Genomic DNA, 113,820 nt, shown 5'->3' on the forward strand with positions numbered 1-113,820 from the left:
TCGGTGTCCATTTCGAGGTCTTCTGGCGGTTCGCGGGAGGATGCTACGTTCATCGGGTCCCCCGACGGCGGCCCACCGGCCCGAGGGGATGGTCGAATCACCCCCTCCACACCGATAGGAACTCATGATCATGGACTTCAAGCTCCGTCCGGCCCGCCTGACCGCCCTGACCGGCGGTGCCTTCGCCATGGCCTTCGCATTGGCCGCGTGCGGCGGCGGGGCCGGCTCCCCCGAGGACGCGGTCGAGGACTTCCTCGGGGGCGGCATCGAGGACTACGCCAACTCCTTCGCGGAGGGCGACTTCGACGCGGTCCTCGAGGCGGCCGAGGAGCACCTGTGCGCCGAGGATGTCGAGGGCCTGGAGGAGATGGCCGCCCAGTACGAGGAGCTCAGCCCCGAGGAGCAGGAGGCGCAGGCCGCCCAGATGGCGGAGGCCGCGGTCCCCGACGACTACTCCTACGAGATCGGCGAGGTCACCGAAGACGGCGACACCGCGACCGTCAACGTCGAACTCACCGCCGAGGGCGAGACCGTCACCGAGGGCGTCGACGTGGTCAAGGAAGACGACGAATGGAAGGTCTGCGGCTTCGGCGTCTGACCCCGAGGCCACACCTCTCCAGCAAATCGAATGCGGGGGCCGGGCGCCGAAAGCGCCCGGCCCCCGGTGCCGCTCGGGAGTCGTTTCGACGCCCTCCGGTGGTTGCGCGCTGATGCTAGGTTCCTCAGATCCCCCGATGGCGACGCACCAACCTGAGGGAATGCTCGAACCCCCGCACAGATAGGAACTCATTCGTGGACATCAAGCTCCGTCCGGCCCGCCTGACCGCCCTGGCCAGCGGCGCCTGCGCTATCGCGCTGGCACTGGCCGCCTGCAGTGACGCGAGCGATTCTCCTGAGGGAGTGGTCGAGGCATTCATCGACGACGGCATGGCCGAATACAGGAGCCACCTCATCGAGGGCGACGCCGAGGCGGCCGTCGAGGCCGCCGCCGACTACCAGTGCGCCGAGCACGTCGAGGAGCGCCGGGAGTCGGCCGAGGAGTTCGTAGCCCTCACCGGCGAGGAGCGAGAGCAGGCGGTCGAACGGCTCGAGGAGTACTCGGTCCCCGACGACTACTCCTACGAGATCGGCGAGGTCACCGAGGACGGCGACACCGCGACCGTCGAGATCGAGATCACCGCCGACGGCGAGACCAGGAACCAGACCATCGACGTGGTCAAGGAAGACGACGAATGGAAGGTCTGCGGCTTCGGTCTCTAAAAACTGGCGCGACCGGACTGGTCGCAGCCGGCCTGATAGCAACCGCATCCCCAGCCAGCGCATCAACTTCGGACTGCACCGGCTACCTAAGCGACCTCGGCTATAGTGTCGGTTCGGGTGTAACCGGTGCCTGCGAGCAGGGCGCTTCTGGGAATACCTACGCTTATGTTACCTGCTACGTCAGCCTCCTTGACCTAGGCGTCACCCCTAGCCACTCCGACACGGCTTGCTATCTAGCTGATCGGTAACGAGTTTCACCTATCTAGCAACTGAAGGCCGGGCGCCTCTGGCGCCCGGCTTTGTTCGGCTCGCTCCAGTGTTCTCGGCCGTCAGCCAGCAAGCAATGGAACCAGTCGTCTGCCGATCTCATCGACCGAGGTCAATTGACCGGAAGCCACCTCGATGATGAGCTGGTAGGCATCACCTTCGACCTCGTCCGGATCTCTTAGCTCGATGCCGTTGATGGACAAGAATGTCGCGGCCGCAACAAAGCCGAGGCGTTTGTTGCCATCGACAAGCGGATGATTGGACACAACTGAGTGCAGTAGAGCGGCGGCCTTCTCTACGAGAGTCTCGTACGCGTCTTCGCCGAACAATCTTGTCTGCGGGCGCGCGGCGGCCGACTCCAGCAAACCGACGTCCCGGATCTTTGCCTCCGGGCCGACAGCAACCTTGACAAGATCAATCAGCGATTCGGTTGAAAGATACCGGGTCACTATTCCGCAAGCCTCGCGAGAAGTCGAGCGTGCCGTTCGGCGATGCCCTCGGCGACCTCACGCACTCGCTCGCGTTGGCGGTGGTTGATCCAATCCAGGATCGCCTCCTCGGCAGCACTGTTCATCGATACTCCCGCCTCAGCCGATTCCTCACGAAACGTATCCTCGATCTCGCTTGACAGTCGCAATGTCATGGCCATCCAAACCACCTCCGTACTGGTTGCATCAATGATACCACCCATGCCACCACAGGATTCGCTTCGAAGCGGACAAGCCCGTCATCCTCAGAAACAGGTCGCCTCTGCCAGAACCCGATCCCGAATGCGTGCCTGAATTCCCTCGACTGTTGAGACCTCTGTGAAGACGCCCAGCAGCTCCTCAACTTCGAGCGCGAATCCAGCCAGATCGAAGTAGCCGCGACCCGGACCTACGTCGACCAGCAAATCCAGATCGCTTTCAGAGTCCGCCTCGCCGCGTGCAACTGAACCGAACACACGGATGTGGCCGATCCCGTACTTGGCACCGATACGGCTGATCTCAACACGATGCGACCGGAGTTCCGCGACGGTCACCCGCCTTCGCGGCGCTGGCCGATCGATCGGCATTGAAGCCCTCTTGCTCCCCTTCTCCACGATTCTACGGCCCCGCTCAGGCTGGCACGAGTGGGAAACGCAGTGGGTCCGGGCGCCTTCGGCGCCCGGACCCACTGCGACCGTTCAGCTCTAGAGTTTGCGGACGGCGGCCTTGACTGTCTGGCCTTCTCCTGCTTCACCGCCGGTGGCTTCGTCGTCCAAGGTTCCGAAGGCCAATTCCCTGGCCAGGGTCTCGCCTTCGACGAAGGCGCGGTGGGTCTCCACGGCCGCGCGCACCTCCTTGTCGGCGTCGACGGTGACAGCCACCCGGTCGGACACGTCCAGGTCGGCGTCCTTGCGGGCCTGCTGGATCACGCGGACCACGTCGCGGGCCAGGCCCTCGGCGGCCAGTTCCGGGGTCACCTCGGTGTCCAGGACCAGCACGCCCGCCTGGTCCGGCAGGGCCTCGGTGTGCTCGGCGTCGACGGCGACCATGGTCAGCTCGTACTCGCCGTCCTCGAGTTCGACCCCTCCGGCGGTCACCCGGCCGTCCTCGGCGGTCCAGTCGCCGGACTTGACGGCCTTGATGACCCGCTGCACGTCCTTTCCGAGCCTCGGGCCGAGCACGCGCGGGACCAGCTTCAGGTCGGCCCGGCTGTAGCCGGCGACGTCCGAGTCGAACTCGACGGCCTTGACGTTCAGCTCGTCGCGCAGCAGGTCGGCGAACGGCTCGAGCCGCTCGGCGTGGCCGGTGGCGACGGTCAGCTTCGCCAGCGGCAGCCGCACCCGCAGCTTCCTGGCCTTGCGCATGGACAGGCCGACCGAGGCGACCTCGCGGACCGCGTCCATGGCCTCGACCAGCGCCGGGTCGCTCGGCAGGTCCTCGGGCGAGGGCCAGTCGATCAGGTGCACCGAGCGGCCGCCGGTCAGGCCCCGCCAGATGTCCTCGGTGATCATCGGCAGCAGCGGCGCGGCCACCTCGCAGGCGGTCTTCAGCGCCGTCGCCAGCGTCGCGAATCCGGCCTCGTCGCCCTCCCAGAACCGGTCGCGCGAGCGGCGCACGTACCAGTTGGTCAGCGACTCCAGGTAGGAGCGGAACGCGGCGGTGGCCCCGGCCAGGTCGTAGCCGTCCATCGCCTCGGTGGTCGTCTCGACCAGCTCCCGGGTCTTGGCCAGCAGGTACCGGTCGAGCCGGTGCCCACTGGCGAGCGCGGCGGTGCGCGCCTCCTCGGGGGTCGACTCGTACCCGGCGGCCCCGGCGTAGAGCGTGTAGAAGTACCACACGTTCCACAGCGGCAGGACCACCTGGCGGACCGCGTCCCGGAAGCCGTTCTCGGTCACCGGCATGTCGCCGCCGCGCAGGACCGGCGAGGCGACCAGGAACCAGCGCATCGCGTCCGAGCCGTACTCCTCGAACGAGTCGCGCACGTCCGGGTAGTTCCGCAGCGACTTCGACATCTTGGCGCCGTCGGCGCCCAGCAGCGTCCCGTGCACCAGGGCGGTGCGGAACGCCGGCCGGTCGAACAGGGCCGTCGCCAGGACGTGCAGCGTGTAGAACCAGCCGCGGGTCTGCGCGGTGTACTCGACGATGAAGTCGCCCGGGTAGTGGTGCTCGAACCACTCGGTGTTCTCGAACGGGTAGTGCACCTGGGCGAACGGCATCGAGCCCGACTCGAACCAGCAGTCCAGGACCTCCGGGACCCGGCGCATGACCGACTCGCCGGTCGGGTCGTCCGGGTTGGGACGGGTCAGCTCGTCGATGACCGGCCGGTGCAGGTCGGTGACCTCCACGCCGAAGTCGCGCTTCAGCTCGGCGAGCGAGCCGTAGACGTCCACGCGCGGGTGGGCGGGGTCGTCGGAGACCCACACCGGGATCGGCGCGCCCCAGAAGCGGTTGCGGCTGATGTTCCAGTCGCGGGCGCCCTCGAGCCACTTGCCGAACTGGCCGTCCCTGACATGGGCCGGGGTCCAGTCGATCTGCCGGTTGAGCTCGACCATGCGGTCGCGGAACTTGGTGACCGCGACGAACCAGGCCGACAGGGCGCGCTGTATCAGCGGCGAGCCGCAGCGCCAGCAGTGCGGGTAGTTGTGGTTGTAGGTGTCGTGGCGCAGCAGGCTCTCGGCGGCTTTGAGGTCCTTGATGATCTGCTTGTTCGCGTCGAAGACGTGCATGCCGGCGTAGGGCGGGACCTCGTCGGTGAACAGCCCGGACTCGTCGACCGGCACGACCGGTTCGATCCCGGCCGCGTCGGTGACGAGCTTGTCCTCCTCGCCGAAGGCCGGGGCGATGTGGACCAGGCCGGTGCCGTCGTCGGTGGTCACGTACGGGGCGGCCAGGACCTGGTGGGCGTTGGTGCGGCCGGCGAAGAAGTCGAACGGCGGGTTGTAGCGCAGCCCCACCAGCTCCGAGCCTTTGTAGCGGCCGACGACGGCCGGGGCCTCGCCGAGTTCGCGCGCGTAGGCGGCCAGGCGGGCCTCGGCCAGCACGAAGCGCGAGCCCTCGGACTCGGCGACCACGTAGTCGACCTCGGGGTGGACGGCGGCGGCCAGGTTCGACGGCAGCGTCCAGGGCGTGGTCGTCCACACCAGCAGCTTGGCGCCCTCCAGCGGGCCGGGCGAGGTCACGTCGAGGCCGACGGTCACGGCCGGGTCCTGCCGGTCCCGGTAGGTGTCGTCCATCTTGGTCTCGGTGGCCGCCAGGGGCGTCTCGCAGCGCCAGCAGTACCACAGCACCCGGTAGCCCTCGTAGACCAGGCCCTTGTCGTAGAGGGTCTTGAAGGCCCACATGACGCTCTCCATGTAGTCCAGGTCGAGCGTCTTGTAGTCGTTGTGGAAGTCGACCCAGCGGGCCTGACGGGTGACGTACTCCTCCCACTCGCCGGTGAACTGGAGGACCGAGGCCTTGGCGGCGGCGTTGAACCGGTCGACGCCGTACTCCTCGATGTCGGCCTTGGACTTCAGGCCCAGCTCCTGCTCGGTGGTGACCTCGGCGGGCATGCCGTGGGTGTCCCAGCCGAAGCGGCGCTCGACGCGGCGGCCGCGCATGGTCTGGTAGCGCGGGACGATGTCCTTGACGTAACCGGTCAGGAGGTGCCCGTAGTGCGGCAGGCCGTTGGCGAACGGAGGGCCGTCGTAGAAGACGAACTCGTTCGAGCCGTTCTCGCCCGCCTCGCGATCCCCGATCGAGGTCTGGAAGGTGTCGTCCTTCGCCCAGAAGTCGAGCACGCGCCGCTCGACCTCGGGAAGGTTCGGGCTCGCCGGTACGCCCCGTCCGGGGTCGTCGAGTGGATAGGCCATGGGCTCGGTGTCTCCGTCTCCTCGTCACACCTGGTTGACTTCCGGTGCGCGAGGACGAGCCGGGGGCCCGCGGTACCACCTCGCTTGGCGCGCCGGAGCGCGCCCGCTCGATTCGGCGGCGATGACGGGCCGCTGCCGTCCGGTTCTACTGAGGCTCGTGCCGTTTCTTCCGGAAGCTCGCCGGTGATGGCCGGGTCGTAGCTGCTGCACGCAAGTCTAGCGCTGCCTTCGGCGGCGCTTCTACCGGATTTCGCTCGCGGCCCCGGCCGTGTAGGATCGGCCCCGTGAGACATATCGCACGCAACTGGTGGTGGCGTCGCTGAGGCGGCGCTGTTGCTCCTGCGTGCAAGAAGCAAGCGACCGCCCCGCAAGGCGGTCGCTTCGTCGTATCCGGGGGCGGCCTCCGCTCGGGGCCCGAACGAGAACGAGGCCGAATGACCACGTATGAGACGCCCTGCGGGGTGGCGATCCGCCGCGCCGTCGAAGAACTGCCGGACTGGGACCTGACCGAGGTCGTGCAGCGGGTCGAGACCCGCCGCGGCGGGGTCCTGTCTTCGGGCATGGAGTACCCGGGCCGGTATTCCCGCTTCCACCTGGCCTACGCCGACCCGCCGGTCGAGGTCGTGGCGAGGGGCCGGACGGTCGACGTCCGCAGCCTCAACGAGCGCGGCTCGCTGATCGTGGACGCGCTCGCCGACGCGCTGCGGCGCGCCGACATCGGGACCGTCTCCCGGCACGACGACGGGGTCCGCGCGGTGGTCCCCGAGCCGGCCGACCGGGTGCCCGAGGAGGAGCGGTCGAAGCAGCCGACGGCGTTCACCGCGCTGCGGGCGCTGCTGGAGGCGCTGGCCTGCGACGACCCGTACCTGGGGTTCTGGGGCGCGTTCGGCTACGACCTCGCCTACCAGTTCGAGCCGATCCCCTTCGCCAAGGACCGCCCCGGCGACGCCCGCGACCTGGTGCTGCACCTGGCCGACGAGGTGTACGTGGTCGACCGCAAGCGCGAGACGGCCCTGGTGTACCGCTACGAGTTCGGTTACGGGGACCGCCGGACCGACGGCCTGGGCCGCGAGACCGAGAAGCGCGCCTACGTGGCCGCCGACGAGGTGCCGGCGGGCCCGGTCCCGGGCGTCTATGCCGACACGGTGCGGCGCGCCAAGGAGGAGTTCAAGGCCGGGAACCTGTTCGAGGTCGTGCCCGGGCACGAGATGTACGCCGCCTGCGACTCGCCTTCGGCGTTCTACGAGCGGCTGCGCCGGGCCAATCCGGCCCCGTACGAGTTCCTGTTCAACCTCGGCGACGGCGAGTACCTGGTCGGGGCCAGCCCGGAGATGTTCGTCCGGGTGCAGGGCGAGCGCGTGGAGACCTGCCCGATCTCGGGGACGATCGCGCGCGGGGACGACCCGCTGCACGACGCCTCGCAGATCGCCGAGCTGATCGGCTCCCCCAAGGAGGAGTCGGAGCTGACCATGTGCACCGACGTCGACCGCAACGACAAGGCCCGCGTGTGCGTGCCCGGGTCGGTCAAGGTCCTCGGGCGCCGGCAGATCGAGATGTACTCCAGGCTCATCCACACCGTCGACCACGTCGAGGGGCGGCTGCGCGAGGGCATGGACGCCCTGGACGCGTTCCTGACGCACATGTGGTCGGTGACGGTGACCGGCGCGCCCAAGACGTGGGCGATGCGCTTCATCGAGGAGCACGAGACCACGCCCAGGCGCTGGTACGGCGGCGCGGTCGGCTTCGTGGGCCTGGACGGGTCGATGAACACCGGGCTGACGCTCCGGACCGCGCAGATCCGCGACGGCGTCGCGTGCGTGCGCGCCGGGGCGACGCTGCTGTACGACTCCGAGCCCGACGCCGAGGAGGCCGAGACGCATCTGAAGGCCCGCGCGCTGCTGGAGACGGCCGCCGGCGGCATCGGGGCCGCGGCGCCGACCCCGACTCCGATCGAGGTCGCGGGCGGTCCGGCGGGCGTCGGCCGCAGGGTGCTCCTGGTCGACCACGAGGACTCCTTCGTCAACACGCTCGGCGACTACTTCCGGCAGCACGGCTGCGAGGTGACCACGCTGCGGTTCGGCTTCGACGCCGCCGAGACCCTCGACGAGATCGACCCGGACCTGGTGGTCCTCTCCCCCGGCCCGGGGCGGCCCGACGACTTCGGGACCGCCGCGCTCCTCGACGAGCTCGCCCGGCGCGGACTGCCGGTGTTCGGGGTGTGCCTGGGGCTCCAGGCCATGGTCGAGCACGCCGGCGGGGAGCTGTCGCTGCTGGACCAGCCGAGCCACGGCAAGCCCGGGAACATCAAGGTCATGGGCGGGGGCCTGTTCGACGGGCTGCCCGACGAGGTGACGGCCGCCCGCTACCACTCGATCTACGCCACGCCCGACCAGGTCAGGGGCGGTTTCGCGCCGACCGCGGCCATCGACGACGTGGTGATGGCGATCGAAGCCCCGTCCAAGCGCTGGTTCGCCGTCCAGTTCCACCCCGAATCGATCCTGACCGCCGCCGGGGCCCACGGCCACCGGATCATCGGCAACCTGCTCCGCCTCACCGCCTGACCTGCGGCCGGGCGGCTTTCCGCCCGGCCTGTCACAGGACCGTGGTTGAGTGGGCGGATGGCGAAAACCATCTACAACACCGCGACGAGCATCGACGGGTTCATCGCCGATGCCGACAACTCACTGAAATGGCTCTTCGGCGTCGGAGGCGGACACCCTGAGCAGGAGGAGGCCGAGGAGGGGCCGCTCGGCGAGTTCGACGAGTTCATGAAGGGCGTGGGCGCGATCTGCATGGGGTCGACGACCTACGAGTGGATCCTCGACTACGAGCAGCTCCTCGAGAAACCGGAGAAGTGGCCATATGAGCAGCCGGCCTGGGTGTTCACCCACCGCGACCTCCCATCCGTGCCGGGAGCCGACATCCGCTTCGCCTCCGGACCGGTCGAGGCGGTCCACGAGGCCATGGCCGCGGCCGCCGGGGAGAAGAACCGGTGGATCGTCGGCGGCGGGGACCTGGTCGGCCAGTTCTTCGACGCAGGGCTGCTCGACGAGGTCGTCGTCTCCGCGGCGCCGGTGTTCCTCGGCGGCGGCGCCCCGCTCCTGCCACGACAAGTCCTGTCCGACCGGCTCGAACTGCTCGAGGCCCGCTCCGCGGGGCAGTTCGCGGTGCTCAAGTACCGGGTGAAGCCGCCCGGCCGGTCCGAGGGGTGACGAGGCCGCTCCGCGACCGGAGGGGAGCTCGTGTCTGCGGCGGGCGGTCCTTACGATCAGCGAATGAAGATCTGGATAGCGCATGCAGAGGGCCGGGACCTCCTCGGCCCGATCCCCGAAGGCGTCGAGGTCGAGGTGTTCGAGGGCGACGAGTACCCCTCGGACCCGGCGAAGGTCGAGTTCCTGGTGCCGCCGTTCTTCGCGGACGATCCCGCCCCGGTGCTGACGGCCATGCCGAACCTGAAGGTGGTGCAGCTGCTCAGCGCCGGGGCCGAGACCTGGGTCCCGATCGTCCCCGAAGGTGTGGCCCTGTGCAACAACCGCGGTCCCCACACCGAGTCCACCGCCGAATGGGCGCTCGCGGCGACGCTGGCCTCGCTGCGCGACCTCGACCGCTACGCGCGCCGGCAGACCGAACGGAACTGGGCGCCGCACCGTTCCCCGGGCCTGGCCGGGAAGTCGACGCTCATCGTCGGCGCCGGAGCGATCGGCGAGGCCATCGCCCGGCGGTTCGAGGCATCGGCCGCGAAGGTAACCAAGGTCGCCCGGACCGCCCGGCCCGGCGTCCACGGCATCGACGACCTCCCCCGGCTGCTGCCCGAGGCCGACGTGGTGGTCGTGATCGTGCCGCTGACCGCCGAGACCGAGAACCTGGCCGACGCCGTTTTCCTGGCGCGGATGAAGGACGGGGCGCTGCTTGTCAACGCCGCCCGCGGCCGGGTCGTCGACACTGCCGCCCTGACCGCCGAGGTCGCCTCCGGGCGCCTGCGCTGCGCCCTCGACGTCACCGAGCCCGAGCCGCTCCCGGCCGACCACGAGCTGTGGGGCCTGGAAGGGGCGCTCATCACCCCGCACGTGGGCGGCGCGGTGGAGAACTTCGCCGAACGCTGCTATCCGCCCGTAGGCGACCAGATCCGGCGTTTCGCCTCCGGCGAGCCGCTGGTCAACGTGGTCGAGAACGGCTACTAGACACCGGAGCGCACTGGCCGGCCGCGGATACCATCGGGGCATGGAATCGCCCCCGAACCCCGCGCCCGGCACCAGGGGACGAGGCGGACTGATCATCGGCGCCGTCGTGCTCGTGCTCGCCCTGGCCGTCACCGGTGCCGTCGCGCTGCTCGGCGGCGACGGCGGCGACACTCCGATCGGCGGTGACGAGCCGGTCGAAGGCGGCGTCGAGACCTCCCTGGTTCCGCAGGAACTGGAGATCCCCGACGGCTACCTGGGTGTGCGCTCGCTCGGCGCGCTCACGCCGATCCCGCAGGACGGCTGGCACGCCTATGCCGGACCCGGCAGCGACGAGCTGCTGGCCGAGGACGCCCACGCGATGAGCGTCTCGCACGGCAACAACTGGATCTCCTATTTCATGGTCGGCAGGCTCGGCGAGTTCGCCCTCAACGCCGACCCCGAGGACCTGCGCTCGACGGCCACCGAGATCGTCGACACCTGGGTGTTCGACTACCCCTACTCCGGGACGACCGGGCTGACCAGGTCGGAGCCGGAGCTGACCGACCTCGTGGTCGACACCCACCCGGCGGTGCTGCTGGAGACCCGCGTCTCCTGGGACAGCCTGGACTCCTCGCCGGACGAGTACGAGGACTTGGCGCTGCTCCTGGTCAACCCCGGAGACGACGGGATCTTCCTGGGGGTCGCGGCCGTGCCGGAGTCGGGGACACAGCGCTTCGAACCGGCGGTCGAGGCGCTGCTGGACACCACGTTCCAGCACAACACGTACAAGCCTTAGGAGATCCGGGTGCCCAGCGGGACCTCGGCCTCCGGCTCCAGGAGCACGACCTCGTCGGTGCCCTCCACGGGCACGCCCAGTACCAGCACCTCGGACTTGAAGCCGGCGATGCGGCGCGGCGGGAAGTTGGTCACGGCCACGACGGTGCGGCCGACCAGCTCCTCGGCGGTGTAGCGGGCGGTGATCTGCGCGCTGGACTGCTTCCGGCCCAGCTCGCCGAAGTCGATCCAGAGCTTGTAGGCGGGCTTGCGGGCCTTCTCGTTGACCTCGGCCCGCTCGATGCGGCCGGTCCGGATGTCGGTGCGGAAGAAGTCCTCGGCAGTGGTCTGCTCGATGGCCGCTGATTCGGTGGTCGATTCCATCGGGACAATGTACGGCCGCTCGTTTGTAAACCGCCGGTCAAGCTCGGCGGAGTCCGGACCCTAGGCGTCGAACCAGAGGTCGATCTCCCGCTTGGCGGACTCCTCGGAGTCCGAGGCGTGGATCAGGTTGCGCTGGTTGGACAGCGAGAGGTCCCCTCGGATGGTGCCGGGCTCGGCCTTGCGGCCGTCGGTGGTCCCGGCCAGGGCCCGCACCACCGGGATGGCCTCATCGCCGGAGGCGATGAGCGCCACCAGCGGCGCGGAGGTCATGAACTCCTTCAGCCCGGGGTAGAACGGCTTGTCGACGTGCTCGGCGTAGTGCCGGTCGGCCAGTTCGGAGCTCATGGTGCGCAGCTCCATCCGCTCGACGCGCAGGCCCTTGCGTTCGAGGCGGCCCAGTACCTCGCCGATGAGTCCTCGCTCGACGGCGTCGGGTTTGATCAACACGAGCGTGCGCTGCACGGTGGCTCCTTGCGATAGCTGTCGGATTCCGGTCGCCATCCTAAGCGATGTTGTGCCGGTGGTCCCCGGCACGTAGCATGCTCGTAGAACCCGGTGAACCAGGTGTGGATGAGGTGTCCCAGATGCCCCCGAGACAACCACCGCGGCCGGCCCCCAGGCCCGCGAAGGCTCCCAAAGGCGGTGGCTCCAAAGGCGGCTCGCGCGGCGGAGCCAAGGGCGGCTCTAAAGGCGGTGCCCGCGGCGGGGCGAAGGGCGGCGCCCGCGGCAAGGCCGCACCCAAACAGCCGATGACGAAGGGCGCCAAGGCCGCCCAGAACGCCGAGCAGCAGCGCCAGCACCGGGCGATGCTCGACCAGCAGCGCCGCATGCGCGAGACCCGCTGGTGGGCCGCCAACCAGGTCGCGATGCACCGCCTCCACGCCACCCAGCACCACGCCGCGGGCGGCGAGGCGATCGGCACGGTCCTCAACGGCGACAGGCGGTTGCGCTGGCGCACCTCCCGGGCGATCGGCGCGATCACTTTACTGATCTTCTGCGCCTTCTTCGCCGCGATGGCACTCGGCGCCGGGAGCGTCGGGATCGCGTTGCTGTCGTTCCTGTGCCTGGCCGGGTTCATCGCGATCATGACCATCGAGTATTCGGCCCGCCGGTTCCCACAGCCGGTCCCGCAGCCGCCGCTGATCGGCGAGCACCGGCTCGAAGACCTCATCGTCGAGGACGAGCCGCCGCGCACGCGAGCCCGTGAGACGGCCGCGCCGGCCTCTCTGGACGCGCTCGAAGAGATGTTCGACGGCACGAACGGCGCCGGTCAGGGCTCCGCGCCCGCCGAGTCCCGGCCGGAGCCCGAACCCGAGCCGGTCTCGCCGTCCCCCAGCGCCGGACCGGTGGTCGAGCCGGCCACGTCCCGGCGGCCCGAGGCCGCCCCCGACCCGGTCGACGTCCAGGTCATCGAGGTCGCGCCTCCTGAGGCCGAGGACCGGCCCGAACCCGACCTCGAGCCCGAGCCGCCGCGGCCCGAACCCGAAACGGCATCGGACCACCGCCGGATCGCCGAGCCCGCCGCGGCCCCCGCGAACCGGATCGACGTCCCCATCCCGACCCCGCCCCGCCCCCGATCCTCCCCGGAGAAGGCCGCCGACATCCCCGACGACCTGGCCGAACTCCTGTTGTCCGAGCAGGCCCTGAACGGCGCCGACGTCACCGACGTGGCCGCCACCCTGATCGTCGCCGATCTCCGGCGGTCGATCGAGTTCTACTCCGACGCCCTCGGCCTGAGCATCACCGACCGCACCGACGAGGCCGCCGTCCTCGACGCCGGGTTCGGCAAGATCCTGCTCTGGGAGCGCCCCGACGCCCCGCCCGGGGAGACCGGCGTGATGCACCTGACCTTCGAGGTCGGCGACATCGACGCGGCCTTCACGAAGATGAACGACGCCGGCGTCGAGTTCATGCACCTGCCCCGCACCGCCCTGCTCGGCCAGAATTACGAGATGCGGGCCGCGGCCTTCCGCGACCCGGACGGCCACGGCCTGGCCATAACCGAGCACCGCGAGCGGGAGAGCTGATGCTGGTCATAGGAGAGATTCATACGGGACTGCTGCCGCATTCGGGGCCGCTCACGCCCGAGCAGGCGCGGGGGGCGATGTCGCTGGCGGTCGGCGAGGGCGTGAGCCAGTGGGCGCGGCCGGTCGCGCACACCTCGTCGGCGCCGATACTGCACGGCGTGGACTGCCGGCTCCCGCTGGGGCCCAAGCCGGGCAAGCGCTACGCCGACGCCGATGGCGACAACGGGTCGGTCCGGGTGGTAGGCACCGTCTCCTCGCGAGCGGTCCTGACCGGCGGCCACCTGCTCCAGGGTTCGGCGTGGACCGCGATCGAGCCGCAGGACCGGCCCCGGCGCATGCCCTGGTCGTACTACCTGGCCCGCCCCGGCAGGATCTACCCGATCGGGAAGCTCCAGCAGCAGCGGCTCCTCGACGGCTTCCTGCGCGCCGACGTCCGGCGGGACCGAAGCGAGTTCCTCGACACCGGGGCGATCGCCCGGCACCCGTTCTTGGAGGTGCAGACCCGGCAGATCCTCGACCGCCACCCGCCGTTCCGGACCGCCTCGACCCGGCTGCGGTGGGCCGCGGTCGTCGAACCGAACGCCGAGCCGAAGGTGCGGCTCCGGCTGGTCGACGCCGAGCGCCGCAGCCTGGAGCTGAACTGCGGGCTGATCGAGCCGGAGGCCGTGGCCGCGGCCGCCGAGGACCTGGCGGTCCACGAGTGGCTGCTGACGGCCGTGGACTCGCGGATCTCGCTGGCCAGGGTCGGCCAGGACGCCAAGTACACCTTCCGCACGCTCCGCCCGCTGGTCGACCACCTGCTGCACCTGTGGGCGCCGGGGGCCCGCACCGCCGAGGACCTCCAGTTCGCGTGGGACGCCCTGGAACGCCAACCGGGGCTGACGCACCAGTGGAACACGATGGTCGAGCGGGTGCGCGGACAGGTCGACTACGGCGCCGCGGACCTGGCCGACCGCCTCCTGTCGATCATGGAGCAGCACCCGCAGCTGGTCCAGCGCGAGGTCGAGCCCGATTAGAGCCTGTCCTGTGGATCCGAACGGGCCGGGTAACGCCCGTTCGGATCCACAGGACAGGCCCTAAAACGGGGTCTGGAAGATGTAGTTGAGGCGGTCCACCAACTCGGTCGGCAGGTGGATGCGCTCGCGCTCGGCGGCCAGGCTGATGACCTCGTTCGCTCCCGGGTCGGGCGGCACGCACGAGCAGATCACGCGCACCGCGTGCTCGACCTCGATGAAGTCGCCCGCCACGACCGTCAGCGTCCGGTAGGCCGGGAACGGGAACGCCTCGGGGTTGAGCTGGATGATCGGCGGCATGTCCCGCCACAGCTCGGGGTAGGGCGAGGACGGCACCGGTCCGGGCTCGTGGCTGCGCTCGGTCGGCACGACCTTCTCGATCGGCACGGGGATGCCCACGCGCTTGCCCTGGTCGCGCAGGACGCCCAGGCGCAGCAGCTGCCATACGGCCGCCAGCATCGGGCAGGACCAGAGCCGGCCTTCCGAGGTCTCGCTCCACAGCTCGACGTCGAGGAAGACCGAATGCTCGCGGGCCGAGTTCTGGGTCGGCGGCTTCCACTGGTCGGGCTCGCTCATGGCCACCCGCCGCGGCGGCGGGCTGGGGATGCCGTTGCACAGCCAGCCGGACTTGGACACCGGCGGGCGGGCGCCGGTGGTGCCCGGCGCCGGCTCGAAGACGATGCGGTCGGCCACCAGCGAAGCCAGTTCGAGGTCGCCCATGGTCGCGCAGGCGGACTCGCGAGCCAGGTAGTCGATGCGCAGGCCCGCGTCGGCGGCGGCCTCGCCGATGGTCGCGATGAGCTTCTCGGGCGAGGGCATGTCCCGGTGGAAGTAGTCGTCGACCAGGTAGCAGGTGCTCACACGGGGGGTGCGGCCGCCGAGGCGGCGCCGGAGGTTCTCGGTGACGCCGTGGACCCACGAGGCCGCCGAGGCCATCTCCTCGCGCAGGGCGTCGGGCCGGGCCGCCAGGTCGTCGGCGTACAGGTGCCCGACCTCGATCGACAGGTGCGACATGCCGAACCGCTCGGTCCGCTGCTTGGCGCTGGTCTCCTCGTAGATCACCGCTGCCCCCTCACGCGCCGACGTCGAATCGGGGGGTGAACGCCTCTTCGCTGGCGCCCTTGGCCAGCTCGTTGAACGCGTTCACCGTCCGCTGGTTGGCGATGTCGAGGGTGGCGGTGTCGGCGTCGGTGATGATCTGCTCCCGCCACTGCAGGACCGGGTCGAGCGGGACCGAGCCGAGCAGGTTCATCCGGCCCACCCCCTGCCCGGCCGCCATCTGGTGCAGGTCGGCGTTGATGCGGCGCAGCCACCGCACCTGCGTGGACTTGAGTCCGGCCAGCTCCGGGCCGTCGGGGTTGACCACCGCGGTGCGCACGAACCTGATCGAGTTCCGCAGGCGGGTCTCGTTGTGCCGCCAGGCCAGGCCGGTGTCGATCAGACCGCGCTCGCCGTAGACGAGGCTGTGGGCGGCCAGGACGTGCTGCTTGGTCCAGCGGTGGAAGACGATCCAGCGCCACGGGACGGCCTCCAGCTCGGGCCGGGAGGTCGCGGCCATGACGATCTCGGTGGCATGGGACCGGCCCGCGCTCAGGTCCACGATGATCAGGTCGAACTCGGCCTCGAGCCGCAGGAACAGGTCCACGCAGCGGCGCACGGTGGACTCGTCGCCGGGGAACTCGCCGCCGTCGGCGTCCCCGGGCAGCAGCACGAGCTCGCCGGCGCCGTCGGGCCGCACCCGCAGCTCCTCGCGGTCGGACTCGGCCCACACCAGGTGGCGCTCGGGTTCTGAGGCCAGGCCCTGGAGGTAGTCGTGGACGCCCTTGCCAAAGGTGCCGTGGACCATCTCGTCGAGGCTGAAGATGGCCCCGGCCGTCGGCGAACCGAAGTCGAAGTCCACATAGCACACGTTGCCGCCCTGGACGGCCCTGCGGTAGGCCAAGTTGCAGGACGTGACCGACCTTCCGGTTCCTCCCTTGTCGGAGGTGGCGAAGATCAGCATCGGTCAGACTCCCGTCGCGGCGTCGCGCCCGGCCGAGATCAGCCGGTCGAGTTCGAGCAGAGCGCGCACGCCGAGGGCGTAGGCCGTTCCCGGGCGCTCGTCCACGATGTCCTTGGCGTGGCGGATCGTGGTGCCGACCGCCTGGATCTCCTGGGCCAGCGACGGTCCGGCCGCGCCGGACCCGCGGAACAGCTCCTGGTCGTAGACGTGCTCGGCCTCGACCAGCAGCTCCTTGGCCAGGTGCTCCAGGTCGCGGGAGCGGGCCGGTTCGGAGGCCGCGAACTGGGCGGCGAGGATCATCGACTCGACCACGCGGATGGTGAAGTGCCAGGAGGGGTTCTCGAACTCGACTTCGAGCTGATCGAACACCTGCGCCGGCTGGTCCCACAGCTTCGCGGCCTCGCCCTTGCGCATGCGCCTGCGCGCCAGGTGCTCCCACACCTCGTCGGCGACGCCGAGCAGCTCGGCGCGGGCCTCGATGGTGGTGAGCAGGCTCGCGGCGTGGTAGAGGCGCTTGAGCAGCAGGGGCGCGTAGTCGACCATGTTCCAGCGCATCGGCGGGCCGTCGAGCTTCTCGATCCCGGTCAGCTCGGACCGCACGCCCGGGAAGTGCATCTCGATGGCCCGGTCCGCGGCGAGAGGGCGGCGGGTGATGCGCCCGCGGTTGGCCAGCTCGACCAGGACGTCGCCGAGCCGGATCAGGTCGTCGTCGCCGCCCCGCCTGCTGCCGAAGGCGTTGGTGGCGACCGCGCACACCAGGAGGCTGTAGTAGTCGTACTCCAGGCCGTCGGTGGTGCGCCACGGGACGTCCTCGAGCGGCCACTTCGAGCCGCCGCCGAAGGAGGCGACCATCGACCAGTAGCGGCGGGTGACGTCCAGGCGCAGTTGGAGGGCCTGTACCAGCTGCTGCTCCTCGTCGTTGAGGAAGTTGCGGCGGACCACGCGCGCGGAGAACAGGGTCGCGATCGCCTCGATCGCGACCACGGTGAAGTACAGGTATGGGGCGTCCAGGGCGCGGCCGGGACGCTGCCCGGTGCGGTCGGCGACGATCTCGACCTCGGGGGCCTTCTCCACGACCGACCAGGACCAGCCGACCTCGAACAGCTTTGTGGACGCCTCGACGGCGGCGGTGCCGCCCGAGCCGATGGTGATGTCCCGCAGGGAGCCGATGATCTCCTGCGCCTTCTCGCGGAAGCGGCGGATGATCTTGCGCGAGGCCAGGCCGTCGACGTTGATCAACTCGATCAGGCGCCGGCCCTCTTCGTCGCTCTCGTCGTAGGTCGCCACCGAGAACGAGCGCAGGAGACCTACCAGCGCCCCGCGCAGCCGCCGGTGGACCAGGTCCTCGGCCTCCTGCCGCTCCTCGATCAGCCCGGGGCGGCCGAGCCGGTCGGCGGTCGGGCCGAAGTCGGTCAGGAAGACGAGCGCGGCGATGCACAGCGGGATGGCCAGCGCGAAGCCCTCGGTGATGTCGACCTTCCGCTGATCCGGATTGGCCTCGCGGGAGCGGTCGATGCGGTGCATGTTGGACCCGCCGCTGTAGATCGGCACCCCGTCCTCGTCGGTGTGCCAGACCATGTAGTCCTTGATCAGCTTCATGACGAAGATCGGGATCTCGACCGGGTCGCCCAGGCCCTTCAGCGCGTCGAGGACGGGTTCGCTGGTGGCGTCCGGATTCGAGTAGGCCAGCTCGGGAAGCTCCTGCGCGGGCAGGAGCATGCACAGCAGCTGCTGGGCGTCGCCGACCGCGTCGGAGTCGTTGCGCCCGCCCCAGTACCACTGCCTGCCGTTCAGCTCCTCGGCCCCCTTCGGCAGGCGCATGCTGTAGGCCACCTGGGCCTTCCAGATATCGAGCAGTTGCTGCCGAGGCTGCATCTTCACAGGGGACCACCGCCAGAGGAATTCAGGCTCTACGGACCAGTTCACTATGGCATGACGCCGCCAAGATCACAAGCCACGCAACAACAGACACAGAACGAACATTGTCGGCTACACGACAGCGACGTACCCACGCGTTGGCATCCCGGCGCTAGGCTCGACGTACGACGCCCCGGCCCGGGGGCCTCCGGCTTCCGGGCGTGTCCCTCGGACCCGAAGGAGCACTGTGGACATGGCATTGCCCATACTCCTGATCATCGCCATCTTCGCCGTGGTCGCTCTCGCGCTCGCCGTTCCCAAGAGGAACCGCGGATCCGTCCACGGCGGCGGCTACACGGCCGGACAGACCAATTCGGTCTACGGCGCCGGCGCCCCCGGCTCCGATTCCGGCTGCGGCGACAGCGGCAGCAGCAGTGGCGGCGGCTTCGACGGTGGCGGAGGCGGCGGGGACGGCGGCAGCTGCTGACCGTCAGCGGCGGATCTCCCAGACCTCGCAGGGGACCCCGTGGCCGGGAACGACCGTGGTCCTCTCGAGTGCCATGCCGAGCTTCTCGGCCACACGACGGGAGGCGGCGTTCTCGCTGTGGATGCACGAGACCAGCCGGTCCATTCCGGCCTCGCCGAGAGCGAAGCCGATGGCGGCGCGGGCCGCCTCGGGCGCGTAGCCGCGGCCCCACCGGCCGCGTTCGATGCGCCAGCCGACCTCGACCGCCGGGAGGATCTCGGGCAGGAAGTCCGGGACGGCCAGGACCGCGAGACCGATCACCTCGCCGGTCTCGGCGATCTCGACCGCGAAGCCGCCCCAGCCGTGCTCGTCCCAGTGCCGCATCGACTTCTCGACGCCTTCGCGGGTCTTCTCGGGGTTGCGGGGTCGGCCGTCGCCGATGTAGCGCATGACTTCGGGATCGGCGTTGATCTGGGCGATAGGCTCGACGTCGGCCTCGGTGCACGGGCGCAGCACCAGCCGCTCGGTCTCGAGGCGGACGCTCATCGCCTCGGGGGCCTCTCCAGTCCGGCCTTGACATTCCAGCAGTAGGCCCACACGGCCCCGAACACCAGCCCGGCCGCGCCCAGCGACCAGTTCCACTGCTCCGGTCGAGCGAAGCTCAACGCCCCCAGCGCGATCAACGCGAGCTGCACGAGGGCTCCGGCCGACCACACCCACCTGCGGCGGGACATCCCGGCCAGGACGACGCAGGCCGCCACGAGCGCGACCACGGCCCAGGTGGCCGGGACCGGGTCGTCGAGCAGCATCCGCATCGGCACGATCGCCATCAGCAGGGCGAACGCCTCGAAGCCGAGGGCGACCGCGGCCAGCGAGCGGGCGGCGCGGATCGGGTCCCGCAGGCCCGAGGCGGTCCGGTCCGGTTCAGCCACGGCGGCGCACCAGCAGCTTCCGCGCGTCGGCGACGGTGAACACCGAGCCGGTGACGAGCACGCCGCCGCCGGACTCGTAGACGTCGTCGGCCTCTTCGGCCAGCTCGATCCCGCGGGCGATCGCGTCGGACAGGTGCGGCAGGACCGTCACCCGCTCGGGCCCGAAGATCTCGGCGGCCGCCTTGCCGAGGGTCGCGGCCGGCATCGCCCGGTCCGAGGTGGACCTGGTGACCACGATTTCGTCGACGACCGGGTCGAGCAGTTCGAGCATGTGGTCGACCTCCTTGTCGGCGAGCATCCCGACCACCGCCACCAGCTTGCGGAAGTTGAACTCCTCCTCGACGGCCCTGGTCATCGCCTCCATGCCGGCCGGGTTGTGGGCGGCGTCGAGGATGACCGTCGGCGCGGTCCGCACCACCTCCAGGCGGCCCGGCGAGGTGAAGTCGGCGAACGCCTCGCCGACCACCTGCGCGTCGAGCGCCTTGGGCTCCCCGGCGCCCAGCAGCACCTCGGTCGCCGCCAGCGCCAGGGCCGCGTTGTGGGCCTGGTATTCGCCGTGGATCGGCAGGAACAGGTCCTCGTAGCGGGCCGCGCGGGTCTCCACGGTGAGCTGCTGGCCGCCGACGGCGACCTCGCGGGCGGTGACGGCGAAGCCGCGGCCCTCGGCCACCAGCTTCGCCCCGACGGTCTTGGCGCGCCGCAGCAGCGGACCCATGGCCTCGCGCTCCTGCTCCGCGGTCACCAGCGTCGATCCGGAGTGGACGATGCCGGCCTTCATGGTGGCGATCTCCTCGAGGGAGTTCCCGAGCCACTTGGTGTGGTCGATCCCGATCGGGGTGACGACGGCGACCTCGGCGTTCAGGACGTTCGTCGAGTCGGTCTCGCCGCCGAGCCCGACCTCGATCACGCCCACGTCGATCGGCGTGTCGGCGAACGCGGCCATGGCCAGCGCGACGGTCATCTCGAAGTAGGTGAGCGTCGCCGGCGAGCCGGAGTCGACCAGGTCGGCCAGCGGCTCGATCTCCCGGTAGACCTCGGAGAGCCGCTCGGGCGCGATCGGCTCGCCGTCGATGACGATCCGCTCGGTCAGGTCCTCCAGGTGCGGGGAGGTGAACATGCCGGTGCGCAGCCCGTGGCCGCGCACCAGCCGCTCGATCATCCGCGTGGTCGAGGTCTTGCCGTTGGTTCCGGTCAGGTGCACCGCCCGGAAGGACCGCTGCGGGTCGCCCAGCAGCTGCAGCAGTTCCTTGATGCGGTCGAGCGTGAAGTCCCAGCGGGAGAAGCCGCGCGCCTCCAGGGCGGCCTCGACATGCGCGAGTTCGCGGTCCAAGGTCAGCCGTCCAGCCGCTGGAGTTGCGCGGTCGCGCGGGCGATGTCGGCCTCGGCGGTGGCCTTGCGGGTCCGGATCTTCTCGACCACGGCCTCGGGGGCCTTGGACAGGAACGCCTCGTTGCCGAGCTTCTTGGTCGTCCCGTCGAGCTCCTTCTGAGCGGCCTTCAGCGCCTTCTCGAGGCGGGCGCGCTCGGCGGCGACGTCGATGGTCCCCGAGGTGTCGAGCGCGACCGAGACCTGGTCGGACACGGCCAGTTCGGCGGTGGGCGCGAAGCCCTCACCGGGCTCGTCGAGGCGCACCAGGGTGCGGATGAGGCGCTCCTGGCCGTCCAGGCCCGCGTCGGACAGACCCGTAAGGGCCGCGGCCACGCTCTGGCTGGGCTTGACGCCCTGCCCGTCGCGGAATCGCCGCACCTCGACCACCAGGTGCTGGAGGGCCTCGACGAGCCGCTCGGACTCGGCGTCGGCCTCGCCGGCGGCCGGCCAGGCGGCCACGGTGAGCGATTCGCCGCGCTCTTCGCCGCCGGTCAGGGACAGCCACAGCTCCTCGGTGACGAACGGGATCACCGGGTGCAGCAGGCGCAGCAGCTGGTCGAAGACGTGGCCGATGACGCGGCGGGTGTCGTCGGCGGGCCGCCCGCCCTCGGCCAGGACCGGCTTGGTCAGCTCCAGGTACCAGTCGAACACGTCGTCCCACGCGAAGTGGTAGAGCGCGTCCATGGCCTTGGCGAACTCGTACTGGTCCAGCAGGGCGTCGACGGCGGTGACCGTCCGCGACAGCCTCGAGAGGATCCACCGGTCGATCAGGGACGGCGACTCGGGCAGGTCCCCTTCGACGGTGGCGCCGCTCATGAGCGCGAACCGGGTGCCGTTCCACAGCTTGTTGCAGAAGTTGCGGGCGATCTCGGCCAGTTCGATCGAGGCGGTGTTGTCGCTGCCGGGCTGGGCGTCGCGGGCGAGCATGTAGCGCAGCGCGTCGGCCCCGTAGGTGTCGACCACTTCGAGCGGGTCGATGCCGTTGCCCGAGGACTTCGACATCTTCTTGCCCTCTTTGTCGCGGATGAGGCCGTGGAGGTAGACCTCCTTGAACGGCACCTCGCCCATGGCGTAGGTCCCGAACATCATCATCCGCACCACCCAGAAGAAGATGATGTCCTGGCCGGTGATGAGCGACGCGGTCGGATAGAACTTCTTCAGCGCGGCCGTCTCGGCGGGCCAGCCGAGGGTCGAGAAGGGCCACAGCGCCGAGGAGAACCAGGTGTCGAGCACGTCCGGGTCCTGGGTGTAGCCCTCGGGGGCCTCCTCGCCCGGGCCCACGCAGACCTGTTCGCCGTCCGGGCCGTACCAGATCGGGATGCGGTGGCCCCACCACAGCTGGCGGGAGATGCACCAGTCGAGGAGGTTGTCCACCCACTGGAAGTAGCGCTTCTCCATCTCCGGCGGGTAGATCTTGGTGTCGCCGTTTCGGACGGCGTCCCCGGCGAGCTTGGCGAGGCGCTCGATCTTCACGAACCACTGCTTCGACAGGCGCGGCTCGACCGTGGTGTCGCAGCGGTCGCAGTGGCCGACGGCGTGGATGTACGGGCGCTTCTCGGCCACGATGCGGCCGTCGGCCCGCAGCGCGGAGGCGATCGCCGAGCGGGCCTCGAACCTGTCCAGGCCCTGGAAGGGGCCGTGGGCGGTGATGACGCCGCGCTCGTCCATGATGAGGATCGACTCCAGGCCGTGCCGCTCGCCGATGGCGAAGTCGTTCGGGTCGTGCGCGGGGGTCACCTTGACCGCGCCGCTGCCGAACTCGGGGTCGACGTGCTCGTCGGCGACGACGGGGATGTGCCGCCCGGTGAAGGGCAGCTCCACGGTCCTGCCGACCAGGTGGGCGTAGCGCTCGTCGTCGGGGTGGACGGCCACGGCGGTGTCGCCGAGCATCGTCTCCAGCCGGGTCGTGGCGACCACGATGGAGTTCTCGCCCTCGCCGTAGCGCATCGACACGAGCTCGCCCGCGTCGTCGGAGTGCTCGACCTCGGCGTCCGACAGCGCGGTCATGCAGCGCGGGCACCAGTTGATGATGCGCTCGGCGCGGTAGATCATCCCGTCGTCGTGGAGGCGCTTGAAGATCGTCTGCACCGCGTGGGACAGGCCCTCGTCGAGGGTGAACCGCTCGCGGTCCCAGTCGACGCCGTCGCCGATCTTCTTCATCTGGGAGGTGATGCGGTCGTGGTAGGTGGCCTTCCACTCCCACACCCGCTCCACGAACGCCTCGCGGCCCAGGTCGTGGCGGGAGATGCCCTCCTTGTCGGCGAGCTGGCGCTCCACCACGTTCTGGGTGGAGATCCCGGCGTGGTCGGTGCCGGGGAGGAACAGCGCCTCCTTGCCCCTCATGCGCTCGCGGCGCACCATCGCGTCGATGAGCGTGTGGTTGAGCGCGTGTCCGAGGTGGAGCTGTCCGGTCACGTTGGGCGGCGGGATCACGATGCAGTACGGGTCGCGATCGGAGTCGTCGGCAGCTTTGAAGCGACCGTCGGCTACCCACTTCTCGTAGCGCCGAGCCTCAACGCTTACCGGCTCGTACGACTTCGACAGGTGGGTTTCGCGGGTCGTCGTCTTCTTCGCTGCATCTGTCACATCGACCAGTGTAAGGAGGCCGCCGGGGCAGCGTCGAAGCGGTTTAGGCGGTGTCGCCCAGCACTCGGCGGGCGGCCTCGGCCACGTCGAGGTCTCCGGCGGCGACCTCGGCGGCGAGGGCCTCGGTGACCTTGTAGCGGCCGCGCAGTTCGTCGTCGACCACGGCGCGGATCTCGGCGGCGGCCCGGCGGCGGCGGCGTTGCGCCAGCAGGTCGGTCCCGGCCAGCCAGTCGCGGTGCTTGCCGATCGCGGCCACGAGGTCGTCCAGGCCCTCTCCGGTGTGGGCGACGGTCTTGCAGATCGGCTGCCGCCACTCGCCCGGCTCGCGTTTGACCAGCGACATCATGGCCTTCATGTCGCGGACGGCGGCGTCGGCGCCGGGCCGGTCCGCCTTGTTGACCACGTAGACGTCGGCGATCTCGACCACGCCCGCCTTGACCGCCTGGATCGCGTCGCCCATGCCGGGCGCCAGCAGCAGGAGCGTGGTGTCGGCCAGGGCCGCGATCTCGACCTCGGCCTGGCCGACGCCGACGGTCTCGACGATGACCGAGTCGAAGCCGAGCCCTTCGAGCAGGCGCACGGCCGCACCGGTGGAGGCGGCCAGGCCGCCCAGGTGCCCGCGGGTGGCGACCGAGCGGATGTAGACGCTCCGGTCGAGCGCGTGGTCGGCCATGCGGACCCGGTCGCCGAGGATGGCGCCGCCCGAGAAGGGGCTGGAGGGGTCGACCGCGAGCACGGCGACCCGCAGCCCGGACTCGCGCCAGGAGCCGATGAGCCCGGAGACGAGCGTGGACTTGCCGACCCCGGGCGAGCCGGTGACGCCGACGACGGTGGCGTCGCCGCCCTTGGTGGCCCGGGCGATCCGGGCGGCCTCGGGCGCGCCGTTCTCGACGGCGGACAGGAGCCTGGCCACGGCCCGGCGGTCCCCCGCCCGGGCCGCGGCCACGGTCTCGTCGACCCGCATCAGGCTCCCTTGAGGAGGATCGCGTCTCCCTGGCCGCCGCCGCCGCACAGGCCGGCGGCGCCGAGCTGGCCGGGCCGCAGCTGGCGGGACAGGGTCTGGACCAGGCGGGCGCCGGAGGCCCCGATCGGGTGTCCGAGGGCGATCGCGCCGCCGTCGGGGTTGACCCGTTCGAGGTCGAGGCCGAGCGTGGCGGCCGAGGAGATGACGACGGCGGCGAACGCCTCGTTGATCTCGGCGACCTCGAGGTCGGCGACGGCGGCCCCGGCCTTGTCCAGGACCTGGGCGATGGCCCCGGCCGGCTGGTCGAGCAGGGAGTTGTCGGGTCCGGCGACGGTCCCGTAGGAGAGGATCTCGGCCTCCCAGGACCAGCCGTTGGCCTCGGCGACGGACCTGCGGGTCAGCACCAGCGCCGAGGCGCCGTCGGAGATCTGGGAGGCGCTGGCGGCGGTGATGGTGCCGTTCTCGGTGAACGAGGGCCGCAGCCGGGCGAGGGCCTCGGGGGTCGACTCGGGGCGGACGCCCTCGTCGGCGTCGACCAGTCCCTTGCGGGTCTCGACCGGCGTGATCTCCTCGGCGAGCCGCTCGGCGGCCTTGGCGGCCCGCTGGTGGCTGGCGGCGGAGAACTCGTCCTGGTCCTGACGGGTGATGTTCTTGGACGTCAGGTGGCGCTCGGTGGACTCTCCCATGGAGATGCCGTCGTAGGCGTCGGTGAGGCCGTCGTGGGCCAGGTGGTCGAGCAGGACGGCCTCGCCGTACTTGAAGCCGCGGCGCGAGCCGGGCAGCAGGTGCGGAGCGCGGCTCATCGACTCCATGCCCCCGGCGACGATCACGTCGGCCGCGCCGCCGCGCAGGAGCTGGTCGGACAGGCCGATCGCGCTCATCCCGGAAAGGCAGACCTTGTTGACCGACAACGAGGGCACGCGCATCGGCACCCCGGCGGCCACGGCCGCTTGGCGGGCGGGGTTCTGCCCGCACCCGGCGGGCAGGACTTGGCCGAGGATCACCTGGTCGACTCGTTCGGGGTCGACTCCGGCGCGTTCGAGCGCGGCCCTGATCGCGGTCCCGGCCAGGTCGGTGGCGGGGATGTCGGCCAGGGCGCCGTTGAACCGCCCGACGGGTGTGCGGGCGGCGGCGAGGATGACGGTGCTGTCGTTCATGCGGACCTCCATTGGTCGGTGCCCCTCGATCGTATGACGTCGGCGGGCTGAACCGGCCTGCGGCGCATCCGCGGTGTGGGGGCGGCCGGGCGGTCGGCGGCCCGGCCCGAGGGCGGGTTGCCGACCGAATGGGGCGAGCGACCCCAGCGCAAGGCGTATGTCGGGTTTCCGACCGCCGCCCGGCCGCCGCGCGGTTGTTACGCGAGCGCAATCGGTTACCGTTTCAGGGGTTTTGCGGCTTTTGCCCCTGGCGCGGCGGGGATTCGGGCTCCCCAAAACCCCCACCTTGGTGTCGACACGCCGGGTCGCATCTGCAACTATTAGGCCATGTCGCAGCAGCCCTCCAACAGTACCTTTTTCGACAACGACCAATCGGTGCCGGAATTCCCCGTGCAGTTGCGGGGTTATGACCGACACCAGGTGGATGAGTTCATCCAGAAGAACATGGCGCGGCTGACCCAGGTCGAGCAGCAGCGCACCGAGGCCGAGCAGCGGATGACCGACTCCCAGCGGCGGCTCCGCCAGGCCGAGCAGCGGGTTCAGGGACTCGAGCAGCGACTCTCCGAGCAGACCAAGCAGCTCGAGGAGAACTCCCGTCCCACCCTGTCCGGCCTCGGCACCCGGGTCGAGCAGATCCTGCGCCTGGCCGAGGAGCAGGCCAACGAGCACCGCGCCGAGGCCAAGCGCGAGACCGAGGGCATCCTGTCCGCGGCCCGCCTCGAGGCCCGCGAGATCACCGACAGCGCCCGCAACGAGGCCGGCGGACTCAAGCAGACCGCCGAGCGCGAGGCGACCACACTGCGCACGCAGGTCGAGCGCGAGGTCGCCGAGATGCGCACCAACGCCCGCCGCGAGTGCGAGACCCTCCGGTCCGACGCCGAGCGCGAGACCAAGCAGCTGCGCACCGCCACCGGCCACGAGGTCGCCGAGCTGAAGGCCTCGGTCGAGCGCGAGGTCGCCACGATGCGCGCCACCGCCGACCGCGAGATCACGCAGCTGCGCGCCAAGGCCGCCCGCGAGGCCGAGGAGAAGCGCGCCGAGGCCGCGAAGCTGTTCGCCGAGGCCAAGGAGAAGCGCGACAAGGACCTCCAGGCCCTCGATCTGGAGCTGGCCGAGCGCAAAGAGAAGGCCGAGCGCGAGGAGTCCGAGCGCCACACGCGCGCGGTCGCCGAGACGCAGAAGCTGGTCTCCGACGCCGAGAACCGCGCCAGGGACGCCGAGGAGCGGGCCAAGTCCGCCGAGACCCGCGCCGAGGAGAAGCGCTCCGAGGCCGACAAGTACGCCGAGGAGACCACCTCGAAGGCCAAGAACGACGCGCAGAAGCAGGTCTCGGACGCCAAGTCCGAGGCCGAGCGGCTGCTGTCGGACGCCAAGTCGGACGCCGAGCGCATCACCAAGGAGGCCGAGGACAAGGTCGCCGAGCTCACCTCGAAGCGCGACGAGGTGCAGGCCACGCTCCGCAACATGACCCAGACCCTGTCGGGCATGATGGGTGGCGCAATGGGAGAGGCCTTCGGAGAAACATCGGACGAGAAGTAATCCTGGCGAATCCGCGTTACCGTCGTACCCATCGCTGCGTAGATTGGTCATCAGGCGTTGGACGGCGGTGGGGGGAGCCACGGCTCTACCGCGTCCCGTCGCCCCGGTCGGTGATCGAGGCGGCGGGACGCGGCTTATGTGAGGATGAGGGTGTATGGCGCGTGACAAAAGACTTGGCGACGACAGCGACCTGCTGAGCGGCTTCACCGATGTCCAGCCACTTGAGGACGAGTTCGACACGGCGCTGCGCGGCTACGACAAGAAGCAGGTCAAGGCCGCGATCGAACGGTTGGAGCTGGAGCGCGACACGTACGCGGCCGAGAAGACCGAGGTGCAGGCCCAGGTCGACCGGCTGGTGGTGCAGGTGCAGCAGTTGCAGGCCCAGATCCAGGACCTGCGGCGCCGTTCGGCCGCCGGCGACAAGGCCTCCTACCGGCATCTGGGCGTCAAGATCGAGCACATGCTGACCCTGGCCGAGGAGCAGGCCGCCGAGATCAAGCAGGGCGCCCGCGCCGAGACCGCGGAGCTGCACCGCCACGCCGAGGGCAGGCTGCGACAGGCCGAGGCCCAGATCGAAGAGGCGCGCAAGGACTTCGAGACCACGCTCAAGGCCCGGCGGGCCGCGGCCGAGAAGGCCGAGGCCGACCGGCGGGCGATCATCGACGCCGAGATGAACAAGCGGGCCCGCGAGGCCCAGGCGCTGGTGGACCAGGCCAAGGAGCGGGCCGCGGCGCTGGTGTCCGAAGCCGAGCAGGACGCCGAGAACAAGCGGGCCGCCGCCGACGAGCAGGCCCGGCAGCTGGTCGCTCACGTCGAGCGGCTCCGCGGCGAGGCCCAGCAGCTCAAGGACGAGGCCGCCGCCGAGGCCGAGCGGACCGTCGCCGAGGCGCACGAGAAGGCCGGCCGGATCGTGGGCGAGGCCGAGGCTGAGGCCGAGCGCAAGCGCGCCGAGCTGGAGGTCGAGCTGCAGGAGATGCGCGCCGAGACCGTCGAGAACCTGGAACGGTTCAAGCAGGAGACCGAGACGTTCGCCCAGACCGTCCGCACCGAGGCCGAGAACGAGGCCACGCGGGTGCGCGCGGAGGCGGCCGACCAGGCGACGCTGACGCGCACCGAGGCCGCCGACGAGGCCAAGCGGGTCCGTCAGGAGGCGCAGCGGCGCACCGAGGAGGCCGCGGCCGAGGCCGAGCAGCTGGAGGCCGAGGCGCGCGAGAAGGCCGAGAAGCTGACCGCCGAGGCCGACGAGCGGGCCCGGAAGGTCACCGAGGAGGCCGAGGCCGAGGGCGAGCGTCTGCGGGCCGAGGCCGCCGCAGCTGCCGAGCAGACGACGGTGGGCGCCGCCGAGAAGGCCGAGAAGCTGGCCGCCGACGCCACCGCTCAAGCGGAGAAGCTCCGCACCGACGCTGCCGCCCAGGCCAAGACGATGCGAAAGGAAGCCTCGACCGAGGCGGAGAAGCTCCGTTCGGACGCCGCCTCCGAGGCCGAGAAGCTGCGCTCCGAGGCCGAGGCCGACCGAAAGCAGGCCGAGGAAGAGGCCCGGAAGGCGCGCGCCGAGCTCGAGCAGATCGAGTCCGAGCGCGAGCGGCTGCTGGACGAGGCCCGCGCCGAGGCCCAGAAGGTCCTCGACGAGGCGAACCTGGAGGCCGAGCAGGTCAAGGCCGAGAAGGAGAAGTCCGTCGCCGAGGCCGAGAAGCGGGTCGAGACGGCCAAGCAGCGGGCCAAGGAGCTGTCGAAGTCGGCCAAGGAGAAGGCCAGGCGCGACGCCGAGGGCATCCTGTCGACCGCCCGCAAGCAGGCCGAGAAGCTGCGCTCCGAGGCCCGCGGCCCTTCAGGCGACGAAGGCGGGAACGAGGAGAAGCAGGACGATGCGGCCGAGGCCGACAAGGTCTCGTCCTCTTCATCGTCAAAGAGCTCCTGACGCACCTGACGTACAGAAAGTGGGCCCGTGCCTGGCGGCACGGGCCCGCTGGCCGTTCACGGACCCTACCGGGCACAGGCCGGTCCGGGTTCCCGGTCCTCCGGCACTGGGATAAGGGATCGGCACCGGGTCTCCGGGGAGGGAAGCAAAAAGCGCTCCCCTGGGGAAGAGGAGCGCGCCCGAAACTGCGGGCAGGTTAGTCGATCTCGCCGGACTTGACGGCGGCGATCAGCGCGCTGAAGTCGGCGGTGCTCACGACGATGTGAGCATAGGTGTCGGCGACCGGAGTCTTGGTATCCCCCAAAGCGACCTCATCACCCTGGGCGGCGACCGCGACGCACTGTCCGCTCCCACCTCCATTGCTGCGGGTGCTCTTGCGGAAGAGGTCACGAGGCCAACGACTCGCGCCTGCACCATGACTCATTGTTCCACTTCCCTCAATACTGCCGCTAGATGATCCAATGTCTGTTTTTCACGCAGAGCGTCGTCCCAAAGCTGGTCGTAGACGCCTACCACCGAGTCTATGTCAGGCGCTTCGGCGACCACTCCGCCAGCAAGAGTCTCGACATGGAGCAGGGTCGGCCAAGTCTCGTGCATCTCAAGGATCGTAAATCCACCGTTGACGTCGAGGATCGTCGGAGCGGGCGAAGCCAAGGGCAGCAGTCTCAACTCCACACTCGGTTGCTCGGACACCTTCAGAAGGTGCTCGAGCTGCGCCGAATGGACCTTCCTCTCGACACCGCGGAGGCGATGGTAGAGAACCGCTTCATGGAGCACGAACCGAGCGGTCGGGCCGTTTGCCTTGCGCAGCAGTTCGCTTCGAAGGAGGCGGGCTTCGACCAGTTTGGAGACCTCGGCATCGGATGCCGTCGGCAAACCGGCCCGGATCAGGGCCTCTGCGTACATCGGGTGCTGCAACAGCCCCGGGTAGAACGAGATCTGGTAGTCATGGATCGCTCTCGCATTGTCCTCAGCCCAGAGGAAATCCGCGAAGTCCTGGTCCGACACCAGGCTGTCCCACCATCCACGCTGGGCGACATTCTCTGCGATATAGATGAGCTGCGCCCGCTCCGGCCGGGTGGCAACACCGTAGAGATTCATGAGATCGACCAGGATGTCACTCTTCACTGGGAACGTGCCAATCTCAAATCGGTTGACCGTAGTCGTTCCGCACTCTAGGTAGTCGGCAACATCCCTGATGCTGAGTTCCTTGGCCTTTCTCAGGTCACGAAGCTTCTGCCCCAGCCACTTTGCTCTCCAAGTGGGGTTCTTCGGTTCGACCATCACGCCATCCTCTCACTGCCTCGATGAGCGAATCCGCTGGCGCGCCGCCCTGACGATAGGGCGAGACTAGCACTCAAGCTTCACAAACACACCAACGATGGTCTTGACACTTTTGATGGTATCTACCATTATACTGGTAGTGATTCCATCGAGATGCTTCTCACGGAGTCATGCACGGTCCGGTATGTGCTGAGCGTTGGCCCTGGGATGGGGCCGGGGTCTCGCGACCGGACCGCCCGCATCGCTTGCCTCGGCCTTCAGGGGATCGACCGAGGGGCGGGCATCAACAACTGAACAGTCAGTACGCAGAGCTGCGGCCCGTCCGAGACGGATTCATTGGCGTGAGATGCCTCGGACGGGCCGCTTGAAACAGCGCGAAAGGACGAATCCTCCGTGCCTCAGATCATCGTACTTCCCGACGCCGCCGCACCGGCCGCCTCGCGGCCTGGTCATCGTTCCGCGCTCCGGAGTCCGCGTCCGGACGCCGCCATCTCACCGGAGGCGCGCGCATGAGCGGCCAGGTCTTCTGCTCGATCGACATGACCGGCGTCCCCGGCAGCGGAGTCACCCACGTCATCGTCAAGCGTTCCGGCCGGCACCTGTTCTGGTGCGCGGGTTTCACCAGGGCGAACACCACCGCCGACCTCGGCGTGGTGGTGCTCGGGTTCGACGGGCGCCTCACCGCAAGACTCGGCGACGACGGACTCCGCCTACTGCAAGGCGGCAGCCTCCCAGCAATGCTCGACGCTCTCAACGTGTTCCTCCGGCCGAAGGGGGCGCAGCGATGATCGCCCCGACCCGTGAAGCCTGCCCGGTCATGTCGCTCACCGTCGACGAAGGCGCCGAGCGCGGACTGCGCCTGCTGTTCACCGCGTACCTCGGCCGAGGCTCGGTCGGTATCGAGACCACTGGCCCGCGCCTCGGCATCGTCGGTGTGGTCACCGGCATCGGCGAGGCGACCCGCCACGTTCTCCAGCTCGAATTCGAGGAGGCGTACGCCGACCGGCTCGGCTACACCACCCGGCCGCTCCGGGACGCCGCCGAGCACTTCTACCTCAGCACCGCCGCCGATCTCGCGTCGCTGCGCATGATCGGCGAGTTCAACCTCGCCGACGGCCGCTGCTACCGGCTCTACGCCGGACCGGGAGCCCATGCGGCCAGCATCCGCCGGATCGCACCGGGAACCGAGTCCCGCAAGCGCGTGGCGGCCACCGGGCTCAACACCAAGCTGCCGCACTTCACGTTCCCACCGAACTGGTCGGCGTCCGATCGTCGGATCGCCAGGGCCGCGATCAGGCGATCATGGCTCCGAACCCAGCACCGGCCGCCGGGAGACCAGGAGTGAGCGACGACGGCTTCGTGGACGACTTCCACCTCGAAGAAGTCGTGTTCAGCGTCCACATTCTCACCGGCGAACCGGGCTGGTTCCGCATCTCCGCCTACGACGGGAAACGGCACCACCCCCAGGTGTGCGCCTTCGGCCCGACCGGCACCGAACCGGTCTGGTCCGAAGGCGTGGACCGCCGCTGGAGAAGGGACCGCATCCTCGAACTGGCCCGCGAGGTAGTCCGGGAACAACCGCCGTGGTTCCGGCCGGGACACGACTCGTGAATAACCGGCTTCGGCCCTGTCATCCACCGGCCCTGACGGAGATCCGAGGCAGATACCAGACTCCGGCTGCGGCCACCGCGAGTGCGAACACCGCCAAGAGCGGCAAGGGATACCCCAGTGACATGCCGAGCGGCAGCTCGGCGTCGACACCCGCCCCGCTCGCCGCCGCGGCGGCCTCGGACGGGTCGATCGCGAACCTGTGGAGCGTGACCTGCCCACTCGGATCGTCGCCGACGGGATACTTCACCGACTGCCAGACCAAATCCTGAGCTCCGGCCAACCACACCAGGACGACCGAGAGAACCCCGGCCGGCCAGAATCCGCTCAGGACCACGAGCCGGGCCCTTCTCCGGTCGACACCGGCCGCAACAGTCATCCGCCGCCGGTCCTCCAAGCCCCAGAACAGGGCGGTGAACACGAACAGAGCAGGGATGCTGATCCAGGCCCGCGACAGCAGCGCGGCCCAACCGTCAAGCTGCCAGGTCTCGTGGAACCACGTCATGACGAGCGGCCCGGTGCCGACGAACAGCCATGGCGCGAAAGGCAGCAGGAGCCAACGGCTGTGGCGCCCCAGCGGCCGCAGCACACCGATGGCGAACCCACCGACGGCGGCCACTGCCACGGAGCAGACTGCGAGGAGCAGCGGCGGAAGCCACGTGTGGGCGACGACGGTCGCACGATCCGGGTAGTCGCCGTCGAGCGGGCCGGTCAGGTTCGTGACCCAGGGCCACAGGCTCCACAGCACCGCGCCCAAGAGCAGCGTGGACACGACTCCGCTGATCGCGCCCCAGGGCACCCTCATCCGTTCCGCCACGCGCTCCGACCGAGCCCGGTACTCGAACCGCACCCGGCCGAGCACGAACAGCAGAGCGGCGCCGATCCCCAGCATCGCCAGCACCATGAACAGCACCGAAGACGCCGCGAGGCCGAAGCCGGGCGCCGATGACGAGTACAGGCCCTGAATCAGGGCGTAGGAGACAGGACTCAGCGCTGCGGCCTCCGGATCGAACGAGGGCAGCGCTACTACCTGCAATCCAACAGCTATCAGCGCCAGGACCGATATCCCGCCGCCCACGAGCGCCGAGATCACCCGCGTGGCCCCACGGAACACCGACATCCACGCCAGCACGCCCACACTGAGAATCACTCCCGAGCACCCGATCGCCCAAGGGAGCGATCCTGAACCGAAATCGTCCCCACGCACGGCCAGCCAGGCCGCAGCGACCCCGGTAGGCGCGAACACGACCGCCGGGACGCCCCAGACACCGCCGAAGACAACAACCGCCGCGCCGCCGGCACGGTGCACGCAATAGGCCAGTACCGGCGCCATTACTCCACCGACGAGCACCGCTCCACCCGCCACCGGCAATACGTTCGACCACGACGACCCGAACGCCGGGTCATCGAACATCAACCGGTACCAGGCGAGTCCGACGAACTTGGGATCCGAACCGAACATGGTCCAGTCCTGCAGGCTCCGCGATACGGTCGCATAGGACGGGATCACATATGCGAGAACCGCGACGGCCCCCGCAACGGCGACACCAACCCACCCGATCAACCTACGGCGCAATCCGCCGCCCACATCGACTGCCGTGTCGCGAACCTCTGACTCATCGACGGCGAGACTCATTCAGAAGTTCCGTTCCCCGTCCTGGCCTGGACCTCCCGAAGCCGCTCGGCGAACGGGTCGTTCCCCAAGGTGGAATCCACATAGGTACACCAATCTCGCACCGAGTGACCGGTCAGCAACCACAACATGATGACACCGAACAAGAAGTTCCGGAAATCCGACCCGGAAACGTTCCCATTGAGGCCAAAGCAATCTATAACATCTCCACGAAGGTGGCGTTTGCGACCAATTTTGGACCTTCATATACATCCATTCTTGCACCCTTCTCAAGATAAGGATCAACAAGTTCCCTTGCTAGAAAGTCTACGCTATAAATTCGCTTCAGATTTTGCAATATCCTGACTTCTTCTAGCATAACACTGACAATGTTTGTGCTACCTGTCGGACGAAAATTCAGATCGACAAATACGGCAGTAGCCGCATAAACAACCCTAGAAGGTGGCCCACTGATCCGGCTCCCTCCTCGCGCGACTTCCAGCAAACAATGACTCGCCCTACCGGATTCTCGCTATTTTCTATCATCACGCAACTCAATGGCTACCAGGAATCAAATATGCTCGCATCCCTCGGTCCAGCCGTTCGAATCTGGCACCACCAAATCCGCCTACGACACACTGCGAAACCCAGACAGCACTACTCGGCGACGCACGAGGCGAAGACCGACATGGAGACATGGCGCGTGAGAGGCTTCTACCGCGACGGAACCCTTCAGTTGATAGGTGCTTCAACACCCCTGCCAACGAAGTTCCCGTTGCTTCATTTACACCCTCACTAGGCACGACACCACACTCCAATGCACTTTGGAGAAGCCCTACTCGCGACCCCTTGCGCCCCAGCCAGATCCCTCACCCGAACGCCATTGACAGCACTATTCAGGTTGTCTGGATCACCTTGACCACCAAAAATATCTGACAGCCCCTGCCTGGGGGTCACCCGACGATCTCTACTCGGCAATTTATCCGCGGCTACTTCCACGCCCACTACAGGCAATCCACCCTGGATACCGTTTAGCGACAGAATCAATATCAAACATGGTCATTACCATGATGTTTTGACTTCCAGCGAGCTGGGATATACATCACTATCACTCCGGCAACAATTCCCCCGAATTCTATAGTCAGCCCCATTGCGATTTCCCCATTCGCAACTGCAATAAATGCAGCGGCCATCAAAATCGCAGATGCCATAGAAGCGATTACACTCAGAATATACTCAAATCCCTGAGCATTGAGAAATGTATAAGACTCTGACAGCTTCCTTGTTACAAAGGACTTGTATTTGGCCTCATTAGCAGTTAGTGGGGTGAGGAACTGCAATCTGGAGGAAAGCTTGGCATAAATCGCCCCGCCAGAAACTACAGCTACCGTGGCACACGCAACGAAGATCAATCCCTGATAAAGGAATTCAAGATTGCCTGAAAGTTGCCGAATAATTGCAAAAATTGAAATCGTGATAGAAAATGCAATACCATTATAGATCCAGCAAGACAACATTCTATACATTAGATCCTCCTCAGTGATATCGAGCTATGATCATTGAATCGGGCTCTCAATCTATCGCAATCCGAGACAATCGATAATACTTCAGAGGCATGGAGTTCAAGCCAAGGATCTATGAGAGATCCCAACTTTCCAGTCTCGACATCGCTTTCGATTCAAAGCCCAGGTTAGCCTGCTGCTTCAATTGCTCCATCAATGCAATATCCACCATAGAACCCCAGCATTCCACCTCCCGCTATGCCGACAAAGGCCCCGGGGACACCACCAAGTGATCCGATAGACCCATAAATGGCCGCAGCTCCAATCGTAATCAGATTTCGCGCATGACCATTTATATGACCATACTCTTCTAGGGCCACAGCGTTCTGAATACATCCAATGGTGATACGTTCACCGTCTTCCCAAGCATTTTCCCAAACACCACCGTATGTGAGATCTTCGCAGATCGAGTCAGGCCCGCCCATCAATCTGCATTGTTCCTGGGTGAGCTCGTCGAATCCATCTACGATGCCATCCCAGCCGAAGTCCCACATATCCCCAGCGTCATCCTCTCCGGCCTGACCATCGAGGGCGGGTGGTGGTGTCGGTTTCTCTGTCGGGTAGTTGATGCCACCGCAGCTGCCGCAGCCGGTGCCGTTGTGAGCATCGAATGCGTCGCAGCCGTAGTAGTACGAGCAGCCGTTCGCCGGATCGAGGACATCGTGGTTCGACGGCGCCCAGGAGTCTTCACCGTAGTACTTGCCTCCGCAGCTCCCGCAGCCGGTGCCATTGTGTGCATCAGCGGACTCGCAGCCGTAGTAATACGAGCAGCCGTTCGCCGGATCGAGCACGTCGCTGTTGTTGCCCCCACTTCCGGATCCGCCGCCCCCGTATCCATCGATCTTGGCAGGAATTAGCCCCGTTGGATCGGTGAAGGTGACTGGCGAGTTCAGAGAATAGGCGTAGCCGTTGAGTTGCTGGGCGTTGGTGTAAACGGCGATAGGGTCGACGGAACTGAATCGACCGGTGGTCGGGTCGTATTCTCGGGCACCGAGTGTGGTCAGGCCGCTGGTTTCGTTTTCGATGCCGCCGACGAAGCCGCGTTGGTCGGGCCATTCGCCTTTGGTGAGGCCGCGTTGGTTGCCGAAGGGGTCGAAGCGGCGGACGGTCGCGGTGAGATTACCGCCGTTGACGACCCATTGATCGGTGCCGTGGTGGTCGCCGCTGAGCCACTGGATGTGGCCTCTGCCGATGCGCAGTCCGATCGTTTCGTTGCCGTGCCGGTAGTAGCGGCGGACTTCGATGGTGTTCTGGTTGGCGTCGTAGGTCAGCTCGTATCCTGCGGCCCAGGCGGTGATATCGCCGTTCGGGTCAATGCGGGCGAGGCGGTCCCCGTCGGCGTCGTCGAAGAAGCTGGTGGTCTCCTCGCCGTTGGCGACGGTCTCGAGGCGCCCAGTAGGGGCCCAGTCGAGGATGGACAGGTCGCCGGCGCGGTCGATCGAGGTGGTGAATCCGGCCTCGTTGTAGGTGTAGACGTCTCTTTCGCCGCCGTTCTCTTCGGTGGCGACTTCGGTCAGCGCGTGGCCGGTGGACTCGTAGGTGTAGGTGTCGGTCATCCGCCCGCCGGTGGTCCAGCGGGTTTCGGAGGTGCGGTTGCCGGTCAGGTCGTACTCATAGGACGACCAGTACGCCCCTGGTCCGCCGATCACCGATTCACTCGGCGCCTCGGCGCATTCACCGGCCCCGGCCTGGGCCCATGCCTCGGTCAGCCGGTTGCGGTGATCGTACTCGAAGCACTGCGTCTCTGGTTGGAGCGCATCAGCGGAATGGACCGGTTCGTCAGTGATCGAGAGGATGTTCCCGGCCTGGTCATATTCGTAGGCGAGGGCGGCGATGCCGTAGTTGGTGCCGTCGAACTCCCCTGGCTTGAGCTTGTCGAAGTAGAACTCGGCGAGCCTGCCGGTGCCTTCTTCGTAGATCCAGGTCTGCCATACTTGTCCGGAGCCTCCGCTGTTGTCGTTTGGGTCGCCGAGGCGCCGCTGGAGCAGTTGGCCGTATGGTGAGTACACGGCCTTGTCAACATAGACTGTGCTGAAGAAGTCGCGGCTCTGGCTGGCGACGCGGCTCGGTTGCCCCATCTCGTTGTAGCCGTAGAGCATCACCTCGGAGTGCAGGTCGCCGGCTCCGACGGTGCCGTAGTATCGCAGGCTCCCGTCGGGGTGGTAGGTGTACTCCTCCCAGTATTCGCCTGCCAGGGGCCCGGCCGCCTCGGGCAGGAAGGTGGAGGTCTCCTTGGGTCGCCCGGCCTCGTCGTACTCGTTGATCGCCTTTGTCCATGCCTGGCCGTCGATCCAGTTGGTGGAGGTGTGCGGCAGGCCGATCCCGTTTTCAGCGCCGTCGTATGTCCACTCGGACAGCAGGGTCCCGTTGTCGATGCCGCCTTCCCATCGGGCGGTCTTGCGGCCAAGCGGGTCGTACTCGTAGGACAAGGTGGTCCCGATCGCGTCGGTGGTCGAGGTCACCTGGTCGGCGGCGTTGTATTCGGTGGTCGAGTGTCCGGTGTCGGGGTCGTCGGCCGCGATTTGTCGGCCTCGCAGGTCGTAGCCGAAGGTCCATTGGTTCTCTGCCGGGTCGGTGACTGTCGCCAGTTGTCCGCGATTGGTGTAGTCGTAGCTGGTGGCGTCGAAGTCTCCGGTTGGTTCGTTGCCATGGAATTGGCGGAGTTCGACGGTGCGGCCACGGGCGTCCTCGAGCGTTGCGGTGGCCGAGGCGCCTTGCGGCGGCGTGACCGTGGTCTGCCAGAAGTCGTCGTGGCCGCCATAGCTAGTGGTGGTGCGCCAGCGTTCGTCGTCCTTGACCACGAAGATCTCGTCGGTCACGCGCCCGGCGCCGTCGTAGATGTATTCGGTGCGGGACACGTCGTTGGTGCGGCTGATGCGCACCAGGTCGCTGGTAGGGCCGGAGTCGTTGTTGAAGTTCGCTCCTGAGATGTAGTCGACTTGTCCCCTCGAGTTGTAGACGGTCTGGGTGATCAGGCGTCCGTCGTAGGTGTCGGCTTGGGTCTGGCGGGGACGGAGCAGGCCGTCGTAGAGTGCGATCTTGGTCAGATACGACTCGTTCCAGATCATCGTCTCGGTGGTCACCGCGCTGGGTTCGGTGTCGGAGACGGCGTAGGAGAACTTGAGGTTGGGGACATCGTCCGCGCCGCGGTCCTGCCCGGGCAGCCAGACCGCGGTCCGGCGGCCGAGCGAGTCGTACTCGACCGCCGTGACCTGGCCGCCTGCGCTGGTAGCGGTCAGCATGGCGCCCCAGGTCGGCGCATAGGTCGCCTCCTGCACGTGGCCGAGCGGGTTGGTGGTGGTCACCGCAGTCACCGGGCCACTGGCATCAGCCGGAGTGTAGGCGGTTGTCGTCTCTTCACCGAGGGCGTCGATGGCGCTGGTTTCGCGGCCAAGCGAATCGAAAGTCGACTCGGCAAGCGTGACGTAGATGGGGCCTGCGTCCCATTCGTCGAGGATCTCGGACCGGGTCATCAAGCCTCGCGTCGGTGCGGCACCGAAGTCGTGGCCATCATAGTAGGCGCGCACGTCGCTGACCACATCGTCCGGGCGACTGGGATCGGCATCGCAGGGGACGGCGACCGTCTCGACACGCGCGGGTGCGTCCAGGATCCAGGCGGCGGTGTTGTCGGCGTACTCGGTCCGTATGCACTGTTCGTCGTCGTCGGCGGTCGTGTCGCCGTGGTGGCTGACTTCGATCCCGCGGCCGTAGTCGTCGTAGGTGGTCGTGGTCCGGGTCGTGCGCCAGGCGGTGTCGGAGAGTCTGGTGCGGGCGTCGACCCGGCTCGGTCCGGTCATCCACGCGTCCAGTTCGCCGCCGTCGTGGTCGCGGGTGGCGGTCTTCCGGGACCAGTAGCGGGTCGTGGTCGAGCCGATGACCGTTGTGTCGTCGTAGGAGATCTGCTCCCAGACCTGCCCGGCCAGGGCCTCGTGGTCGGTGACGGTATTCCCATGTGTGTCGGTCAGCTCGACGCTGCGCTCGCCGCCGTCGGGCAGGGGTTGGCCGTCCATGCCGCGGAAGTAGCGGGTGGCCGACCGCAGCTGCGGACCGGGGTCTTGCGGGTCGCCGACGCGGGTGGTCACCTGCGCATAGCCGCGCCACTGGTTGTAGGTGCGCTTGTCGTCCTCGGTGAACTCCGAGTCATCCCAGGCCCACAGGACAGCCGTGCCGCCCCCGGCGGTCGAGTAGTCATAGAAAGTGCGAACATCGTCGCCCCCGCCGGTGGAGTCGGACTCGATCACCTCGGCCACGACGTACTTGTGGAAGTATGCCTCGACCGGCTCGTCGACACCCTCGGGCGTGTACCGGGCCGGATAGCAGCGCCGGGTGTTGTCCTCGGGGTCGGCCGGGAGGCTGCCGGCCGAGCAGTCCGGTGGGGAGTAGGTGATCGAGACCGTCCCGCCGGTCTCGTTCTTGACCGAGGTCAGCCGCGGCCGCCAGACCCCCGGATTGGCCGAGCCGTCGTCGACCCGGTTGGGCAGGAACGTAGCGCCGAACTCGACCGGCGGCATCGTCTCGCTGCCGCCGCCCAGACCGGTGTGCTGCACACTCGACAGCCACAGGACCACCTGGGAGGAGTCCCCGTAGTCCTTGAACTCATGGCTCAGACTCCAGGAGTCGACGTCGTCGAACGCGCCCGCACCGGCGTTCCAAACGTAGGTGGTGATCTCTGTCAGGCGTTTGGTGGAGAAGAACACCGGCGAGTACTGCTCGCAACCGGTACCGGACTCGCAGTCCAGATCCCAAGGCACGTCCGGCCAGTTCGACGACTTCGGGTCGCCGGTGCTGTTGTAGCAGTCCTCCAGGCAGCGATCGGAGACGTTGAACCGGACCTCTCCGGTCGGTTCGACCGAGTTGTCTGAGCGTAGGCCGTACTCGATCCGCTTAAGCCAGCCCGAGCGGGTGTAAGAAACCGCACTGGATTCGCTGTCGACCGCCGGTGCGTAGTAGCCGGTCTCGGTGGCGTAGTAGTAGCGGGAGGCGTTGCCGTGGACGTCGACGACCTCATCGAGCATCCACCGGTATGCCTGCTTGCAGTGGGAGCCTTCGAAGTCGCCGGAGGAGTGGCACGGTTCGCCGGAGTGGTTGCCGAACACCGGCACCGTCCACCGCGAACGCGACTCGCTCGGCTCGGAGGCGAAGAAGTACTGGGTGCCATCGGTGGTCGTCACCTTCCACCGCTCACTGGTGGAGGCCGACGGCGAGGCCGCCGAGCCGAGCAGTTCGATCCGCCAATTGGCGTCGGAAGCCGCCCGCCACTCCCCCGAGTCGTCATCGAGGACCAAGGCCGTGTTAGTGCCGTTCAACGACATCGTGATCGATGGTGACTCGTCGTCCCAGCACAGGTCACCGGTGGGATCCTCGCCGTTGTTGCCGTCCTGCTCGCTCTCGGCGCCGCAGGAGGTGTAGGACCGCTCGATGAACCCGGGCGAGTAGTTCCAGCCGTCGCCGACCCAGGAGGCCTGATTGTTCGTCCCCGAGGTCAGCCCGTCATGGCTGGCCGAGGAGTACGACAGCGCCACATCCGGACTCGGACCGGTCGCCGGCGGCACCCGCATGCCGTAGGTGTAGGAGTAGGCTCCTGAAGAGCCGCCCTGCGTCCACGACCCCGCCGAAGACAGATCGGTGGCCGTCCAATCCCCCGAACCGGCGGCAGTGTCACTCGTCCCGTCCCAGCTCCGGGCATTGTCCTCGAACGCCGACTCAGCAGCCCCGACCGACGAGACCGACGTCGAGCCGAATTGCTGCGGATCGCGCTGGAAGTCTTGAGCCCAGGCCGGGCCCGTGGTCAGCAACGTCATCGACACGACTGCAGCAAGCGAGACCGCGGCGGACTTACGGGCTGTGGAACCTATCCGGGATGGACTCATTGGGGCGCTCCGGTACTCGGGTCGTGAGTTCGAGGTCTGCTGGGGCATCATCACGGCACCACCAAATCTGGGTCATATCTCGATGCAATGACCGTCTCCGGCAGCGCGCCCTTCCAGACGATGACGTCGTCCACCGCACCGTTCAGCGGGTTCAAGAGGGTGGTGTCATCTCCTGGAAGGGCAGCACCGATCGCCATGGGCCCGAACGAGTCGAACCCGACTGCCCCGGTCGCGGTCGCTTCGAGCTCCCCGTTGACGTAGAGGCGCACTTCTCCCTTAGCCAGGTCGTAGACGCCTACGAGGAGGAACCACTCGCCTGGGGTCGAGGAAGTCTGCGAGCTGGCAGTGGCTGGACTGCTGTCGGCGGTGTCACTGGGAACCGTCATGGCCCAGGTACCATCCGACCGGTGTTCAAGGGAGAACGCCGCGCTCTGGGCATCGTTCTGGGCGATGACGACCTGGTCGGTACTGGTGTCGTTCAGCCTCACCCAAGCAGCGACGGTGTACGACTCATCGGTGTTCAGTACCGGTCCGTCGGTGTGGGCGTAGCCGCCACCGCCGAGCTCGAGCGCGAGGGCTCCGTCATTTTTGCCCCACCAGCCTTCGGTCCATTCGTAGTCATCGACCAGGGTGAGATCAGATCCTTTGTCGGACCAGTCCTCGCCGCCGCCGTCGAGGTCGAGTCCCCACCAGGCGGCGAGTTCGGCGGGCGGGTCGCCCATCATGCCGGAGATCTGGTCGGCATCGACCGGGCCGCGCCACAGGCGGACGTCATGGAGGGAGCCGGTCAGGTGGCTCCATCTGTTCGTCGCTCCATTGGCGCTGCACCCGACCACGGTCGCACCGAAAGCCGCCCACGGCGAGTCAGGGCCCGTGCGTGTGCCTTGCAGTGCTCCGTCGACGAACAGGCGCATCTCGTTCACGGCTGCGTCGTAGACCACTGAAAGGTGGTACCAGCGGTCGGCCTCGACGGCGGCATCCGACAGGACGGTCAACCACGACGATTCACTCGGAGGAGCATCGACCCCGTGCATCGCGAACTGCCACTTACCAACCGAAGCCGCATAGCGAAGCCGAAAGCCCGGCCGGTGGTCCCCCGCGATCGAGACCACGGTGGCGTTGTCCGACAGCGAATCCAGCTTCACCCAGCCCGCAGCGGTGAAGGACCGATCGGTCGCCACCGCCGGCTCCGGGAATTCCAAGCAGGTCGAACCGTCCAGCTCAACGGCACCCGAGGGGCGCTGGTAGGCGTCCTCGCCAATGGTCACACCAGAGGGGATATCCAGATCGCGACCATGGACGGAGGCGTCGGTGCCGCCATCGCGGAACTCCCAGTGCGCCTGTTCCGACGCGGTCGGCAGATCAACCATCGCCCCCTGGATTTGGTCGTCGGTCAGCAGCCCCTGCCAGATCCCGACCTGATCGATCGCACCGTCCACGAAGTGACTCGTGCTTCCCGAAGCGCTCACCAGGCATCCGAGGCCGAAATCGGACTCGGCCCGCCAGGGGGTGAAGTCGATCTCGCGCTCTGCGGCCAGCTCCCCGCCCAGGTAAAGGCGAGTTATTCCCGCGTCAGGGTCATAGGTTGCCGCGATGTGCTCCCATTGGCCGAAGTCGACCGTGCCGGCCGCCGAAACGCTGTTCCACTCATAGTCGGCTGACAACACCGAGAAGCGCCACCTACCGTCATCGGCCGCGTATTGGATCTGGAAGGCCGAGTGGTCTTCACCTACCTGCATCAATGCCTTCTCATAGCCGTCGGCCGAGTCAAGTCGGATCCAAGCCGATAGCGAATAGGCCCGGTCGGTCTCGATCACCGGTTCACCGGAGGCCAGACACGTGTTGCCGTCAAGGACGAGCGCCGAGTCGGGTCGACCATCACGGTCGGGCTCGAATGTGACATCGCCGGAGATCGGGCTCAGGTCGTTGCCGTGCCCGGAGTCATCAAGGGTGTCGCCCTCGAATCGCCAGGTCGCCATCGGCGTCGCCGGGACGTCGTTGCCGACGAAGAAGGTGAACGTCCTTGAGTCCGACTCGTTCCCCGCCTTGTCGACCGACCGCACGTACAGCACATGCCGCCCGGCCGACAAGTCACTACCAGTGACGGTCGCCGTCCCGTCCGAGCCCACCTCTTGGTCGTAGGTGTTGGTCTGCCACGAATACTCGAACCGGTCGACCCCCGAGCTGACACCATTCACCTCGGGGTCGGAAGAGGACAAGGCGATCTCGACGGTGTCACCGGCACTGAACGGCCCGGTCGAGTCCGGTGCGATTTCGGGCCTGGTCGGCTTGGTGTGGTCGACCTTGAACCGGCATGGCGGTGTCCACGGTGTGGCGATCGAGGAGTCGGTCGCACTGATCGCGCGCGCCACCCAATGGTAGTAGCCGTCAGGCAACGCCGCCGACGACGGCAGCGACTTCGTCCGGCGATGCCCCTTCGACAACACCCCTGACGTCCAGTCGTAGACCTTGGTCGCCCCCGCGCCCGAAGTCCACACCCGCGCCTGCCACCGGACCTGGCTGGACTTGGACGAGATGTAGGCGCTCAGGCCGGGCCGACCAGTGTTGATCCACGGCGACGCACCGAAATCATCGGTGCACGACATGCCGTTGATCTCAGTCCGCTTGGGCTGGTACGGCAGGACGTCGTAGAGGATCTCCACATGCGCGTAGGAAGCATCGAAGCGATTCCAGTACCGCAGGTCCGGAGAAGGGAACTCGGTCGGGGGCCGCAGCGCCACATACAGATGCTTGCCCTCGGCCGCGTCCACGGTATCGATGTACGACCCGATCCCGAAGTCGACGTAGGCCGACCCGCCGCAGCCACCGCGCCCGTTGTCGGCCTCCCCGGTCGTCCGCCGCGTCGAGGCGTAAGCGGTCGGCTGGTCGTTCCAGGTGTCCCCGGAGGCCGAATGGAATGGCTCGGCCCGGTACAGGTGCATATTGCCGTTGTCACACAGCGCCGAGTGCCGCTGCAGAAAGGAGACCGTGGCGCTCGAGGGGATCCGGTAGTCGCTCCGGGTGACTCTGGAGACGTCGAACCGGAAGTAGGAGCGCATCCGGAACGGTGTCGAAAGGCAATCGGCGCTGCTGTTCCACGAATCACACGCCTGCCCGACCCCGGCATCCCCGTAATAGTCCTTCTCGGTCAGATGCGAGGTCTTCCAATAGCTGGTGTTCTCGTACCGGCTGGAGACGGTGATCCACCCGTTCGTATTCGGCGCCCACACCGGATCGATCGTCACCGGGTACACCGTGTCCGGCCCCTCCAGCAGGTCGCGGTCGGGGAACAGCCGCAGGTCCGACCCGTCCAGTTCCACACCCACCACAGCGGGCTCGTCGTCGCTGGCCGCCGCGAACGTCGATGCCTGCTCGCTCACGTCTGGTTCGGACGAGTCCCACATCTGCGGCGGCGCCGCCCCCGCGAACAGCTCTCCCGAGTCAGCAGTGGTCAGCTCGATCCCGCCGGCCTCGTTGAGCGCGGCTTCCAGACCGGAGGTCTCGAAGCCGAACTCGATCGCCTCCAGCGCCGGGTCAGCCGCGGCCTCGGCGGAATTCACGACCAAGTCGTGGGCGAAACCTTCGGCCGAAACGGTCACCACCAAATCGACGCCGTCCATGACCTCGGGATAGGTCGCGGTGGGTCCGTCGAGTCCGGGCTCGGGCAGGTCCTGGGGCCAGGCGAGCGCGAACGACCGCTCCCCGTCGGACAGTGACGCCAGCGTACTGGCTCCTCCGCCGGAGAATGCCATGTCCGATACCGCGTTGGCCGGCCTGACCATGCCGTCGGCATCGAGCTGCAGGGTGGTGTCGACCGGTGCCCACTGCCCCGAATCATCCATTGCCCGGAACGGCTCCAGAGCCGCCGAGAGTTTGACCGTCCCGTCCGGCTGCGCGACCGAGGTGCCCCACGGGGTCTGCTCGTCGAGGATCTCCACCTCCGAGTCGCACAGCTCGGCTAGCGTTACCGCCTCGAACTCGGTCTGCGCCTCGGTCGGCACCGGATCCGGACACGCGGCATCGTCCGGTTCCTCGGCTGAAGTCGGCGTTGCGGCCAACGGCACCAGGACGGCGACCGACAGGACTGTCACGAGACCGCGGCGGAGCAGGGGAGAGTGGTTGTGGGGCATGGGGTATCACATTCAGTTGGACTACCGGGGGGCGTCCACGATCCCATGAGGACCATGACTGTGAGTGAAGTTATCTTCCTCAATGAGGACTGTCAATCACGGCATGAAACCAAGACAGTATCCTCAGGGCAAATCCGACATGTACACAACGTTAAGAACCCAGCGCAAAGAGCAGACGGACACGAGCCCGATGAGCAGACTATGTGATCTATATCACTGAACCTAGCTTCGGATACATGGACCAACCTGAGACACGCCAGTGGGCCCGTGCCTGGCGGCACGGGCCCGCTTCGCGTTCGCGGCGCCTACTCGGCGCCGACCGGTTCGGGTTCTCGGTCCTTGGGTTTGTCACCGCTGGGCCCGGAGTCGTCCGGTCCCTTCCCGCGGCGCTTGGCCTCGCCGGAGCCGCCGGGGGTGGTGCCCACGATCGGCCCGGAGGAGCGCTTCTTGTTCCACACGTCGAAGAACACCGCGGCCAGCACGACCAGGCCCAGGATGACGCTCTGGAGGTCCTGGCCGACCGACAGGATCGACATGCCCTGGTTCATGATGCCCATGACCAGGCCGCCGACGACCGCGCCGATGATGGTGCCGACGCCGCCGGACATCGACGCGCCGCCGATGAACGAGGAGGCGATGGCGTGCAGCTCGAACATGTTGCCGGCGTCGGGAGTGGCCGACTGGAGCCGGGCGGTGAAGACGACGCCGGCCAGTCCGGCCAGGGCGCCCATGTTCACGAAGACCCAGAAGCTGGTCTGCTTGGTCTTGACGCCCGAGAGCGCGGCGGCCTTCTCGTTGCCGCCGCCGGCGTAGACGTGGCGGCCGAACACGGTGCGGTTGGCGACGAAGCTGTAGACGGCCACCAGCACCACCAGGATGATCCCGATGACCGGCAGGCCCCGGTAGCCGGCGAACAGGAAGGTCGCGACCAGGGCGGCGCCGACCAGCAGCGCGGTCTTGATGAAGAAGGCGATCGGCGAGCCGGTGTCGATGCGGTTCTTGGCCGCGACGTTGCGCGCCGAGATCTGCGTCCACAGGATGAACACCACCGCGACCAGGCCGATGATCAGCGTGGGCAGGTGGTAGCCGCCGACGACGCTGTCCTGCGCCCAGTAACCGGAGCCGAGCATCCGGAACTCCTCGGAGCGGATGGAGATCGTCTGCGCCTCCAGCACCCACAGCGTCAGGCCGCGGAACAGGAGCATGCCGGCCAGGGTGACGATGAACGCCGGTATTCGCACGTAGGCGACCCAGAAGCCCTGCCACACGCCGATGAGGGCGCCGGTGCCGACGGCGGCCAGGACGGCCATCCACCAGGGCAGGCCCCAGTCGGACAGGGCGATGGCCGAGATCGCGCCGGTGAAGGCCAGGACCGAGCCGACCGACAGGTCGATATGGCCGTTGACGATGACCAGCATCATCCCGATCGCGAGGATGAGGATGAACGAGTTCTGGACGACGGTGTTGGTGATGTTGCGTGGGGTCAGGAAGTTCTGGTCGAGCTTCATCACCTCGAGCACCTGGAAGAGCAGCATGATGAACACCAGGGCGATGATCATGCCGTATTGGCGCAGGTTGACCCCGCGCAGCGCGCTGAGCAGGCTCACAGTTCCACTCCCCCCCTGGCGGTCTCGAGTGTCATCAAGCGCATCAGTTCCTCCTGGGTGGCGTTCTCGCGGTCGACCTGGCCGGTGATGTGTCCGGCGCTCATGGCGTAGATGCGGTCGCACATGCCGAGCAGTTCGGGCAGCTCGGATGAGATCATCAGGACACCCTTGCCCTGGTCGACCAGTTCGTGGATCAGCTCATAGATCTCGTACTTGGCGCCGACGTCGATGCCTCGGGTCGGCTCGTCGAGGATGAGCAGTTCGGGCTCGGTGAAGACCCACTTGCCGAGCACGACCTTCTGCTGGTTGCCTCCGGAGAGGTTGCCGGCCAGCTGCTGGACGGACGGGGTCTTGACCCCGAATTCGCCGCGCAGGCGCTCGGAGACGGCGGTGATCTTGTTCAGGTCGACCACGCCGCCCTTGGAGACCTTGGCGAGCCCGGCGAGCGTGAAGTTCTGCTGCAGGTCGTAGTCGAGGTGCAGGCCGAACTGCTTGCGGTCCTCGGTGGCGTAGGCCAGGCCCGCCTCGATCGCGTCCGCGACGCTGCGCAGGCGCAGCTCGCGGCCGTCGAGCCGGGCGCTCCCGGAGATGGACGCCCCCCACGAGCGGCCGAAGAGGCTCATCGCGAACTCGGTGCGGCCGGCACCCATGAGCCCGGCCAGGCCGACGACCTCACCGCGGGCGACGGTGAGTCCGGCTCCGTGGACGACGACCCGCTCCCGGTGCTCGGGGTGGTGCACGGTCCAGTCCTCGACCTCGAAGAAGGTCTCGCCGATGTCGGGCGTGTGCGGCGGGTAGAGGTGCTCCAGGTCGCGGCCGACCATGGACTTGATCAGGCGGTCCTCGTCCACGGCCTCGTCGGCGGTGTCGAGCGTCTCGATGGTCTTGCCGTCGCGCAGGATGGTGATCTCGTCGGAGACCGAGAGCACCTCGCCGAGCTTGTGGGAGATCAGAATGCAGGTGACGCCCTCTTCCCTGAGCGTCTTGAGCAGCTCGAGGAGGTTCTCGGAGTCGGAGTCGTTGAGGGCGGCGGTGGGCTCGTCGAGGATGAGCAGTTTGACCTCTTTGGAGAGGGCCTTGGCGATCTCGACCAGCTGCTGCTTGCCGACGCCGATCTGCTCGACGAGGGTGCGCGGGCTGTCCCGGAGGCCGACCTTCTCCATCAGGTCGGCGGCCTCGGAGTTGGTGTGATTCCAGGAGATGACGCCGTTCTTGGCCTGCTCGTTGCCGAGGAAGATGTTCTCGGCGATCGACAGCTCGGGCACGAGCGCGAGCTCCTGGTGGATGATGACGACCCCGGCGTGCTCGGAGTCGCGAATGCCCCGGAAGCGGGCGGGCGCGCCGTCGAGCTCGATCTCGCCCTCGAACTCGCCGTGCGGGTAGACCCCGGAGAGGATCTTCATGAGAGTCGACTTGCCGGCCCCGTTCTCGCCCACGAGGGCGTGGATGGTGGCCCGCTTGACCCGCATGTCGACCCCGTCGAGCGCGAGCACGCCCGGGAATCGCTTGGTGATCCCCCTCATGCGGAGGATGTCTTCAGACATGACTTGGTCCTATACGGATGACTTACGGCTCTGGAGAGAGGTATCGGGGCGCTCCGAGTGGGCGGAGCGCCCCGGCGAGGGGCTCGCGGTTTCCGCGAACGGGGACTTACTCCAGCTCGGCGGCGTCGAGGTAGCCGGTGTCGACCAGCATCTCCTCGTAGTTGTCGACCGTGACGATGTACGGCGTGAGCAGCATCGACGGGACGACCTTGACGCCGTTGTCGTAGGACTCGGTGTCGTTGACCTCGGGCTCCTCGCCGTTGGCCAGGGTGGCGACCATGTCCACGGTGACGCTGGCGAGGTTGCGGGTGTCCTTGAAGATCGTGGCCGTCTGGCGGCCTTCGATGATCATCTGGACCGAGGCGACCTCGGCGTCCTGGCCGGACACGACCGGCAGGTTGTCGTCGGCGACGTAGCCGTTGGCCTCCAGCGAGGCGATGACGCCGCGGCTGATGCCGTCGTAGGGCGACAGGACCGCGTGGACGTCCTCGTTCGAGTAGTGGGTGCTCAGCAGGTTGTCCATGCGGCTCTGGGCGACCTCGCCGTCCCAGCGCTCGGTGGCGATGGTGTTGATGTCGGTCTCACCCGAGACGACCTCGAGCGCGCCCTCGTCGATGTACGGCTGGAGGGTGTCCATCGCGCCGTCGTAGAAGAAGAAGGCGTTGTTGTCGTCGATCGAACCGGCGAACAGCTCGATGTTGCAGGTGCCCTCCTGCTCCTCGATGTTGAGGCCGTCGAGGATCGACTGGGCCTGGAGCACGCCGACCTGGTAGTTGTCGAAGGTCGCGTAGTAGTCGACGTCCTCGGTCTCACGGATCAGGCGGTCGTAGGCGATGACCGTGATGTCCTCGGCCTTGGCCTGCTCCAGCACGCCGCCCAGGGACTGGTTGTCGATCGCCGCGATCACCAGGACGTCGGCGCCCTGGGTGATCATGTTCTCGATCTGGTCGACCTGCGTGCCGACATCGTCCCCGGCGAACTGCAGATCGGTCTCGAATCCGGAGGACTCGAACTCCTCGACCAGGTTGTCGCCGTCGTCGATCCAGCGCTCAGAGGTCTGGGTCGGCATCGCGATGCCGACGCGACCGGGGTCGTCGACCTCTGGGCGCTCGCCCTCGCCTTCCGAGCCGAATCCCTCCGGGACCGTCGCGGCCACCGGGTCGATGTTCACATCGCACTCGCCGCCGTCGCCGCCGCTGTCGTCGTCTCCCGACGCGCAGGCGGTCATGGACATGGACAGTGCGGCGACGCCGAGCAGACCGGCGAAAGCGCGTCGTCGAATGACGTTCATCAAGTAGTACTCCTTCGTACCAGGCGCTGCCGCTCTATAGCGGCAACGGCTCTGGGGGTCAAGACGTCCTCGATGCTTCAACTTTTTTCCACAAGCGTCAACAGCACGGAAGTCCTGTGTCCGAATCGTTGCAAATAGCTTGAGGCATGGAAACGACATGGGGTCGACTTCCGGCACATCGGACGCACCGTCCCGGCAGTCACAGCCCGCGCGGTCGAATCCCCCACCCGTTCGTGCCACATGCCTCCAGCCGACTACCACTCCGCCGATCGGATGGGATAGCCTCACATTTGGTGGCAAATCACGCCCCCCGAAGAGCGGACACCCCGAAGGGAGGTGAGCATGTCGGGCACCACGACAGTCGGCGCCGCCACCGTCGACCGTTTACTGCACCGCGACCCGGTATGCAGCGTCTTCAGCGGCATCGTCGCCTCCGACCCGACCAGTCTCCTGTGCGTCACCGTCGCACATGAGCGGGTCGACGGCTCCCGCCGCGAAGTCTTCCTCGAATGGGCCTCCAAGCTCACCGGACTCGCCGCCCACCCCCACCTGTCCAGGTGCGCGGCGGCGGGACTTACCGAGAACGGGCGGCCCTACCTGGCCGTCGGCGCCACCCGCCGGACCCTGGCCGACCTGCTGACCGAGCAGGGGCCCATGCCCGCCGGGCAGGTCCGCGCGCTCGGCGTGGCCCTGACCGACGCCCTGGCCGTCTACCACCGTGCCGGGCTCATCCACGGCACGATCCAGCCCGGGCACATCCTGGTCGGCCCCAACCGGCTGCTCCAGCTCACCGCCTACGACGTCACCGCCCCGGTCCTGGCCGCCTCCCAGCCGCCGGGCCCCTACACCGCGCCCGAGCACCTCGACGCCGCGATCGCCGGGGAGGTCGCCGCCAGCCCCGCCGGGGACGTCTACGCCCTGGCCACCGTCCTCTACGCCGCGCTCGGCGGGCGGCTGCCGTGGATCAGGTCCGGCCGCGAGGACGCGGCCGACCCGCTGCTGCGCGCCGCGCCGGTGCCGCACATCCCCGGCGTCGACACCGAGCTGACCGACTTCATCGGCGCCGCCCTCGACCCCGACCCGCGGCGCCGACCCACCTCGTTCGAGCTGCGCGACCAGCTGACCGGCATCGACCTGGCCGGTATGCGCGCGCCCGGGACCAAGCCCGCCGAGGTCGCCTCGGCGCTGCTGCCGCGGCGCGGCCTCCGCCCGGTCACCGTCGCCGCCTCGACCGAGCTGACCCCCTACCGGCCCCAGCCGGTCGGAGAGGGGCTGCGGCCCCGGCTGCGCAAGATCGCCACCGCCACCGCCGGGGTCGCCCTGACCGCAGCGCTGGTCGGCGGCGCCGCGCTGGCGACGTACGCCGCCACCAACCCGGAGGCGGGCTCGATGTGCGCGAGCTCCGACAAGCTGGCCGGGCGCGTCAACGCCGAGATCGGCGACGCCACGGTCGTCGACACCTGGTGCTCCGGGGACGACTTCGTCGCCGCCACCGTGGACCGTCCGGGCGGATCCGGCGGGGACGGCGAGGCCACCGAGCGCCTGGTCTGGCGCATCGAGGGCGAGCAGCTGATCCCGGTCACCGACTGCGCCGAGACGACGCTGCCCGAGAGCATCGCCGAGTTCCTCGAATGCGGGCCTTAGTCCCGCTCGGGCTTGGGCAGGAACCCTCCGAAGGCGGCGACGGTCTTGTCCGCGTAGGCGGAGGTGTCGCCGCGCTCCATCGGCCCGTCCCACTCGCGCGGCAGCGGCCCGGACCCCGGCAGGACGCGGGCGACGATCCGGTCGAGCGCCTCCTCGGCCTTGCCGACCCACAGGTGCCCGCCGCCGGAGATCTCGACGACCTCGGCCTGCGGGACCGCCGCGAAGCGCTCGCGGGCCTCGGGGTACTGGAGGTAGTCGTCGTTCTCGGGGATGAGCGCCAGCAGCGGGCGGCCGTCGGCGGCCCAGCGCGCCAGGTCCTCCTCGGTCGAATAGCGCAGCGGCGGCGACATCAGGACCGCGCCCGCCACGCCCGGCTCCAGGCCGTACTTGAGGGTCAGGTCGGTGCCGAAGGACCAGCCGACCAGCCACGGGTTCGGCAGCTCGGCGAACTCGGCGTACTCCACGGCGGCGGCCACGTCGAACCGCTCGCCCACGCCGCCGTCGAACTCGCCTTCGCTGCGGCCCTGCTGCGACTCGGTCCCGCGGGTGTTGAACCGCAGCACCGCCGTATCGGCCAGGGCCGGCAGGCGCCAGGCGGCCTTGCGGAAGACGTGGGAGTCCATCATGCCGCCGTGGGTGGGCAGCGGATGGACGCAGATGAGGGTCGCCTTCGGCGCGGCGCTCTCGGGGAGCGCCAGCTCGGCGACGAGTTTCAGTCCGTCGGCGGTCTCGAGGGTGATCGGGTTCCGACGCGCGGGGAGCATGCTCGCTGATCTGATAACGGCCACGGTGGGAATTATGTCTCGCCGACGCCTTCTCATCTACCGATAGTGTCCGGGTCTACGCCGGTCGCGGGCGTTCCAGCAGCCGGTGTGCCAGTGGCGTCGGTCGGCGCCGCCGCCGCCGTCGGACCAGGCGACCGTGTGCGGGGTCCCCGGCCGGATCTCGAGATCGCAGCCGGGGCAGCGGTAGGTCTTCTCGGCGGCGGAGCCGGTGATGCGGCGGACCTGGAAGCGGCCGCCGGGGCCGTCGACGATGGTGGAGTCCATAGCGGTGGAGCGCCGCGGCTCGGGTTCGGAGCGGCGCCGGTTCTTGCGGGGCATCGGCGCCTCTAGGAGCGGTCGGCCTCGGCCGGGCTCTCGTTCGGCCCCTCCGCGGCCCGCATCGCCGCCTCCTCGCGGTCGACGCGCTCGCCCAGGCGCCGCACGTGCTTGTTCATCCCGCGGATGAGCAGGACGACCACCACCACCAGGAAGACGGTGACGAACAGCCCGAGCGGCCCGGCCATCGCCTGGTCGCGCTCCGGCCCGAATTCTTGTGCCAGGATCTCCACGACTACCACGGTAGCGCCGCTCCTCAGGCCCCCTCCATCGCCGGGAGCCGCCAGTCGACCGGCTCACCGCCCTGCTGGGCGAGCAGTTCGTTGGCGCGGCTGAACGGCTTCGACCCGAAGAAGCCGCGATTCGCGCTCATCGGCGAGGGGTGGGGCGACTCGATCGAGGGGATCGAGCCCAGCAGCGGCTTGAGCTCGCGGGCATTGGCGCCCCACAGGATCGCCGCGCACGGCCCGCCGCGCTCGGCCAGGGCCCTGACCGCCTGCTCGGTGACGGACTCCCAACCCTTGCCGCGGTGCGAGGCGGGCTTGCCCGGGCGGACGCTCAGCGAGCGGTTGAGCAGCAGTACTCCCTGCTCGGCCCACGGGGTGAGGTCGCCGTTGGCCGGCAGCGGGTGGCCCAGGTCGTCGCGGTACTCGTTGAAGATGTTGACCAGGCTCTTGGGGATGGGGCGCACGTCGGGGGCGACGGCGAAGGACAGGCCGATGGCGTGCCCGGGGGTCGGGTAGGGGTCCTGGCCGACGATGAGGACCTTCACGTCATCGAACGGCTGCTGGAAGGCGCGCAGGATGTGTTCGGCCGCGGGCAGGTAGCGGCGGCCCTCGGCCACCTCCTGCCGCAGGAACTCCCCCATCCTGGCGACGTCGTCGGCGACGGGGGCGAGGGCCTTGGCCCAGCCCGGTTCCACGAGATCTTCGAGATTCTTCTCCATGGGCTTAGATGCTAGAACCCGACACCGTCAAAAAGTACTGCGCGTCCCGCAGGGCCGCAACGATTTCGGCCGCGTGTTCGGAGCCGCGGGTCTCGATCGAGAGGTCGACCGAGACCTCGCCGACGCTCAGCCGCGGGTCGGACCGCTGGTGGTAGACGTCGACGATGTTGCCGCCGCGGGAGCCGACCAGCTCCAGGACCGAGGCCAGGGCGCCGGGCCGGTCGGGGCAGCGCAGGTTGCAGCGCAGGTAGCGCCCGGAGGCGGCCAGACCGTGCTCGATCAGGCGCATCAGCAGCAGCGGGTCGATGTTGCCCCCCGAGACGACCGCCACGGTGTGCCGCTCGGGGGCGATCGAGCCCGCCAGGAGCGCGGCGTAGGCGACCGCCCCTGCTGGCTCGACCACCAGCTTGTTGCGCTCCAGCAGGGACAGCAGCGCACGGCCGATGTCCTCTTCGGTCACGGTCACGACCTCGTCGACCAGGTCCTTGACATGCGCGAACGGCACGTCCCCCGGGCGTCCCACGGCCACGCCATCGGCGATGGTCTGCATCTTGTCCAGCCGCACCGGCCGTCCCGCCGCCAGCGAGTCCGGGTAGGCGGCCGCGCCCTCTGCCTGGACGCCGACGATCCGGATGTCGGGGCGGAGCTGCTTCGCGGCGGCCGCGATCCCGGCGACCAGGCCGCCGCCGCCGACCGAGGCGACGATCGTGGCCGTCTCGGGGAGCTGGTCGAGGATTTCCAGGGCGATGGTGCCCTGGCCGGCGACGATGTCGCGGTGGTCGAAGGGGTGGATGAGGGTCGCGCCGGTCCGCTCGGCGAAGCGGCGGGCCTCCACCAGCGCCTCGTCGACGCTTCCGCCGCCGAGGACGACCTCGGCGCCGTAGCCCTTGGTGGCCGCGACCTTGGGCAGCGGGGCGGCCTCGGGCATGAAGACGGTGGCGTGGGCGCCGAGGGTGGCGGCGGCCAGGGCCACGCCCTGGGCGTGGTTCCCGGCGCTGGCCGCGACGACGCCGCGCCGCTTCTCTTCGGGAGTGAGCCGGGAGACGCGCATGTAGGCGCCGCGGATCTTGAACGAGCCGGCCCGCTGGAGGTTCTCGCATTTGAGGTGGACGCCGCTCAGGACCGGGTCGCGGGCCGGTTCGAGGGGCGTGCGTCGCACGACCCCCCGCAGTGCCGCGGCGGCTTCGCGGACTTCTTCAAGCGATACGAGCTCGATCACGCCCCGAGCGTAGTACCGGCGGCGATTTTCTCCCCCACGGAGTCTTGAAACCGGTTACAATACGCAGATTCCGGCCCGCTCACCCGCGACGGGATGCCCGGACCGTCCGCATCGCACGGAGGGCGACACCTTCCGTAACCTCTTGTTCACTTGGAGCGATGAGGGTGGCCCCCGACACTCAAACCGAGCCCCAAGGCTTAAGCTACGCCTAGTCAACCACGTCGATGAATCCGCTTCACTGGCAGATCCTCGAGAATAAAAGATCCCCTTTCGAACCCCCTGGAGTACCGGTGACTGCTGTCACGCTGAAGAACGTCTCGAAGGTGTTCCCCGGCGATACCCTGGCCGTGGACTCTTTGAACATGGAAGTGAACCACGGGGAGTTCCTGGTCCTGCTCGGCCCCTCCGGCTGCGGCAAGTCGACCGTGCTGCGAATGGTAGCCGGGCTCGAATCGCCCTCGGACGGGGAGATCCTCCTCGACGGCCAATTCGCCAATGACCTGCCTCCGCGCGAGCGGAATGCCGCGATGATCTTCCAGACTTTCGCGCTATATCCGCATATGTCGGTTGGTGACAATATCGGATTCCCCCTCAAACTCGGCAAGAAGAACGGGGCGCAGAGCGTCACTCAGGCCGTCGGCGACATGGCAGGCGCATTGGGCATCAGTGACCTCGTCGACCGCAAGCCGGGACAGCTCTCGGGCGGCCAGCAGCAGCGCGTCGCAATGGGCCGCGCGCTGGTGCGCAGCCCCAAGTTGTTCCTTATGGACGAGCCGCTATCGAACCTCGATATTGGACTCAGGGCCGAGTTGCGCACCGAGATCTCCTCCCTGGTGCGGCGCCACGACGCCACCACGCTCTACGTCACGCACGACCAGACCGAGGCGCTGACCATGGCCGACCGGGTCGCGGTGCTGCGCAAGGGCGTCCTCCAGGACGTGGGAACCCCCGACGAGATATACGAGCGGCCCGCCACCATGTACGTCGCCGCCTTCCTGGGCACCCCGCGCATGAACCTCATCGAGGCCCGCGTCAACGTCTACCTGGACCGCTACGTCGCCCTCGACTTCGGCGACCAGGAGCTGCGCCTGCCCTGGCACGACCTGAGGGGCCGGGCCGTGGCCCGCTACCACGGCGAGACGATCGTCGTCGGCGCCCGAGCCGAGGCCCTCGCCCCGGTCGCCGAGGGCCAGCCGGGCCAGGCCCTCCAGGGCCGGGTCCGCTTCTACGAGCACCACGGCCACGAGACCCTGGTCTTCCTCGACGTCGGCGCCACCGCGATCGTGCCCGACGGGATCGGCGACAAGCCCGACCTGGCAAAGAACGGCTCCAAGCCGCGCCGCCGTCTGACCGGCCTGTTCTCCGGGTTCGGCGCCTCGTCGCCCGAGCCGGCCCGCGAGGAGGACACCGGTCCGATCCGCAAACCGGCCGACCTGGTCTTCCGGCTGCCCCCGCACATCCCCGTCGCGGCCGGCCAGCCGATCACCGTGGCCGTGCACATGGACGCGCTGCACTACTTCGACAAGTACGGCAAGCGCATCGACGTCGGCTGGACCTCCCGGGCCTAGAAGCAGAACGGCGGCCGAGCGGCTCGCGCCGCTCGGCCGCCGCGGGCGGTGTCCGTTCGGGACCGGGTCCTAGCCCTTGAACTGCTCGATCCCGACGACCTTGACCGACAGCTCCATGCCGTTGGGGGTCCGGTAGGAGACCGTGTCGCCCTCCTTGTGCCCCAGGATCGCCGCGCCGAGCGCCGAGTCGGCACTGTAGACCGTCAAGTCGGTGGTCGCGCCGATCTCGCGGGAGCCCAGCAGGAACTTCTCGGTGTCGTCGGGGTCGCCGTCGAAGGCGACGGTCACCACGGTGCCGATCTGTATCTCGTCGCTGTTCCCGGCCTCGCCCACCTTCGCGTGGCGCAGCAGGTCCTCGAGCTGGCGGATCCGGCCCTCCTGCTTGCCCTGCTCCTCCTTGGCCGCGTGGTAGCCACCGTTCTCGCGCAGGTCGCCCTCCTCTCGGCGGGCGTTGATCTCGGCGGCCATCACCGGCCGGTTGGCGACCAGCTCGTCCAGCTCCGCCTTGAGGCGGTCGTAGGCCTCCTGGGTCAGCCAAGTGCCCTGGTTGCTGTCGGTAGTCATTGGTTCAGCTTCCTCCGAATATTGCGATCCGTGCGCTGCGGCGCGAGCCGCGCGGTTTCCTCCGAGTAGCGAAAAACCCGCCGACCGTGATTTCCGGTGCGGCGGGTTGAAGTCGATAAAGTCAATCCGCCGCCCAGCACCGCTGGACTTCGCCGCTATTGGGCTCCCCCGTCACGGCCAGCGGGTAACTGGTCACGACGCGGGTGGCCTCGCCCGGGGCGATCACCACCTCGGCGGCCCCGACCTCGGCGCCGGCCAGGTCTCGCGACCTCACTCGGCACACGGCCCCTTCTCCGGCCGGCTTGTACACCTCGAAGGTGATCTCGACATGCCCTTGAACCGAGTCGTCGTAGGCGAGCAGGTTCGTCGAGTAGTCGCCCTGGCCGTAGTTGTCCTGGAGCATCACCGCGGCCCCGATCCCGCCGACGACCACCAGGGCGGTCAGGCCCGCGGCCAGGGCCGGCCGGCGTCGCCGCCGCTCGCGGCGGCGGCCGTAGCGACCCTCCGGGAAGGAGACGTCGGCCCCTGCGGGCGCGCGCCCTCCCGTGGTCAAGGTCTCACTCATCTGGCCGGCTCTCTAGCGTGAATTTCGGTCGGTCGGGGAAGAATCGATTATCGAGTATCGTTGCACAGAATGCCAGAGCCGACAACTTGCGTCCGGCGCGCGTCGGCTCCCGAACCACCGCAGCCCTTATCGTGGCACCGAACCTGTGAGGTCCAACGCAGTGTCGAACTCGTCCAGCAGTCTGCGCCTGATGTGCGTCCACGCGCACCCAGACGACGAATCGAGCAAGGGTGCCGCCACCATGGCACGGTACGTCCGCGAGGGGATCGAGGTCCTCGTGGTCACCTGTACCGGCGGCGAGCGCGGCGACGTCCTGAACCCGAAGATGGACCGCCCCGAAGTCCAGCAGAACCTCCCGCGCATCCGCAACGAGGAGATGGCCCGGGCCCGCGAGATCCTCGGCGTCGACCAGCACTGGCTCGGATTCACCGACTCCGGCCTCCCCGAGGGCTGGCTCCCCGACTCCGGCATCCCCCTGCCCGACGACGCCTTCTATCTGGTGCCGACCGAGAAGGCCGCCGCGCCGCTGGTCGAGATCATGCGCTCGTTCCGCCCGCACGTGGTCACCACCTACGACGAGGAGGGCGGCTACCCGCACCCCGACCACGTCAAGACCCACGAGGTCTCGGTCGCGGCCTTCCGCGCCGCCGGCGACCCCCAGGCCCACCCCGACCGCGGCGAGCCCTGGCAGCCGCTCAAGCTCTACTACAGCCACTCCTTCGGCAAGGCCCGCATCGAGTCCCTGCACCACGCGATGCTCGACGCCGGCCTCGAGTCCCCCTACGCGGACTGGCTCAGCGGCGACCGCGACTGGGCCCGCGACAAGAGCGAGCGGGTCACCACCCGGGTGGAGTGCGCCGACTGCTTCGATCTCCGCGACGAGGCCCTCAAGGCCCACGCCACCCAGGTCGACCCGGACGGGTTCTGGTTCGCGATCCCGCGCGAGATCCAGCAGGCGGCCTGGCCCACCGAGGACTTCGAGCTGGTCGAGTCGCACCTGCCCACACGCCTGCCGGAGGACGACCTTTTCGCCGGGCTCCGCTGACCCCGCGTTTCACCCGCAAGTACGCTCTGTCAGGGTGAAACTGTCGGGCTCCCGACACCACACTGTATTTCCGCAGAAAGTGCGGGAACGTTGTTGCAAGCACGCTGCCGCGAGATACCGTGCCAATTGTCAGGCGTGCGGGTCTGGGCAGCGGCTGCAGAACGGAGGTGGAGTCATGGTCAGTCGCGAAACTTCCCCGGCGCGAACCCAGTCGTTCGTGGGAAGTCTCCTCGTCGCCACGCCAACGCTGCAAGACCCCAATTTCGACCGGACCGTCGTCATAGGGGTCGGCCACGAATCCGACGGCGTCCTGGGAGTGGTCCTCAACCGGGCCACCGAGATGCCGGTCGCCGACGTCCTCGGCGACTGGGGCCCGCTGGCGGGCGACCCCGCCGTGCTGTTCGAGGGCGGGCCGGTGCAGCCGGAGGCGGCGATCGCCCTGGGCTGGCGCAAGGCCGACGCTCCCGCCTCGGACGCGTTCCGTCCGGTGATGGGCCGCCTCGGCACCCTCGACCTCTCACGGGACCCCGACGAGGTCGGCGGCCTGCTCGAAGGCATGCGGGTCTTCGCCGGATACGCCGGATGGGTTCCGGGCCAACTGGAGTCGGAGATCGACGCCGGCGCCTGGATGGTCTTCGACGCGCTCCCGACCGATCCCTTCTCGAGCAACCCCGAGGAGCTGTGGCCGATGGTGTGGAGGCGCCAGGGCGGGCTGCTGGCGGCGGTCGCCCAGTACCCGAGCGACCCGAGCCTCAACTGAGCCTCACGGCCGCCACACCATCAGGATGATCACCGCCGTGTAGAAGACCAGGTTGAGACCGGCCAGCGCCAGCAGCCGTCCACGGTGCTGCTCGAGCGTCTCCCCGTCGAGCCGGCCCTGCGCGTCTTGCAGGTCCTTGCCGATGCGCGCCAACACGGCCGGGATGACCAGTGCGCCGTTGCCCAGCGCGATGACGTAGAGCGTGGTGGCGATGATGAGCCAGGGATCGGAGAACGAGTACTCGTCGCTGGTGACCGTGGCGAGCACGCCGAATCCCCCCGCGACGGCGACGAGCGCGTTGAAGGCCATGGTCCTGCGTCCGGCGGCGTGGACCGCCTCCCCGTCGCCGGCCCGCAGCGCCCGCTCCCCCACCCAGGGCAGCAGCATCGCCGGGCCGACCAGGATGACGACCAGCAGGACGTGGACGATCATCACCAATGTGTGCATGCAGTGATGTTACGAACACCTAAGGCGACGCCGTGCCGAAACGCGAAAGAGCCCCGGCCCGCGGCGGCCGGGGCTCAACGGTCGGTCCTATGCGGCCGCGCAGGTCACCTCCGGTGCCGCCGCGGGCCCGGAGGCGATGAAGCCCCAGGCCTGGCGGGTCTGCCCGGCGGAGACCGCGCCGTTCCAGCCGGCGTCGCCGGCGGTGACGCTCGACCCGCTGGAGCTGACGTCGGCGTTCCAGGAACTGGAGATCGACTGGCCGGACGGCCATGTCCAGGTCAGGGTCCAACCGCTCACATCGGAGGCTCCGGCGGTGACGCTGACGTCGCCCTGCCAGCCCGAGCCCCAGTCGTTCACCACGTCGATCGCGGCGGTGCAGTCGCCGTCGGCCGGGGGCGTGGTCTCGTCGGGCGGGGTGGTGTCATCGGGCGGGGTCGTGGACCCGCCGTCGTCGGGTTCGTCGAGGCCGAAGAAGCGGAGCGTCTCGGCGGCCTGGTCCGGCACGTCGTGGCCGGTGCCCTGCATGCTGATCGCCTCGACGGGGGCCTGACCGCCGGTGCCGCCGTAGCGGGTGCGGGTCCAGTTCGCCTGCGGGTGGTCGGTGTGGTCGGGGGTCTGTCCGAGGCCGTTGACGTCGGTCCACTGCTCGATCTGCTCGTTGAAGTTCGGGTAGCGGAGGACGTCGTCCTCGGTGCCGTGCCAGATCTGCATGCGCGGCCACGGCCCGGAGTAGCCGGGGTTGGCCCCGCGGACCGCGTCGCCCCACTGCTGCGGGGTGCGGTCGATGTTTCCGCCGGAGCACTCGGAGTTCCACTCCGAGCCGCCCATGGTGGCGAAGCAGGTGAAGGGCACGCCCGAGTACGACGAGCCGGCCTTGAAGACCTCGGGGTAGACCCCGAGCAGGACGTTGGTCATCATCGCGCCCGAGGAGTGCCCGGTGGCGAAGACGCGGTCGGGGTCGGCCCCGTAGGTGGACAGGACATGGTCGACCATCGACTTGACGCTGACCGAATCGCTGCCGGTGCCGCTGAGCGAGGCTTGGGTGTAGACGTCGAAGCACTTGCTGGAGCGGGTCACCGACGGGTAGACGACGATGTAGCCGTACTGTTCGGACAGTTCGTCGTACTGGGTTCCGTTGTAGACGTCGGGGCCCGAGCCGGTGCACCAGTGGGGGGCGACGATGATGGCCGGTTCGGGGGAGACATTGTCGGGGACGTAGAGGTACATCTCGAGGTTGCCGGGGTTGGCGCCGAAGTCGTCGATTTGGGCGAGCTGCGCGGCGCTGGCCGCGCGGGGCTGCATGACCGCGATGAGCGCGGCCGCGAGCGCGAAGAGCGCCGTGACCGCGACGACCGCGGCGCGCCGGCGCGCGGATCCGGTGGATGCCGTCATAGGGTATTCCGTTCTCTGTCAGGGGAGTCGAGACTTGCTTGGAATTTCCGTGAGGGTCCACTCAGAATATATTGAGATACATCGATAGGCAAGCGCTCCCATGGCTCCGGCCCGACCGACGCCGTCCCCCGATCGGCGGAATCTCCACCGGCGGCGCCTCCGCACCCGGCCCTCTTGTCGGAGGCACCCGCCAAGCTGGCCCCTAAGGTTCCCCTTCTAGGGAGGGTGGGGGTTAGGGACGGCTCATGCGTTCGGCGTCAGTGCCCGAACTTGTCCGAGTCGGCCGCGGCGCCTTCCCCGCGGTCCAGGGCCGACAGCGCGGCCACGTCCGCTTCGTCCAGAGAGAAGTCGAAGACGTCCAGGTTCTCGCGCAGCCGCTCGGAATTGCTCGACTTCGGCACCGTGACCAGGCCGAGCTCCATATGCCAGCGCAGCACGACCTGCCCCGGCGTCCGGCCGTAGCGCTCGGCCAGCTCGGCCACGACCGGCTCGCGCAGCGCGTCCACGCCGTCCCCGCCCAGCGGCGACCACGACTCGGTCACGATCCCGTGCTCGGCGTGGAAGGCGCGCGCCTCGCCGCGGGTGGTCAGCGGGCTCAGCTGGATCTGGTTGACCTCCGGAGCCACGCCGGTCTCGGCGATCAGCCGCTCCAGATGCGACGGCTTGAAGTTCGAGGTGCCGATCGCCTTCACCCGGCCCTGCTCCCGGAGCCGGATCATGCCCTTCCAGGCGTCGACGTACCGGTCCTGGTCGGGGTTCGGCCAGTGGATCAGCAGCAGGTCCAGATAGTCCAGGCCCATCAGGTCCAGGCTCCGCTCGCAGGCCTCGGCGGCCTCGGCGACCCCGTGCCAGCGCTTGTTGAACTTCGTGGTCACGAACAGGTCCTCGCGCGCCGCGCCCGAGGCCTTCACCCCGCGTCCCACGCCGCGCTCGTTCCGGTAGTTCTCGGCGGTGTCGAACAGCCGGTAACCGGCCTCGACCGCCTCCGCGACCACGCGCTCGGACTCGGCGTCGTCCATCGGCCAGGTCCCCAGGCCCAGCCGGGGCATGGTCGCGCCGCCGCTGAGCGCGACGGTCGGTGCGGTGGTGGTCATGGTGCTGCTCCATCCGTTTGCATCCGTTTGCCGTCCCCCACCATACGTCGCCGCGCTACTGTCGCAGCAAGTTCGAGGAACGGAGGAGCGGCGATGGCCAGGTTCGATCGGAACCCCTTCCGCAAACGGGACCCCGACCGGCGCCCGCAGGGCTCGCCGGACGAGGAGGACCCGGGCTGGCAGGGACACCGCAGCGGCACCGAGGCCGTGGTCGAGACCGCCGTCTACGCCGACGGGCACCGGATCGAGTCGGGGTCCCTGGAGCGCACCTACGAACTGGTCCGCGCCGGCCGCGGCATGGGGTGGATCGGCCTCTACCGGCCCGACGACGCCACCGTCCAGTCGGTGGCCGCCGAGTTCGACCTCCACCCGCTCGCGGTCGAGGACGCCCTGACCGGGCACCAGCGGCCCAAGCTCGAACGCTACGGCGAGACCCTGTTCTGCGTCCTGCGCCCCGCCCACTACCTCGACTCGGCCGAGCAGGTCGAGATCGGCGAGCTGCACCTGTTCGCGGGCCCGGACTTCATCGTCACCATCCGCCGATCCGAGGCCCCGGAGCTGGGCCTGGTCCGCCGCCGCATGGAGGACCACCCCGAGCTGCTGCGCCTGGGCCCCGAAGCGGTCCTGTACGCCGTCCTCGACCGGGTCGTCGACGACTACTCCCCGGTCCTGGCCGGGGTCGACGGCGACCTCGACGAGATCGAGTCCGAGGTCTTCGGCGGCGACGTCGAGGTCTCCCGGCGCATCTACAAGCTGGGCCGCGAGGTCATCGAGTTCCACCGCGCGGTGGCCCCGCTCGAGGAGATGTGCGGCCTGCTGCGGTCGGGTTTCGAGAAGTACCGGATCGACCTCGAGCTCCAGCGGCTGCTGCGGGACGTCGAGGACCACGCCGTGCGCGTCAACGAGCGCGTCGAGGGCTACCGCGAGCTGCTGAACAACATGCTCTCGGTCAACGCCACCGTCGTCGCCCAGCGCCAGAACGAGGAGATGGCCCGCATCACCCAGGCCGGCCTGGCCCAGAACGAGGTCGTCAAGAAGATCTCGGCCTGGGCGGCGATCCTGTTCGCCCCCACGCTGGTCGGCACCGTCTACGGCATGAACTTCGACCACATGCCCGAGCTCCACTGGACCCTGGGGTACCCCATTGCCGTGGTCCTGATGCTGCTGTGCAGCGTGGTCCTCTACCGCTTCATGAAATGGCGCGAATGGTTCTAGGTCCGCTGGACCGGTGGCTGCCGCGCAACTCACATCCCGCGGGTCCATGCGCACATTTCTTGATCTTGATTGTCATTATCATTCCGCTCCCGGAATGAGAGGACCCCATGGCAGAGCCCGCCGCCGTCGAACGGCCGCAGGGCCGCGCCGCAGGACGACCCCGCCCGGTCGCGCCCGTCGCGGCCGTGCTCGCGGTCGCACTGGCGGTCTCCGCGCTGGTCTCGATCGGCGCTGGCGCGGCCTCGATCCCGCCGGCCGACACCGCCTCCTACCTGTGGGCCGCGCTCACCGGCGGGACCATCCCGGCCGAGGAGGCCGGCCGCTACCAGATCGTGTGGCAGATCCGCACCCCGCGAGTCCTGCTCGCCGCGCTCGTCGGCGCGGGCCTCGGCGCGATGGGCGTCGCGGTCCAGGCGATGGTCCGCAACGCGCTCGCCGAGCCGTACCTGCTCGGCGTCTCGGCCGGGGCCGCGACCGGCGCGGTCGCCGTCGGCGTCTGGGGCGGCCTCGGAGCGCTCGGGATCTACGCGGTCTCCGGCGGCGCCTTCGTCGGCGCCCTGGCCGCCGCGCTCGTGGTCTACCTCGCCGCCGTCCAGCGCACCGGACTGAGCCCGCTGCGGCTGGTCCTGGTCGGCGTCGCCATGTCCTTCGCGTTCCAGGCGGCGATGAGCGTCATCGTCTACTTCGCGCCCGACGCCGAGGCCGCCAGCACCGTGCTGTTCTGGACGATGGGCGGCTTCGGGGCCGCGAGCTGGGCGACGCTCCCGGTCGTCGCCGTCGCGGTGGTCGCCGGCATCGCCGTCCTGGCCCGCAACGCCAGGATCCTGGACGTGCTGTCCATGGGCGAGGAGACCGCCTCCAGCCTCGGCGTCGACTCCGGGCGTCAGCTCGCCTGGCTGCTCGCGCTCACCTCCCTGGTGACCGGCGTCATGGTCGCCGTCTCCGGCGCGATCGGCTTCGTCGGGCTCATCGTGCCCCACGTGGTCCGCATCGTCGTCGGCGCCGACCACGGCCGGGTCCTGGCCGTGGCGCCGCTGACCGGGGCGGTCCTGATGGTCTGGATCGACCTCGCCTCCCGCACGCTCGTGGCCCCGCGGGAGCTGCCGGTCGGCGCCGTGACCGCGCTGATCGGCGTGCCGGTGTTCGTCTACCTGCTGCGCCGCCGCGGCTACCTGTTCGGAGGAAGCTGACATGGACCTGCGCCTCGACCGGCTCGGCGTCGCCATCGGCGGCGCCCGGATCATCCGCGACCTGACCCTCGAGGCCCCGTCCGGCACCGTGCTCGGCCTCATCGGCCCCAACGGCTCGGGCAAGACCACGGCCCTGCGCAGCGTCTACCGCTCGCTGCGGCCCGACAGCGGCGCAGTGTGGACCGGCGACCGCGACCTGTGGAAGCTGCCCAGGCGCGAGGCGGCCCTCACCGTCGCGGCCGTCACCCAGCAGCACCGGGCGCACCTCGACTTCACCGTCGCCGAGATCGTCGCGATGGGACGGCACCCGCATCACCGGCACGGCGGGCGGCTCGGCGAGGCCGAGCGGCGGCTGTGCCGCGAGGCCATGGAACGCGTCGACGTGGCCCACCTCGCCGACCGCGGCGCCCTGACCCTGTCCGGCGGCGAGATGCAGCGGGTCCTGGTGGCGCGCGCGCTCGTCCAGCAGCCGCGCGTGCTGGTCCTGGACGAGCCGACCAACCACCTCGACCTGAAGCACCAGCTCGGGCTGCTCTCCCTCATCGCCGGCTCGGACCTGACGGTGCTGACCGTGCTGCACGACCTCAACCTGGCCGCGGCCGTGTGCGACCGGATCGCGGTGCTGTCCGAAGGCGACCTGGTGGCGGTCGGCAAGCCCGACGAGGTGCTCACCGCCGAGCTGCTCAAGACCGTCTTCGGCGTCGACGGCGAGGTCGTCCCGCACCCGCGCACCGGCCGCCCCCAGATCCTCTTCTCGATCCCCGAACCCGCTACAACCGAAGGAACCCGATGAAACGCACCACCAGCACCGCCGCCGGACTCGCCGTCCTCGCCCTCACCGCCGCCTGCGGCGCCGAGGTCGAGTCCTCCGGGGACGCCCAGACCTTCACCGTCGACCGCTGCGGCGAGGCCGTGGAGTACACCACGCCGGAGCGGGCGGTGGTGTACGAGGGCGGCAGCGCCGACAAGATGTTCGTCCTCGGCCTCACCGACCACGTGCACGGGTACGTCATGCCCCCGGCCAACCCTCCGGTGGAGGAGTCTCCGTTCGCCGACGACTACGCCCAGGTCGAGTTCCTCTCCGACGACCTGCTCAACCGCGAGCTCGTCGTCGACGCCGGCGCCGACTTCGTCGTGGCCGGATGGAACTCCGGGTTCAGCGACGAGCGCGGCATCACCCCCGAGATCCTCGACGACCTCGACATCCAGAGCTTCATGCACACCGAATCGTGCTTCTCCTACCCCGAGTACCCCGAGACCACCACGCCGCTCGAGGGGCTCTACACCGACCTCGAACGCCTCGGGCAGATCTTCGGCGTCGAGGACCGCGCCGCCGAGGTCGTCGCCGACTTCGAAGCGCGCGTGGACGCCGTCGAGGCCGCCGCGCCAGAAGGCGACCCGCTCAAGGTCTTCCTCTACGACTCCGGCACCGACCAGCCCTTCACGGCCGGCAACCAGGTGCCGCCCAACGACATCTTCACCGCCGCCGGAGCCGTCAACATCTTCGGCGACCTCGACGAGCGCTGGACGCAGGTCGGCTGGGAACCGGTCGTCGAGGCCCAGCCCGACGTCATCGCCATCCTCGACTACCAGGACCAGCCCGCCGAGGAGAAGATCGAGTTCCTCAAGACCAACGCCAACACCAAGGACCTCCCGGCCGTGGTGAACGATCGGTTCTTCGTCCTCGACTACAACGAGGCCATCAGCGGGCCCCGCATCATCGACGGCATGGAGGCGTTCTCCGAGTACCTCCAGACCCTCCAGTGACGACCCGCACGAGCGAGGCCCGGCTGTGGGGCGAGCTGTGGCCGCTGCTGCTCGCCTCGGCCGTGAGTCTGTTTCCCTTCACCGTCTACTCGACGTTCCTGGTCCCCATCGCGCGCGCCGCCGAAGCCGACGTGGCCGCCGTCGGCGCCCTCAGGGGCCTCGGCGGCATCTGCGCCCTCGTCGTCGGCGTCGCGGTCGCGCCGCTGCTCGGCCGCTTCGCCAAGCAGAACGTGAGCGCGGCGGCACTGGTGCTGCTCGCGGCCAGCTCACTGGCCGCGCTCAGCGGCGAGTACATCGCGCTCGTGGTCTTCTGCGCCGGGATCGGCACGGCCACGGCCGTGCTGTTCCCCTCGCTCCTGTCGGCCGCCGCCGAGCGCTACGACGATGAGGCGACCTCCGGCCGGGCCGCGACCCTGGTCACCGCGGCCCAGTCGCTCGCGGCGGTGGCCGCGGGCCCGGTCATCGGCGTGATCGCCTGGCAGACCGGGTGGCGCGGCTGCCTGATCGCCACCGCGGCGGTCGCCGTCGCGCTCGCCGTCGGCTTCCGCCGGCGGCCCGGGCCCTCGGCGGCGGCGGGCGCGGACGGGCCGCCGTCGTATCTGGACGGCTTCCGCGGCATCGCCGCCCGGCCGGCGCTGCTCGGGCTGATCACGGTGGCCGCGCTGCGCACGGCCGCGCTCATGGGGTGCCTGGCGTATCTCGCCGCCTGGTTCGAGCACGAGTACGCGGTCGCGGCCACGGCCTTCACGCTGGTGTGGACCCTCAGCGGATTGTCGTTCTTCCTCGGCAACTACGGCGCGGGCCGGTGGATCGGGAGCGCGGAGGGGCCGGGGCGCGCGCACGCGGCCATGGTCGCCGGGCTCGCCGCCGCAGCCGCCGGACTCGCGGCGGTGTTCTGGGCTCCGGCGCTGCCGCTCGCGCTGCTCGGCGTCGCCGCCCAGTCCGCCGGGCACGCCGTGGCCGCCGCCGCGATCACCTCGCTCCTCGTGCGCCGGGGCGGACAGGCCACCACCGCGGCCCTCAGCGTCAACGCCGCGGGCATGAGCCTGGGCACCTTCACCGGCGCCGCCCTCTGCGGCGCGGGCCTGGCGGCCGCGGGCTACCTCGGACTGGCCGGGGCGCTGGCGCTGCCGCTGGCCGCTGGGCTGGTCCTCGCTTCGGTCCTGGCCGTCCGGTTCCGCGCCGCTTCGCGGCCCGGAGCGGTCACCGCTCCAGGTAGGCGGCGAGGTTAGCCAGCGAGGAGGCCAGCCCGGCGGCGTGGTCTTCGGCGGAGATGCCGGAGGGCACGTCGGCGGCGCTGATCTCCACCCGCGTCCCCCCATCGATCGCCGTGACCGTCCAGGTCATGGTCATCGTGCCCGCGAAGGATGGGTCGTCGGACTCGAATTCGATGTCCTGCACGACCCGCTCGCCCGGCACGAACTCGACGAAGCGGGCCTCGACGACGTCGGAGTCGGCGGTCGCCTTCCCCGGGGATCCGGTGCCGTCGTCGTAGGTCAGCACCAGCCGGTACGACCCTCCCGGGCGCGCGTCGAACCGCTCGAACCGCCCGCTCATGCCCGCCGGTGGAAGCCACTCCAGCAGCGCCGCCGGCTCGACCAGTGCCGCGTAGGCCCGCTCGGTCGAGACCGCGATGTCCTTGGAGGCCCTGTCGATTCTCTCCATGCGCGAATGGTAGCCACCACCCCCGACACGGCAAGCCGTCCACGCCGGTGCCGCCGCGATCCCTGTATCGGCGACTGAACGCCGAACAAGAAGTCAACAGCTCCGCCGTTCCTTCATGAACCACCCAATACGCCCGGCGCTGTCCCAGCAGCGCAAGGACCGATCCTCGGCGTAATCAGAAGCGGGTCAGTGCGGGGTCGAAGGTACCTGCTTCACCTCCCAGGTCAGACGCGTGCAACTCTGTGCGGCATGTCCCCGGCAGGACGCTTCCCGGATCTCGGCCATGGCCGCAATGTCACCGATGACGCGCATCCACCCGGCCGAAGTCCACGCCATCCCAGGCGGCGCCAGCAGCCTCGGGCCCGGAGGGTGCGTGGCGGTCGACTGGAACTCGGGTGAGCAGGCACCCGAAACGGCCTCCCCCGAAAGTTGACGCAACTCGATGGTTGCAATAAGATGGCAACCATCAAGTTGCGATTAATTGGGGGTACGCGATGGGTTTTCCAGACAGCATCGAGCGCACCGTGGAGCTCGCTCATCCACCGGACAAGGTGTGGGCTGCGCTGACCACCGCAGAGGGCCTGAGCGGCTGGTTCGGTACCGAAGCGCAGATAGATCTGCGTCCGGGCGGGTCGGGGTGGATGCGATGGACCGGGGGCGAGACCGCTGAACTGCGCGTGGAACGCGTGGAGGCGGCAACGGTCTTCGGATTCACCTGGCCGATCACCGGACTGCCCGAGGACGATCCGCGGCGCACCTATGTCGAGTTCACCCTAGAATCGGTGGACACCGGCACGCTGCTGCGCGTGGTCGAGACCGGTTTCGCGCAGCTTTCCGACAACGTCCATCGCGACGCATTCGAAGGCAACGTCGAAGGATGGGCGAGCGAACTCGACGAACTCGTCGGATACCTCGATGCCTCCTGATGCTGAGGCGATCGCCGAACAGGTTTTCGTCGCGCTCGCCGACCCGACTCGGCGCGCCATTCTGACCGAGCTGGCGTCCGGCGGCCCGGCCACCGTGACCGAACTCGCCGATCGGTTGCCCATCACCCGGCAGGCGATCGCCAAGCACCTGGCCCTGCTTACCCAGACGGGTCTGGTGGCACCGGAACCGAGAGAAGGGCGTCGCGTTCGATACCGGCTGCACTCCGCGCCTATGCAAGTGGCACAGCAGTTCCTCGCCGCAATGGCACGAGACTGGGACCAGCGCCTGCATTCCCTGCAAGACCATCTGGACAGCACATCGGAGGACCCATCATGAACCCGCAGTTCGGCGGCGGTCAGAACATCGCCATGAAACTCCCGAAAGCACAGTTCGAGCAGACCGTCGCCTTCTACCGAGACGTACTGGGCATGGACGTGGTCGACGAGAGCCGGGCCGACATCGCCGCCGGCGTGCAGCAGTCCGTGTCTGTGCAGTTCGGGCCGGTGACGCTCTGGCTCGACCGAGTCGACAACTACGCGAGTGCCGAGCTCTGGCTAGAGCTGTTCACCGACGACGTGGAGCAAGCCACCAGCCACCTCGCCGAGCACGGCGTGTCCCCTCAGGATGAACTGGAGCCACTGCCGCCGGGCTTGGCGGCCCACTGGATCACGAACCCTGTAGGAGTCCCACATCTCATTCGACGCCCCGACTGAAGAGCGCCGGGAACAAGACCCCAGAGTTCTATTGAACGCTCGCGGCGATCGACGCCCGACCGGACGCGTGCCCACATTCGCCGACTGCAGTGGCCCTGGCAATTCAGGCAACTGCCGCATCGATGCCCTCGGCAACCTACCCGAACCGGACTTGGAGCAGGGTCCTCGAAGCTGTCGCTCCCCGATTCCAGTTGTCCAGAAAACCTGCCTGCGACCGGTCACAGTCGTTCACAAGCGGTCACAGACGCACACATGGGCCCCGCAAGGGGGCCCATGGTGATGTGGAGCTGCTGGGAATCGAACCCAGGTCCTCCGCTGCTTCTGTGAGACTTCTCCGGGTGCAGTCCGCTGCGCCTATTATCGAGCCCCGCCGATCTCGCGGACAAGTCGGCGTGGCGGGCTCTAGCCACCGTTGGTGTCGTCGACGGCCCAGCGGCCAAGACGTCGACCTAGCGTCCTAGATGATGCAGCTAATTCGGAACGGACGCCTATCCGATGCTGCACCTTCACTGTCGCTTAGGCAGCGAGAGCGAAGGAATCGCGCTTTGCGTTGGCGATTATTCGTTTCCAACGTTGGTTAACGAGACAGCGTTGGCTTCCTCGACCCGCTTCCCTCACATCGACACACGGAGTCGAAACCGATCAGCCCCGAGGATGATGAGGTTGGAGTACCCCTGTTCAGTTGTGCTCTGGAATTCTAGCTCAGTTCAACGGCGGACCGGCAAGGGATATTCCGGTGGGGGTCTCTGGTGGTCCCGGGCGAGGCTGTATCCGGCCCGTTCGGGACCACCGGACACCCCCTAAACCGCCGCGCTTGGCCGCCCTGCCCATGGCCCGCTCGATCTCGCGGTCGGCCTCGCGCTTGGCGATGGCCTGGCGCTTGTCGTGGGCCTTGCGGCCGCGGGCGAGCCCCAGCTCCATCTTCGCCCAGCCGTTCTGGAAGTACACCGACAGCGGCACCAGCGTCAGCCCGGTCTCGCCGAGCTTGCCGGTGAGCCGGTCGATCTCACCGCGGTGCAGCAGGAGCTTGCGGATGCGGCGCGGCGGGTGGTTGGTCCACGTCCCGTAGTCGTACTCGGGGATGTGGAAGTTGTGGACGCGGGCCTCGCCGTTGCGCACCTCGGCGAAGGCGTCGACGATGTTGCCCCGGCCCTGGCGCAGGGCTTTGACCTCGGTCCCCGACAGGACCAGACCGGCCTCGTAGGTGTCCAGGATGTCGTAGTCGTGACGGGCCTTGCGGTTGGTGGTCACGACCGTGCGCTCGGGGCCGGAGTGCTTGACTTTCGGCTGCTTCTTCTTGGACACGCGGCAAGTTTAGTGATCGAACGTCCGTGCTGTCGAGCGCTATTGCCGGGGCGGCCTCAACGGCACAGGCACGAGGGCAGGTAGGGCAGCGGGTTGACCGGGTTGCCGCCCTTCCGGACCTCGAAGTGCAGGTGGGCGCCGGTCGAGGTCCCGGTGGTGCCGACCGCCCCGATGCTCTGGTCGCGGCTCACATGCTGGCCGTTGCTGACCGAGATGCTCGACTGGTGGGCGTAGCAGCTGGTCACGCCCCCGCCGTGGCTGATACATGTGAGCATGCCGTAGCCGCCGTTCCAGCCGGCGTAGACCACCGTCCCCGAATCGACCGCGTGGATCGTCGCCCCGTGCCCGGCGGCGAAGTCGGTGCCGCTGTGGAAGCGCTGGGTGCCGTAGATCGGGTGGGTCCGCCAGCCGAAGTCCGAGGACTTCCACCCGTCGACCGGCAGCACGAAGCCCGAACCCGAGCCGCCACCGGACGAGGAGCCCCCGCCCGAGGAGGACGACCCGGAGTCGGCCTCGCGCAGCGCGTCGGCCAGGTCCTCGGATGCTCGCTCGAGCCGGTCGTACTCCGACTGCGCCTCGGACTCGGCGTCCTCGGCCACCGCCAGCGCCTCCTCGCGCTCCCCCACCAGGCGTTCGACCTCGGCGCGGGCGTCCACGGCCTCCTCGTAGCGCTCCTCGGCGTCGGCCAGGGCCTGTTCGGCGGCGGCCTCAGCCTCGGCCGCCTCGGCCTCCGCCACGGTGGCGGTGCCCTCGGCGTTGGAGGCCTCGCGGCGCTTGAGCGTCACGTCCTCGACGGCGATGTTCTTGCCCTCGATCATGAACTCGAGGTACGTCATCCGGTCCAGGGCCTGCGAGGTGTCATCGGAGGACAGGATCGCGTCCACGGTGAGCAGTTCGGCGCCGCGGTAGGTCGCGGTGAACATCTCGGCCCGCGCCTGGCGGGCCTCCTCGACCGCGTCGGCGGCCTCCTCGTACTCCTCCTGGGCCGCTTCGAGCGCCTCGCGGGCCTCCTCGGCCTCGCGCTCGGCCTCGGCGGCCACGGCCTCGGCGGCCGCCACCCGGCCCTCGGCCACGCTCACGTCCTCCTCGGCGCCCGGGAGCAGCGTCTCGGTCTCGGCCAGGGTCTGCCCGGCCTCCTGGACCTCCTCGCCGGCGTCCTCCAGCAGCGAGGCCATGCGGGACTTCTCGCGCTCGACGCGGTCGAGGTCCTCCTGCGTGGGGGCTCCCGCGGCGGGCCCGCTCGCGGCCGCCACTATGAGCACGGCCGCGAGCAGTACACCAATCCGCTTCATGGCACCCGAATTTAGTCGATCTGCGACTCCAATTCGGGTATTTCAGGCGGAATCCGCCTTTCGGGTGACTACACCCGGATGTTGAACCGGAGCGTGATCCAGGCGGTTACGGCGCTGATGACCGCCGAGATCGCCGCCAGGATCGGCAGCAGGAGCAGCACCGAGTTCCACTCCACCGGCGGCATGAGTTGGAACAGGTCCTCGAACTGGCCGTCTATGACGAATATCTTGGAGGCCACCAGCGTCCCGAAGGCGAACAGGGCGCCGATGACGCCGGCGAAGACCGCCTCCAGGACGAACGGGGCCTGCACGAACCAGTTCGGGGCGCCGACCAGTTTCATGATCGCCACCTCGCGGCGCCGCGAATAAGCCGCGACCTGGATGGTGTTGGCCACCAGCATCAGCGCGGCCACGCCCTGGACCAGCGCGACGATGAGCGTCAGCCGCTGCGCGCCGCCGAGGATGTCGAAGACCTGCTGGAGGATCTCCTTCTGGTTGGTGGCCTGGGAGACGCCTTCGCGTTCGGCGTACTCGGCGATCAGCTGGTCGGCGTCGTTGATGTCCTTCAGCTTGACGCGAAAGGCCGGCGGGAGCACCGAGGGGTCGACCGAGGCCACCAGGTCCGGGGACTCCTCGAAGGTGTCCTGGAACCTCTTCCAGGCCTCCTCCTGCGACTCGAACTGGACCTGCGCGACCAGGTCGTTCGACAGCAGATCGGACTCGATCTGGTCGATCTGCTCCTGGGAGATGTCGCGTTCGAGGTAGATGACGACCTCGAGGTTCGTCTGGTAGTACTCCTCGATCACATCGACCTGGTTGTACAGCAGCAGGCCGGCGCCGAGCATGGTCAGCGACACCGCCATGGTGATGATCATGGCGACCGTCATTGAGATGTTGCGCCACAGTCCGAGGAACACCTCGGACATCACGTACTTCGCGCGCATGTGCTCTGTTCTCTGCCTTCCGCTTAGCCGTAGACGCCGCGAGCCTGGTCGCGGATGACCTGGCCGTTCTCGATCTCGATGACGCGGCGGCGCATCTGGTTCACGATGTTGGAGTCGTGGGTGACCATCACGATGGTGGTGCCGGTCCGGCTGATGCGGTCGAGGAGCCGCATGATCTCGATCGAGGTGTCGGGGTCGAGGTTACCGGTGGGCTCGTCGGCCAGCATGATCAGAGGCCGGTTCACGAATGCCCGCGCGACGGCCACGCGCTGCTGCTCGCCGCCGGAGAGCTCGTGCGGGTAGCGGTGCTCCTTGCCGCCGAGGCCGACCAGCTCGAGGACCTCGGGGACGACCCGTCGGGCGACCGACCGGGGCTTGCCGATGACCTCGAGCGCGAAGGCCACGTTCTCGGCGGCGGTGCGGTTCGGCAGCAGCCGGAAGTCCTGGAACACGCAGCCGATGGTGCGGCGGTAGGCCGGCACCTTCCAGCGGCGCAGCTTGGTCACGTCCTTGTCGTTGACGACGACCTTGCCCTTGTCGGGGACCTCTTCGCGCAGCAGGAGCTTGATGATCGTGGACTTCCCCGCGCCGGTCGGGCCGATGAAGAATACGAACTCTCCCTTGTCGATGTGAACGTTGACGTCCTCCACCGACGGACGGTTCGACCGGGGGTAGTGCTTGGTTACGCCCTCGAGCTGAATCACGAGCCGGAGTCTAGCCCTCTCGGCCCCGCGCCGGTCGGGCGGCTCCAGTACATGCGTGGCATACCGTGGCGCTTAGGGCCCATATGTCCCGCCTGTTCGAAGGTAACGAACCGATTTCACCCGAACGGCCGAAACGGTTCTGGTCACAGGGCCCATACGAGTCGCCCGAGCGTGCGCGACCGATCACTTCCGGGCGGTCATTCGGACTTCTCTCCCGACCTGCGCCAGCGGATGCCGGCCTCGAGGAAGCGGTCGATGGCGCCGTCGTAGACGCCCTTGACGTCGGCGGTCTCGAAACCGGTGCGCAGGTCCTTGACCATCTGGTACGGGTGCTCGACGTAGGAGCGCATCTGGTCGCCCCAGGAGGCGGTGGCCGAGCCGCGCAGCTCGTCGACCTTGGCCCGCTCCTCGTCGCGCTTGAGCTGGAGGAGCTTGGCCTTGAGCAGGGCCATCGCGGTGGCCTTGTTCTGGATCTGGCTCTTCTCGTTCTGGCAGGTGACGACCACGCCGGTGGGGATGTGGGTGATGCGCACCGCCGAGTCGGTGGTGTTGACCGACTGGCCGCCGGGCCCGGAGGAACGGTAGACGTCGACGCGGATCTCCTCGTCGGGGACCTCGATCGAGTCGGTCTGCTCCAGGGCGGGCACGACCTCGACGGCGGCGAAGCCGGTCTGGCGGCGGCCCTGGTTGTCGTATTTGCTGATGCGGACCACGCGGTGGGTGCCCTGCTCGACCGAGAGGGTGCCGTAGGCGTAGGGGCCGTTCACGGCGAAGGTGGCCGAGCGGATGCCGGCCTCCTCGGCATAGGAGGTGTCGTAGACCTCGGTGGCGAAGCCGTGGGCCTCGGCCCAGCGCAGGTACATGCGCATCAGCTGCTCGGCGAAGTCGCAGGCGTCGGCGCCGCCGGCACCGGAGCGGACGGTGACCACCGCGTTGCGCTCGTCGTACTTCCCCGACAGCAGCGTGCGCACCTCCAGCTCGTCGATGACCTTGCCGATGTCGGCCAGTTCGGCGCCGGCCTCGCCGCGGGCGGACTGGTCGTCCTCGTCCTCGGCCAGTTCGAACATGACTTCGACGTCGTCGAGGCGGGAGTGCAGGTCGGCGATCTTGTTGAGCTCGGCCTGGACGTAGGAGAGGCGGGAGGTGACCTCTTGGGCGTGCTCGGCGTCGTCCCACAGGCCGGGGTCGGCCGCGGCGGCCTCGAGCTCGCCCTTCTCGCGGCGCAGCGACGGCAGGTCGAGGACCGCCTCGACGCTGGCGAGGGTCGCTTTCAGTTCACGGAGGTCGGCGGATGCATCGTCACTGGTCACAACTGATCAGGGTACGCCTGTATTCGGGCTCATACGAAGCGGGACGCGGGCCATGGGTGGCCCGCGTCCCGTCCCGTTCGTGCGGTGCGGTCGCGAAGGCGACGCCCCCTAGTGCTTGAAGCTAGGAGGTGCGCTTCTTGATCCAATTGACGGCCGCCCGGTGGTAGCCGACGGCGAATTCCATGGCCGCCGAGGCGCCCGGGTCCTCGTCCGCGTAGTCCTTGACCGAGGCGCGGGCCTCGGTCAGGGCCTCCTGGTGCTGTTCCAGGGCGTCGCCGTACATGTCGTCGAGCGTGTCGGCGGCCATGTAGTCGGTGAACGCGGTGCGGAGCGCGACCGGGTCGCGGAGTTGGCCGATTCGGGCCGGCTCGTTGAGCCAGCGGGTGAAGGCGCGCTTGCCGTTGGCGCTGATCGTGTACGGCACCGAAGCGCGCGGGCCCGGCTTGCCGACGCGGACCAGGCCCGCTTCGGCCAGAGCCGGGAGTTCTCGGTAAACCTGCGAGCGTGTCATGGTCCAGTACGGACCGAGGCGACGAGTCGCCTCTGCCATGAGTTGCCCACCTGTCATTGGACCTTCGTGTAGCAAACCCAGCAATGCTGCTGAGGTCGCGTTGAGTTCTTTTCCTGCCATGCCCGACAGGATGCCATGTGGATAGGTTCCTGACAAGTGGACGACTCCAATGTGTCGACTGCACGACACCGATGCGTAGCCAAGTGCGGTACTGCAATTCCTTGCAACCCTTGCGAATCGGTCGTTACCACTCAGGAGATGGGAACGCGTGTTTGCAGAATACCAAAGGTGTGATCCCGATCGCGACCGCAGTTTCGCAATACCCGGTGTCGCGCTCTAGTTACGCAGCATTATCGACTGTCGCCATCGCATTCAGTTGCCCGGCATGCGCGAGCCGATGAGGTCTCCTCCGGGGAAGTCGTCGCCCGAACTACCCTCATTGGAGTCGTCTGCGCCATTCTCGCCCTCCGAACCGGACAAGTCATCCGTTTCAGTTGCGTCTGGTGCGCTATCAGCCTCCGGGCCCTCGGCGGTGGGGGCGTCGGTGCCCTCTTCCGAGGGAGCCTCGGACGGCTCCGGAGACGGCCCGTCGGACTCGCCGGCGGTCGGGTCCTCCTCGGCGCTCTCGGAGGTGCCGGGCTCGTCGGCGACGTCCTCCCCGCCTCCGGTCTCGCCCCTGGGGAGGGCGAAGAGGACGATCGCGGCGATCGCGGCCAGGCCGAGCGCGCCGGCCCCGGCCAAGGCGAGCCCGCGGCGGCGCCGCGACGGCGGTTCGGGCGCCTCGAGGATGTCGTCGAGCAGGCTCTCGCCGGCGGCGGGGGTGACCGGCGAGTATTCGACCGCGGAGGTCGCCTCCCGGTCCCGCAGCCCCGGCTCCACCGGAGCGGAGGCCTGCTCGGACAGCCGCGGCGCGAGTCGGCGCAGTTCGGCGGCGATGCCGTCGAGGTCGCCGCGCCGCTTCGGGTCGAGCGCCAGGAGGGTCTCCACGACCTCCCACAGCTCGGCGTCGACTGCGGCGGGCTTGACCGGGATCTTGGTCATGTGGCGGTCGAGCACATCGGTGATCGAGCCGCCCCGGTAGGCGCTGCGGGCGGTGACGGCCTCGTACAGGACCAGGCCGAGCGCGTAGCTGTCGATGCCGGGGCAGGCCGACTCGCCAGCGGCGACCTCCGGGGCGGTGTACTCGGGGGTGCCGTGGGAGGGGGTGGTGGTCGAGCCGGCCGGGCGGGCGATGCCGAAGTCGATGAACTTGACGCCGTCGGAGGTGAGCATGAGGTTCCCGGGCTTGATGTCGCCGTGGAGGTAGCCGGCGCGGTGGACCGCGGCGATGGTCTCGGCGGCCGAGGCGCAGCGCCTGGCGGCCTCGGCCTGCGACATCGGCCCGCCCTGACGCAGGTACTCGCGCAGGTCGGGGCCCTCGAGGTGCTCCAGGACGACCGCCAGGACCTCGTCGGTGACGATGAAGTCGCGGACGCCGACCACGCCGGGGTGGTCGATGGCGTTGAGGATCTCGGCCTCGGCGAAGAAGCTCTCGACGATCTCGGTCTCGCCGCGCAGCTCCCCGCGCAGGACCTTGACGGCGACGGCCTCGCCGGTGACCCTGTCGACTCCGCGCCACACGATGCCGACCGCGCCGCGCGCGATCTCGGACTGAAGGACGAAGCGATCGGCCAGGACGGTTTCCATGACGCCTCCTCGGGGCTGGCGTTGGGAGCCTTCGCCATTCCAATGTATGCTCGACGTCCGAGCAGGTCAGGGTGGTGACTCCAGGGTGGCACGATCCCGGGATACATGGCTTCGGGGCCGCCCGGGCGGGGCGCGCGGCTCGCAAGTCGGCGCTGAACAGCCCTTTCGCGCGGGCGTGAGCGAAATCTACGGTCGCATCTCGTGACCTGCCAACCACTACACTTGCGCGCATGTCCCTCGAACGGCCATGCTTCAAACAGAAAGCCGAATCCCGGTCTGAGCTCAGTGGTGATCGCCTGTGACCGAACTACGCTGGCGCTACGGCGCCGCCACCGACGTGGGCAGAGTGCGCGACCTCAACGAGGACTCACACCTCGCTTCGCGGCGCCTGCTCGCGGTCGCTGACGGCGTCGGCGGCGCCGCCGCCGGCGAGGTCGCCAGCGGCGTGACCATCGCCGAGGTCACGCGCCTGGCCCGCCGCCCGCCGGTGGAGGCCGAGACCGAGCTCGGGGAGGTCGTCGAGGCCGCGCGAGACCGCATCCGCGCGGCCGTGGCCGAGAACCCCGAGTCCGAGGGCATGGCGACGACCCTCACCGGCCTGTGGTTGGGCGACGACTCGGTCGACATCGTCCACATAGGCGACTCCCGCGCCTACCAGCTGCGCGGCGAGGACTTCGTCCAGGTCACCGTAGACGACTCGTACGTGCAGCACCTGGTCGACGAGGGCGCGATCACCCCTGACGAGGCGCAGGACCACCCCTACAAGTCGGTGGTGACCCGCGTGCTCCAGGCCAACCCCGCCCCGGCGCATTTCGAGACCCGCCCGGCCAAATTGGGCGACCGGTACATGCTGTGCTCGGACGGGCTGACGGACGTGGTCGACGACACGGCGATCGAGTCGGTGCTGCGGGACTTCGCCGAGCCGCAGTCGGCCGCCGACGAACTGGTGCGGCTGGCCCTGGAGCAGGGCGGCCCGGACAACGTGACGGTCGTGGTCGGGGACGTGTCGGAGCGACAGCGGTTCCCGCGCTGGCCGTGGTTCACCGCCGCGACCGTGGCGGTCCTGGCGGTCGCGGCGGTCTTCATCGGCCTGGCCCTGCGAAACTGACAGGGACACGGGCTCAGCGATTTGCATTGCCCGCCCTGCCACTACGGCTTATTCGGCCCTGGCGTGCTCGTAGCCCTCACCGCTGGGGTAGGTGAGCACGAGTGTGTCGGCCTCGGCGTCGTACTCGAGGTCGATGGTGATGTCGCTGTCGTCGAGCTCAGCGCCGTCTTCGACTATGACGCCCTGGAAGACGGCCGAGCCGTCGGCCGCGAAGAGGATCTCGCCCTCGTGCGGCCCGCGCTGGCTCGCGAACGAGTTCAGTGTGGCGGAGCCGTCCTCGGCCACGGTCAATTTCGAGCCGTGGTATCCGACGTCCTCGACATCGGCCTCCCAGGTGCCGACGAGGGACTCGAGCAGGGTGTCGTCATCCTGCTCTTCGGCCTGCGGGTTCTCAGTAGAGGCGGCCTCCTCGTCGGCGGCCGATTCGGTGGTCTCACTGTCGTCCGAGGCCGGCTCGTCCTCGGCGGTGCAGGCGGCCAGGCCGATCGCGACCGCACCGGCGGCGGCGAGTGCGGCGAAGCGGGCGGGCAATCTCATGATTCGCTCCAGATCTGTTGGGATGCGATCTCCTCCCGCAATAGAAACTACGGACCGCCCGCAACCTCAGTCGAGGGGCAGCCCGACGTAGGCCCCGGCCGTGCGCGCGGTGTAGTCGAAGAAGGCCCCGCTGTCGGCGGTGACGTTGTTGAAGTGCCCGTGGAGTTCGAACGAGAGGACCCCGATCACGCGGTTCCAGGCCTGGATCAGGCGGGCGACCTCCTCGACGGTGGACTCCGCTTCCGGAATCAATCGAGTGAGCTCCTCCTCGATGGCCCCGGGCGGGCAGGCCGGGGCGTCGGGCAGCGAGAGCAGCCCGGCCGCCTTGGCGTCGGTGATGATGCGCGCCAGGCACAACGCCATGCGCCCGGCCGGACCGATGGTGTCCTCGGGAGCGGCGTACCCGGGCACCGGGGTGCCGTAGAGCAGCGCGAACTCGTGGCGGTTGTCCAAGGCCCACCGGCGGACCGCCCGCCAGGTGCCCATCCACCGCTCCCCCGGCTCGGCGCCGGGGTCGTCGCCGCGCTCGGCGGCCACGCCGAGCTCGTTGTAGGACTCGATGATGAGCGCGGTCAGCAGCTCATCGCGGCTGGAGAAGTAGCGGTAGATCGCGGATGAGGCCATTTCGAGCTCGCGGGCGACGGCCCGCAAGGACAGCGCCGAGGCCCCGACCTCAGCGAGCTGGCGCCTCGCGGCGGCCAGGATCTCCCTGGTGAGCTCGTCACGAGCGCGCTGGCGGGCAGTTCTCGGTGCACTCATGCGACCAGTGTACATAAATGAGAGCGCCGCTCTTGCGGTCATCTCGGCATCATGAGATCATCGATCCATACCAAGATCACTGATCTCTAATAAGAACATCGACCGCAGGAGCGATCATGCACCCTCACGCTGCCGATTCCGCCTTGAGAGGGCGGCGTCCTACCTCCCGGACGAAGGCGGGTGCCATCGGCATGGCCATCGCCGGCATCCTCTTCACCGTCTACGAGACCGCGGCCCCGCGCGCGGACCAGACCACCCTCGATGGCGCCGCCTCCTGGGCCTCGACCGGCTGGGCCGTCGGCCACATCGCCGCCATCATCGGACTCGCCCTCATCCCCCTGGCCTGGGGCGCCCTGCGCGGGCACCTCGATGGGACACCATTGGAGAAGCCCGCGTCCCTCGCGGCGGCCATCGGCTACATGGGATCGGCGCTGTCCATCTCCTACTACGGCGCCGAGACATACGGGCTCAAGGCGATCGGCGAGCGGGCCGTCGCCGAGGGCGACGCGGGACTCACCGAGGTCGGCGAGGCGTTCCGCATGGACGCGACCGCGGTGACCGTCTTCGGTGTCGGCTTGGTACTCATAGCGGTCGCCGCGATCCTGGCCGCCTCGGTCGTGTGGCGCTCAGGAACGATGAACCGCTGGAGCGCGGTGCCGATGGCCGTGGCGATGGTCTCCTATCTCCCGCACTTCTACCTGCCGCATCCGGCGCGGATCGCCTGGGGCGCACTGGTGACCGTGAGCGCGCTGTGGATCGCCGCCGAGCTGTGGCGGGCGGCGCGATCCGGAGATCGCACCGCACCGAGAGCCTAGCGCTCCAGTGCTCGCGCCTCCCGAAAGGCGTGGTCATCCGGAGATTGCGCCTCGCTGCGGACTCAGCGATCCGAAGATCGCGCCTTTGCTGCGGCTCTAGCGAGGAAGGGCGGGCGGCCGGCTGGGTGCCGGCCGCCCGCGATTTCCTTCGCGAAGGGGCTCTTGCAGGAGCCGCGCGCGGAGGCCTCCGCGCGCGGTCTTGTCTGGCGACTCCCGGGATTCCCACTTCGGCCGCCGTCCTGCAAGAGCCGGTACCTATGAGCACCTAACTCGAGTTGGCCTTTTTGCCATACAACAATCACAGGATCCAGTCTGAACCGCAAGGGAATCTTGCCGCCTGTGGATAACCCTGTTGACAACCTGTTCATCGGCTTCTTTCGAGGCATGAGACAACTTAGTCCACGCCGGAATACCGTGAATATCCGATATGTCAGGCCGACAGGGCGACGCCGTCCAGGATGTCGTGCTCGCTGATCAGGACGCTCTCGGCCTCGACACGCTCCATGATGGTCCGCAGCACCAGCGCGCCGCCGTAGATGACGTCGGCCCGGCCCGGGTGCATCACCGGGATCGCCAGGCGCTGGTCGTGGTCGGTGCCGGCCAGGTCGGCGGTGACCTTGGCGACTTGCTCGTATGTCACGCGGGAGCCGTCGATCGCGTCGGCGTCGTAGGCGGGCAGGTCGAGCGCCATCCCGGCGATAGTGGTGGCGGTGCCGGCCACGGCGACCAGTTCCACCGCGGCGCGATCGGGGTCGGCCACGGCCAGCGCGCGGTCGGTGACGGAGCGGATGTCGGCCACCGCGGCCATGGTCTCGGAGGCGGTCGGCGGGTCGGTGCGCAGGTGGCGCTCGGTCATGCGCACGCACCCGACGTCGACCGAGATGGCCTCGAGGACTTCGCTGGAGCGGCCGCGCACGAATTCGGTCGAGCCGCCGCCGATGTCGACCAGGAGCCGCTGCCCGTCGAGCTCCGGCAGCGTGGCGACCGCGCCGGTGAAGGAGAGCCGGGCCTCCTCGTCGCCGGAGATGACCTCCGGTGCGACGCCGAGGACCGATTCGACCATGGACGTGAACTCTTCGGCGTTCGCGGCGTCGCGGCTGGCCGAGGTCGCGGTCATGCGGACGGCCTCGGCGCCGTGCTCGCGGATCTGAGCGGTGTAGTCGGCCAGCGCGGCGCGGGTGCGTTCGAGCGCGGCCGGAGCGAGCCGTCCGGTGTCGTCGACGCCTTCGCCGAGACGGACTATCTCCATGCGGCGCACGATGTCGTGGAGCCGGCCGTCGGCGTCGATGTCGGCTATGAGCAGGCGGATCGAGTTGGTGCCGCAGTCGATGCCGGCCACTCGCCTGGTTCCGGTGTTCATTCGGCGCCATCCCTTGGGTCGTCTGAGGTATCGGTCGCGCAGCTGCCGTTCTTCCACCACTCCGGCAGCCGTTCGATGGTCTCGTCGCCGAACGGGTCGACGCCCGGTCCGGCGGCGAGCGCGTGTCCGGCCAGGGCGTGCAGGCATTTGACGCGGTCGGGCAGGCCCCCTGCCGAGACGCCCTCGATCTCGGGCACTCGGCCGAGCTTCGCGCGGCGGGCGAGGTAGTCTTCGTGGGCGCGGCAGTGGGCCGCGGCCAGTTCCTCGTCGGCTTCGAGCCGCTCGTTCATCTCCCTCATGACGCCGCCGCCTTCGAGCCTGCCGATGGCCGAGGCGGCTTTAGGGCAGGTCAGGTAGTAGGTGGTGGGGAACGGGGACCCGTCGGGCAGGCGCGGCTCGGTCTCGATGACCGCGGGCCGACCGCAGGGGCAGCGCCAAGCGACCGCGTGCGCACCGCGGATCGGGCGCCCGAGTTGGGCGGAGACGGCCTCGGCGTCGGCCTCGGTCACCGGCTGAGGCTCCTGCGGCCAAGAGTCGGGTTTCAATCCTGTGCTTCCTCGGTGTCGTCGGGTTCGAGCTGGTCGGCGTCTTCAAAGGTATCGGCCAGGTCGTCGTACCACGGCCGGTCGGACTCGGTCTCCTCGTCGTCGGCGCCGGGCCGGGTCGGGTCCTCTTCGTCGATGACGATCACCAGGTCCTCGCCCGGTTCGACCAGGAGGAGGCTGGAGCGGATCTGGGCCTTGATGTATTCGGGGTCGTCCCATTTGGCCCGCTCGGCCTCGAGCTCGGCGATGTCGCCGCGCTGCTCGGCCTGCTCGGTCTCGAGCCGGTTGATCTCGATGCGCTGCTCGACATAGGTGCGCAGGGGGTAGGCGTAGGCGAGCGCGAGGGCCGACAGGACCAGTGCCACGACGGCGGCGCGGCGGGAGATCCGCCGCTGGGGGCGGACGCGGACCCGTTTGACGCTGGGGCGAGAAGTCGTCGCCCCGGGGGCCGTCCGCCGGGCGGCACGGGTGCGACCGGGACCGGTCGATCGTGCTCCGGGGCGGTTGGGTCGTCGGCTGGCGCTCACGGCCCCAGCCTAGTCGATCCGGGGATGATCGAGGCTCCCGCGCCGGTCGGCGCGGGAGCCTTCGAGTCGGTGCCTTAGGCCTTGAACTTGGGGAAGGCGCCGGCGCCGGCGTAGCGGGCGGCGTCGTCGAGGTCTTCCTCGATGCGCAGCAGCTGGTTGTACTTGGCGACGCGCTCGCTGCGGGCGGGGGCGCCGGTCTTGATCTGGCCGGTGCCCATGGCGACGGCCAGGTCGGCGATGGTGGTGTCCTCGGTCTCGCCGGAGCGGTGGCTCATCATGCAGCCGAATCCGGCGCGGTGGGCCATCTCGACCGCGTCGGTGGTCTCGGTGAGCGAGCCGATCTGGTTGACCTTGACCAGCAGGCCGTTGGCGGCCTTCTCCTCGATGCCGCGGCGCAGGCGCTCGGGGTTGGTCACGAACAGGTCGTCGCCGACGATCTGGACCTTGTCGCCGACGGCGGCGACCAGGGTCGACCAGCCGCTCCAGTCCTCTTCCGCGAGCGGGTCCTCCATGGAGACGATCGGGTAGGCGCCGAGGAGCTCCTCGTAGTAGGCGCTCATCTGCTCGGCGGTGCGCTTCTCCCCCTCGAAGACGTAGGCGCCCTCGGAGTAGAACTCGGTGGCGGCGGCGTCGATGGCGAAGGCGATGTCGGTGCCGAGCTTGTAGCCGGCCTTCTCGATCGCGACGCTGATGAGGTCGAGCGCGGCGCGGTTGGACTCGAGGTTGGGGGCGAAGCCGCCCTCGTCGCCGAGGCCGGTCGACAGGCTCTTCTCCTTGAGGACGGACTTGAGGGCGTGGTAGGTCTCGGCTCCCCAGCGCAGCGCCTCTTTGAAGGTGGGGGCGCCGATGGGGGCGATCATGAACTCTTGGATGTCCACGTTGGAGTCGGCGTGGGAGCCGCCGTTGAGGATGTTCAGGCACGGTACCGGCAGCAGGTGGGCGTTGGGTCCGCCGACGTAGCGGTAGAGGGGCAGGTCGGCGGAGTCGGCGGCGGCCTTGGCGACGGCGAGGGAGACGCCCAGGATGGCGTTGGCGCCGAAGTTGGACTTGTCGGGGGTGGCGTCGGCGTCGAGGAGGGCCTGGTCGATCAGGCGCTGCTCGGAGGCTTCCCGGCCGACGATGGCGTCGCGGATCGGGCCGTTGACGTTGTCGACGGCCTTCTCGACGCCCTTGCCGAGGTAGCGGCCCGGGGCCTTGTCGCGCAGTTCGAGGGCCTCGAAGGCGCCGGTCGAGGCGCCGGAGGGCACGGCCGCCCGCTGGAGAGTGTCGTCGTCGAGCGAGACCTCCACCTCGACGGTCGGATTGCCGCGGGAGTCGAGGATCTCCCTTGCCCAGATTTCTTCAATTGCAGCCACTGTCACTCCTGAAATAGCCGAATCTGACTTACGGCCCTGTTACGCGGCCGTGTCTCGAGGATTTCGGCCGACCCGACACTGCGTCGGCCACAGCTCCTTAGCGTACGCCCCGGCGGGTCGACGCCGCGCTATAAGGTGTAGTCGTACCTCAGATGAGACACCTGTGCTAGGCGTGTCCCCTCGATGCGGCGAGCATCATCAGACGCCCGGCACGCAGGGAAATGGAGCCCCATGCCCAAGCGGAACCCCCTTAGCCGTTGTGCTGCGCTCGGCGCGGTGGTGGTGCTCGCCCTGGCCGGTTGCAACGGGGAAGTCGGCCCGAACGGCGACGAGGCGCCCGAGGACCGACTCGCGCTCACCGAGCTCGGCGACCGCCTCGACGGCGCGGTCGAGCACGCCTATACCGCCGAGTATCTGGCGGAGGGCACCGACAAGATGGTCACGGTGGCGGTCGATCCCGATGGGGGCCGGGCCGTGGTCGTGGTCGGCGACGAGGTCGAGATGTGGTCGGAGACCGACACCCAGGAGTTGTCGACGTGGCTCGGCGGGCAGTTGACCGGGATGCTGCCCTCGGGCGAGGAGATCGCCGAGTGGCTGAGTGCGACCTCCGACGACCCCTCGGCGAGCGCCGAGTTCTCCGACACCACGCTCGCCGGGGAGCTGGCCGACTGCGTCGCCGTGACCGGCGCGACGGACTCTCCGGTGGGCGTCTTCGAGGTGTGCGTGACCACGGTGGGCGTCATCGCGAGCGTCACCGCCGAGGTCGACGAGACTTCCTACACCACCAAACTGGTCGACTACCACGACGGCGTGGACGCCACCTGGCTGGACGAGCTGGAGCCCGGCGCCGCCCATACCCACCGGTAACCGGAGGACGCGGGCTCGGACCGCACGTTAGAGTCGCTCGGTGGGCCGGGCCCGTGCGCACGGGGGTACGCCGCCAGAGGCGTCAGCGCCGCCCGGCCCACTCCGTACGCCCAGCCTGAAGTAGGCCGCGTCACAAGCGATATCCCCGTGGAAGAGCCCCCGATCGGTCAGGTAAGCTTGTCGACGTTGCCGCACCGCAGGGCGCGAGAACAAGGCCAAGCTCCCGTCGTCTAGGGGCCTAGGACGCCGCCCTCTCAAGGCGGAAACGGCAGTTCGAATCTGCTCGGGAGTACAAGTAAATCCGCAGCTCGTAGCCTCGACCATGTCGGGGCTACCATGCTATCAGGACCCTGTGGGGGTGCCCAGGGGGCAGGATTCATCGCCATTTTTCGCCAACCACCGTCAAGTTGTGCCAGATTTTGGCCGCCCCCACACGTTAGGCCCAGTCAATCTAAACACCAGCCTGTGACGTCAACCTCACCACCTACGCAACTTGTCGCCGAGGAGTGGAACCGCCTGGAACTCCTTCTCACGAGGTAGCCAGAAAGGCGACGGGCGGGATGCCCCCGCCCTTCGCTGAACAGAACCCTTGCGCCTGCGCAGCCGTCACGACCGCGGAGTCATACGGATGGCAAGCGCCCCGAGCGCTTCGCGCTCAGTGGAGTACAGGTCGCGAAGCCCCACGATCTGGGCACTCATGTCGAGGTTCGGGTTGATGTCGCTTTCCTGCTCGTAGCGGTACACCTCATCGAAATCGGTATAACGGTCGATGCGCTCCACTGTCATGACGAGCTCCGTGCCCTCGCAGTTGAATACGATGTCGTCACCGGGGAGAATTGCGCGGCTCTTCTCGTCCGCGACGCGTACCTCCGTGACCTTGAGACCCGACTTCAAGAGGCTGAACGGCTCGGGATGCAGGCCCATCCGGTGGACCTGTGGTTGCGGACGTTGATACTCTGTCCAGCCGGTATCCGGGCCCCAGTGGAGGATTCGCCCACCCCACAGCCAAACCTGGTCAACGCCTTCAGGCAGCTTCGGGGCAGCGGTCGGCAGGGGCTCTGGGCCTTCGAGGTGGTGCATGAGCGCGTAGTACGCCTGGAAGTCGCCGTGCCAGGTCGGTGCTAGAAGGGCGTGCCGCTCAGTGAACGTCGAGGCCAGCAGCTTCGCGGGAACGTCGTCAGCGAGCATGAGTGCCTTTTCACACCAGGTCACCACGATGTTCATGTCGCGGTCCCAGGAGCCGCCGAACGCGTTGAGTAGCGTGATGCTCGCTTCCTTGCCGGGTTTGACCGGACTGCTGCGTCGTGCGTAGATGATGCCGAGCCGGGCGATCTTGTCGGAGACCGGGTCGTACGGGTTGTCCATGAACCCTTGGACAGTCGACTGGCCAGCGGCCTCGGCATCTTTGAGGATCGCGGGAAGCTGGGCTCGGGCTTCCCTGATATCGGTCACCCGGGTGAGCTCGATAGCCCAGTCGTATCCCAGCCCTGGTGCCGGGACGAACATGCCCTGCCGGTTGAGTCGAACCGACTGATTGACACTGTTCTTGTCGGCATCGCGGACAACCTCGACCCCGGCAGCGGATTTTTCGAGCCACATGATCCGGAGGTCGGGCATGCTTCCGCTGGAGTTGTCGTCGTGCTGCTCGACCGGCGCGGCGACGAATCGCTCCAGGTAGGCGCGTACCTCCGCCTCGAACGAGTCCAGCTTCTTCAGCTTCTTACCCTGCTGCTTCGTCACGGCGTTCCTCCCGGTCCTGCAAGTGATGTGGTTGCGGACGCTTCGCATGAGAGGTCTACCAGACGCGAGCAATGGGAGTCGAATCGATTACCCGACAGTGCTCAAGGGGTCCAAGCTCAGCAGCACCAGGTCAAGCCGCAGGTCTGCTCAAGCCGCGTGTTTGGCGTGGAGGTCGCGGTAGAGCGCCATGGAGCTAGCCTTCTGCTTGTCGAGCAGAGCGATCGCGTTGGGGGCGGTGACTCTGATCCATTCGGTGTCGTCGTTGACCCACCAGTGGCCGAGGTACTGGACGCAGTGGTCGAGTTGGGGCGAGAGCGGGACGACTTCGCCGCGCATCCAGGCGATGCGCATGCGTTTGGCGGCGATGACCTGCGGGAGTGGCTTCGGATTGGTGCGGCGCGTGGCGGTCTGCGGCTGGGTCATCGCACGCCTCCGTCGATGCCCGGCTGAGGAGCGGCCTGGTGTGTCGGGCCTCCAAGGTCGATTGTTGGTGAGGGGTCGAGTTCGGGTGTGTATGGGGACGGGCCGGTCTGTTCGGGTTTGATGCGTGCGTTTTCGGCGCCGATTGCCCTGGCAGCGTCGGTTCCGCTGTGTGGGCCTGTCGGGGTTTCCCGGAGCCGTTGCAGGAAGGCCGCGTCAGGTTCGGGCGACTCGGGACGGGTCTGTCCGGAGTTGACCAGCAGGTTCTCTGCTTTGCCGAGTTGGTAGAGCAGGTCGAGGTCGGAGACGGGATCGCGGTCCCAGGCGGTGGAGGCGATGTACTCGTAGGCGGTGCGGCAGCGGAAGTCGTCGAGGGTCTCCGGCGGGGCGATTTCGACGACGGTGCGGACCTGCTCGGGGTTGGCAAGGAGGGCAGCGACGAGTTGCTCTTCCTGCCAGGTTCGGGTGCCGGTTTCCGGGGTGGTGTCGCGGCCGGTCTCGGGGGTGTAGGGGCGGTCGAGTAGTTCGAGGCCCGTCCGGCTGAGCCGGTCCATGACCTGGTATTCGCGCTGGTGTTCGGGTGTGAGTTCGCGGTCGTCTTGCAGTGAGTCCAGGGCGAGTCCCCGTAGCTGGCGCATGGAGGAGGCGTTGGTGATCATGCGGCCGTATGCGGCGATGTGGTCGCGGTTGTCAGGTGCTTCAGCGCGCATCATCTCGAGTGTGGGCTGGTCGATACCGGGAGCGTCGGCGAGCTTGGCGACCTGGGCCGACAACTCGGGGCCTTCCAGGTAGGTGCCCTCTCGGGCGTAGCCGATGGCCGAGTAGACCGCGCCGTAGGCGGGGTTGCTGAAGTCTGAGGCGCTGAGATGTTCCCCGGGGTCGATGGTGCGGTCGGCGAGCATCGCGCCGAGGAAGCGTCTCTCTGCTTCGGTGATCAGGGTCGACATCACTCCTCCTTCGCGGGTGTCGAGGGCTCAAGGGTCATTCGGCGTCGGACTCGCGGCCACTGTTCTGCATATATGACAGATTTTCCTGGTCGCCGGTGTCGTCCTCGTCGTCGTAGCCTTCGGCGAGCAGGTCGAGCTGCTCGACCAGGCGGGCGTCGTCGACGCGCTGCCAGGTGCCGTTGTCGAGGTCGCAGATCCACCAGTGTCCGAATGAGGCGATGGTGCCGAGCAGGCCGGCCGGGTGGGGCTCGGCGGTGCCGCCCGCGAGGCGAGCCCGCATGGTTGGTTCGCCGAGTACCGCCTCCGGTCCGCCGCGCTCATCGTCGCCGACCGCGGCAGCGTTCGGCGCTGCGACGCCGCCGAGCGGATCGGCGTCGAGCCATCTGGCGATCACGTCCTCATCGCCCCAAACCTCGGTGAGCTCGCTGCGTGTGTGGCCGGTGAGGCATTTGGGTGCGTAGTACTTGATCTGGGCGACGAAGGCGCGCAGTTCGTTGTGCCAGGCGCGGGCGTGCTGAGCCAGCGCCCCGGCGCGCTGGCCGTTGGTCACGCCTGCTTTGGTGTCGGTGGTGTAGAGCGCCTCTCTCCAGCATTTGAGGACCCACAGTTCCTGGACCAGGCCAGGGTGGTCGGGCCAGCATTTCGGGAGTCGGTATTCACGGCCGAACTCGTAGGTGTCGAACAGCCATACGACCCACTCGACCAGGCGCTTCCATTCGCGCTCGCGCATGGCCGGGTCCATCGCGTGCCATTCGGTCAAGCGCCCTTGGATCGACAAGATCGCCGATTCCTGCTTGCCCGAGCCTCCGCCGGCTCCTGTGGGTGCGGGGGCGTCGTCCGGGCGGCCCCGCTCTCCCATGATTTCGCCGGTCACCAGTGGCCCCCGGGTTCGGTGATCGCCGGGCTTTCATTGACGGCCGCGCCCGGGTTGAGGCGGGCGCGGGTGGCCTTGACTGAGGCGGCGTAGGTCTTGGCGTCGCCGGACTTGTAGTGGCGCGTGATGCGGGTCTTGACGGGTTTGACGCCGCCAGCGATGATGAGGGCTTCGCCCTTGTCGGCGTCGAGTTCGCGGATCTGGGAGGCGGTGATGACCTCCCGGTCGCGGTCGCGCGGGGCGTGGGTGACGCCGTGGGGTCCGTATTGGATGCCGGGGAGGTCTTCCCACCATTTGCCGGCGAGTTTGGAGAAGCGTTCGGCTTCGTCTCCGGTCAGGCCGCCGAGGGCGATCTTGATTGTCGAGGCGCCCCAGAGCATATCGGCGCCCTCATTGCCCCAGCGGGCGCGGGCTTGGGCGAGTTCTTGGAGGATCGCGGTGATGAAGATGCCCGAGCCGGCCGAGTACGACATCAGGTCGGGCAGGCGCTCCAGTGGTGCGATGTTGGCGACCTCGTCGAGGAACATGCCCAGTGGCGGGTCGAGCCGGCCGCTGTCGTTCTCGGTCGCCAAAGCGGTGGCGGTCTCGGTGACTTCGTCGACGAACGCCGAAATCAGCGGAGCGAGCTCGGATGCCTTGGTCTGGGGCACCAGTAGGAACACGGTGCCGGACTTGCGCAGGAACGTCTCGATGTCGAAGTGCTCGCTGCGGGAGGGGCTGAAGACGGCGCGGGCGCGGGTCGAGAGCATCGGTGCCAGGGCGGTCTGGACGGTGGCGAAGAGACTGGATCGGGTCTCGGGGGCGAGGTTGTAGAGCCCGTCGAGGTTGCCTTCGACGCCGGGAGCGGTGCCGGGGTGGGCTTCGAGGATGACCGCGGCCTGCATGTTCGTCTCATCGAGCGCCCAGGCGGCGACGTCGTCAAGGCCGCGGCCGCCGAGGGCGGCGGCATGGAGCCAGCCGGCGAGGAGGTTGGTCGCGTTGGCTTGGAAGAACCCGGCGTTGGTCGAGTCGGCGGTCTCGAGGCGGCCAACGGTGACCATGACCTTGGCGCGGCGGCGTGCTTTGTCGTAGTCCTCGCAGCCGACCACCGGGCTCCACTTGAGCGCCTCGGGCCAGACGGTGTCGGAGACATCCAGGACGGCGACCGGTCCGATATTCTCCCGGAAGGTGTAGGTGGCCTCAACGATGTCGGGTCGCACCGAGGTTGCCAGTGCCGGGCCCTGCCAGTGGGCGAGCCAGGGAATGACCACTTGCGAGGTCTTGCCTTGCCGGGGGGCGGCGAGGACGAGCACTGAGTTCTCGATGTCGGCCGCCAAGCGCCTACCGACCCCGGCGGCCTTGCCGAGGTCGACGGCGACATGGTCGACCGAGGCCCGGCCGTCCAGGTTCGGGCGCAGCCGCTTCGCTTTCTTCAACGCGGCGGCGGCCGAGAGCTTCCGGTCGAGCTGGGTGCCGGAAGCCATGCCGCGCCCGGCGCCGATGCCACCGAGACGGGCGTAGAGCTTGGACGCTGCGACGATCCCGGCTGTGATCACCGCCGCTGCCAACGCTGCTGCGGCAGCGAAGCCGAGCGGACCGGGCAAGTGCGGGCGAGCGAACTCGGGCCAGGCCGCGGCCGGGTCGGTGATGTTGCTCGGGAGGGCGAAGACGACGGCGACCAGATCTTCGAGTCCCACGTTGATCCAGGTGAAGCCGAAGAGGAGTCCGGCTACCTGGCCGGTGAGCCATACCCAGAGTCCTGATCCGAGTACGATGACAGCGCCGATCAGGAGGAGGGCGTCGCCTCCGGTGCCGACGAATCGGACCTTGCCGCTACTCATCGACGGTCGCCTCCTTGACTCGGCCGCCTGTGGTCATGCGGGCGTTGGTGTCGGTCAGCTCCTGTTCGAGCGGGCTGAGGATCGCCTGGACTACATGGGAGTGGGATCGGCCGATCTTCCATACCGCGCGGCCCTTGGTCTGGGCGGAGAAGGCCGCGATCTGTGCTGCTTCGGTGTCGGTCAGGCCGATCTCGTCGCGGGTCATCGCCAGCGGCGCGGTGTCCTGTGCGAGGCAGACGCGTATGTCGCACGATCCGATCAGGGCGCGGGCGATGGCGACTTCTTCGGAGTCGGCCGCGCCGACCGCTTCGAAGTCGGCGAGCCGGTGGGTCGACAGGAGTTGGATGGTGCCCTGGTTGCGCGACAGGCGCAGGTCGGCGTCGAGTTTCTTGACCATCGCCGGGATGCGCATCGCCCGCCACAGCTCGTCACGGACCACGAGGCGGACCGGCCCGTCGGGTTCGTCGATGGCGGCCTGGCCCCAGGTGGAGACGCAGGCCAGGGTCATCGCGACTGTCTCGTCGCCGCGGCCGTCGAGGCGGGAGAGGTCGACGGTCTGGATGTAGGCGTCGAAGTCGGGCTTGACGGTGGTCGGTCCGTCGAACAGTCCGGCCAGGGAGCCACGGACCATGATGCCGAGCGCGTCGGCAGCCGGGCGGATGGCTTCGCGCAGATGGGGGACGGTTTCATAGCGCAGGTCCTCAGCCATCTCGGTCGTGGGGTCGCGCAGCAGCGCCCACACCTGCGGGATGGTCGGGTCTACCAGGGTCGTGGCGGCGTCGGCCTCGCCCGAGGCGTGCCGGATCGCCAGGGAGACAGCGGTCTCCTCGGTCGGGTCGAGCGGGCGCCCGAGCCGCACCTCCAGGAGCGAGGCGAGGAGGGTGACGCGGCGGCGGTGGATGTCGTCGAGTCGTTCACGCAGAGCGACCGAGTCGGCCGGGAGGTTCAGTCCGGCCGGGCCGGCGTCGAGCGGGTTGAGTCGGTTGCGGATGCCGGGCCCGAGTTCGACCGGTTCGACCCCGAGCGCGCGGGCCAGGGGCGCGTATTCGTTCTTCAAGTCCCCCAGCACGAAGGTCTTCACGCCGCTGGCCATGAGGCGCAGGGCCATGAGTTTCGCGGTCCCGGACTTCCCGGCTCCCGGGAGTCCGGTGAGTAGGACGTTGGGGTTGGTGGTCACGCCGCGGTGGAGCCATTCGACCGGGTGGAAGCTGAATGCGCCGCCTGAGAGGCAGTCGACGCCGACGTAGATGCCCAGGGGCGGCAGGGCTTGGCCGTATAGGAACGGGTAGAGGCCCTGCATCTGGCCGGTCGAGCCGCGGTGGGTCGGGACATCTGGCAGCTTTGGGGCGCGGCCGGCGAACGGCCTGGCCCAGCCCCGCTGCGGCGGGATCGGCTCGGCGGTCCGCTTCTCCTTATGCTCAGGTTTGGCTTTTCGCAGTTTGGCCGGGGCGGTGGTGTCGGCCCATTCGCCGAGCCCGATGTCGGCGGTCGCGAGGTGGCGTTCGGCTCGGGGTGTTCGCTTGCGTTTCGCCATAGCCGTCACCACCGTTTCCTCGGGAGGCCGAAGCCGAGCGGGAGTGCAGCAGCGGCGAAGCCGATGTCCTGGCCGTACCACATGCGACGGACCTCGATACGGGCCGCCGAGGCGTCGGCTTCGAGTTCGGCGCAGGCTTTCTCGAGCTCGTCGAGGTCATCGACGGTCACCGTCAGGTAGGCATTGAAGCGGACCAGGCCGTGCCCGGCGGCGCGTTCGGCGTCCTGGGCGACCGCGCGCTCCAAGGCGACGCGCTCATGTTCGGGAATGACCTGCCCGGCCTTCTCACGCATGCGGACCGCCACATCGCGGGCGGTGCGCTCGCGCATCACCTCTCGCTCAGCTTCGCGCGGGGCGAGGGGTTCGACGTGCATCGAGTAGGAGCGCCGGTGCTCGCCTTCTCCGAGCAGTGGTGCCAGGACCGTGGCGTGGGTCTGCGACCGGGGCCATTCGTAGACCCAGTACGTGGCCGAGTAGGCGCCGTCGTGGCTGTAGTGGCCCGGGTGCGCCTCGGCGGCAGCCGGGCCGGCGGCACCTGGTTCGACGCCGGGTTCGAGCCCGGCGGTGGCGACCCGGCGTTCAGCCATGAGGCGTGAGGAGTGGGGGTCGTAGGCGGTTCGGATCGCCTCTCCCAGGCCGCGGGGGGTGAGCCAGTAGTCGACCTGGAGATCGGCGGCGCCGATTGAGGAGGTCAGGGACCGCAGGTGGCGGCCGAGGACGACCATCGCCCCGGCCGAGCCGCCGCCGGCCTGCTTGATCTGGTGGGCGGCCTTCTTCGCATCCAAGGTGAACGCCAGATATGTCTCGCGCTGCGCGGTCGCCTGCGTGGCCGTCGACAGGAGCTGTTCGTTGACCTCGCGGGCGATCGCCGGGGCGTCGTCGGCCAGGTGGTCGGCATGCCAACGGCGCAGCGCGGCACCGGATTCGGGTAGCAGTCGCTGCATCGCCTGGACGCGGACGATCGGCGATCCCTCGGCGCACAGTCCGGCCAGCAGTCCGCCCCAACCGGCGACCCGGGCCTCGCGGCGGTCGGAATCGACCAAGCCGATGCCGGGGAAGCGGACGGCCGCGACGGCGGTGTAGGTGTTGTCGATCCGGTGGCGGACGATCGCGAGCGCCTCGTTGTTGTGCAGCCGCTCGCCCTCCAGGATCTCCAATGGTGCCAACACTCCCGGCAGGTCCACTCGGCGATGTCGCAGCAGGCGCTGCGTGAACGCGCGCAACGGCCGCCGTTCACGTTCATCGCCCTCGCCGTCACTGTTCTCCGAGGCGTCGGGGTCCACCATCGAGGAAACCCCTGGCTCGTCGGCGTCCTGACCGGACTCACCTGGCTCGGTGTCCTCGTCAACCGCGACCGCCTCGACCAGTGTGTGGCCGGGCGTGAACGGCCCGCCGGTGAACTTGTGATGGTTCAGCACACGCCCGAAGTGGTAGGTCGCCCAGGCCGCGATCCATTCGTCGGCGGTCCGCCCGGCGAAGCGGATGAACGCGCACACCCCGAGCAGGAGCGCGACCGGCCAGCACACCAGGCCCAGACCGACGTCGCCGACGCCGACCGGCCAGGCCGCCAGCAGCGCGGCGGCCACCAGCATGAGCGTGCGGGAGGCGGTCAGGCCGAACAGGAAGTTCACCTTCTCGGTCTGCCAGCCGAAGTAGGTGCGTGGGGCCGGTGCTTGCTCTCGGGTGCTCACGATGGTCCTCCGTCCTTGGGTTCATTGCCGGGCAGCTTCGTGTCCGGTGGTGCCGGGGCCGGTTCGGGTGGGGGTTCCGGGGCCCGAGGTGCGCCCGGTCCGGGCCGCTGGTCGCCGTTGGTGTCACCGCGGCCGCGCTGGGCGGCTTGGATCGCGGCGGTGTTGTACATCGGCTGCCCGGCAGGGAGCGCGTACGGGTTGGACCCTTGGATGCCGGCGTGGCCGCCCATCTGCTCGGTGCGCTGGACCATCGTGTTCGCGCCCTTCTGGACAGCGCGGAGCCCGGTCGCGGCGGCGGCCACCCACGGGTTGGCGAACTTCGCCGCCCCCGCGGCCTTCCCCACCGCCCCGGTCGCGCCTGCCGCACCAGCGCCGCCGGTACTCGCCGCGTGCTGGGCGCGGGCCACGGTGCCCTCGCTGCGCGCGGTCGAGGATTGAGCGAACTGCGTCGGAGACACGCCTGCGGTCCCGCCCATCGCGCTGGAACCGGCCATACCCGCCCCAGCGCCGGCGACGGCGGCCAGACCGGCGCCGCCCCCGACGGTCGTCGAGGTGAAGGTGAAGAACCGCGCGATCGCCGGCCAGGCGAGCGCGGCCAACATCAGCACGAGCATCCCCGAGAGGAGCCCGGCCAGGTCGTCGCTGTCGGATTGGCCCAGCAGGCTGAACCCGATCGCGAAGATCAACGCGATGACGGGTTTAAGCATGATCAGTTGGATGGTCGCGCTCACCAGCTTGGGCCACCAGTCCTTGGTCGCCGAGCCGATCTGACCCGAGGCCGCGATCGGGGAAGCCGCGATGAGCACCGCGATCGCGGCGTTGCGTAGCAGCAGTTCGAACCACAGCACCAGCGTCAGTACTATGCCGGCGATCGCCAGCAGCAACAGCAGCGAGACCGAGACCGCCGCGTTGGCCGAGAACAGGGCCGCGAACTTGTCTTGGAGGACTTCGCCGCCACTGGCCGAGTCGGTGGAGAAGGTCTCGTCGATGATCCAGTCGGCTATCTGGTCGGACACGGCCAGCGCGGTTCCGGCGACCGTCAGGGTCAACACGAACGCCATCACGGCTTTGCCCAGGCCGACCAAGCCGTGCGCCAGCGGCTTTCCAGAAGCGGTCAGCGCAGTGGCCCCGGTCTGGATCAGCAGCAGGATGACCGCGACCAGGATGCCCAGGCCCAACGAGATCGAATAGGCGTTGGCGATCCCGCCTCCGGCGAGGTCGAGGTCGGGAAAGGCGGTGAAGGCCCGCCCGAATCCCTCAAGCATCTCCACGGCCGCCGTGGCGAACGACCGGCAGATCTTCTCCCACGCGTCCATCAACCAACCGGCGACGAGGCCTGAGTCTTCTTCGTCTCCTGCCGCCAGTGAGCATGCGGCAGCCATTGTGTCGGTGCAGTTCATGGTTTCCTCGCGCAGAATCAGCGTGTCAGGAGCTTCCAGCCGAGTTCCTTGGCTTCGGAACTGGCCTCCTCGCCGACCTCGACTTTGAGCGTCGTGTAGTCGGCTCCCATGTCATTGCCCGAATCGGCCCAGTCGGTGCCGGTCCAGACCAAGTCCATCGTCAAGAGCGTGTTCACCGATTCCGATCCGTAGGGTGTCGCGGCCACCAGACGAGTCAGCAGAATGACTTCGATCCGATCGGCCGAGGCGTTTCTGGTTTGGTAGGCGACCGGAGAAGCGCTCAGGGCCCATCCGTCGGGCACTGCTTCGGTGGCGGTCAGTCCGATCTCTTCGCGCCGGTTCAGTGGGTAGTCACGCCAGTCTTCCGGTGTCTGCTTGCCGTCGTCGACGAGCAGTTCCGCGCCAAGTTGCTCGGAGTAGGCGGGGTCGAGTGAACTCCCGTACGCTGTAAGCCAGTTCGTCGCGGCTGAGACGGCGCCGACATAGGTGCGTTCGTAGCCACGGAAGATGTACAGCTCGCCGTCGTACTCACTGCCTTCGACCGTCGTCAGCGGGTCGTATATCTGCTCGGCACCCGGCAGGCCGGTCGACTCGCTCGACTCGCTCGACTCGGTCTCGCTTGGGCTCGCCTCGTCTGCGGCGTCGGAGCCGGCGCGGTAGGCCAGGACGATCGCCACCGCGAGCGTCACCAGCACCAGAACCGCTGTCAGGGCCACAGCGAGCGGCTTGCCGATCTTGGGACGTTCAAAGAATCGTGACATGACCGGCCCTAGGCAAGCGAGCCTTGAATGGCATTGACCAGCGGGATCGCGAGGAACCCGCCGAGGATAGCGATCACCGCGTACGGAATGCCCGCCTTGGCCTTCGACATGACCGACGGGTTGTCGGCCAACTTGCCGATTCCCATGACCGCGAAGCTGCCGAGCAGCCCGAGCGCGCCGGCAACCAGCACGCCCCATTTCGCGATCGCGAACAGCAGCTCTACCGCTGGGGAGCCGTTCGTCGGGTCCTTCGGTGCCGGGTTCGGAATCGTCGCCTGAGCAACGACGTCGAGGTGACTGATCGTGGATGCCACGGTGTCGACCAGCGTGTACGCGTGAGCGATCAGCGCCATGGGGAACTCCTCAAGGTGTCTTCCAGGGGGCGGTCTCAACTGCGAGACCTCGTACGTTCGGTGAACCTCTCTCAACCGAGTCGCGGGGATCGAAACCGTAAACGGTTACCCTCCGCATCGTCAAACCAGCTACGCATGGATGTTATCGAACCGTTATAAAATTCGGTTTGATAACCGGACAAGCGAACCGCTTCAGCCACAGCGGTATTCACGGAGTCGATCTCGTGCCTATCAGTGAATCGCTGTGCGAGAACACCCCTCATTTGTAACGACACGATTACGAATCTTTGTGACCTCATGACCTGCCGCTACAGTGGCTCCCCACTGGATCGGGCGAAGCGGCAACCGTTCCCCGTTGGCGCTCGGCCGGTCCAGCACCGTTCCGCTCCCCGGACTCGAAGGCCACCCGTCATGTCGAAACTCCCCGCCGCGCTGGCCGGTGCGCTCGCCGCGCTCGTGCTCGCGATCGCCGTCATCGGCGGCGCCATCTCGCTCGATACCGGACTCGCCTGGCTCAACCTGAGCACCACGACCAACGGCAGCGGCGGCGAGTACGAATGCGCCATCGACGACAGGGACGCCCTGCGCTCGGCGGTCTACAGCAACTCCGGCTGGAAAGACGTCCAGATCGACAACGCCACCGTCGTCTACCTCGTCGCCGCCGAGCGCGGGCTCGGCGACAGGGCCGTCTTGGTCGGCCTCATCACCGCCTACCAGGAGAGCCGCCTGTACAACTACGCGAACTTCAACGTCGAGGAGAGCCTGGAGTACGACCACGACAAGATCGGCTCCGATCACGACTCGGTCGGTATCTTCCAGCAGCGGCCCAGCGCCGGCTGGGGATCGGTCAAGGACCTGATGAATCCCGAATACGCCGCCGGAAAGTTCTACGACAAACTCGTGCAGATCGACGGCTGGGAGACCATGGAGCCCACCGAAGCCGCACAGGCCGTGCAGATCTCGGCCTTCCCCGACGCCTATGCGCGCTGGGAGGGCTACGCCACCAATGCCATCGAGCATTTCACCGAGCACGTCACCTGCACTCCAGTCGGCGGGGAGTGGACCCACCCGGTCCCCGGCGCGGCACTGTGGTCGGGCTTCCGCACCGACGAGCGCCCCGACCACGACGGAATCGATTTCGGCGCCGACAAGGGCACCGAGATCCTCGCCGCCGGAGCCGGGACGGTCGTCCGCGTCCGCTGCAACGCCAGCCTCAACGGCGCCGACTACTCCTGCGACGTCGACGGCTCCCCGTCCGTGCTCGGCTGCGGCTGGTATGTCGATATCGAGCACCCCGACGACACCGTCACCCGCTACTGCCACATGATGAGCCGGCCCCTTGTTGACGTTGGCGACACCGTCGCGACTGGACAGGTCATCGGCTACCTTGGCAGCTCAGGGAACTCCTCGGCACCCCACCTGCACTTCGAGAGCCACGACGGACCCGCCCCGGCCACATCGGACAATGCAGTGCCTCCGGTCGACTACCTGGCCGAGCGCGGGGTGGACATCGATTTACCGCGGAACTGTAGTGTAGTTCTCATCTAACTTGACCACTTCTCATCGAAATGGCCAATAATTCGGCCATTTGGCCATTCCGATGAGAGCCCTGTCTCGTGTCGGTTGAACTGGCCTAACCCCATTGGTTCTCACCTTGCTTGACCGGTCCCTGAGTCCAGCCGTGCTCGGCACGCCTCCATCCGGCGTAAACCAGAGAGCGACAACCCGCAGGGTTCCAATCCGACTGCGGGACAGTTCCCAAAGGGCTATTATCGAAAGATGGTAGACGATCAAGTTCCGCTGAGTCCTATCTATGCGTTCAATGATCCTAGGGAGCCCATCACACTATTCGAAGGCGCGATTGGAGGTCTTGGCGAAGTTGACGCGACAGGCAAAATAGAGCTGTCACTATCTCCTCGCATAGGTCTTCGATGGAGCGTGGATCCAGGATCAAACTCCACCGCACAAGCTAACCGTCCAGTTGAATTGCAACTGCACCGCCCCGAGGGAGTATTTCGCCTGAGCGGATGGGCACAAGGCTGGGACGAAGGATGGTTGAACGGCGCAGCGTTTGGAAATGATGATTCGCCGATAGAACGCATCATTGGCCATTGGTTTAATCTCCCGCTCCGAAATAACTCAAAACGCTGGCGCTTTGAATGCGAGGATTGGGCGATCATCATTGACACCCGACCTGATCACCGTGAAGTGTGGCAAGACCTCAATAAATCCGATATGTTTATCATGACTCACGTAATGGAATTGCGGAGAACCGACGGCGGTACTTTCACCCCCAAACAGGCCCAACCGATAATAGATGCCTTGCACGTTGGTATCTCTTTTGCCCTCGGCAGGTGGGCTGCCCCAATGCTGATAGTCGGACAAGGCCCCGGTGACACCAATCTATGGGAGGAGTGGCTTCCGCGTCACTGCGATCCGGCGCGTAGCATTAGTTCGGGCTGGTGGTATGACCAAGATCTAGAATCTCTCGAAGAGTTGCTTCGAAACGTGATTCCTGCGTTCTACGACCAAGAGATGGCCCATCATCTTAAATTTCAAATGACATCAGCAATCATCGCCACCAACGATAAAGGATTTGTTGAGCAAAGAATCACTATGGGCTCTTCCGGGCTGGAACATATAACCTGGATAAAACTTGTTTCCGAAAAAGGCTTGACCGAAGACCAATATCTTGGCAAAGCAAGTTATCACGGAAAGCGGCTAAATGCCGCGACACGATTGCGGATGGTCCTGAGTGAGGCGATGGTCTCAACTGATATCGATCAAGCGGTGCTGCCGGTTACCAGCAGATTCCGTACCGACGAGAGCTCGAGGCAATCAAATCCTGATCTTGACGCGGCAGATATCGTCACATACGTTCGCAATCGACTAATGCATCCCGACGAAAGAACCAAGCGGATTTATGAATACGACGGTCTTCTTACAGAAGTTTGGGGCTTGACACGGCATTACCTCGTGTTGCTTATCCTAAACTCACTGGGGTACAACGGACACTACCGAAGCCTTCACTATTTCCGAGGTTATGCATACGAGGTTTTGGAAGTTCCTTGGAAGTGGCATGATCCCCCCGCTTGATAAAGCTGGCGTTCCCGGTCTCGGCTCGCAAGTCGTCTAGGCTAGGCAGCAACACCGCGTCTTTAGGGTGTTTGGGCTGGTCGATGGGTGAGCCGATGGATGGTGATGGTGTAGGTCGCTCGGGTGGTGGCCGGTTCGGTGTCCTTTCTGGCTTTGAAGCGGTGGTTGGCTCTGCTGCTCGAAGACCTGGGGCGACCGGAGGTCCAGGAACTGGTCGACCACTACGCTCAGAAGACCCGAATCGACAAACCCAACCGCCGCAAGCGCTCCAACGAGACACCAAACCGACCCGCAGGACAGAAAGCTCGACCGTGAACCTCGACCAGGGCAACGCCCCACGCACCGCAGCGACCCGCCACCGGGTAATAGCCGAAGCCCACCTTGTCGCCCTCGACTCCGGCCGCGTCCTGCTGACCAGGCGCTGCAACACCGCCTACGGGAACGGCCACTGGCACCTTCCGTCGGGACACCTCGAACCGGGCGAATCGATCACCGCGACACTCATCCGCGAGGCGAAGGAAGAACTCGGCATCACACTGGCCGAAGACTCGATCGAGTTCGCGCATGTCATGCATCGCGACGATGACGCCGGCCGCATGGGTTTCTTCTGGACCGCTGCGGAATGGGAGGGAACCCCGGCGATCCTCGAACCTGACAAATGCGACGGCCTCGACTGGTTCCTGATTGACCGACTGCCCGAGCCGATGATCGACTACCACCAGCAGGCGCTCACCGAGATCCAGGCGGGGCGGACATTCTCCCAGATGGGCTGGTGAACGATCAACCTGCTAGCCCCATGTTCGAAGGACTGAAATGACGACACAGCGATTCATCGCTCACGGTCTGATCGAGACCGGCGGCCACTTCTTGTTCCTGAAACGCCACGAGGGCGGCTACCTCGGCGGGAAGTGGGACATCCCCGGAGGATCCGTCGAACCAGGCGAGGCGCCCGGCGCCGCCGCGGCACGCGAGTGTCTCGAAGAAGCAGGTCTTGTCTGCACCATTGGCGAAAGACTTTCGCATTTCGAGAACATGGACATTAGCGGACGCGATATCAACTTCCACACGATCACGCTCCGTCTTCACCCGGAAGCCGCTGGTTCCGCGGTCACCGTCTGATGAGCACGAAGATTTCGTATGGGCCACAGTCGAAGAAGCCGCGTCACTCGATCTTGTCTGGCACGTCAAACGCACCCTCGATGGTCTCGGTTGACCCGCTAGAATCAACCCTGCCACTGAGCGCGCGGCGACTCGATCTAGGAAATGGTCAAACCCACGGCTTTCACGAGATAAACACAGTTGGAACTCTTGTCGGATGTCGGCGATGCCGAGGATGGCCAGCGGCGCGGTGTAGGGATGGTTGCCGATACGGTCTCTCCAGGCGGTGATGCCGTTGCCGCCCAGGCGGGTCAGGATCGCGATGGCCGCGGCGCGGAGGCTGGCGAGGTTGACCGTCAGGTTCCCGGCCGTGGCGGTGGACCGGTCCTCGCCGAAGACGACATCGCGGGTCCAGTGCCAGGCTTCCACGCCCCAGTGGCCGCGAATGGCCTCGGCGAACTCGACCGGCCGCAGCGCGGTGGCGCCCCGGCTGGTCAGGTAGAACATGACATGCCAGGTCTCCTCGCCGGTGGTCTCGTCCCTGGTCCAGCGCCGGATGCGGGCGATCTGGGCCAGGCCGGGGAACAGGAGAGCGACCCCGCCGCCGGCGGACAGGATCTTCACCGTCCGGGTCTCGCTGCGGCCGTGAGCGGTCTCGCGGGACTCCACAGCGGTCTCGACCAACGCCTTGGCCGCCGCGAACAGCGTCGGCTGGTTCCCCTTCAGCGCCAGGCAGTAGTCGGCCCCAGCATTCAGGACCGCTTCAGCGGTGTCCTCGTTGCAGTGCAGCGCGTCCGCCGACACTAGCGCCCCTTCGGCATCGAGTCGCTCGCACAAGACCCGGAGCGCGGCGATCTCGTCACCGTCGTCCACGATCACCTGGTCGGCCATGCGGCCGCCGTCGGCTAACGCGCCCACCAAGATCAGGTTCGAACCGTCCCCGGACACGCGCCCGGCGGTCACCGGACGCTTCCCGTCCAGACGCACGTGAGCGGCCCCGCCCGCTTCCTCCTCGGCGGGGACAATCCGAGACGCGAAGCGGGCCAGCTCATCCGAGTCGAGCAAGGACAGCACCTCAACGAGGCGGTTGTAGGACGGCAGCGACCACCACGAGACGCCCCCGACCTCCAGGCCGATCCCGCCCAGCGCCCGCACTACCGCCTCCGGCGCGTCAGCGGCCCACCGAGCCCACTGCGATGGCGTGTTCCTGCCGCCCAGCAATCCCGCCAACGCGACCGCGACGAACACGGCCAGGGGGTAGCAGCGCCCCTGGACACCGCGCGGACCGGTCAGCTCCGCGACACACTCCTCGAACCGCGCGACACCAAACACTTCGGCCAGATCCTTGCCAGACAACGGCTTCCTCCATCAAGACGCAGCGTGTACGAACGTCTCAACGAGCGAACTCGCCCTTGCGGAACGGCCTCACCAGCAAGAACACTGACCCGACCACTACTCGTGAAAGCCGTGGGTCAAACCGGTGAGAAATCCATTGGCCAAAACGCTGAGAGCCCCATACAGAAGCCCAGATCAATCCGCCTGAGGCGGCCAACTCCGCTGAGAACCTACATGTAGGTTCCGATTTGGGGCGGCCGCTTCCGGATACCACGGCCATCGTTGTGCCGCTCTAGGGCATTTCTACCGGATGACCTGCGGATTGATCGGCGTATGAACGTCCTCCCCGCTCGTGGACCAGCTTCCTCTTGATGGAATAGGCGGTAGAGATCAGCAGATCGCCGTGGACAGCTCAGCTGCGATGAAGGCGCGGACTAGTCCGGCAGTAAGCCGTTCGCCGAGTCCGGCCTCCAGGCAGGTCGCCCGAAGACGACCGGCGTGTTCGCCCAGTCGCATCCACCGCCCCGTGGTCTCGGCTAGATCCAGGTGCCGACCCATGTCGTCCAATTCGTCGAGCACCTGCTTGAACTCCTCGGCATCACCGAGCTCGCCCGGCTCCTGTTCGGAGTCCTCAATCAGGTCATCATTGCCCGTCAGCGCGGCCTCGAAGTAGTTCACTCGCCGGCCCCCGCTCCCTCGACGCCGTCCAGGTAGTCGAGCAGGCCCTGGACCGTGACCAGGTAGCGCCCGCCGACCTTGCGAATCGGAGTCGGCCATTCGCCCTCCCGGGCGAGCCGGTAGGCCACCGTCCGCCCGATACCGAGGATCTGCCCAGCGGTCTCAATACCGCAGGTCATCCCCAAGGCCAGAACCTTCTCCCTTGTCCACGGCCCTCGGTAGTGCCGCAATGTCGTACTGCCGTTCACAGCCGATCATCCTTTCGCTCGTACTTTCCGGAGCTGCCCCGGTACGAGCAATCCTGTCGAACAGACAGACTCACAACAAGAGTTCGGCTGATAATCTGTATATGTGACAGATTTTGAAGCGAGCGTGTCCGCCGAATCCGCCCCGCAGGTTCTGGGCCCGAACGCGGTGGTGGTCGAGCGCATGCGCGCTGTCCGCAAGGCCCAAGACCTGAGCGTTCACGACCTCGTCGAAAGACTCGCCGACATCGGCCGGAACGACATCACAGCCAACAAGATCTGGAACATGCAGACCGGCCGCGTCAAGCCGACCTTTGACGCCGTCCTTGCCATCGCCAACGCCCTTGGCGTCTCGCCACTAACGTTCCTGACCGTGCCTGACGACGCGGACCTCTCGATCGAGATCGCACCAAGCGTCGAAATCTCCCCCGCGCGCTTCAACGCCTGGACGACCGGAGCCCGCCCACTTCCTGGCGGCGACGAGGACCTCTTCGCCGAGCACCACCCCTACGGCACCGGGCTCACTCGCCGCCAGGGCACACCCGAGGAACGAGCCCAAGCCCTGGTCACACGCCTATCTGCCAGACTGGCAGAAGCCAGCCAGGTCATTACCGCCTTGGAGACCGAAGCCGCCGAATTCTCAGCCGGAGTCGGCGAACTCGCCGACGAGAACCTGCCCGAAGAGCAGCGCCGCGCTATCAACGCCCTCACGCGCAGTCTCGGCATGGAACTTCCAACCGAGTCCGGCGACGAACAAGCTTGAGGGCTCTTGCGGTCCGACGCTTCAGCAGAAGTTGCCTCGCCTGCCAACCTGACCAGGAACGCCGGGCCGACAACGCAGCTCCCGGCGGCGAGCCGGAAGACGATCGCTCGGCAGGCACTTGCCGCTCTGACCCGCGTTGAAGCTGGCGAAGCACCCACGACTGGGAGCATCCAGAACCGAATTACCCTAATTGTCCTAATTTTGGTTGAACTTCTTGTTCGAGAGTCAAGAACTCTGGCACTCCGAGCGACAGCGCGAGGCATCCTGCCGTCTTGATCAGGGTCCAGAGATAGCGCTCGGCGGGATCAGTGATCAGGCGGCCGATCCAGTACCGACCCATCTCTACAGCGAATGCGGCAAGCTCGTCGGCCGAGCATGGGTGCCCGATGTGTCTGGTGTGGAGACAGTGCGTAACCCTGGTAGTCGAGGCTCCTGCGGCGATGAGTTGTACACCAAGAAGGGCTTGGTCAAACCAGGGTGCGGCACGGGCGGCCCATCCCCAGTCCACGATGGTCAATTCCTGGCCGTTCACGAGGATGTTACCGCGGTGGATGTCGGTGTGGGCGACGTGTGCGCCGTCAAGCCTGCGCATCCGTTCGCGTTGGCCACCGATGAGGAATTCCTTCGCGGTACTCGCGACGAGCCCGGGATGGTCATCGACCAGTGTGCTCCAGTCGGGGGCGCTGTCGATGCGCTCGGTGATTGGAGGGAGCGCGCTGGTGCTCGCCTCGCCGCTGGGGGCCTTGATGAGGTTGGCGATTCGCTCGGACAGGGCCAGGCCTGATTCTGGTGGGTAGAAGTGCGGGTGCTCACCGTCGATGTGGTCGAACAGCAGGACGGACCAGTCGTGTCCTTCGAGCAGTCCGTGGAAGGGGGCGGAGGCTTGTCGGTGGATGGTTGAGGCGGTGGCTTCGACTCGGAGCGCTTGTACAGCCTCGATGTGATCGGTCGGGGCGGCTTTACAGAAGTACTTCCGGCTCCCGGCAGTGAAGGTCGCGGTGGTGATGGAGCCGTTGGTGTGGATGTTCGAGACGGCCGCCGGGTGGTCGGCCCAGCGGCTGACGAGGTTAGCCCAGCCGGGGGCGATGATCATGGGCGCGCCTCCTCGGGGGTGCCGAAGTAGATGGTGCGGGCGGCTGCGGCCAGGTGTGCCTGCTGCTTGGTGGGGATGCCGGTGCGGTTCCAGTGGAAGATGAGGTGGTGTGCGATCAGCGCTCGTAGACCGCGGGTCGTGCGGCCGCTGGCGGTGAGCTCGGCGAGGGAGCTGCCAAGCTTCGCGGTGGCGTCGAACCAGGACCGGTGGGGTTCGAGTCGGGGATTGGGTTGCTGCCAGGGGTCGCGGGTGAGGAGGGCGGCGAGCCGGGTCCGCCATGCCTGGTTGGGTTCGGTTGTGGTGGTCCGCATGGAGGTGATGCGCGCCCAGATGTCACCTTGCTCCCACCAGTCGAGTCCGGCCGCCCGCATGAGGTGGGCGGCCAGGAGGGTCGAGTAGGTGGCGCGGCTGGCGGTGAAGTCGGATTCGGTTAGGGCGGTGGCGAGGTGGCGGCTTTCGGCGTGGAAGAAGTCGTGGGCGGCCGCGATGGCTTCGGGTCCGCCGAAGGCGTGGGTCTCGGGTTCGTAGATGGCGGGGTTCCAGGCGGTGATGGTCTCGGGGACCAGGCCGTCGAGCGTTGCGTGGATCGCCTCCGGTTGGGTCGCGGGGTCGGGGGGTGCCCATCGGATGCGGAAGGGGTGTTTGCGGATGAAGAACCATGGCGCTGCGGCGGCGGTGAAGATGGGCAGTATCCGGTCGGTCAGGACCGTCTCAGCGGTGCTGGCGAGGTGGAGGTTGACTTGGTGCCACGCGGTCACTGGGTGGTGTCCTTTCAGGCCAGGAGAAGTAGGAGGTCCCAGGTCGGGTTGGGTTGGTGTCTGCTGGTGAGCGCGGCGAGCGCCTGACCTGGCTGTCCTTCGAGGAGATCGCTGCCGCCGCTCGGGCGTATCCGGTCAGCGAGGTGACTCAGGAGGTGGTCGTCAATGACGTCGGGCTCGTCCTGGTGTGCGCGCCAGGCGGTTTGGTAGATCCCGGCCCAGCCGTGGCAGAGCGAGGCGTCGGTGACGTGGGTGAGTTGGTCGGGGTCGGTCAGGCAGGAGCGCAGCGCGAGGGCGGCGGTGAGGGCGCGGTCGCGGTCGCCGAGGGCGATGCCGGCGAGCTGCTGGGCGCGGGCGATGCCGGGGGTGCCGTAGCACCAGGAGGGGCGGCCCGGCGCCGGTTGATCGGAGGTGTTCGCGTCGAGTTCGGCGAGGGTGATCCAGTGGGGCCACCACGGTGTGGTCGTGGATTGCTGCCAGTGGTCGAAGATCGCCAGGTAGTGGCCGATGGCTTCCGCGTGGGCGGGTCCGGTGGTCTGTTCGATGGTCGCGAGCGCGAGGAGGGCGAGGGGTCCGGCGATGCCGTGGGCGATCCCGAGGTTGCCGTGGCCGCCGGCCAGGGGCGGGTCGGTGACGTTGGGGGCGTGGTCAACCCACCAGAGGGGGAGGCCGTCGCAGTTGCAGCGGGCGGGGTCGGCCAGGAGCGCGAGGTGATCGAGGATAGCGGCCAGTTCGGCCGCGACCGGGTCGGTGTGGAGGAGGTAGGCGCCCAGGCCGGTCAGTCCGGTGAACAGGTCGTAGCTCTCAAAGCGCGCTGGCCGTCCGGTGCGCAGGCGCCGGTCGGCGGCCTTGAGGTGGGTTCGGATGACACCGAGAGCGGCCCGATGGAGGCGATCGGGGACGCGTCCGCCGGTGGCGGTGGCGACGGTAAAGGCGATCGCGGGTGCGCCGGTGAGCAGTCCGGCTTTGGCCCCAGCGTAGACGGACCGGCCGGTGGCGGCTTTGATCCAGTTCAGGGGCGGATGTGGCGGGTCCGGGTGGGCGGCCAGGTACAGGCCGGTGCCGAGCGGCCCGCTGGCGAGGTCGGTGGCCGTGAACGGATCGTGGGAGGCGTCCGGGATCGTGAGGGAACGGTCGTAGTCGGCGAGGTTCATCGCGGGTGTCCTTGCTGGTGGTGGTTGGCGAGTGCGAGGCTGCGGGTGTAGTAGAGCAGGCGTCGTTCGGTCTCGGGGTCGGGTCCGAACAGGCGGTTGCAGACCAGATGCAGGAGAGCGGCGGTGACTTCGCTGAGGTCTGGTGGTTGCTCGGTGTTCTGGTGCTGTTGTCGGTAGTTCGCGGCTACGGCGTGGCGATCGGACCAGGGGGTGTCGTTGTTGGTCGGGGCGGCGTACCGGTGCCGAGCGCGGTTGCGCGTGTGGCGGGCGCGATGGCGAGCGGCGTGCGTGGCGGTGATCGTCTCGGGGGCGTGCTGATCGATGTGGTCGATCAGCCAGGCCCACGCTGTTTCAGGGGTGTCGGCCAAGGATTCGGCCAGGTGCAGGAGGTTGACGGCTGACCCGGCGTCGCGGTCGATACTGGACGGTTCTGTGCTGCTGAGGATCGCAGCCGCGCATGTGGAGTCGGCCACGAAGAGATCTTCGGCGACTGCCAGCAGGGGGCCGTGTCCGTAGCGGTGAGTCTCGGGTCGGTAGGTCGCCAGGTGGCAATCGGAGATCAGGCCGGCCTCGATCAGGAAGCTGGTCCATTCGGCGATGGCCTCCAGGTCGCCGCGGCCGGTGCGCGGGAGGCGTAGGCGCAAGTGCGGTGCGGGGTCGGGGTAGTGGAGGTACCACGCGCCACCCGTGCTGAGCTGGTCGGTGAACGCGGGCAGGTGTCGGGTGATGATCCGTTCGGCCTCGGCGGTGTCGGTGAAGAGATGGAGGCTCCACCAGCGGCCCGTTCCGGGCGGCTGGGCGGTGGCCGGTGACGCGCCGGGGCGGCGTGGGGCTGGTGCCGGTCGGGCCGGTGGGGCGATGAGGGGGACGTTGATCTCGTGGGATCGGGAGGCGATCCAGTCGGTGCTGCCCGGTTCGGGGGCTTCGCGCAGCTCGACGGTGCCACCGCGTCGCTGCTCGACGTGGAGCATCTGGCGGTGCTCAGGTCGGTCGAGGTCAAGCGTGAAGCGCACGTCGGTCGCGCCTACGGCGACGAACCACGCCAGGCCGGTCCGGTCGCACCATGCGGCGAGATCACGGTCCCAGTCGGTGAAGTCCTGGTTCGGGTCGAGGAGCGCGGCGTCGAGGCGCCAGCGGGCGGGAGCGAGGATCAGTTGTCCGTACTGGACTCTCGGGAGTACGGGGAGGGCATTCGCCGCGCCCCACGTCCACGGGCCGAGGGCGGTGTCGAAAGCGACGGTCAACTCGGTCAGGAACCGGGTGGCCGGGTGCTGGTACTTGACCGGTTCGATGGCGTTGCAGGTCAAGGTGCGCACTGGTTGGCCGGTGTCGAGGTTGACAGCCCAGAGTCGTTCGGCGTCGCCGGTGATGCCGATCCGGTCGGGCCGCAGGGCGGTCGGGTCTGCGGGGTGTTCGCCGATGGGGATGAGTGTGTCGAGCAGGCGAGGGTGGGCGGCGAGGTCGGTCAGGTCGTCGGCGAGCGGGACCGGTGAGGTCTGGGCCCACCGCCAGCCCGGGTGGGCCCGTTGGAGGTCGGTCAGGGCGTCGCGGGCGGCGGTCGTCGCGGTGGGGTCGAGGTAGGTCAGGTGTCGTCCGGTCGAGTGGAACAGCGAAGGTGAGGCGGTGCGGACGGTGGCCGTGAAGTCGCCTCGGTCGACGGCTCCGGGGGCGTCGGCCGCGATGGTGAGGGTGACTTCGGCGCACGGCGGCGCGGTGGCATCGCTCTGGGAGAGCTCGTCGATGAGCGCGTCGGTCAGGTGCAGCGTGGTCTCGCCTGCCAGGAGGGTGTGTTCGGCGAGTGCGAGGAGTCGGCGGTCGCGGTCGCCGAAGGCGGGGGCCGGTGCCGGGAAGGCCGAGCCGCGGTAGCCGGCCGGGGGGCCCAGTCCGGCGGCGGGGTCGAGAAGCCGTGGCAAGGAGACGACGTGGCCGGGACCGTAGTGGTCGAGCCAGCGGCGATGGTAGTCCTGCCAGGCCGGGTCGCCCTTGGGGTGGGGAGAGAGGCGCAGGAGTATGTCGGCGGCCCGGGCTGCGGCTCGGGCGACCGGTTCGGGGACGGTGAGGGCGGCATCGTAGGCCGCGTTGATGATCGTCGAGGTCTGCGAAGGCGGGGTGCGGACCGGAAGGGCGGTGATCGAGGTTGCGGTGTCGGTCAGCAGGAGTCGGTGTTCGATGAGTCCGGCGATGACGCGGTGGCAGGCGTCGACGGCCAGGGCTGGGTGGACGGTGCTGATCGCCTCGGTCAGGGCCTCGATGGTGACCGGCTCGCTCGCGGTGTCCCAGAGGGTCGACAGCGGCTTGGTGCGCCGCACGGTGATCGTGCGCGGTTCGGTCTCGATGGTGTCCGCCGGTGCCCAGGGCAGGATGATGCAGGTGGGTCGTTCAAGTGCGAGGGGGTTGCGGCACACCGTGATCTGGCCGAAGTTCGGTTCGCTCGGCCGGGCCGGGGCGTCGGTCTCGGTGACGAGCCGAGCGTAACTGGTGTGGTGGACGATGGTCGGCTCGGCAGGCAGGTCGAGCGCGGCCGCGGGGCCGATGACTGCTGGCAGGCAGGCGGCCCAAGTGCCGAACGGGGTGGCGCGGGAGTGGTGTCTCAGCAGGTAACGGGCGAGCGAGGTCGCGGCACGTCGGACATCGCGATCGGAGCCGTGGCCGGTCAGGATTGAGGCGACCGCGTCGGCCAGGTGCGGACTGGCGAGGGCGACGGCGGCCGCGAAGCCCGCGTCGGCCCAGCGGGACTTGATCCAGTCGCGTACCTCGGCCGTGGGGGCGGCGAAGTCCGGGAGATCGGGTAGTCGGTCGGTGGTGGTGGAGAGACGGGCGATCAGGCCCGACGTGGCCGTGAAGGTCATCGCGGAGCGGTCTTTCGGTCTCGGTCGGATTTGAGAACAGCGGGGTACCGCCGCGGCGGTACCCCGCTGGCCTGCCTCAGGTGCAGGTCACGCAGGCGCTGGCCCGGGTGCTGGTGCAGTTGTCGGACGTGGCCTCCATGAGGGTGGCGTACTGGTCGCCTTCGACGAAGCTGATGTCCAGGTCGAACTCCTCGACGCTGACGTCAGGGGTCTCGATGGTGGTGCTTTCCATGGGTTTTCCTCCTCTCTGGTACTCGGGGGACGAGGACTTTGCCCTGCTCACGCATCGGGCCAGTCGACGGTGATGCGTGAGCAGGGACGTTCTTCGACCAGCCCTGCCGGGAGCAGGGCCGAGCTGGCACCGGTCGGCCAGACGGTGATGCGCGCTTCCTTGCCCCTGGCGCAGGCGTCCCAGTCGCGGACCAGAGCCGCCAAGCGCTCGGCGAGCGCTTCGGCGTCCGGGCCGTGCCCCTGTGCGCCGATCTCGTAGTGGTCGGAGTCGGCTCGTGGCTCATCCCGGAGCGTGAGGAACGCGAGGTTGCGGTCGTTGTAGAGCGTGATTGAGCCGAGGCCGATGATGGTTTTGAGCCTTCCGGATCGCCGCGCCTGCGTGGCGGCTTTGAGGTGGGCGGTGTTCTGCGACCAGGCCGCGATCCACAGTTCCAGGTCGTTCCAGATCGTCGTCGGAGTCACCTCGGCCCCGGTCCAGACGGTGACCGGGTCAGTCTCGATCGCCGCTCGCATCGATTCGGGTTCGATCGGCTGGTGGGAGTCGACGCGCAGTCCGGTGCCGTCCTCATCGAGGAACACGGCGCGCTCGTCGAAGGCCATGCCGCCCTGGCCGGGGACGAAGCCGCCGAAGTCGTAGCCGGTGGAGACGAGCCGGTCGCCGTCGCGCTCGAACCTGACGGTGCGGGTCATGCTGCGCAGCCGCAGTGGCGCGACGATCGCGCCGCCGGGTTTGAGCTGGTCGCGCCAGGCTGGAGGGATGTCGGCGCAGGTGACGGTGACGATGATCCGGTCGAACGGGGCGGCCTCGGCCGCGCCCTTGGAACCGTCGGCGCAGACCAAGCGGACCGAGTCGAATCCGGCCGCAGTCAGGGAGGCACTGGCGCGGTCGATGACGGATTGATCGATGTCCACCGACACCACCGCGCCACCGGGCCCGACCAGTTCGCTGATCAGGGCCGCGTTGTAGCCGCCCGATCCGATCTCCAGCACCCGCATGCCCGGACCGATGCCGGCCTGGTCGAGCATCGTGGCGATGATGTTCGGCGCTGAGACGGTCGAGGTCGAGACTCCACGCTCGTTCTGCTCGTAGCGCACGATGTCGTTGGCGTAGGCCGCTTCGAGGCTGGCACCAGGGCAGAACTCGTGCCTCGGCACCCGCTCGAGCGCGGCCCGAACTGCGGGCGAGAGCGGGCGTCCGATCTGGTCGGCCTCGGAGGCCACTGCTTCGACCATGGCAGCTCGGAGTTGTTCGGCCCGCTGGTCGTTCGCTTCGGTAGTGGGCATGTGGGTCCCTTCATGGTTGTGTGGTCCGTCCCTATGCGCATGGTGTCGCGTCAGGGCGCCAAATCGGGGTAGGACAGAGATGGCTGCGGTGCGCCGTCATTGGTCGAGCGTTGCGCTGACGATTCCCATTCGGCGTAGAACTGCTCGAGATACATCTCCATGAATACGTGGCGCTTCTCGGCTATGTCCCGGGCCGATTCGGTGTTCAATCGTTCCTTCAGCAGCAGCAACTTTTCGTAGAAGTGGTTGATGCTGGTGCCCCGGTGGTTGAGGTACTGCTTGGTGGTCGCATGGAGTTGGACCGGCACCGAGGGATCGTGCATGGCGCGGCCCTTATGGCCGCCGTAGGTGAAGCACCTGGCGATGCCGACCGCGCCCAGGGCGTCGAGTCGGTCAGCGTCCTGGACGCACATGCCTTCCAGGGTCAGCGGGGTCGTTGGCGTCTCGGCGCCCTTGAAGGAGAGTCCGGCGATGTCGCCGGCGAGACGGTCGGCCCGGTCGGTGTCGACACCTTGGGCGAGCAGCCATGTGCGTGCGGTGCGGCTCCCGGAATGTTCGTCACCGGTGAACTTGAAGTCGGCCACGTCGTGCAGGGCGGCGATGAGCTCGACGTCCTCGAGATTCGCTGCTTCGGCTCGTGCGAGTCGGCGGGCCATGCGGAAAACCCGCATCACGTGGTGGATGTCGTGGCCGGTCGCATCGGCGGCGAGCTCGCTGGAGGCATGGTCCAGCGCGGATTGCACGAGCGGCGACGAGGGTTGTCTCTGGTCTGGAGTCTGGGATTCGGTTGAGTGCATAGCGTTCTCCAATGCCGATAGTGCGGTTCTGTGGTTCGCGGAGGCGGAGGGATTCGAACCCTCGGGACGGGGGCTGCCCGCCCACTGGTTTTCAAGACCAGCGCGATAAGCCAGCTCTGCCACGCCTCCGGGGTGGGGCCGCCACTGCGAGTGGGAGGTCGCGGCTGGTCGTGGCGGCCCCAGTCTCTGGTTGGGTCACGGTGGTGGGGGTGGGTCGGTGGCGAGCTTGGCGAGCGTGGCCTTGTGCGGTGCCAGCCAGGAACGGATCCGCATATCGCCGATCGCCCACTCGTCGGTCACTCGCTCGTAGTCGGTGATCGCGCCGTCGGCATCGACGGTGATGCGGGCGTGTGGGACGAGGACGGTGTCGGCCCCGACGCGGCTGATCACCGATACCTGGAACTGGTCGGTACGCGGTTCGGCTTCGATGGCCACGTGCAGCACGTCGCCTTGGAAGGTGAACAGCACGGGCGCGTCGGCGAAGTCGCGGAGTCGGTCTTGTGTCATGACTAGCCTCTCTTCGATCAGTGCCGAGCGAGTTGCGGCTGGCGCATCTGGGCGAACATGCCGTAGTCGCCGAACGCGTTGTCGATGTCGGCGGGGTGGAGCCCGTAGCGGCCCAGCCCGTACTCGTGCGCGCGGGCCCGAGCCGGGCGGGCCAGAATCGACTCGAGCGCGGCCGCGTCGGTCTGGCTCCAGCGCGTGCCCAGCAGCCGGTAGAGCTCGGGGACGGCTGCGTGGGGGTCGGCGGTCAGCCAGTCGTAGGGGACGTCGATGATCCGTTCGGGCTGGATGCGGGGGCGCTGGTCGCGGGCGCGTTCGACTAGGCGGGAGGTCTGGCGCAGGCACATCTGCCCGATCTCGGCCAGGTCCGGGCGGCGGACATGGAGTCGGGTGGAGGTCTCGACCAGGGAGCAGATCGATCCGAGCACGGTGGCCGGGTCGCGGTGCATCCACACGATCGACGCGACGGGGAACAGGCGCACCAACTGGTCGAGGTGTTCTAGGTGGGTCGGGGATTTGAGCACCCACCGGGCGCGGGGTCTGCCGTGCTGGAGGACTTGGAGGGCCTGCTTGAAGAAGTCGTAGTCGCCCGTCCAGTCCCGCTCGGTCAGCCATTGCTCGTATTCGCGCATCTGGGCGCGCGCCAGGTGATGAGCGCCGTGCGGCATCAGGTGCGGCTCCTCGTCGACCTTCTCGGGGTCGAGCGGGTGGATCGAGATCAGCGCCGGTGCCAGCCGGTGGACGGTGTCGAAGGCGCGGGCCAGGCGGCGGCTGATCGCCTGTTCCTCGGCCTCGGGCCGGGCCAAGTCGGTGTGCATGTACTCGCGCAGCAGCGGCCCGCGATGCCCGGCCGAGTGGGCCAGGATGTTGTGCGTCAGCGTCGTCGCCGTGCGGGGAAGCCCGACGACGATGATCGGGCGTTCGATGACCTCGTCGCCGATCTCGGGGTGCTGGGCGTGCAGGCGCTGAATGCGGAAGTAGTTCTCCATGCGGGCCTGGACGTCTTTGACCGCCGAGATCCAGCCGACCGACCGGAGCCGGTCGACTCCGGCGAACCAGGCCAGCAGGTACTGGAACGAATCGATAAGGGCCGGGTCGCCGATCTCGGTGTCGGTAGCGAGCCCGGCGGCCCGCGCCGCACGGGCGCGGAGCCGCGCGAAGGTGCGGGGCGGTCGGGCTCGGCCGCGGGCGGTCGGCCACAGCAGGCTGTCGAGGATCGGAACCATCGCCGAGGTGCGTTTCATCGTCTACTCCAGGGGGTTGCGGTTGTAGTTGGGGGTCAGAGTCCTTGGCCTGGTGGGGCCTTGGGGCCGGTGCGCAGGCGTCGCACGGCTCGGACGATCAGGTGCAGTCCGGTGGCGGTGGTGACCAACCCGGCGGCGCCGACCGCGACTGCCAGCGCCACATCGTCGTCCCACAGGCCTACGGCGGTGGCGATGCCGGCGAGCC

Annotated in this window: 103 protein-coding genes, 2 tRNA genes, 1 other RNA gene and 1 pseudogene (1 of these 107 only partly in view); 34 read left to right on the plus strand and 73 right to left on the minus strand. The window is 68.1% G+C overall.

Annotated features, from left to right (window positions below):
• Window positions 1-130 precede the first annotated feature (130 nt).
• Together JFB92_RS02480 and JFB92_RS02485 are read left to right on the plus strand one after the other, a co-directional pair.
• Complete coding sequence (locus JFB92_RS02480; protein WP_199034532.1) at window positions 131-598, plus strand: Rv0361 family membrane protein; 468 nt, start codon at window positions 131-133, stop codon at window positions 596-598.
• A 194-nt stretch (window positions 599-792) separates the two neighbouring features.
• Window positions 793-1,260 (plus strand): Rv0361 family membrane protein, encoded by a 468-nt coding sequence (locus tag JFB92_RS02485; RefSeq protein WP_199034534.1) that lies wholly within the window; start codon window positions 793-795, stop codon window positions 1,258-1,260.
• Window positions 1,261-1,589: 329 nt separating this feature from the next.
• Here JFB92_RS02485 and JFB92_RS02490 read toward each other — a convergent pair whose 3' ends face one another.
• The 4 genes from JFB92_RS02490 to ileS all read right to left on the minus strand — a co-directional run bounded on the left by JFB92_RS02490 (window position 1,590) and on the right by ileS (window position 5,845).
• Window positions 1,590-1,976 (minus strand): type II toxin-antitoxin system death-on-curing family toxin, encoded by a 387-nt coding sequence (locus JFB92_RS02490; protein WP_199034536.1) that lies wholly within the window; start codon window positions 1,974-1,976, stop codon window positions 1,590-1,592.
• A complete protein-coding gene (locus tag JFB92_RS02495) occupies window positions 1,976-2,176 on the minus strand; it encodes a hypothetical protein (protein ID WP_199034538.1) in 201 nt (66 codons plus the stop codon). Before JFB92_RS02495 ends, JFB92_RS02490 begins: the two co-directional genes overlap by 1 nt.
• An 84-nt stretch (window positions 2,177-2,260) precedes the next feature.
• Complete coding sequence (locus tag JFB92_RS02500; RefSeq protein ID WP_199034540.1) at window positions 2,261-2,548, minus strand: nucleotidyltransferase family protein; 288 nt, start codon at window positions 2,546-2,548, stop codon at window positions 2,261-2,263.
• Window positions 2,549-2,698: 150 nt separating this feature from the next.
• A complete protein-coding gene (gene ileS, locus JFB92_RS02505) occupies window positions 2,699-5,845 on the minus strand; it encodes an isoleucine--tRNA ligase (RefSeq protein WP_199034544.1) in 3,147 nt (1,048 codons plus the stop codon).
• A 434-nt stretch (window positions 5,846-6,279) separates the two neighbouring features.
• Between ileS and JFB92_RS02510 the strand changes: the two genes are divergently transcribed.
• From JFB92_RS02510 to JFB92_RS02525, 4 genes are all read left to right on the plus strand, one after another.
• A complete protein-coding gene (locus JFB92_RS02510; protein ID WP_199034545.1) occupies window positions 6,280-8,406 on the plus strand; it encodes an anthranilate synthase component I in 2,127 nt (708 codons plus the stop codon).
• 57 nt (window positions 8,407-8,463) lie between these two features.
• Complete coding sequence (locus JFB92_RS02515; RefSeq protein WP_199034547.1) at window positions 8,464-9,057, plus strand: dihydrofolate reductase family protein; 594 nt, start codon at window positions 8,464-8,466, stop codon at window positions 9,055-9,057.
• A 63-nt stretch (window positions 9,058-9,120) separates the two neighbouring features.
• Complete coding sequence (locus tag JFB92_RS02520; RefSeq protein ID WP_199034549.1) at window positions 9,121-10,026, plus strand: 2-hydroxyacid dehydrogenase; 906 nt, start codon at window positions 9,121-9,123, stop codon at window positions 10,024-10,026.
• Window positions 10,027-10,066: 40 nt separating this feature from the next.
• Window positions 10,067-10,801 carry a hypothetical protein gene (locus tag JFB92_RS02525; RefSeq protein ID WP_199034551.1) on the plus strand — a complete coding sequence of 245 codons (735 nt, stop codon included), beginning with the start codon at window positions 10,067-10,069 and terminating at the stop codon, window positions 10,799-10,801.
• On the opposite strand, the gene JFB92_RS02530 is transcribed toward JFB92_RS02525, so the two are convergent.
• Together JFB92_RS02530 and ndk are read right to left on the minus strand one after the other, a co-directional pair.
• Window positions 10,798-11,163 carry a tRNA-binding protein gene (locus tag JFB92_RS02530; RefSeq protein ID WP_199034553.1) on the minus strand — a complete coding sequence of 122 codons (366 nt, stop codon included), beginning with the start codon at window positions 11,161-11,163 and terminating at the stop codon, window positions 10,798-10,800. The genes JFB92_RS02525 and JFB92_RS02530 overlap by 4 nt on opposite strands.
• Before the next feature lie 60 nt (window positions 11,164-11,223).
• Window positions 11,224-11,664: a nucleoside-diphosphate kinase gene (gene ndk, locus JFB92_RS02535; protein ID WP_199034555.1), complete on the minus strand. Its 441-nt coding sequence runs from the start codon at window positions 11,662-11,664 to the stop codon at window positions 11,224-11,226.
• Window positions 11,665-11,747: 83 nt separating this feature from the next.
• On the opposite strand from ndk, the gene JFB92_RS02540 reads away from it, so the two are divergent.
• On the plus strand, window positions 11,748-13,190 hold the full coding sequence (locus JFB92_RS02540) for a VOC family protein (RefSeq protein WP_199034557.1): 1,443 nt from the start codon (window positions 11,748-11,750) through the stop codon (window positions 13,188-13,190).
• The gene (locus tag JFB92_RS02545) at window positions 13,190-14,206 is read left to right on the plus strand and encodes an SCO2521 family protein (protein ID WP_199034559.1); all 1,017 of its coding nucleotides are present in this window, start codon (window positions 13,190-13,192) and stop codon (window positions 14,204-14,206) included. Before JFB92_RS02540 ends, JFB92_RS02545 begins: the two co-directional genes overlap by 1 nt.
• Window positions 14,207-14,266: 60 nt before the next feature.
• Here JFB92_RS02545 and JFB92_RS02550 read toward each other — a convergent pair whose 3' ends face one another.
• The 3 genes from JFB92_RS02550 to JFB92_RS02560 are packed head-to-tail and all read right to left on the minus strand — an operon-like array spanning window position 14,267 to window position 18,080.
• Window positions 14,267-15,265, minus strand: a complete 999-nt coding sequence (locus tag JFB92_RS02550; RefSeq protein WP_199034561.1) for an SCO2522 family protein — start codon at window positions 15,263-15,265, stop codon at window positions 14,267-14,269.
• Window positions 15,266-15,275: 10 nt separating this feature from the next.
• Window positions 15,276-16,205 carry an SCO2523 family variant P-loop protein gene (locus JFB92_RS02555; protein WP_199034562.1) on the minus strand — a complete coding sequence of 310 codons (930 nt, stop codon included), beginning with the start codon at window positions 16,203-16,205 and terminating at the stop codon, window positions 15,276-15,278.
• A gap of 3 nt (window positions 16,206-16,208) precedes the next feature.
• Window positions 16,209-18,080: an SCO2524 family protein gene (locus JFB92_RS02560; RefSeq protein WP_199034564.1), complete on the minus strand. Its 1,872-nt coding sequence runs from the start codon at window positions 18,078-18,080 to the stop codon at window positions 16,209-16,211.
• Between the two features lie 235 nt (window positions 18,081-18,315).
• Between JFB92_RS02560 and JFB92_RS02565 the strand changes: the two genes are divergently transcribed.
• Complete coding sequence (locus JFB92_RS02565) at window positions 18,316-18,549, plus strand: hypothetical protein (RefSeq protein ID WP_199034566.1); 234 nt, start codon at window positions 18,316-18,318, stop codon at window positions 18,547-18,549.
• Window positions 18,550-18,552: 3 nt separating this feature from the next.
• Here the strand turns inward: JFB92_RS02565 and JFB92_RS02570 are convergent, their stop codons facing one another.
• Genes JFB92_RS02570 through JFB92_RS02595 form a run of 6 tightly spaced genes read right to left on the minus strand, consistent with a single transcriptional unit; the run spans window position 18,553 to window position 25,535 of the window.
• Window positions 18,553-19,074 carry a GNAT family N-acetyltransferase gene (locus JFB92_RS02570; protein ID WP_199034568.1) on the minus strand — a complete coding sequence of 174 codons (522 nt, stop codon included), beginning with the start codon at window positions 19,072-19,074 and terminating at the stop codon, window positions 18,553-18,555.
• Window positions 19,071-19,460 (minus strand): DUF4233 domain-containing protein, encoded by a 390-nt coding sequence (locus JFB92_RS02575; RefSeq protein ID WP_199034570.1) that lies wholly within the window; start codon window positions 19,458-19,460, stop codon window positions 19,071-19,073. Before JFB92_RS02575 ends, JFB92_RS02570 begins: the two co-directional genes overlap by 4 nt.
• The gene (locus JFB92_RS02580; RefSeq protein ID WP_199034783.1) at window positions 19,453-20,796 is read right to left on the minus strand and encodes a bifunctional folylpolyglutamate synthase/dihydrofolate synthase; all 1,344 of its coding nucleotides are present in this window, start codon (window positions 20,794-20,796) and stop codon (window positions 19,453-19,455) included. Before JFB92_RS02580 ends, JFB92_RS02575 begins: the two co-directional genes overlap by 8 nt.
• Window positions 20,793-23,414 (minus strand): valine--tRNA ligase, encoded by a 2,622-nt coding sequence (locus JFB92_RS02585; RefSeq protein WP_199034580.1) that lies wholly within the window; start codon window positions 23,412-23,414, stop codon window positions 20,793-20,795. Before JFB92_RS02585 ends, JFB92_RS02580 begins: the two co-directional genes overlap by 4 nt.
• 43 nt (window positions 23,415-23,457) lie before the next feature.
• Window positions 23,458-24,378, minus strand: coding sequence for a methylmalonyl Co-A mutase-associated GTPase MeaB (meaB, locus tag JFB92_RS02590; RefSeq protein WP_199034586.1), 921 nt, complete (start codon window positions 24,376-24,378; stop codon window positions 23,458-23,460).
• Window positions 24,378-25,535: an acetyl-CoA C-acyltransferase gene (locus JFB92_RS02595; RefSeq protein ID WP_199034587.1), complete on the minus strand. Its 1,158-nt coding sequence runs from the start codon at window positions 25,533-25,535 to the stop codon at window positions 24,378-24,380. Before JFB92_RS02595 ends, meaB begins: the two co-directional genes overlap by 1 nt.
• A 327-nt stretch (window positions 25,536-25,862) precedes the next feature.
• Between JFB92_RS02595 and JFB92_RS02600 the strand changes: the two genes are divergently transcribed.
• Window positions 25,863-27,074, plus strand: a complete 1,212-nt coding sequence (locus tag JFB92_RS02600; protein ID WP_372451555.1) for a cell division protein DivIVA — start codon at window positions 25,863-25,865, stop codon at window positions 27,072-27,074.
• Window positions 27,075-27,228: 154 nt separating this feature from the next.
• Window positions 27,229-28,992, plus strand: a complete 1,764-nt coding sequence (locus tag JFB92_RS02605) for a polarized growth protein Scy-related protein (protein WP_199034590.1) — start codon at window positions 27,229-27,231, stop codon at window positions 28,990-28,992.
• 196 nt (window positions 28,993-29,188) lie between these two features.
• Here JFB92_RS02605 and JFB92_RS02610 read toward each other — a convergent pair whose 3' ends face one another.
• On the minus strand, window positions 29,189-29,416 hold the full coding sequence (locus JFB92_RS02610; protein ID WP_199034591.1) for a DUF397 domain-containing protein: 228 nt from the start codon (window positions 29,414-29,416) through the stop codon (window positions 29,189-29,191).
• Complete coding sequence (locus tag JFB92_RS02615; protein WP_199034592.1) at window positions 29,413-30,276, minus strand: helix-turn-helix domain-containing protein; 864 nt, start codon at window positions 30,274-30,276, stop codon at window positions 29,413-29,415. The genes JFB92_RS02610 and JFB92_RS02615 overlap by 4 nt, the downstream gene beginning before the upstream one ends.
• Before the next feature lie 509 nt (window positions 30,277-30,785).
• Here JFB92_RS02615 and JFB92_RS02620 point away from each other — a divergent pair.
• Genes JFB92_RS02620 through JFB92_RS02630 form a run of 3 tightly spaced genes read left to right on the plus strand, consistent with a single transcriptional unit; the run spans window position 30,786 to window position 31,887 of the window.
• Window positions 30,786-31,064 carry a hypothetical protein gene (locus JFB92_RS02620; protein ID WP_199034593.1) on the plus strand — a complete coding sequence of 93 codons (279 nt, stop codon included), beginning with the start codon at window positions 30,786-30,788 and terminating at the stop codon, window positions 31,062-31,064.
• Window positions 31,061-31,621 carry a hypothetical protein gene (locus tag JFB92_RS02625; RefSeq protein WP_199034594.1) on the plus strand — a complete coding sequence of 187 codons (561 nt, stop codon included), beginning with the start codon at window positions 31,061-31,063 and terminating at the stop codon, window positions 31,619-31,621. The genes JFB92_RS02620 and JFB92_RS02625 overlap by 4 nt, the downstream gene beginning before the upstream one ends.
• Window positions 31,618-31,887, plus strand: a complete 270-nt coding sequence (locus tag JFB92_RS02630) for a hypothetical protein (RefSeq protein ID WP_199034595.1) — start codon at window positions 31,618-31,620, stop codon at window positions 31,885-31,887. The genes JFB92_RS02625 and JFB92_RS02630 overlap by 4 nt, the downstream gene beginning before the upstream one ends.
• A gap of 19 nt (window positions 31,888-31,906) precedes the next feature.
• Here the strand turns inward: JFB92_RS02630 and JFB92_RS02635 are convergent, their stop codons facing one another.
• From JFB92_RS02635 to chvE, 7 genes are all read right to left on the minus strand, one after another.
• Window positions 31,907-33,520 carry a hypothetical protein gene (locus JFB92_RS02635; RefSeq protein WP_199034596.1) on the minus strand — a complete coding sequence of 538 codons (1,614 nt, stop codon included), beginning with the start codon at window positions 33,518-33,520 and terminating at the stop codon, window positions 31,907-31,909.
• Window positions 33,521-34,545: 1,025 nt separating this feature from the next.
• Window positions 34,546-35,022 (minus strand): hypothetical protein, encoded by a 477-nt coding sequence (locus JFB92_RS02640; protein WP_199034597.1) that lies wholly within the window; start codon window positions 35,020-35,022, stop codon window positions 34,546-34,548.
• Window positions 35,023-35,186: 164 nt separating this feature from the next.
• The gene (locus JFB92_RS02645; protein ID WP_199034598.1) at window positions 35,187-40,859 is read right to left on the minus strand and encodes an RHS repeat-associated core domain-containing protein; all 5,673 of its coding nucleotides are present in this window, start codon (window positions 40,857-40,859) and stop codon (window positions 35,187-35,189) included.
• 119 nt (window positions 40,860-40,978) lie between these two features.
• Complete coding sequence (locus JFB92_RS26440) at window positions 40,979-44,866, minus strand: LamG-like jellyroll fold domain-containing protein (RefSeq protein ID WP_199034600.1); 3,888 nt, start codon at window positions 44,864-44,866, stop codon at window positions 40,979-40,981.
• Between the two features lie 497 nt (window positions 44,867-45,363).
• Complete coding sequence (gene mmsB / locus JFB92_RS02655; RefSeq protein ID WP_307788994.1) at window positions 45,364-46,665, minus strand: multiple monosaccharide ABC transporter permease; 1,302 nt, start codon at window positions 46,663-46,665, stop codon at window positions 45,364-45,366.
• On the minus strand, window positions 46,662-48,209 hold the full coding sequence (mmsA, locus tag JFB92_RS02660; protein ID WP_199034602.1) for a multiple monosaccharide ABC transporter ATP-binding protein: 1,548 nt from the start codon (window positions 48,207-48,209) through the stop codon (window positions 46,662-46,664). Before mmsA ends, mmsB begins: the two co-directional genes overlap by 4 nt.
• Window positions 48,210-48,315: 106 nt before the next feature.
• A complete protein-coding gene (chvE, locus tag JFB92_RS02665) occupies window positions 48,316-49,500 on the minus strand; it encodes a multiple monosaccharide ABC transporter substrate-binding protein (protein ID WP_269847754.1) in 1,185 nt (394 codons plus the stop codon).
• Window positions 49,501-49,842: 342 nt separating this feature from the next.
• Here chvE and JFB92_RS02670 point away from each other — a divergent pair, with 342 nt between their 5' ends.
• Window positions 49,843-51,144 carry a protein kinase domain-containing protein gene (locus tag JFB92_RS02670; RefSeq protein ID WP_199034605.1) on the plus strand — a complete coding sequence of 434 codons (1,302 nt, stop codon included), beginning with the start codon at window positions 49,843-49,845 and terminating at the stop codon, window positions 51,142-51,144.
• On the opposite strand, the gene JFB92_RS02675 is transcribed toward JFB92_RS02670, so the two are convergent.
• From JFB92_RS02675 to ilvA, 5 genes are all read right to left on the minus strand, one after another.
• The gene (locus JFB92_RS02675; RefSeq protein ID WP_233162195.1) at window positions 51,141-51,908 is read right to left on the minus strand and encodes an alpha/beta hydrolase; all 768 of its coding nucleotides are present in this window, start codon (window positions 51,906-51,908) and stop codon (window positions 51,141-51,143) included. The two genes, JFB92_RS02670 and JFB92_RS02675, sit on opposite strands and share 4 nt — an antisense overlap.
• 57 nt (window positions 51,909-51,965) lie before the next feature.
• Window positions 51,966-52,193, minus strand: coding sequence for an Rv1322 family protein (locus JFB92_RS02680; protein ID WP_199034786.1), 228 nt, complete (start codon window positions 52,191-52,193; stop codon window positions 51,966-51,968).
• A 62-nt stretch (window positions 52,194-52,255) separates the two neighbouring features.
• Window positions 52,256-52,477, minus strand: a complete 222-nt coding sequence (locus JFB92_RS02685; protein WP_199034609.1) for a hypothetical protein — start codon at window positions 52,475-52,477, stop codon at window positions 52,256-52,258.
• Between the two features lie 23 nt (window positions 52,478-52,500).
• The gene (locus tag JFB92_RS02690) at window positions 52,501-53,190 is read right to left on the minus strand and encodes a uracil-DNA glycosylase (RefSeq protein ID WP_199034611.1); all 690 of its coding nucleotides are present in this window, start codon (window positions 53,188-53,190) and stop codon (window positions 52,501-52,503) included.
• 4 nt (window positions 53,191-53,194) lie between these two features.
• The gene (gene ilvA / locus JFB92_RS02695) at window positions 53,195-54,409 is read right to left on the minus strand and encodes a threonine ammonia-lyase (protein WP_307788996.1); all 1,215 of its coding nucleotides are present in this window, start codon (window positions 54,407-54,409) and stop codon (window positions 53,195-53,197) included.
• A gap of 290 nt (window positions 54,410-54,699) precedes the next feature.
• Between ilvA and JFB92_RS02700 the strand changes: the two genes are divergently transcribed.
• Window positions 54,700-55,977 (plus strand): ABC transporter ATP-binding protein, encoded by a 1,278-nt coding sequence (locus JFB92_RS02700; protein WP_199034613.1) that lies wholly within the window; start codon window positions 54,700-54,702, stop codon window positions 55,975-55,977.
• Between the two features lie 69 nt (window positions 55,978-56,046).
• Here JFB92_RS02700 and greA read toward each other — a convergent pair whose 3' ends face one another.
• Window positions 56,047-56,541 (minus strand): transcription elongation factor GreA, encoded by a 495-nt coding sequence (gene greA / locus JFB92_RS02705; protein WP_199034615.1) that lies wholly within the window; start codon window positions 56,539-56,541, stop codon window positions 56,047-56,049.
• Window positions 56,542-56,662: 121 nt separating this feature from the next.
• Window positions 56,663-57,106 (minus strand): DUF4307 domain-containing protein, encoded by a 444-nt coding sequence (locus JFB92_RS02710; protein ID WP_199034617.1) that lies wholly within the window; start codon window positions 57,104-57,106, stop codon window positions 56,663-56,665.
• Between the two features lie 190 nt (window positions 57,107-57,296).
• On the opposite strand from JFB92_RS02710, the gene mca reads away from it, so the two are divergent.
• Window positions 57,297-58,151 (plus strand): mycothiol conjugate amidase Mca, encoded by an 855-nt coding sequence (gene mca, locus JFB92_RS02715; RefSeq protein WP_199034797.1) that lies wholly within the window; start codon window positions 57,297-57,299, stop codon window positions 58,149-58,151.
• Between the two features lie 175 nt (window positions 58,152-58,326).
• A complete protein-coding gene (locus JFB92_RS02720; RefSeq protein ID WP_199034618.1) occupies window positions 58,327-58,911 on the plus strand; it encodes a YqgE/AlgH family protein in 585 nt (194 codons plus the stop codon).
• Window positions 58,912-58,914: 3 nt separating this feature from the next.
• On the opposite strand, the gene JFB92_RS02725 is transcribed toward JFB92_RS02720, so the two are convergent.
• From JFB92_RS02725 to JFB92_RS02735, 3 genes are all read right to left on the minus strand, one after another.
• Complete coding sequence (locus tag JFB92_RS02725) at window positions 58,915-59,358, minus strand: DUF2269 family protein (protein WP_199034620.1); 444 nt, start codon at window positions 59,356-59,358, stop codon at window positions 58,915-58,917.
• A gap of 87 nt (window positions 59,359-59,445) precedes the next feature.
• Complete coding sequence (locus JFB92_RS02730) at window positions 59,446-60,750, minus strand: extracellular catalytic domain type 1 short-chain-length polyhydroxyalkanoate depolymerase (RefSeq protein WP_199034622.1); 1,305 nt, start codon at window positions 60,748-60,750, stop codon at window positions 59,446-59,448.
• A gap of 257 nt (window positions 60,751-61,007) precedes the next feature.
• Window positions 61,008-61,844, minus strand: a complete 837-nt coding sequence (locus JFB92_RS02735; RefSeq protein WP_199034625.1) for an aldo/keto reductase — start codon at window positions 61,842-61,844, stop codon at window positions 61,008-61,010.
• Window positions 61,845-61,937: 93 nt separating this feature from the next.
• Between JFB92_RS02735 and JFB92_RS02740 the strand changes: the two genes are divergently transcribed.
• The 5 genes from JFB92_RS02740 to JFB92_RS02760 all read left to right on the plus strand — a co-directional run bounded on the left by JFB92_RS02740 (window position 61,938) and on the right by JFB92_RS02760 (window position 67,248).
• The gene (locus tag JFB92_RS02740) at window positions 61,938-63,059 is read left to right on the plus strand and encodes a magnesium and cobalt transport protein CorA (protein ID WP_199034627.1); all 1,122 of its coding nucleotides are present in this window, start codon (window positions 61,938-61,940) and stop codon (window positions 63,057-63,059) included.
• Between the two features lie 107 nt (window positions 63,060-63,166).
• Window positions 63,167-64,249, plus strand: a complete 1,083-nt coding sequence (locus JFB92_RS02745; RefSeq protein WP_199034629.1) for a FecCD family ABC transporter permease — start codon at window positions 63,167-63,169, stop codon at window positions 64,247-64,249.
• 1 nt (window position 64,250) lies between these two features.
• Entirely contained in the window at window positions 64,251-65,042 is a 792-nt protein-coding gene (locus JFB92_RS02750; protein ID WP_199034631.1) for an ABC transporter ATP-binding protein, read from the plus strand.
• Window positions 65,039-66,016, plus strand: a complete 978-nt coding sequence (locus tag JFB92_RS02755) for an ABC transporter substrate-binding protein (RefSeq protein WP_199034633.1) — start codon at window positions 65,039-65,041, stop codon at window positions 66,014-66,016. The genes JFB92_RS02750 and JFB92_RS02755 overlap by 4 nt, the downstream gene beginning before the upstream one ends.
• Window positions 66,013-67,248 carry an MFS transporter gene (locus tag JFB92_RS02760; RefSeq protein ID WP_199034635.1) on the plus strand — a complete coding sequence of 412 codons (1,236 nt, stop codon included), beginning with the start codon at window positions 66,013-66,015 and terminating at the stop codon, window positions 67,246-67,248. Before JFB92_RS02755 ends, JFB92_RS02760 begins: the two co-directional genes overlap by 4 nt.
• Here the strand turns inward: JFB92_RS02760 and JFB92_RS02765 are convergent.
• On the minus strand, window positions 67,220-67,681 hold the full coding sequence (locus JFB92_RS02765; protein ID WP_199034637.1) for an SRPBCC family protein: 462 nt from the start codon (window positions 67,679-67,681) through the stop codon (window positions 67,220-67,222). The genes JFB92_RS02760 and JFB92_RS02765 overlap by 29 nt on opposite strands.
• A gap of 494 nt (window positions 67,682-68,175) precedes the next feature.
• Between JFB92_RS02765 and JFB92_RS02770 the strand changes: the two genes are divergently transcribed.
• Genes JFB92_RS02770 through JFB92_RS02780 form a run of 3 tightly spaced genes read left to right on the plus strand, consistent with a single transcriptional unit; the run spans window position 68,176 to window position 69,321 of the window.
• Window positions 68,176-68,607 (plus strand): SRPBCC domain-containing protein, encoded by a 432-nt coding sequence (locus tag JFB92_RS02770; RefSeq protein WP_199034646.1) that lies wholly within the window; start codon window positions 68,176-68,178, stop codon window positions 68,605-68,607.
• The gene (locus JFB92_RS02775) at window positions 68,597-68,944 is read left to right on the plus strand and encodes an ArsR/SmtB family transcription factor (RefSeq protein ID WP_199034648.1); all 348 of its coding nucleotides are present in this window, start codon (window positions 68,597-68,599) and stop codon (window positions 68,942-68,944) included. The genes JFB92_RS02770 and JFB92_RS02775 overlap by 11 nt, the downstream gene beginning before the upstream one ends.
• On the plus strand, window positions 68,941-69,321 hold the full coding sequence (locus JFB92_RS02780; RefSeq protein WP_199034650.1) for a VOC family protein: 381 nt from the start codon (window positions 68,941-68,943) through the stop codon (window positions 69,319-69,321). The genes JFB92_RS02775 and JFB92_RS02780 overlap by 4 nt, the downstream gene beginning before the upstream one ends.
• A gap of 279 nt (window positions 69,322-69,600) precedes the next feature.
• Here JFB92_RS02780 and ssrA read toward each other — a convergent pair.
• The 8 genes and pseudogenes from ssrA to JFB92_RS02820 form a co-directional block, all read right to left on the minus strand.
• Window positions 69,601-69,971, minus strand: a transfer-messenger RNA (tmRNA) gene (gene ssrA / locus JFB92_RS02785).
• A 163-nt stretch (window positions 69,972-70,134) separates the two neighbouring features.
• Window positions 70,135-70,626 (minus strand): annotated as a pseudogene (gene smpB / locus JFB92_RS02790) (SsrA-binding protein SmpB); the annotation flags it as partial.
• Window positions 70,627-70,682: 56 nt separating this feature from the next.
• On the minus strand, window positions 70,683-71,918 hold the full coding sequence (locus tag JFB92_RS02795) for a M23 family metallopeptidase (protein ID WP_199034655.1): 1,236 nt from the start codon (window positions 71,916-71,918) through the stop codon (window positions 70,683-70,685).
• A gap of 68 nt (window positions 71,919-71,986) precedes the next feature.
• On the minus strand, window positions 71,987-72,862 hold the full coding sequence (ftsX, locus tag JFB92_RS02800; protein WP_199034657.1) for a permease-like cell division protein FtsX: 876 nt from the start codon (window positions 72,860-72,862) through the stop codon (window positions 71,987-71,989).
• Between the two features lie 23 nt (window positions 72,863-72,885).
• Window positions 72,886-73,566: a cell division ATP-binding protein FtsE gene (gene ftsE, locus JFB92_RS02805; protein ID WP_199034658.1), complete on the minus strand. Its 681-nt coding sequence runs from the start codon at window positions 73,564-73,566 to the stop codon at window positions 72,886-72,888.
• 197 nt (window positions 73,567-73,763) lie between these two features.
• Window positions 73,764-74,876 carry a peptide chain release factor 2 gene (prfB, locus tag JFB92_RS02810; RefSeq protein WP_199034659.1) on the minus strand — a complete coding sequence of 371 codons (1,113 nt, stop codon included), beginning with the start codon at window positions 74,874-74,876 and terminating at the stop codon, window positions 73,764-73,766.
• A 121-nt stretch (window positions 74,877-74,997) separates the two neighbouring features.
• On the minus strand, window positions 74,998-75,507 hold the full coding sequence (locus tag JFB92_RS02815; protein WP_199034660.1) for a PadR family transcriptional regulator: 510 nt from the start codon (window positions 75,505-75,507) through the stop codon (window positions 74,998-75,000).
• Between the two features lie 252 nt (window positions 75,508-75,759).
• A complete protein-coding gene (locus JFB92_RS02820; RefSeq protein WP_199034661.1) occupies window positions 75,760-77,073 on the minus strand; it encodes a protein kinase domain-containing protein in 1,314 nt (437 codons plus the stop codon).
• A gap of 298 nt (window positions 77,074-77,371) precedes the next feature.
• Between JFB92_RS02820 and JFB92_RS02825 the strand changes: the two genes are divergently transcribed.
• The gene (locus JFB92_RS02825) at window positions 77,372-78,181 is read left to right on the plus strand and encodes a PP2C family protein-serine/threonine phosphatase (protein ID WP_199034662.1); all 810 of its coding nucleotides are present in this window, start codon (window positions 77,372-77,374) and stop codon (window positions 78,179-78,181) included.
• 48 nt (window positions 78,182-78,229) lie between these two features.
• Here JFB92_RS02825 and JFB92_RS02830 read toward each other — a convergent pair whose 3' ends face one another.
• Both JFB92_RS02830 and JFB92_RS02835 read right to left on the minus strand, forming a co-directional pair.
• Window positions 78,230-78,718 carry a hypothetical protein gene (locus JFB92_RS02830; protein WP_199034663.1) on the minus strand — a complete coding sequence of 163 codons (489 nt, stop codon included), beginning with the start codon at window positions 78,716-78,718 and terminating at the stop codon, window positions 78,230-78,232.
• 66 nt (window positions 78,719-78,784) lie between these two features.
• Window positions 78,785-79,477 (minus strand): TetR/AcrR family transcriptional regulator, encoded by a 693-nt coding sequence (locus JFB92_RS02835; RefSeq protein WP_199034664.1) that lies wholly within the window; start codon window positions 79,475-79,477, stop codon window positions 78,785-78,787.
• A gap of 191 nt (window positions 79,478-79,668) precedes the next feature.
• Between JFB92_RS02835 and JFB92_RS02840 the strand changes: the two genes are divergently transcribed.
• Window positions 79,669-80,292, plus strand: coding sequence for a hypothetical protein (locus tag JFB92_RS02840; RefSeq protein WP_199034665.1), 624 nt, complete (start codon window positions 79,669-79,671; stop codon window positions 80,290-80,292).
• A 430-nt stretch (window positions 80,293-80,722) separates the two neighbouring features.
• On the opposite strand, the gene JFB92_RS02845 is transcribed toward JFB92_RS02840, so the two are convergent.
• The 4 genes from JFB92_RS02845 to eno all read right to left on the minus strand — a co-directional run bounded on the left by JFB92_RS02845 (window position 80,723) and on the right by eno (window position 84,079).
• Entirely contained in the window at window positions 80,723-81,652 is a 930-nt protein-coding gene (locus JFB92_RS02845; RefSeq protein ID WP_199034667.1) for a Ppx/GppA phosphatase family protein, read from the minus strand.
• The gene (locus JFB92_RS02850; RefSeq protein WP_199034669.1) at window positions 81,649-82,161 is read right to left on the minus strand and encodes a DUF501 domain-containing protein; all 513 of its coding nucleotides are present in this window, start codon (window positions 82,159-82,161) and stop codon (window positions 81,649-81,651) included. Before JFB92_RS02850 ends, JFB92_RS02845 begins: the two co-directional genes overlap by 4 nt.
• 32 nt (window positions 82,162-82,193) lie before the next feature.
• On the minus strand, window positions 82,194-82,724 hold the full coding sequence (locus JFB92_RS25190) for an FtsB family cell division protein (protein ID WP_199034671.1): 531 nt from the start codon (window positions 82,722-82,724) through the stop codon (window positions 82,194-82,196).
• 74 nt (window positions 82,725-82,798) lie between these two features.
• A complete protein-coding gene (gene eno, locus JFB92_RS02860; protein ID WP_199034672.1) occupies window positions 82,799-84,079 on the minus strand; it encodes a phosphopyruvate hydratase in 1,281 nt (426 codons plus the stop codon).
• 231 nt (window positions 84,080-84,310) lie between these two features.
• On the opposite strand from eno, the gene JFB92_RS02865 reads away from it, so the two are divergent.
• Both JFB92_RS02865 and JFB92_RS02870 read left to right on the plus strand, forming a co-directional pair.
• On the plus strand, window positions 84,311-84,946 hold the full coding sequence (locus tag JFB92_RS02865; protein WP_199034673.1) for a hypothetical protein: 636 nt from the start codon (window positions 84,311-84,313) through the stop codon (window positions 84,944-84,946).
• A gap of 219 nt (window positions 84,947-85,165) precedes the next feature.
• A tRNA-Glu gene (locus JFB92_RS02870) sits at window positions 85,166-85,238 on the plus strand.
• Window positions 85,239-85,552: 314 nt separating this feature from the next.
• Here JFB92_RS02870 and JFB92_RS26445 read toward each other — a convergent pair.
• The 10 genes from JFB92_RS26445 to JFB92_RS02920 all read right to left on the minus strand — a co-directional run bounded on the left by JFB92_RS26445 (window position 85,553) and on the right by JFB92_RS02920 (window position 96,486).
• Window positions 85,553-86,686 (minus strand): ASCH domain-containing protein, encoded by a 1,134-nt coding sequence (locus tag JFB92_RS26445; RefSeq protein WP_199034674.1) that lies wholly within the window; start codon window positions 86,684-86,686, stop codon window positions 85,553-85,555.
• 147 nt (window positions 86,687-86,833) lie between these two features.
• Window positions 86,834-87,109, minus strand: coding sequence for a hypothetical protein (locus tag JFB92_RS02880; RefSeq protein ID WP_199034675.1), 276 nt, complete (start codon window positions 87,107-87,109; stop codon window positions 86,834-86,836).
• Entirely contained in the window at window positions 87,106-88,053 is a 948-nt protein-coding gene (locus JFB92_RS02885) for a DnaB-like helicase N-terminal domain-containing protein (RefSeq protein WP_199034676.1), read from the minus strand. The genes JFB92_RS02880 and JFB92_RS02885 overlap by 4 nt, the downstream gene beginning before the upstream one ends.
• Window positions 88,054-88,087: 34 nt before the next feature.
• On the minus strand, window positions 88,088-88,927 hold the full coding sequence (locus JFB92_RS02890) for a hypothetical protein (RefSeq protein ID WP_199034677.1): 840 nt from the start codon (window positions 88,925-88,927) through the stop codon (window positions 88,088-88,090).
• Complete coding sequence (locus JFB92_RS02895; RefSeq protein ID WP_199034679.1) at window positions 88,924-90,747, minus strand: type IV secretory system conjugative DNA transfer family protein; 1,824 nt, start codon at window positions 90,745-90,747, stop codon at window positions 88,924-88,926. The genes JFB92_RS02890 and JFB92_RS02895 overlap by 4 nt, the downstream gene beginning before the upstream one ends.
• Window positions 90,740-92,281 carry a VirB4 family type IV secretion system protein gene (locus tag JFB92_RS02900; RefSeq protein ID WP_199034681.1) on the minus strand — a complete coding sequence of 514 codons (1,542 nt, stop codon included), beginning with the start codon at window positions 92,279-92,281 and terminating at the stop codon, window positions 90,740-90,742. The genes JFB92_RS02895 and JFB92_RS02900 overlap by 8 nt, the downstream gene beginning before the upstream one ends.
• A gap of 5 nt (window positions 92,282-92,286) precedes the next feature.
• Window positions 92,287-93,972, minus strand: coding sequence for an SCO6880 family protein (locus tag JFB92_RS02905; RefSeq protein ID WP_199034683.1), 1,686 nt, complete (start codon window positions 93,970-93,972; stop codon window positions 92,287-92,289).
• Complete coding sequence (locus JFB92_RS02910; RefSeq protein WP_199034685.1) at window positions 93,969-95,288, minus strand: hypothetical protein; 1,320 nt, start codon at window positions 95,286-95,288, stop codon at window positions 93,969-93,971. Before JFB92_RS02910 ends, JFB92_RS02905 begins: the two co-directional genes overlap by 4 nt.
• 101 nt (window positions 95,289-95,389) lie before the next feature.
• On the minus strand, window positions 95,390-96,049 hold the full coding sequence (locus JFB92_RS02915) for a hypothetical protein (protein ID WP_199034687.1): 660 nt from the start codon (window positions 96,047-96,049) through the stop codon (window positions 95,390-95,392).
• A gap of 92 nt (window positions 96,050-96,141) precedes the next feature.
• Entirely contained in the window at window positions 96,142-96,486 is a 345-nt protein-coding gene (locus JFB92_RS02920) for a hypothetical protein (protein ID WP_199034689.1), read from the minus strand.
• Between the two features lie 411 nt (window positions 96,487-96,897).
• Between JFB92_RS02920 and JFB92_RS02925 the strand changes: the two genes are divergently transcribed.
• The 3 genes from JFB92_RS02925 (at window position 96,898) to JFB92_RS02935 (ending at window position 100,358) form a co-directional block, all read left to right on the plus strand.
• Window positions 96,898-98,034: a M23 family metallopeptidase gene (locus JFB92_RS02925; protein ID WP_199034692.1), complete on the plus strand. Its 1,137-nt coding sequence runs from the start codon at window positions 96,898-96,900 to the stop codon at window positions 98,032-98,034.
• Window positions 98,035-98,265: 231 nt separating this feature from the next.
• Complete coding sequence (locus JFB92_RS02930) at window positions 98,266-99,582, plus strand: YopA family protein (protein ID WP_199034694.1); 1,317 nt, start codon at window positions 98,266-98,268, stop codon at window positions 99,580-99,582.
• A gap of 311 nt (window positions 99,583-99,893) precedes the next feature.
• Complete coding sequence (locus tag JFB92_RS02935; RefSeq protein WP_199034696.1) at window positions 99,894-100,358, plus strand: NUDIX hydrolase; 465 nt, start codon at window positions 99,894-99,896, stop codon at window positions 100,356-100,358.
• 4 nt (window positions 100,359-100,362) lie between these two features.
• Here the strand turns inward: JFB92_RS02935 and JFB92_RS27165 are convergent, their stop codons facing one another.
• The 3 genes from JFB92_RS27165 to JFB92_RS02950 all read right to left on the minus strand — a co-directional run bounded on the left by JFB92_RS27165 (window position 100,363) and on the right by JFB92_RS02950 (window position 102,941).
• Window positions 100,363-102,036 (minus strand): ISAs1 family transposase, encoded by a 1,674-nt coding sequence (locus JFB92_RS27165; RefSeq protein ID WP_199034701.1) that lies wholly within the window; start codon window positions 102,034-102,036, stop codon window positions 100,363-100,365.
• A 369-nt stretch (window positions 102,037-102,405) separates the two neighbouring features.
• Window positions 102,406-102,693 carry a hypothetical protein gene (locus JFB92_RS02945; protein ID WP_199034703.1) on the minus strand — a complete coding sequence of 96 codons (288 nt, stop codon included), beginning with the start codon at window positions 102,691-102,693 and terminating at the stop codon, window positions 102,406-102,408.
• Window positions 102,690-102,941: a helix-turn-helix domain-containing protein gene (locus tag JFB92_RS02950; protein WP_199034705.1), complete on the minus strand. Its 252-nt coding sequence runs from the start codon at window positions 102,939-102,941 to the stop codon at window positions 102,690-102,692. Before JFB92_RS02950 ends, JFB92_RS02945 begins: the two co-directional genes overlap by 4 nt.
• Window positions 102,942-103,044: 103 nt before the next feature.
• Here JFB92_RS02950 and JFB92_RS02955 point away from each other — a divergent pair, with 103 nt between their 5' ends.
• A complete protein-coding gene (locus JFB92_RS02955) occupies window positions 103,045-103,701 on the plus strand; it encodes a helix-turn-helix domain-containing protein (protein ID WP_199034706.1) in 657 nt (218 codons plus the stop codon).
• A gap of 181 nt (window positions 103,702-103,882) precedes the next feature.
• On the opposite strand, the gene JFB92_RS02960 is transcribed toward JFB92_RS02955, so the two are convergent.
• The 11 genes from JFB92_RS02960 to JFB92_RS03010 form a co-directional block, all read right to left on the minus strand.
• Window positions 103,883-104,794 (minus strand): phosphotransferase, encoded by a 912-nt coding sequence (locus JFB92_RS02960; protein WP_199034710.1) that lies wholly within the window; start codon window positions 104,792-104,794, stop codon window positions 103,883-103,885.
• On the minus strand, window positions 104,791-105,552 hold the full coding sequence (locus tag JFB92_RS02965; protein WP_199034717.1) for a thiopeptide-type bacteriocin biosynthesis protein: 762 nt from the start codon (window positions 105,550-105,552) through the stop codon (window positions 104,791-104,793). Before JFB92_RS02965 ends, JFB92_RS02960 begins: the two co-directional genes overlap by 4 nt.
• A 14-nt stretch (window positions 105,553-105,566) precedes the next feature.
• Window positions 105,567-106,706: a lanthionine synthetase C family protein gene (locus tag JFB92_RS02970; protein ID WP_199034718.1), complete on the minus strand. Its 1,140-nt coding sequence runs from the start codon at window positions 106,704-106,706 to the stop codon at window positions 105,567-105,569.
• Window positions 106,703-109,555: a lantibiotic dehydratase gene (locus JFB92_RS02975; protein WP_199034719.1), complete on the minus strand. Its 2,853-nt coding sequence runs from the start codon at window positions 109,553-109,555 to the stop codon at window positions 106,703-106,705. Before JFB92_RS02975 ends, JFB92_RS02970 begins: the two co-directional genes overlap by 4 nt.
• Before the next feature lie 76 nt (window positions 109,556-109,631).
• On the minus strand, window positions 109,632-109,787 hold the full coding sequence (locus tag JFB92_RS02980) for an FxLD family lanthipeptide (protein ID WP_199034720.1): 156 nt from the start codon (window positions 109,785-109,787) through the stop codon (window positions 109,632-109,634).
• Between the two features lie 47 nt (window positions 109,788-109,834).
• The gene (gene fxlM / locus JFB92_RS02985; protein ID WP_199034721.1) at window positions 109,835-111,070 is read right to left on the minus strand and encodes a methyltransferase, FxLD system; all 1,236 of its coding nucleotides are present in this window, start codon (window positions 111,068-111,070) and stop codon (window positions 109,835-109,837) included.
• Between the two features lie 50 nt (window positions 111,071-111,120).
• Window positions 111,121-111,813, minus strand: coding sequence for an HD domain-containing protein (locus JFB92_RS02990; RefSeq protein ID WP_199034722.1), 693 nt, complete (start codon window positions 111,811-111,813; stop codon window positions 111,121-111,123).
• 92 nt (window positions 111,814-111,905) lie between these two features.
• Window positions 111,906-111,996: transfer RNA gene (locus JFB92_RS02995), tRNA-Ser, on the minus strand.
• 66 nt (window positions 111,997-112,062) lie between these two features.
• Complete coding sequence (locus JFB92_RS03000; RefSeq protein WP_199034730.1) at window positions 112,063-112,374, minus strand: hypothetical protein; 312 nt, start codon at window positions 112,372-112,374, stop codon at window positions 112,063-112,065.
• 17 nt (window positions 112,375-112,391) lie between these two features.
• Window positions 112,392-113,615, minus strand: coding sequence for a sulfotransferase family protein (locus tag JFB92_RS03005; RefSeq protein ID WP_199034733.1), 1,224 nt, complete (start codon window positions 113,613-113,615; stop codon window positions 112,392-112,394).
• Between the two features lie 35 nt (window positions 113,616-113,650).
• A protein-coding gene (locus JFB92_RS03010) for a hypothetical protein (protein ID WP_199034735.1) crosses the window boundary here: on the minus strand, window positions 113,651-113,820 show its 3' portion. 79 nt of this gene lie beyond the right edge of the window; the window shows 170 of its 249 coding nt (coding positions 80-249); its start codon lies beyond the right edge, outside the window; it ends in the stop codon at window positions 113,651-113,653.

The sequence above is a fragment of the Glycomyces salinus genome, from assembly GCF_016428645.1.
Lineage (GTDB): Bacteria > Actinomycetota > Actinomycetes > Mycobacteriales > Micromonosporaceae > Glycomyces > Glycomyces salinus.

Coding starts and splice junctions, on each gene's coding strand:
- JFB92_RS02710 (WP_199034617.1), bottom strand. CDS start 57,106: ATGAGTGAGACCTTGACCACGGGAGGGCGCGCGCCCGCAGGGGCCGAC.
- mmsA (WP_199034602.1), bottom strand. CDS start 48,209: ATGTCTGAAGACATCCTCCGCATGAGGGGGATCACCAAGCGATTCCCG.
- JFB92_RS02750 (WP_199034631.1), top strand. CDS start 64,251: ATGGACCTGCGCCTCGACCGGCTCGGCGTCGCCATCGGCGGCGCCCGG.
- JFB92_RS02775 (WP_199034648.1), top strand. CDS start 68,597: ATGCCTCCTGATGCTGAGGCGATCGCCGAACAGGTTTTCGTCGCGCTC.
- JFB92_RS02510 (WP_199034545.1), top strand. CDS start 6,280: ATGACCACGTATGAGACGCCCTGCGGGGTGGCGATCCGCCGCGCCGTC.
- JFB92_RS02815 (WP_199034660.1), bottom strand. CDS start 75,507: ATGGCAGGAAAAGAACTCAACGCGACCTCAGCAGCATTGCTGGGTTTG.
- JFB92_RS02620 (WP_199034593.1), top strand. CDS start 30,786: ATGAGCGGCCAGGTCTTCTGCTCGATCGACATGACCGGCGTCCCCGGC.
- JFB92_RS02545 (WP_199034559.1), top strand. CDS start 13,190: ATGCTGGTCATAGGAGAGATTCATACGGGACTGCTGCCGCATTCGGGG.
- JFB92_RS02600 (WP_372451555.1), top strand. CDS start 25,863: ATGTCGCAGCAGCCCTCCAACAGTACCTTTTTCGACAACGACCAATCG.
- JFB92_RS02680 (WP_199034786.1), bottom strand. CDS start 52,193: ATGGACTCCACCATCGTCGACGGCCCCGGCGGCCGCTTCCAGGTCCGC.
- JFB92_RS02735 (WP_199034625.1), bottom strand. CDS start 61,844: ATGACCACCACCGCACCGACCGTCGCGCTCAGCGGCGGCGCGACCATG.
- JFB92_RS02560 (WP_199034564.1), bottom strand. CDS start 18,080: ATGCAGCCTCGGCAGCAACTGCTCGATATCTGGAAGGCCCAGGTGGCC.
- chvE (WP_269847754.1), bottom strand. CDS start 49,500: ATGAACGTCATTCGACGACGCGCTTTCGCCGGTCTGCTCGGCGTCGCC.
- JFB92_RS02480 (WP_199034532.1), top strand. CDS start 131: ATGGACTTCAAGCTCCGTCCGGCCCGCCTGACCGCCCTGACCGGCGGT.
- JFB92_RS02930 (WP_199034694.1), top strand. CDS start 98,266: ATGGTAGACGATCAAGTTCCGCTGAGTCCTATCTATGCGTTCAATGAT.
- JFB92_RS02605 (WP_199034590.1), top strand. CDS start 27,229: ATGGCGCGTGACAAAAGACTTGGCGACGACAGCGACCTGCTGAGCGGC.
- JFB92_RS02770 (WP_199034646.1), top strand. CDS start 68,176: ATGGGTTTTCCAGACAGCATCGAGCGCACCGTGGAGCTCGCTCATCCA.
- JFB92_RS02730 (WP_199034622.1), bottom strand. CDS start 60,750: ATGACGGCATCCACCGGATCCGCGCGCCGGCGCGCCGCGGTCGTCGCG.
- JFB92_RS02745 (WP_199034629.1), top strand. CDS start 63,167: ATGGCAGAGCCCGCCGCCGTCGAACGGCCGCAGGGCCGCGCCGCAGGA.
- JFB92_RS02570 (WP_199034568.1), bottom strand. CDS start 19,074: ATGAGCGTCCGCCTCGAGACCGAGCGGCTGGTGCTGCGCCCGTGCACC.
- JFB92_RS02845 (WP_199034667.1), bottom strand. CDS start 81,652: ATGAACACCGGAACCAGGCGAGTGGCCGGCATCGACTGCGGCACCAAC.
- JFB92_RS02565 (WP_199034566.1), top strand. CDS start 18,316: ATGGCATTGCCCATACTCCTGATCATCGCCATCTTCGCCGTGGTCGCT.
- JFB92_RS02795 (WP_199034655.1), bottom strand. CDS start 71,918: ATGAAGCGGATTGGTGTACTGCTCGCGGCCGTGCTCATAGTGGCGGCC.
- JFB92_RS03000 (WP_199034730.1), bottom strand. CDS start 112,374: ATGACACAAGACCGACTCCGCGACTTCGCCGACGCGCCCGTGCTGTTC.
- JFB92_RS02980 (WP_199034720.1), bottom strand. CDS start 109,787: ATGGAAAGCACCACCATCGAGACCCCTGACGTCAGCGTCGAGGAGTTC.
- fxlM (WP_199034721.1), bottom strand. CDS start 111,070: ATGCCCACTACCGAAGCGAACGACCAGCGGGCCGAACAACTCCGAGCT.
- meaB (WP_199034586.1), bottom strand. CDS start 24,378: ATGCGGGTCGACGAGACCGTGGCCGCGGCCCGGGCGGGGGACCGCCGG.
- JFB92_RS02975 (WP_199034719.1), bottom strand. CDS start 109,555: ATGACCTTCACGGCCACGTCGGGCCTGATCGCCCGTCTCTCCACCACC.
- JFB92_RS02725 (WP_199034620.1), bottom strand. CDS start 59,358: ATGCACACATTGGTGATGATCGTCCACGTCCTGCTGGTCGTCATCCTG.
- JFB92_RS02555 (WP_199034562.1), bottom strand. CDS start 16,205: ATGCTGATCTTCGCCACCTCCGACAAGGGAGGAACCGGAAGGTCGGTC.
- JFB92_RS02690 (WP_199034611.1), bottom strand. CDS start 53,190: ATGGAGAAGAATCTCGAAGATCTCGTGGAACCGGGCTGGGCCAAGGCC.
- JFB92_RS02830 (WP_199034663.1), bottom strand. CDS start 78,718: ATGAGATTGCCCGCCCGCTTCGCCGCACTCGCCGCCGCCGGTGCGGTC.
- JFB92_RS02755 (WP_199034633.1), top strand. CDS start 65,039: ATGAAACGCACCACCAGCACCGCCGCCGGACTCGCCGTCCTCGCCCTC.
- JFB92_RS03005 (WP_199034733.1), bottom strand. CDS start 113,615: ATGAAACGCACCTCGGCGATGGTTCCGATCCTCGACAGCCTGCTGTGG.
- JFB92_RS02515 (WP_199034547.1), top strand. CDS start 8,464: ATGGCGAAAACCATCTACAACACCGCGACGAGCATCGACGGGTTCATC.
- JFB92_RS02530 (WP_199034553.1), bottom strand. CDS start 11,163: ATGGAATCGACCACCGAATCAGCGGCCATCGAGCAGACCACTGCCGAG.
- JFB92_RS02615 (WP_199034592.1), bottom strand. CDS start 30,276: ATGGTCGAACCGAAGAACCCCACTTGGAGAGCAAAGTGGCTGGGGCAG.
- JFB92_RS02895 (WP_199034679.1), bottom strand. CDS start 90,747: ATGAGTAGCGGCAAGGTCCGATTCGTCGGCACCGGAGGCGACGCCCTC.
- JFB92_RS02645 (WP_199034598.1), bottom strand. CDS start 40,859: ATGACGTTGCTGACCACGGGCCCGGCCTGGGCTCAAGACTTCCAGCGC.
- ndk (WP_199034555.1), bottom strand. CDS start 11,664: ATGGCGACCGGAATCCGACAGCTATCGCAAGGAGCCACCGTGCAGCGC.
- greA (WP_199034615.1), bottom strand. CDS start 56,541: ATGACTACCGACAGCAACCAGGGCACTTGGCTGACCCAGGAGGCCTAC.
- JFB92_RS02520 (WP_199034549.1), top strand. CDS start 9,121: ATGAAGATCTGGATAGCGCATGCAGAGGGCCGGGACCTCCTCGGCCCG.
- JFB92_RS02640 (WP_199034597.1), bottom strand. CDS start 35,022: ATGTATAGAATGTTGTCTTGCTGGATCTATAATGGTATTGCATTTTCT.
- JFB92_RS02720 (WP_199034618.1), top strand. CDS start 58,327: ATGGTCAGTCGCGAAACTTCCCCGGCGCGAACCCAGTCGTTCGTGGGA.
- JFB92_RS02970 (WP_199034718.1), bottom strand. CDS start 106,706: ATGAACCTCGCCGACTACGACCGTTCCCTCACGATCCCGGACGCCTCC.
- JFB92_RS02865 (WP_199034673.1), top strand. CDS start 84,311: ATGCCCAAGCGGAACCCCCTTAGCCGTTGTGCTGCGCTCGGCGCGGTG.
- JFB92_RS02780 (WP_199034650.1), top strand. CDS start 68,941: ATGAACCCGCAGTTCGGCGGCGGTCAGAACATCGCCATGAAACTCCCG.
- JFB92_RS02840 (WP_199034665.1), top strand. CDS start 79,669: ATGGCCATCGCCGGCATCCTCTTCACCGTCTACGAGACCGCGGCCCCG.
- JFB92_RS02885 (WP_199034676.1), bottom strand. CDS start 88,053: ATGTCGACCCTGATCACCGAAGCAGAGAGACGCTTCCTCGGCGCGATG.
- JFB92_RS02900 (WP_199034681.1), bottom strand. CDS start 92,281: ATGGCGAAACGCAAGCGAACACCCCGAGCCGAACGCCACCTCGCGACC.
- JFB92_RS02820 (WP_199034661.1), bottom strand. CDS start 77,073: ATGGAAACCGTCCTGGCCGATCGCTTCGTCCTTCAGTCCGAGATCGCG.
- ileS (WP_199034544.1), bottom strand. CDS start 5,845: ATGGCCTATCCACTCGACGACCCCGGACGGGGCGTACCGGCGAGCCCG.
- JFB92_RS02960 (WP_199034710.1), bottom strand. CDS start 104,794: ATGATCATCGCCCCCGGCTGGGCTAACCTCGTCAGCCGCTGGGCCGAC.
- JFB92_RS02835 (WP_199034664.1), bottom strand. CDS start 79,477: ATGAGTGCACCGAGAACTGCCCGCCAGCGCGCTCGTGACGAGCTCACC.
- JFB92_RS02625 (WP_199034594.1), top strand. CDS start 31,061: ATGATCGCCCCGACCCGTGAAGCCTGCCCGGTCATGTCGCTCACCGTC.
- JFB92_RS02610 (WP_199034591.1), bottom strand. CDS start 29,416: ATGAGTCATGGTGCAGGCGCGAGTCGTTGGCCTCGTGACCTCTTCCGC.
- JFB92_RS02525 (WP_199034551.1), top strand. CDS start 10,067: ATGGAATCGCCCCCGAACCCCGCGCCCGGCACCAGGGGACGAGGCGGA.
- JFB92_RS02925 (WP_199034692.1), top strand. CDS start 96,898: ATGTCGAAACTCCCCGCCGCGCTGGCCGGTGCGCTCGCCGCGCTCGTG.
- JFB92_RS02675 (WP_233162195.1), bottom strand. CDS start 51,908: ATGCTCCCCGCGCGTCGGAACCCGATCACCCTCGAGACCGCCGACGGA.
- ftsX (WP_199034657.1), bottom strand. CDS start 72,862: ATGCGCGCGAAGTACGTGATGTCCGAGGTGTTCCTCGGACTGTGGCGC.
- JFB92_RS02495 (WP_199034538.1), bottom strand. CDS start 2,176: ATGGCCATGACATTGCGACTGTCAAGCGAGATCGAGGATACGTTTCGT.
- JFB92_RS02740 (WP_199034627.1), top strand. CDS start 61,938: ATGGCCAGGTTCGATCGGAACCCCTTCCGCAAACGGGACCCCGACCGG.
- JFB92_RS02540 (WP_199034557.1), top strand. CDS start 11,748: ATGCCCCCGAGACAACCACCGCGGCCGGCCCCCAGGCCCGCGAAGGCT.
- JFB92_RS02670 (WP_199034605.1), top strand. CDS start 49,843: ATGTCGGGCACCACGACAGTCGGCGCCGCCACCGTCGACCGTTTACTG.
- JFB92_RS02765 (WP_199034637.1), bottom strand. CDS start 67,681: ATGGAGAGAATCGACAGGGCCTCCAAGGACATCGCGGTCTCGACCGAG.
- JFB92_RS02595 (WP_199034587.1), bottom strand. CDS start 25,535: ATGAACGACAGCACCGTCATCCTCGCCGCCGCCCGCACACCCGTCGGG.
- mca (WP_199034797.1), top strand. CDS start 57,297: ATGTGCGTCCACGCGCACCCAGACGACGAATCGAGCAAGGGTGCCGCC.
- JFB92_RS02880 (WP_199034675.1), bottom strand. CDS start 87,109: ATGACCCAGCCGCAGACCGCCACGCGCCGCACCAATCCGAAGCCACTC.
- JFB92_RS02635 (WP_199034596.1), bottom strand. CDS start 33,520: ATGAGTCTCGCCGTCGATGAGTCAGAGGTTCGCGACACGGCAGTCGAT.
- JFB92_RS02920 (WP_199034689.1), bottom strand. CDS start 96,486: ATGGCGCTGATCGCTCACGCGTACACGCTGGTCGACACCGTGGCATCC.
- JFB92_RS02910 (WP_199034685.1), bottom strand. CDS start 95,288: ATGGACGCGTGGGAGAAGATCTGCCGGTCGTTCGCCACGGCGGCCGTG.